We start from the raw sequence: 107,248 nt of genomic DNA on the forward strand, positions 1-107,248 counted from the left end.
GCATATGCCAGTGCCCTTCGTAGAAGATACCCGTCAGGAACTCCCCGCGTGCAGTCAGGGTCAACTGCCCCAACGGGGACTCCATGGTGGTGTGCCGGTTACTCATATCCTGTAGACGTTCACGGGCACGGAAATGTGAGGTGCGGGTTCCTAGGAGCGCCAGCGGGTGGTCATCAGGAAGCCCACAATCGCAATACCGAAGCCGGCCACGATGTTCCATGACGCCCAGTCCCGAACCGGGAACTGACCCTGAGTGATGTAGAAAGTGATGATCCAGAGAAGTCCGAGGATCATGAGTCCGAACATCACGGCCTTGTACCAAACCGGGTTGGGCTTGTACTGCTTCGCGGCCGAAGTCTGCGGGGCCTGACTGGTGGGCCGCTTGCGGGGCTTGGACTCGGGCACGGATCCTCCTGCTGTTCGGTTGGCACCCGTTTCGGCCAGCCTTGGTATCCTGCAGGAAGGAAATTTCCAGCGGTTATCGGCCACACGGCGTTCCGGGTTCGTTCTAGCTGTCAAGTCTAGCCGCAACTCAGGTGCAGCCCGCGCCGCCCGTGCACTATCCGAGGAGACCCTGTGGCGCACCAGCAGACGACGGCTGACCCGGCCGTGCCGTCCCGCCGCAGCGACAAGGGAAGCCATCCCAAAAAACGGCTCCGCGCTTCCGATGTTATCCGGAAGATCAGCCAGATCCTGGGCGAACTCCTGATTACGGCAGGGGTCGTCCTGTTGCTGTTCGTTGGCTGGGAACTATGGTGGACCAACGTGGAAGCTGACGCCAAGCAGACTGAAGCGATCCACGACTTCGCGCAGGAATTCAAGGGCCCCCTGGCACCCACCGCTCCTGCTGATCCCGTGAATTTTGGTCAACCCGTAGTGGGAACTGCGCCCGGATACGGCAAGACGATCGGCATCATGTACGTCCCCCGTTTCGGCGCGGACTACACGAGGCCAATCATCGAGGGAACCGATTCCGGTGTGCTGGACACGCTGGGGCTGGGCCACTATGGAAGCACCAGCATGCCCGGCGCCCTGGGCAACTTCGCCGTTGCGGGCCACCGGCAAACCCACGGCGCCGTCCTCGATAACATCCACACCCTTGTTCCCGGGGACAAGATCTATGTGCAAACGGCCGACGGGTACTACACCTACGCTTTCCGGAACAACCAGATCGTCACGCCGGACCGAACGGATGTCCTGATGCCTGTCCCTACCCAGCCGGGTGCGCAGCCCAAGGAGAGTATCCTCACCATGACCAGCTGCAACCCCCGCTTCGGGTCCCAGGAAAGAATCATCGCCTACTCGTTGCTGGACAGCTGGCAACCTGCCTCCGCCGGTCCGCCGTCGGAAATCGCCGCCCAAGTAGCCAAGGCAAACGGAAAGGGGTAGCGGATGTACGCGTGGATCTTCCGTAACCTGCCCGGGCCCGTGTGGGTCAGGATCGTGACATGCTTGGTACTGGTGGCCGTAGCACTGGTACTGATGGTGGAGTTCCTCTTTCCTTGGTTTTCCCAATTCACCGCTTTGACTGACTCAACGATTGGTTTACTGCAACAGCCATGAGCACAACAAAAATCCTTGTAGTGGATAACTACGACAGCTTCGTTTACACCCTGGTGGGATATCTGCAGGAGCTTGGGGCAGAGACCACGGTTGTCCGCAATGACGACGTCACACTTGCTGAGGCAATCGAGCTCGCCTCTACCCGCGACGGCGTCCTCGTCTCGCCGGGTCCCGGCACCCCTGCTGAGGCCGGCGTCTGCATCGAGCTCATTAAATGGTGCGGTGAAGCCGGCAAACCCATGTTCGGCGTGTGCTTGGGACACCAGGCCCTCGCCGAGGCCTACGGCGGTGTGGTGACGCACGCGCCCGAGCTCATGCACGGCAAGACTTCTCCGGTGCGGCACGAAGGCAAAAGCGTGTTCGCTGGCCTCCCGTCGCCCGTCACGGCAACGCGCTACCACTCCCTGGCGGCTGTGCGTGAGTCCATCCCCGATGTCCTGGAAATCACCGCTGAAACCACCAACGGCGTCGTGATGGGACTGCAGCACAAGACTGCTCCGCTGTGCGGCGTCCAGTTCCACCCCGAATCCGTGCTGACCGAGGGCGGCTACCAGATGCTGGGCAACTGGCTCGAGTCCTTGGGCATGACTGGAGCCGCGGAACGCGCAGCCAAGCTGAGCCCGCTGATCAAGCAGTAAGTACGTAAAGTGGCCGACGCCCCCGCTACTTCTTGGTGGGCGTCGGCTTCGGCGTGGCTTTGTCCGTGTCGGTCGGAGTCGGCGTTGGCGTCGGGGTGGGTGTAGGCACTACCGGAGCCTTGGCTACTGTCACGATGACCGTCTTGCCCTGGTCCACTTCGGTATTGGACACTTCGCTCTGACCCGTTACGGTGCCGGCTGCCACCTCGGAGTTTTCCTGCTCCACCACCTGCATGACCAAGCCGTTGGCTTTGAGGGCGCCTTCTGCCTCTGCCAGCGGAAGTCCGATCAGCTGGGGCATGAGGACCTTGCCCGAAGAAATCTGCAGTTCCACCTTGGATGACGCGGCGATGGCTCCGCCGGGTGCTGGTCCTGTGTTGATGACCAGGCCCACGGGAACGGTGGCGCTGTGCGTGCGGACCGAAACGATGTCTCCGGTAATGCCCAGTTTGCGCAGGGCTTCCCGGGCGTCGCCTTCGGTGCGACCCACGATGTTCGCTGGGATGGTTACCGAACTGGGCCCGCTGGAGATCTTCAGGATCACCTCGGCGTTCTGGTCCAGCATGGCTCCGGCTACCGGTGCCGTGCCGATTGCGATGTCCTTGGCGACACTGTCGCTGGGTTCGCGCACGCTCTTGGGAACCAGCTTTGCCGAGTAGATCTCCTGGATTGCCTGGGACTCGGTCATGTTGGTCACCGCAGGAACAGAAATCTTTGCCGGGGGCGGTGGCTGCATATTCATGAGGCTGTAAAGCCAAAAACCGCCGCCGGCAAGCACCAGGAGCGTGAAGATTACCAACGTGGCGGTCCAGGCCCGACGGCGGGACTTCTGCCGTGCTGTCGGCTCACGTTCTGCAGGGAGGCCCAGGGGCAGTGCTTCCTCTTGGGCTTGCTCCACAGGTTCGTCCTTGAACTGGTCCACGTCAAGGAAACCCACGGCCGTGGCACTCAGGAGCTGTGTGGCAGGGTCTTCCGGTTCCACGAGGTCGTTCGGGTCCGTGGGGGCCTCGCTGGCCGGCAGGACCGGAACGGGGATGCCGTTGCTGGCTGCGCGCAGTGCTCGTCGGAAGGATGCGGCGTCCTGGAAACGGTCTGTCCGGTTCTTCTGCAGGGCCTTGGCCAGGACGGAGTCCAGTGCCTCGGAAACGTCAGGATTGTGGGCGCTGGCAGGGTCAGGGGTTTCGCGGACGTGCTGGTAGGCAACGGATACGGGACTGTCGCCGACAAAAGGGGGCCTGCTGGTCAGCAGCTCGTACAAGAGGCACCCGGCCGAGTAGAGATCGCTCCGGGCATCCACCGTCTCGCCCCGGGCCTGCTCCGGTGAAAGGTACTGTGCTGTCCCCACCACGGCCTGGGTCTGCGTCATGGTGGCCGCAGAATCAGCCATGGCCCGGGCAATGCCGAAGTCCATGACCTTCACATCCCCGGTATCCGCACAGACCATGACGTTGGCCGGCTTGATGTCCCGGTGGACGATTCCTGCCCGGTGGCTGTACTCCAGCGCTCCAAGGACTCCAAGCGTGTAGCCGATGGAGTCCTCGACGCCCAGTTCGTTCGCCTTGATCATGTCGCGCAGGGTCCGTCCGGAAACGAACTCCATTACGATGTAGGGCACCCGGACGTCCTCCCCGGGGCCGCCCGGCACGGAGTATTCGCCCGTATCGAAGATGGCCACGATGGAGGGATGGTTGAGCGCCGCGACAGCCTGGGCTTCGCGCTTGAAACGAGCCTGGAACTGGGGATCGCGGGCAAGATCGGCACGCAGCACCTTCACGGCGATGGTCCGACCCAGAACAGTGTCCGTGCCGCGATAGACGTCTGCCATGCCACCCCGGCCTATGAGCTCACCGAGCTCATAGCGGGAATTGAGGATGCGCTGTGAAGACACAGGTGTGCTCTCCTCTCGATGTGCAGGACCGGGCCGGGGCGTGGACATGATGGCTTACTTAGTTCTTCGGGTTTCCGGAAGCGCTGGGGTTGGCGCTCGGGGTGTTGGGGTTGGTGGGAGCTACGTTCTTGGCAAGGAAGTAGGTGACGGTGGAACCTGCATTAACCTCGGTTCCTGCTGCCGGGGACGACCGAACAAAGGTGCCAGGCTGCTGGCCCACGGCGCCGTTGACGGGATCTCCCGGGATCCACTTGAGGCCCGCGCCCTCCAAGGTAGCCCTGACCTGTGCTTCGCTGGCACCGGGAGCGATGGTGGGAACAGCAACCGTCGGCGGAGCTTGCGGACCCTTGGAGTACTGGACGGTGATGACCTCGCCCGGCTGGACGGCACCTGACGGGTCAATGCCGGTCACGATCCCTACAGCAGCTTGGTCGTCGAAGACCTGCTCCCCTCGGACCTGCAGGCCGAGTGCACCGAGTTGTGCACTGACCGTGTCGAAAGGCTTGCCGAGGTATTCCGCAGGGATGAGGTTGATGGTCTGCGGCGTTGACTGCGTGGGTGAGGGCGCCTCGGACGTCGGCGTAGTCGAAGGCTTAGGGGAAGCCGACGTCGGTGTGGGACTTGCACTGCGGCTGGGGCTTGTGGAGGTGATCTCGCTGGGTGCGGGGCTGGGTGAGAAGAATCCGGACTGTGAGATCAGGAAGCCAACCAGCGCGAAAAGCACCAACAGGATCAGGGCAACGAGCGGCCACGTCCACGGGCTGCGCTTCTTGCGTTCCGGCTCGGGGTCGTCGAAGTTTTCGTCATCGGTGTAGATGACTTCCTCTTCGTCGTTCAGTTGGCGTTCTGCCTCCAGCGCGTTGGCACGAGTCAGGGCGTTATCAGAGGATGCAGCCGCAGCCCCCAGTGCGGCACCGGCGGCACCGGCGCCCAGCACCGGAAGCGCGGAAGTCGCCGTCGACGATTGCTCCTTGCCGTAAGGCGAGGTGACGACGCCGGTGGGTGCCGTTGCGGTATCGACGGGCGCCGTGATGGGGCCAGTGGTGCTTTCGAAGAACAGCATCCCGGGAACGGCAGCGTGGGCGGTGGCGATGTCGCCATTGCGGATGGCTTCGGCGGCTTCGGCCAGCTTAATGGCGTTGGCCGGGCGGTTCTTGGGGTCCTTGGCCAGCATGGACATCAGGAGTGCGCGGACAGGCGTCGGCAGCGTCTCCGGCAGGGGCGGCGGTGCGTCGTTGACCTGGGCGAGGGCAATGGCGATCTGTGATTCCCCGGAGAACGGACGGTGACCCGTCAGGCACTCGTAACCGATAACACCCAGCGAGTAGATATCCGAGGAGCCGGTGGCAGTCTGGCCGGTGGCCTGCTCAGGCGCCAAGTACTGGGCGGTACCCATGACCTGGCCCGTCTGGGTCAGCGGCACCTGGTCAGCCAGGCGGGCGATGCCGAAGTCGGTGACTTTGACGCGGTTGTCCGGGGTGATCAGCAGGTTGCCCGGCTTGATGTCGCGGTGAACCAGGCCCTGGGCATGCGCAACCGCGAGGGCGCGGGCAGTCTGGGCGATGATCGAAAGAGTCATGTCCGGGGACAGAACCTGCTCGCGTTCCAGGATGCCGCTCAAGGGGTGGCCCGGTACGAGCTCCATGACGAGATACGCCGAACCGGCTTCCTCGCCGTAATCGAAGACGTTGGCGATGCCTACGTGGTTGAGGAGTGCGGTGTGGCGCGCCTCGGCACGGAAGCGCTGAAGGAAGCCGGGGTCTCCCGTGTACTCCTCTTTCAGTACCTTGATGGCTACGATCCTGCCCAGGATCTGGTCCTTGGCCTTCCAGACCTCGCCCATGCCGCCAATCGCAATGCGACTGGTCAGCTGGAACCTGCCGCCGAGTGTGATTCCCGAAGTAGGCCTCACTTATTCAACACCGCCTCAAAAATCTTCTTTGCGTTCGGACTGGTTAGCTTGGCACCGCTGAGCACATCCACACCTTCCATGACGATGGTGACGGCCACTTGCGGGTCGTTTGCCGGGGCGAACCCGGTAAACCATGAGTTGTTCAAACCTGAATCCCCCAGCTCCGCGGTTCCGGTCTTGCCGGCCACCTTCACACCGGGAACGGCTGCACCCTTGGCAATGCCGTTGTCCACCGCACTGGTCATCCACTCAGTGATCTGGCTTGCGATGGGGGCCGTGGTGCTGGTGCGCAGGGCCTCGGGTTTGGCTTCGCTGATGACGCGAAGGTCCGGAGCGCGAACAGTCTTCACCAGGCTGGGCTTCATCTGCACCCCCCCGTTGGCGATGGCCGCCGTCATCAGGTTGATCTGGAGCGGGGTGGCCTTGACGTCGCGCTGGCCTACAGCCGACTGGGCGAGCTGTGCCTGGTCGAGGTCCTGGGGGAAGATGCTGGGTGCCATCTGGAGCTTGAGTTGATCGCCGAAGTTCTCGCCGAAGCCGAATTTCTTGGCTTGGTCGCGGATGGCATCCTGGCCAAGGTCCAGCGCGATGCTGGCGAATGGCGTGTTGCAGGACTGCTCCAAAGCAAAGACGAACGACGCCGTCTCCCGGACGTTGCAGTTACCGCCGGCATAGTTGGGGAGGCTCGCGCTGGAACCCGGCAACGGCAGGCTGGACGGGTTGGGAAGTTCGCTGTCTTTGTTGTACTTGCCCGAGTTCAGTGCCGCTGCGGTGTCGATGAGCTTGAAAACGGACCCGGGCGATAGCAGGTTGCCGGTAGGTCCACTGACGTTCTGGTTCAGGTTGATCCCTGGAATCTGGTTCAGCTGGGCCATGTTTGCATCTGCTGCTTTGGAATCATGGGTAGCTATCAGGTTGGGATCATAGGAGGGCTTAGAGACCATCGCCAGAATCGCACCGGTCTTGGGATTGGTCACGACGATGGAGCCGCGCTGGCCGTCCGGAATGAGATCGTAGGCCAGCTTTTGGATCTCCGGATCCAATGTCAGCTCCACGGAAGCACCCTTGGGCTCGTTGCCAAGGAACATCTGGCTGAGGCGATCCAGGAACAACTGGTCCGAGTTGCCGGCCAGGACATCGCCCATGGACTGCTCAAGGCCGGTGGAACCATAGCCACGGGAGAAGTATCCAGTGACCCCCGCGTAAAGCTCAGGCTGGTTGTACTTGCGCTGGAACGCGCAGGTCTCTGTCCCGGGAACGGACTCTGCCACCGGCTTCCCGCCCACAATAATGGCGCCGCGGTCGTTGCAATACGAGGCCAGGATGGCGCGCTGGTTCCACGGGTTGGAGTTGAGGTCATCGGCCCCAATGACCTGGACGTAGCTGATGGCACCGAGGATCAGCGCGAACATGGCGACGGCGGCCATCCAGGAACTGCGGATTGCCTGGTTCATTGTTGCTTCACCGCCTCTGTTGGTGCGCTGGGTGTCTGGCCTGTGGCCGGTTTACGGACGACTGGGTTGCTGCCGGTGGCTGGGGGTTTGTTGACCATGGGGGTTGTATCCACGGGGCCGCGGGCGGTATTGGAAATCATCAGGAGCAAACCGACGATGATCCAGTTGGCCAGCAACGAGGAACCACCCGCAGCCAGGAACGGCGTGGTGAGGCCCGTCAGGGGTATCAGGCGGGTGACGCCGCCGATGACGACGAAGCACTGGAGGGCAATGGCAAAGGACAAGCCGCAGGCCAGCAGTTTTCCGAAAGCATCGCGTGTTCCCAATGCGGCGCGGAAACCGCGGGTGAAGAGCAGGAGATACAACATCACCACGGCGAACAGGCCGATCAAGCCGAGTTCTTCGCCGATAAGCGCCACGATCATGTCGCTGTTGGCGAAGGGCACCAGATCCGGTCGGCCCTGTCCAAGTCCTGTGCCTACCAGACCGCCGTCAGCCATGCCGAAGAGGCCTTGGACAATCTGCCCACTGCCGCCGGGCGATCTGCCGAAGACTTCCGGGGTGAATGCGTTGATCCAGCTGTCGATGCGGAATGCCACGTGGGAGAAAATCTGCGAGGCGACGAAGCCGCCGCCCAAGATCAGCAGGACGCCGATAACCACCCAGGAGATACGGCTGGTGGCCACGTAGATCATGACAATGAACAGGCCGAAGAAGAGGATGGAGGAACCGAGGTCGCGCTGGAAAACCAACACGCCGATGCTCACCAGCCAAGCGGTAATCATGGGGCCGAGGTCCTTGAACCGCGGGAACTGCATGGGACCGATCTTCCGGCCGGCCAGGAGGATCAGGTCACGGTTGGACGAAAGATACCCGGCGAAGAATATAGCCAAGGTGATCTTGGCGATTTCACCCGGCTGGAAGGTCATGGGTCCAAGCCGGATCCAAACGCGTGCGCCCAGGATCTCACCGGCAGAAATGCCAGGGATCAACGGCATAAGCAGCAAGAGCGCACTCACTGCCAGCGAAATATAGGTGAAGCGGCGCAGGACACGGTGGTCCTTAAGGAACCAGATCACGGCAATGGACACAGCCATCGCGATGAGGGTCCAACGCAGTTGATTATTGCCAGTGTCATCCCCGGGTCCGTCCATCCGGTGGATGAGGGCCAAGCCGAGGCCGTTCAGGGCCACGACGATGGGAAGTATTACCGGGTCTGCATATTGGGCGCGCAGCCTCAGCACCACGTGGAAGGCCAGGGCAGCCACCGCGAGAAGGCTGGACTGGAACCAGAAATCGCTGTCCAGCCCAACTTTCGAGTTGATACTTACCAAGGCGCTGGCACCGATACCCACGGAAAGTGCCAGGACGAGGAGGATCAGCTCAACATTCCTGCGGGGCTTGGGGGCGGTTTCAACCTGCGTCATTTGGCCGCCTCACAGGATGTGGGGATGGGCGAGGGGCTCGGGGTCGCGACTGCGGCGGTACTGGGTACGGGAACGCTGATGGTCGGCGACGGCGTCGGTTTGGGACCCTTTGTGGGGCAGTTTGCTGAAGCGCTGCCCGTATTCTTCAAGTTCTCCACAATGCCCTGGGCATCGTGGAGGTCGCCCGCGGGCACGGTCTGGCGTACGCTCTGCTGGCCGTATTCCGGCAATGAATCCACCCTGATATCTGTGACGGCTTCAAGCCGGGAAAGCTGAATGGGGCCGAGCCTCTGCGAAATTCCGTTGAAGATGGCTACCCGCTGGTCGTATTCGCCCACGTAGTACCGGGTTTGGGTCCACGCATAGCCGAGCCAAAGTCCTACCACGACGCCAAGGACAACGACGGCGGCAACCGCGGGCATCAGCCATCGAACGCGACGACGAGGCGGCTCCTCAGCGTCCGCACGGTCCTGTTCGGCTTTGTGGGTCAGGACCGTTGCCGCGCGACGGGCCACCGTTCGGCCCGCGACAGTTGGAATTGATCCGGTCTCCGCTGCCGTGGCCGCTGCTCCAACCAGCTCGTGGGGGCGGCTGGCGAGTTCCTCGCGCAAAACCTCCGCAGACAGGTGCTCGCCAAGGTGGGGATCGGTAGTGGCCGGGGGTTCCCCCGAGTCGGACGATTCGGATGATTCCGCATCCTTGTCCGTCGTGGTCGGGTCACTCGCGCTGAAGGAAGATCCAGGCTCTGCGTCCCGGGCAGCCTTCGCTGGGGAGCTGTCATGAGATTCCTCAGCAGCTTTGCTTGCGGCGGGGCCGTCCGGCGACTTGGAGGCGGTCAGTGAGTCGGCTTCGTCGTCGAACGAGGCAAGCGCCGCTGCCGGGACGATGTCGACGGCGGCCGTGCTGACGTCGTCGTCAGTTTCTTCCGCTATTTCCAGCATCACTACGGTGACGTTGTCCGGTGCGCCGGCTTCCAACGTGAGGTCAACCAGGATGTCGGCGCATTCGCGCAGGTCCTTGGTCTCGCGCACCATGCGTTCCACTACGTGGCCCGCAACGTAATTGAGGCCATCGGAGCACAGGAGCCAGCGTTCGCCGGGTTCGACGTCCAGGACATCCAGATCCAGTTCGGGACTGGCATCGACGTCGCCGAGTACGCGCATCAGGACGTTCTTGTGGGGATGTGTTTCTGCTTCTTCAGGGCGAAGGCGGCCTTCATCGATGAGGCGCTGCACAAACGTGTGGTCAACGCTGACTTGCTCAAATTTCTTGTTGCGCAGGCGGTACGCGCGGGAGTCGCCAATGTGGGCGAAGTGGAGCTTGCGGTCCTCGAGCAGCAGGGCGGTGACCGTGGTGCCCATGCCGGAAAGCTTGGGGTTTTGGTGGACGAGCTCGGACAGCAGCGAGTTTGCCGTCTGGATCTCGTCGGCGAGGACGGTGTCTGCGCCCTCCGGATAGTTGTCATGATCAAGGTGGATCATGTCCAGGACCGTTGAGGCTGAGGCGACGTCACCGCCGGCGTGGCCACCCATGCCATCGGCCACGACAGCAAGATGGCGGCCCACGTATGCGGAGTCGTCATTCTTGGAGCGGATCCGACCGACATCCGAACGCGCGGCGTAGCGCATGATGAGCGGGCGCTCCGCGGGCGTGTCCTTGCCGTCGAGGGTCTCGGGGGCGGGCATGGACTACGGCCTCAATTCAATGACCGTCTTGCCGATCCTCACGGGGACGCCAAGTTCAACCGGCAACGCGCGGGTGAGCTGTTGATCGGCCAGGTAGGTGCCGTTGGTGGAGCCCAGGTCCTCGATGAACCAGCGGCTGCCCTGCGGGAAGAGGCGGGCATGCCGTCCTGAGGCGTAATCGTCCTCGAGGACCAACGTGGCTTCCTGCGCACGGCCGAGCAAGATGGGGCTCGCGGCCAAGGGGACCGTGGTGCCCTTGAGGGGGCCTTCCGTGACCACCAAAGTGCGTGCGTGCTGGATTGGCGGGGGCGGTGACGCAGCCAGTTCCGGGTGCTTGCGGACTTCCCGGGCTGTGGGAACGCCCGTCACGGCTTTGCGGCCGATCTGGAAGTCGCGGCGCATGGTGGACACGATGCTGAAGATCAGGATCCAGAGCAGCAGGAGGAACCCAAAGCGAAGCGCTGTAATGGTCAGTTCGCTGATGTCGTTCACGCGTGGCCACCCGGGGCTTGGGGGAGGAGGCGGAAAATGATCTTGGTACGTCCCATCGTGATGGTTGAGCCGTCAGTTAGCTCTACGCTGCCGTTTACCTTGTGTCCGTTGACGTAGCTGCCATTGGTGGAACCCATATCGACGGCCCACGTGCTGCCATTCTCGGTGCGGATCTCAAGATGCTTCCGCGAAACGCCGGTGTCATCCACAAGAATGTCGGCTTCCGATGAACGGCCAAGCACTACTGACCGGGCATTGAGGGAATATCGCTGTCCACCGATGTCGAGGACGGGCTGGAGGCGGGTGGGCTGCCGGGCGGGAGCAGCGGGAACGTGGCTGCGAGGGGCCTGGGCAGCCGGTGCTGCATCATTGGATTGCTTCTCGGTCCGGGAGGTGATTTCAAAATGGCCGGCGCGTTCCTCGTCGTTACGACGGAACGAAATCCGGACAGATCCCTGAAGCGTGTAGCCCTGGCTGCGGACGTGCTGGATCACAACATCGCACAGTTCCTCGGCCAGGGGAGTTCCCCACTCCTGCGCCCTTGCGAAATCCTCATCGCTTAGGAGGACATCGAAAACATTGGGAGCCAGGGTGCGGCCGGCGGCGATGGTGATGGACTGGTTGTCCAGTTCGCGCCTTAGCTTGCTCGCGATCTCCACCGGTTCAACACGTGCCCGCGACCCCGTGGAGAAGACGTTTCGGACGGCTTTTTCAATGCCGCGCTCGACTTTGTCCAGCAAACCCATGGTCGTTCTCCTTTCCTTGCCGCGGCACCTGTTGTGCCTGTCCGATAGTCCGAGTGCGCACACAGCGAAGTGCGCGCCTGACGGCCCTTCCACTCCCCGATACTACTGGGACTGACTGGGAATGGCCTTAATCCACAACGCCCTACGACCCGGAAAAGTTCTCTCCGGGCCCTTGCTGGCGCGGCTGCCGGGGCGAGAAATTTCCATGGAATTCAGCCGTTGTTGAGGGAATTTTGCCGGGTGAGAGTGGCGTGCGGGACCCGCTTGGCGCCCCGATTGGTGTTTTCCAGCGAATGTCCGTTATGCTTGATCTCGCTGCTTTTGAAGGAAACAAAGCTGGGAAGCCCGCTGAAGTCCGGAAAAAGAAGTTGCGCGCGAGTGGCGGAACGGCAGACGCGCTGGCTTCAGGTGCCAGTATCCGAAAGGGTGTGGGGGTTCAAATCCCCCCTCGCGCACGCAAAGGAAAGAGCCCCGGTCTTAGGATCGGGGCTCTTTTGTTTTGTCCTCTCACCTTTTACGCTCACAAGGTCGTTGGCGACCCGCATATCCGTTGCTGGGCAACAACGGATATGCGGGCCAGCCGCGGGGATGCAGCGCAGGGATTTCGAACAAGGGCCGGATTTGATCGTCCCAGGTGGGCCAAGGGTGCGGGGTGAGCCCCGCGGAACCGTTAGCTGCGTGCGGATCCGGTGAACCGGCGTCGTGAGTTATTCAGGTGCACGCGCATTGCTGCCGCGGCGGCCACCGGATCTCGCTCAGCGATTGCGGTGTATATAGAGGTGTGCTCGTGGACCACCTCCGCGAAGCGCTCCGGGGAGTCCCGGTCCTCGGAGGCGACCAGGCGCGGGCGGGGCATCGTGATCATGGTTTGTCCCAGTGCTGAGATGCAGTCCGTATAAAAGGGGTTGCCGGTGGCTGCCGCGATGGCCCTGTGGAATTCGAAGTCGGCCTTCATGGAGTGGGCCGGGTGGCCTGCGCTGGCGATGAATTGCTCCAAGGCGCCGTGCGCGGCCTTGAGCTGGCGTTCGGTGTGGTTGCGTGCGGCCAGGGAAGCGGCTTCTGTTTCCACCCCAACGCGGAAGTCCAGCATTTGCAAGCGGTCCTCCATGCTGGAGACCGGGCGGGTTCCGGGCGCCTGCGACGGACCCTCGGCGGGCGGAGTCAGCGCAAAGCTGCCCCGCCCACGTTCGGTTTCAACAAGTCCCTCGGCCTGCAGCCGGGTCAGGGCCGAACGGACGACCGTCCGGCTCACCCCGAATTCGCTGATGAGGGTGTTTTCGCTGGGCAGCTTCTCACCTGGCTGGATGGCGCCGTCGACGATGCGGTTGCGAAGGTCGGCGGCGAGGTCCGCGGTCAGGTTTCGGCTCATGGGTTCAAGATTACGCGCCGAATTCCACGGATTCGGTGGTCCAGGCGCGGGCCTGTCCGCTGAGGGTTACGCCTAGTCCGGGGCGGTCCGGGACGATCATGCGGCCGTTCTTGGTTTCGAGGCGCTCCTCGAACAGCGGGTCCAGCCAGTCGAAGTGTTCCACCCAGGGCTCGCGGGGATACGCCGCGGCCAAGTGGAGGTGGATTTCCATGGCAAAGTGGGGCGCGAGGCCCAGGCCTCTCTCATCCGCCAGGGCCACGAGCCGGAGGAACTGGGTGATGCCTCCGACCCGGGGCGCGTCCGGCTGGATGATGTCGCAGCTGTTCGCGTTGATAAGGCCCTTGTGTTCGGCCACGGAGGCCAGCATTTCGCCCGTGGCGATGGGGGTGTCCAGCACCTGGGCCAAGTGCGCGTGGCCTTCAAAGTCGTAGGCGTCCAGGGGTTCCTCAATCCAGACCAGGTTGAATTCCTCCAACTGGCGGCCCATGCGCAGGGCGGTGGCCCTGTCCCACTGCTGGTTGGCATCCACCATGAGTGGCACGTCCCAACCGATGTGTTCGCGGATTCCAGCGACGCGGCGCAGGTCTTCCTTGGAATCGGGCAGGCCCACCTTGATCTTGATGCCGCCGATTCCGTCGTCGATGGATTGCGTGGCGCGTTCCTTGACCTCGTCCAGGGTGGCATTGAGGAAGCCGCCGGAGGTGTTGTATGTCTGGACGGAGTCCCGGTATGACCCCAGCAGCTTGGCCAAGGGGAGTCCGGCACGCTTGGCTTTGAGGTCGTAGAGCGCGATGTCAATGGCGGCGAGGGCCTGGGTTGCCACCCCCGAGCGTCCCACCGAGGCGCCGGCCCAAAGGAGCTTGGTGTAGATCTTGCCGATGTCGTTGGGGTCCTCGCCGATGATTCCTTCTGCCACTTCCTTGGCGTGGGCATACTGCGCAGGGCCGCCCGCACGCTTGGAGTAGCTGAAGCCCAGGCCAGTGTGTCCCTGTTCCGTGGTGATCTCGGCGAAAAGGAACACCACTTCGGTCATCGGTTTCTGACGGCCTGTGAAGACCTTGGCGTCGCTGATCGGCACGGTAAGGGGAAGCGTAGCGGTGGACAGCTTGATGTGGCGGATCAGATCTACGGTGCTCATGGTTCTCCTAAGTGGTTTTACTTAGAATACAAGTTGGCTACTTGTTCTACAAGCTTTCCTGCCGATCAAAACCCACTGCGCCTTCACTGGGCAGGCGCAGCCCTAAGACTGGGGGGGCCGCGGGCGACGCCGGAACGTCAGTCGTCATCGTCGGCGTGGGAGACCGGCGGCCACCTTGCTGCGCCGCAGTCCCCGCAACCACAACCAGGGCGACCCCAACAAGCTGCAGGACGCTGGGCGCCTGGGCCAGAACGAGCACGCCGATCAGCACGCCAAACGCCGGTTCAATGGACAGCAGCGTGCCAAAAGCGGTGTGCGTCATGCGCCGGAGGGCAAGCATCTCCAGCCCGAAAGCAATCACCGGAGTTATCAGCGCAATCCCGGCTGCTACAGGCAGCACCCACCACTCAAGAGATCCTCCGAGGACCTGCGGCAAGCCAAGGGGCAGCGTGGCCAGGGCGGCGACCGGAATGGTGAGCGAGAGTCCGCTGATGCCACCGAAACGATCGCCAACATGTTGGGTGAGTACGTTGTACAGCCCCCAGCATGTCCCGGCCGCAAGGGCGAATCCCACGCCGGCCATGTCGATGGTGCCGTGCCACGGCTCCGTCAGCAGTACCACACCCATGAAGGCGAGGAGCGGCCAGATAAGCGCCTTCCGGCGCTTGCTCATGAGGCCGGCCACGGTGAGGGGACCCAGGAACTCGATGGCGACGGCGGTTCCCAGTGGGATGCGCTCGACGGCGGCAAGGAAGAATGTGGTCATGAAGCCCGTGACCACTCCGAGTGCGATCAATGCGGGCAGGTCGCGGCGTCGCAGTGACCGGATGGCCGGACGGCTCACCAGCCACAAAAACACGACGCCAAAGCACATGCGCAACCAGGCCGTGCCTGCGGGTCCCGCCTGGTGAATGACTGCAACAGACAGGGCATTCGAGAGCTGTACCGCCATCATCGCTGCAACGGCCATTGACCATGGAGGAAGGCCGCCGATGGTGCCGGACAAGCGGTCACGCATTCGGGGTCTCCGTCCGATGTGCTGCGCCGACCCCTGGTTCCAGGACGGTCAGGGTGAACCGAGTGCGCTGCTGGGAGTCATTGGAGTACGCATGGCCGACGTCGCCAAAGAAGGTTAAGGCGTCGCCCATGCTGAGTACGTGGATTTCCTCCGAGACGCTCACCGTCAGCGAGCCTTCCAGAACCTGCAGCAACTCGCGGGTACCTGCGGAGTGCGCTTCGCTTTGGTGCCGTTCGCCGGGCGCCAGTGTCCAGTCCCAAAGCTCGACGACGTCGGGAGACTCGGTGCCTGCGACCAGGACGCCGCGGCCTCCGGAGGGACCGGTCCAGAGTACGGCGCCCTCACCGGACCGGGTGATCTTCGCCGACCGGGATGCTGGAGGCTCAACCAGGGCGGGCAGCCCGACACCCAAGGCATCGCTGAGTCGCAGCAGGGTTCCGATGCTCGGATTAACCGCACCCTGCTCGACATTGACCACCATGCGGCGGCTGACCCCCGCAATTTCGGCCAGCTGGTCGAGGGTCCAGTCCCGGCCCTTGCGTTCCTGTTTTACGCGCTCGCCAATTGCCCGCGCTAAAGTTTCTGCATTGTCTTCCACAAAGTGCAGCATAGTGCACTATCTTGGCAATGAGTATTCCGTGGTGGATCTGAAGGGGCGGCCCCTTCGGTAAACGTCAGGCACGCAACGCTCCGAAGCCGCTGATCAGCGCCTCGAGTCCCAGGCTGAACGCAACATCCGTCGGCCGCGGGTGATTCTCCAGTGCCAGTCGGTCCACGGCCGCGGTGAAGTTGGGGACCTGGCTGGCGAGGCTGCCGGCGTCGAAAATGTCGTCCGGAGCGGTGACGTCGTACGCGGCGCCGAACACAAACGCTTCAAGCGCTACGATCGCGGAAATGATGCGGTCCTCGGGGAACCCGGCTTCGCGGAAGCCCGCAGTGACGGACTCGTACATGGCGAGTGTCTTGGGGGCGTTCGCAACGGGCAGCACCGCGATGATCGGAATCAGGGGAGTGTGCTCAGAGAAGACATCGCGGTAGGACCAGGCCCAGCGACGAACGGCGGATTCCCATGGTTCGCTGCCGAATGCCGAGACGTCCACCATCGCGGCCAGGTGGTCCATGAGCAGGATGAGCACGTCGTCCTTCGAGGAGACGTGGTTGTACAGGGCGGATGGCGCGACGCCCAATGAGCGGGCCAACGCGGCCATGGTGAGTCCGTTGTAACCCTTGGTGCCGATCAACTCCAGGGCCGCCGTCGTGATGCCGCCTTGGTCCAGGACCGCCGCCGTAGGCCTGCCGGCGCGGCGGCGTACAGGGCGCGCCGGAGTGGCGGACGTTGCTGGAGTCGGTGCGGGCATCGGGAGCCTTTCTGCTGCCTGTGTCCCCAGCATTATTCCACCGGGTCTTCACAGCCGGGGTCAGGGCGGCTACTATTGGATATAAATGAATGGCATTCATTTATTGGTCAGCCGCCAACGGACGGCCACGGAGAGGACATCATGCAGAATCTTGATCGCGACGTTGTAATCGTCGGTGCCGGACCGTCAGGGTTGACGGCGGCACGCGAATTGAAGAAGGCCGGACTCAGCGTCGCAGTGCTCGAAGCACGCGACCGCGTGGGCGGCCGCACCTGGACCGACACCATCGACGGCGCCATGCTGGAGATCGGCGGCCAGTGGGTTTCACCGGACCAAACGGCCCTCATGGCCCTGCTGGATGAGCTTGGACTGGAGATGTACTCGCGCTACCGCGACGGCGAGTCCGTCTACATCGGCGCCGACGGCAAGCGCACCCGGTACACCGGCGACTCCTTCCCGGTCAACGACACCACCAAGGTCGAAATGGACAAGCTGGTGGCCATCCTTGACGAACTGGCGGCCGAAATCGGCCCCACCGAGCCCTGGGCCCACCCCAAGGCCCGCGAGCTGGACACCATCTCCTTCCACCACTGGCTCCGCCAGAACTCCAGCGACGAGGAAGCCTGCAACAACATCGGCCTCTTCATCGCCGGTGGCATGCTCACCAAGCCCGCCCACGCCTTCTCCGCACTTCAGGCAGTCCTGATGGCGGCTTCGGCTGGCAGCTTCAGCCACCTGACGGATGAGGACTTCATCCTGGACAAGCGCGTTGTGGGCGGCATGCAGCAGGTTTCGTTGCTGCAGGCAGCAGAACTGGGTTCCGATGTCATCCTCAACAGCCCTGTCCGCACCATCAACTGGGAAGACAACAACGTGACCGTTGTGTCCGAGCAGGCTACTGTCAACGCGCGCTACGTGATCATGGCTGTTCCGCCGAACCTCTACTCGCGTGTCTCCTTCAACCCGCCGCTGCCGCGCCGCCAGCACCAGATGCACCAGCACCAGTCGCTGGGCCTGGTCATCAAGGTGCACGCCGTCTACGAGACCCCCTTCTGGCGTGAAGACGGACTCTCCGGCACCGGCTTCAGCGCCGGCGCACTGGTCCAGGAGGTCTACGACAACACCAACCACGGCGACACCCGCGGCACCCTGGTGGGCTTCGTCTCCGACGAAAAGGCCGACGCCGTGTTCGAGCTGAGCGCCGAGGACCGCAAGAAGGCCATCCTCGAATCCATCGCCGGATTCCTGGGCGACAAGGCCCTCACGCCCGAGGTCTACTACGAGTCCGACTGGGGCTCCGAGGAATGGACCCGCGGTGCCTACGCCTCCAGCTACGACCTGGGCGGCCTGCACCGCTACGGCAAGGACCAGCACGCCAACGTCGGCCCGATCTACTGGTCCTCCTCGGACCTGGCAGCCGAGGGCTACCAGCACGTGGATGGCGCAGTCCGGATGGGCCAGGCGACCGCCGCGCGCATCGTCGAAGCCAACAAGCTGGCGTCGGTCAGCGTCTAAGCACCCTGTGGTAATCACACCGGCAGGCCGGGGGAGCAGCATTTCCCGGCCTGCCGGCAGCACCGTTTAAGAGCAGATCCAAGGAGAGCCATGCGCTACGTAGTGGGGTACACCGCCAACGCGAGGGGGCACGACGCCGTCCACCTCGCCGTGGCGCTTGCCCGGAACCACGATGTGAGCCTTGACCTGGTCCTGGTGATCCCCGAGGACTCTCCCTTCAACGCCGTCTACCCGCCGGAGACCGGCTACGACGACATCCTCAACGAGCAAGCGCAGCGTTGGCTGGACGAAGGCCTGGCCCTGGTCCCCGCGGACATTACCGCGCGGGGCCACATCCGCCGCGGCGATTCCGAAGCCCGGACGTTGATTGATGCCTCCGTGGAGATGGATGCTGCGGCGCTGGTGATCGGAGCCACCAACAGTGGCCTGCTCAAGCGCTTCACGATTGGTTCGGTGGCTGGTGCGTTGCTCCATTCGGCGCCGTTGCCGGTTGCCTTGGCGCCGCACGGATACCGTCGCACGGAACCGATCACCCGGATGAGCTGCGGTTTCGGCACGCGACCCGGGGCCGATGAGCTCCTGGACCTTGCTGTGGAGTCTGCGCGTGATCGCGGCCTTCCGCTGCGGCTCGTCTCCCTGTTGGCGCTCGACGGCGGTGACTCGCCTGAGTTGCTCGACGCGGCCTGGATGCATGCCGCCCAGCGGATTGCCGCCGTCGAAAGTTCATCCGCGGATGAGCTGCTGCCTGAACCCGAGATCGTGGTGGCCAAGGGCCGAACCATCGAGGAAGCTGTGGACCGGCTTGACTGGGAAGACGGCGAAATCCTGTTGATCGGCTCCAGCCGCCTCGCCCAGCACCGGGCTACTTTCCTTGGCACCACCGCAAACCGGATCCTGCGTGCCCTACCCGTTCCCATGATTGTGGTCCCCCGCGACTACACGCGACAAAGCTCATAGCAATCGCCTGAGAGGCAATACCCATGTCAACTGCACCAAAGACGGTCCAGTCGAAAGAATCTTCCCTGAGTGAAAAGGGACTGAAAGCCGGATCGGTGGGCCTGATCGGCGCCGTCGTGATCGGTGTTTCCTGCATCGCGCCCGCCTATACCCTCACCGCAGCGTTGGGCCCCACGGTCTCGGAAGTGGGCGTGCATCTTCCCGCCATCTTCCTGGTGGGCTTCATCCCCATGCTGCTGGTGGCGCTCGGCTACCGCGAACTGAACAACGCCATGCCAGACGCCGGTACCTCCTTCACGTGGGCGACGCGCGCCTTCGGTCCGTGGATCGGCTGGATGGGTGGTTGGGGGCTGATCGCAGCGACCATCATCGTGTTGTCCAACCTTGCGGCCGTTGCAGTGGACTTCTTCTACCTGATGCTCGGCCAGCTTTTCAGTAATCCGGAACTGGCCGGCCTCAGCAAGATCCTGCCCCTGAATATCGCCACCACGTTGGTGTTCATCGCCATTGCGTGTTGGATTTCCTATCGTGGAATGGAGACCACCAAGGGCGTCCAGTACGTATTGGTGGCCTTCCAGTTGCTGGTCCTGGGCTGGTTCGCAGTATCGGCGTTCGCGCACGTTGCCAACGGAACCGCGTTTGATGCCACAGCCATTTCACCCGACTGGTTCAACCCTTTCGCGGTGGACTCGTTCTCGCAGTTCGCAGCAGGCGTTTCGCTCTCGATCTTCATTTACTGGGGCTGGGACGTCACCCTGACCATGAATGAGGAAACCAAGAATCCGGAGAAGACCCCGGGCCGTGCAGCGACCATCACTGTGCTGGTCATCGTGATCATCTACATGACCGTCGCGCTGGCCACCCTGTCCTTCGCGGGCGTCGGCGACACCGGATTGGGTGCCGGGAACCCGGAAAACCAGTCCAGCATTTTCGCCGTCCTGGCGGGCCCGGTGATGGGGCCGTTCGCGATCCTCATGTCGTTGGCCATCCTGAGCAGCTCGGCGGCATCCCTGCAGTCCACGTTTGTTTCGCCAGCCCGGACCATGCTGGCCATGGGCCACTACCGTGCCATCTCACCGCGGTTCGGGCGCATCAGCCCCACGTACAAGTCGCCCAGCTTCGCCACGATTGCTGCTGCAATCGCCGCAGCGGCGTTCTACGTGATCACCCGGACGGTGTCGGAAAACGCCCTCTGGGACACCATTACGGCGCTGGGCATGATGATCTGCTTCTACTACGGCATCACGGCCCTGGCCTGCGTCTGGTTCTTCCGGGCCGTGGCTTTCAGCAGCGTGCGCGCCTTCTTCTTCAAGCTCCTGGCGCCTCTGGTGGGCGGGGTGATCCTGTTGGTGATGTTCGTAAAGACCGCCATGGACTCGATGGATCCGGAATATGGTTCCGGATCATCGGTTGGCGGGGTGGGCCTGGTGTTCATCCTGGGCATGGGCGTGATTCTGCTGGGCGTGGCGATCATGTTGGTGATGTACCGGCTGCGGCCCGAGTTCTTCAAGGGCAAGGTGCTGACCCGGGCGTAAACCTGGGGCGCGCCCGCCTTTACGTGCGCGTTGTGGGGCCCGCTCTGCGCGCTAAATCCACGCTTCGGGGCGCAGAGTGGGCCTCACAACGTAGGTTCTGGGACTCCCGCAGCCCGTTCTGCCGCAGCCAGTGCTTGGGCCAGGCGTTCGACGGCGGATCTGTAGTCCGTGCCGGCGGTCACCTTGCAGTATTCCGCCTCGCGCAGGGCCCGGGCGAGCATCGCCGTTTCGGTGATCCTGACGTCCGACATGGCCGGAAAGTCGATGGTCCGGCCGGGGTCAAGCTCGTAGCTCTGCCACTGCTGGAGGAGGTTCTGGTGGCGGGCGGTGTCCTGGACAAAACCAGCACGACGCCGGGGTTCGGCTGCGTGGATCCGCTCCACTTTGCGGATACTCGCCAGGGTTCCGCCAACGGTAGCCACTCCTACCAGGACCATGATGAGGCCGGCGGGGGACCACTGGACTGCCGGGACCAGGATGGCGGGAAGGATCACCACCGACCCTCCGAAAACGTCCCAGAAGATCCCGTCCGGCTCCGGGTCGCGACCATGCATTAGTTTCCTGTGCAGGGCGTACGTGGTTGCTGCGGTTGCAAGAACCAGGGCTGCACCCCACAGGAGCATCATGGCGGGCATCGGACCACCTCCAGGCGACATCACATGGCTTTGATTTCAGTATGCGCCAGTGCCTGCGTGGGCGCGAGGGGCCAGGTTGTCTGACCCGGCGCGTAGCCTAGGCGCATGAGACTGAAAATGTGCAGCATCCATGTCAAGGACCCCGCAGCAGCTCACGCGTTCTACACGGAGACCCTGGGCTTTGAGACGCTCATGGCCATGCCGGAGTACAACCTGTTCATTATCAAGGATCCCGGGGCGGACAACAACAGCTCGCCCGGGTTGTTGCTGGAACCGAGTGACAACCCCATTGGTGCCAACTACATGAACGCCGTCTATCAGGCAGGGATGCCCGCAGTGGTTTTGGGCGTGCCCGATGTGCGGGCCGAGTACCAGCGGTTGCTCGCGGCCGGTGTGACCTTCAAGGGGGAGCCCGCTGAGGACCCGTCCGGTGTCAGCGCAGTCTTTGACGACGGTTGCGGCAACTTCGTCCAGCTTCATCAGGATTAGTTCGGCTTAAAAAGCAGTGGCCTTAAAAAGCAGTGGCCGGGACCCAGGTCCCGGCCACTGAATGCTAAACCTTACGCGTGGTCCCGCTTGGAGGCCTTGGGGGCGTCGCGCTTGGCGGCGGCGTTCTCCCTGGCTTCCTTGGTTGCTGCTTTCTTGTGGGCTTCGTCCTTGACGCGCTGGGCTTCGCTGCGGACCGCGGCGTGCGTGGCCCGTTCGGTGACCAGCCACTGCGGGGGAGACTGCAGCAGCTCGCTGATTTCCGCCGTCGTGAGCGCTTCTTCCACGCCGCCGCGGGCGAGGCCACTGATGGAGATGTTCAGCTTCTGCGCTACAACTGGCCGCGGGTGGGGGCCGTTGCGGCGCAGTTCGGCGAGCCACTCCGGCGGGTTGGCCTGAAGTTCGGCGAATTCGTCGCGGGAGATCGATGAATCCTGGAACTCCTGCGGTGTCGCCGGCAGGTAGATGCCGAGTTTCTTGGCAACTGTTGCCGGCTTCATGGACTGGGAGTCTTTGGGGGTCATGCTTCAAGGGTATCTGGCCGGTACTGTGAGTGTGTGCCAGCCACTGAAGAAACCCCAGAATCCGCCGAACCCCAACCGGGCCTCCGGTTCGCCTACGTTGCAGGGGTGACACCTGGGAAATGGATCCGTCGGTGGGAAGAGCGGATGCCGGAATACCCGTTGCACGCGTTCATGTCCGACGACGCCGCCCAGCTTTCGGTGCTGCGTGATGGTTCAGCGGACCTTAGTTTTGTTCGGTTGCCCGTGGATCGTGAAGGCCTCAACGTTATCCCCTTGTATGAAGAGCAGCCAGTGGTGGTGGCTCCCAAAGGTCACGAGATCTCCGTGTTCGAGGAAGTCGCCCTGGATGACCTTGCCGCGGAAAACTTCCTGGACATTGAAGAAATGGGCGGCCCGGACATGGCGCTGCAGGTTGTCGCTTCGGGCGCGGGATTGGCGATCCTGCCGATGTCCGTGGCCAGGCACCTCAACCAGAAGGACACGGTGATGCGCCGCCTTACTGGTGCTCCCGGAACCCAGATCGGCCTTGCGTGGCTGGTGGGCACGGATAATCCCGTCATCGAGGAATTTATCGGGATCGTGCGTGGCCGTACGGCGCAAAGCTCCAGGCAACCGTCTGCCCAGCAGGAGAAGCCCAAGAAGGCTCCCAAGCCGGATCGCCGCGGCGGTGGTCCCAAGAAGCCTGCTGTCGCACAGCGCTACGCCCCGAACCCGGACAAGGGCCGCGGCAAGGGATCGCGCAAGAAGGGCAAGCGCTGACTAGTCCCCGTGGATTGCGGTCTGCTGCTGCTCGGAACGGTTGAGGTAAGCCAGGAGCAGGTCCCCGGCCTCTTCCAAGTGGCCGGCTTCCAGCGCTGCGCAGATCTGCTCGTTTTCGGCCAGCCAGTCGCTGTAGAAGTGGGCGTTCATGGTGGCTTTGTGAAAGTAGAGCCGCATTTCCGCCAGGATCTGGGCCATGATCGTGTCCAGCCTGTTGCTTTCGGCCAGGGCAACGATCGCTCCGTGGAAGTGCTGGTTGGCGCTGCCGAGTCCTTCATTGTCGTCGGCTGCTGCTGCGCGCTTACCCTCCTCGACGGCGGCCCTGACGGCAGCAATGCGCTCCGGCGAGCCACCCGCCCGGATGGAGCTGACCTCGATGGCGCGGCGGACGGTGTAGACGTCGTGGATATCGCCGGCCTCAAGGGTGGCGACGTAGACGCCCTTGTTGGGCTGGCGGAGGAGGAGTCGTTCAGCGGCCAGTTCGGCGAAGGCTTCACGGACGGTGTTGCGGGAGACGCCCAGGTCCTCGGCGATGGTGGCTTCGGTGAGCTTGGAGCCCGGTACGAGGAAGCCCTCGGCGAGTTGATAACGCAGTTCTTCGGCGACGCGTTCAGCCACGGACGGAACCCGGAGCCGCATCCTGGCGCGCGCGCCATCAAAGCCAGTTTGTTCGCTTGATTCCTGATCTGCACTGGCCATGACACCAAAATTACACGATTGCCGAAAATCAGGATCGCTGGATTGTTGAACAATCCAGCAGTTTGGTGCATCCTTGATGTAACGCACATCACGAGGCAGGGATCACATCATGGCAATCATCGATCTGAACAGCGACGTCGGCGAATCCTTCGGCCGCTGGACGCTTGGTGATGATGCGGCCATGTTTGAGTCGGTGTCCAGTGCCAACGTCGCGTGTGGATTCCACGCTGGCGACCCCAGCGTCATCCGCAGCACCTGCGAGAAGGCGGTGGAGGCCGGCGTCGTGATTGGCGCCCACGTCGGGTACCGCGACCTCGCAGGCTTCGGTCGGCGGTTCATGGACATCAATCCAGTGGAGCTGGCAGACGACGTTGTGTACCAAATCGGAGCGCTGCAAGCGCTGGCCGCCACCACCGGAGCCCGCGTCCAGTACGTGAAGCCCCACGGCGGTCTCTACAACGCGATCGTCAAGCACACCGCCCAGGCGCGCGCCGTCGTCGAAGCCGTGAAATCGGTAGACCCCAACCTTCCGATCCTCGGCCTCCCAGGCTCCGAAGTCCTCCGCCTCGCTGAAGACGCCGGCCTGCGTGGCGTGGCCGAAGCATTCGCGGACCGCGCTTACAACCCCGACGGAACGCTCGTTTCGCGCAACCAGCCAGGTGCTGTTCTGCACGATCCCGCCGACGTTGCGGAGCACGTCCTGCGGATGGCCACCGAACAGTCTGTCAGGACCACGGACGGTTCCATCCTGAACATCCGCGCAGAGAGCATCTGCGTTCACGGTGACTCACCCGGAGCCGTTGCCATGGCTACCGCAGTGAAATCCGCCCTCAGCGGTGCCGGCGTGACTGTCGGCTCGTTCCTTTAGCCCACCTCGGGCGCCCCGCACCATCCCTCATCCCCCGGAGGTCATCATGACCAGCACCAACAACGCAGCAAAGGCAGCGACAAGGAAGCCGCCGCCAGGTGCGCTTAAGGCGTACGTCGCCAGCCTCACCGGCACCTCGCTGGAGTACTACGACTTCGCCATCTACTCTGTGGCGTCCGCACTCGTCTTCCCGAAGATCTTCTTCCCGGGCAATGACGAATTCGTGGCGCTGTTGCTCTCGTTCTCAGCCTTCGCGGTTGGCTACCTGGCCCGTCCGATTGGCGGCGTCATCTTCGGCCGCCTTGGCGACAAGATCGGCCGCAAGTACGTCCTTGTTTTCACCCTTGTCCTGATCGGGGTGGCCACCGTCCTCATCGGAGCACTGCCGGACTACTCCGTGATCGGCGTGGCAGCTCCAACAATCCTTGTGCTGCTGCGTCTGGCCCAGGGCATCGGCGTCGGTGGCGAATGGGGCGGCGCAGTCCTCTTGTCGAGCGAATTCGGTGACCCCAACAAGCGTGGTTTCTGGTCCTCGGCAGCGCAGATCGGCCCGCCGGCGGGCAACCTGATGGCAAATGGCGTCCTTGCCGTTCTCGCCGCAACCCTCAGCGACCAAGCCTTCCTTTCCTGGGGTTGGCGTGTGGCCTTCCTCGCCTCAGCACTTTTGGTGGTGTTCGGCCTGATCATCCGCCTCAAGCTCGAGGAAACCCCGGTGTTCAAGGCCATCCAGGCTCAGGGCGACCGCCCCAAAGCTCCTATCAAGGAAGTCTTCACCACGGAGCCCAAGGCATTGGTGGCAGCAGCACTCTCACGCGTTTGCCCCGACATCCTCTACGCGCTCTTCACGGTGTTCGTGGCCGTCTACGCCACCAAGCAGCTGGGCATGACCACAGGAAATGTCCTGTCCGCCATCCTGATCGGTTCCGCATTCCAGCTCTTCCTGATCCCGCTGGCCGGGGCTCTGACTGACCGCTTCAACCGACGCTGGGTCTACGGCATTGCAGCAGCGGCAACCGCAGCCTACATCCCGTTGTTCTTCCTGATGATCCAGGGCAAGTCCGTCGCCATGCTGACCATTGGAACCGTGATCGGCCTGGCTCTTCACGCCTTCATGTACGGACCCCAGGCAGCCTTCATCACCGAGCAGTTCCCGGCGCGGCTGCGCTACGCCGGCAGCTCGCTGGCTTACACCCTGGCCGGTGTGATCGGCGGAGCCGTCGCCCCCATCATCTTTACGGCGCTCTACGGTGCTGCGGGCGGTGGCTGGTATTTGATCGCCGTCTACATCCTCGTTGCGGCAGTCGTCACGATCGTGGGCATGCTCCTGGGCCGTGACCCCAAACCTGAAGAAGACGTTCGTTTGGTGCAGGGGACGCACGCTCAGCCGGCGGCGTAGCGAAAGATGGAAACCGTAATGCACACCACCACCGCAAAAAGGGTTCGATCCGTTCGTCCGGTCGGCACCCGGGCTGTACTGGCCGAACTGGATGGGCTGCAGGATGTCCTCGCCCTGCAGGACATGCTCAACAAGGCGCCGTTGCCGGGGCAGGTGGACGTTCTTGCCGCCGCGGAAACAGTGATGGTGGTGGGTGAGTCTGCTGCCGCCACCCGCGCTATCGGCGCCCGGCTCCTGGAGTTGGAACTCAGTGCGCCCGAGATTGCAGATTCCGGACTGGTGGTCATCGACACCGTGTACGACGGCGACGACCTCGCCGATGTCGCGGAGTTGACCGGCCTGAGCGTGGATGGTGTTGTTGCCGCCCACACGGGCCAGATCTGGACCGTGGCCTTCGCTGGCTTCGCGCCCGGTTTTGGCTACATGGTGGGCGAGAACGAGGCACTCACGGTTCCTCGGCGTCCGTCACCACGCACAGCGGTTCCCGCGGGATCCGTGGCCCTGGGCGGGCAGTATTCCGCCGTTTATCCCCGCCGTTCGCCCGGTGGGTGGCAATTGATCGGCCGGACCGGGGCCAGGATGTGGGATCTGCAACGGTCCCAGCCTGCCTTGGTTCGTCCCGGCGACCGGGTGCAGTACCGGGCCGTCCGCGAAGTGGTCACGAGCAGTGCTTCGACGTTGCCTGAGCCCGAAGCGGAGCACCACCCTGACTCGGGTCTTCGAATTCTGAATCCGGGTGCCCAGAGCCTCATCCAGGACCTGGGACGCCGCGGCTTCGGTCCGCTGGGTGTGTCTGCTGCCGGTGCCTTGGACAGGGCTTCACTGCGACGGGCCAACCGCTTGGTGGGGAATGGTTCCTCGGCCGCCGGCATTGAAAGCGTCAACGGCGGGCTGACGATCGAGGCAGTCGGCGACCAAGTGATTGCCGTGACAGGTGCGCCGACGACGCTGGCCATCCAGCCGCCGTCGTGGGTTGAATCTGAGGGCGCCGCCGCGCGCGCCGTCGCAATGTCCACGCCGTTCGCGCTGCTCGACGGCGAAGTACTCACCCTGGGTGCCCCCGAGTCCGGCTTTCGGAATTACGTGGCCATCCGGGGCGGAGTAGACGTTCCCGAGGTCCTGGGTAGCCGTTCGGCGGACACGATGTCCGGGATCGGCCCGGCTCCTTTGGTTATAGGACAGATGCTCCCGGTGGGCGAAGCTACCGTTTCCACTGCTGTTGGCAGCCCCGAACTGCAACCCGAATTCCCGGGCAACGGCGTCACGGAGCTGGACGTAGTTCCCGGACCCCGGGCCGACTGGTTCGAACAGGAGGCGCTTGATTCGCTGTGCTCCCAGGAATGGGTGGTCACGCCGCAGTCCAACAGGGTGGGCATGCGTTTGGACGGCACCCCGCTGGAGCGTAGCCGCGAAGGTGAACTACCCAGTGAAGGCAACATGGCCGGAGCCCTCCAGATTCCACCCGCCGGACTGCCCGTGCTGTTCCTGGCCGACCACCCCATCACCGGCGGCTATCCGGTAATCGGCGTGGTGCGCGATGAACACCTGGACCGTGCCGCGCAGGTGCCCATCGGCGGACGAATCCGATTCCGGTTCGTTCCGGATTCAACGACTTTTATGAACACCCCAGAGAAGTGAGTATTTGATGCGCAAGGTCCTGATCGCGAACCGTGGCGAAATCGCCGTCCGCGTCGCCCGTGCTTGCGACGACGCCGGCATTGCCTCGGTGGCCGTTTACGCGGACATCGACGCCGATGCCCTGCACGTTGCCACTGCGGACGAAGCCTACAGCCTGGGCGGAAACTCTCCCGCTGAGAGCTACCTGAACATCGGGAAGCTGCTCGCGGTGGCGGAGCAGTCCGGCGCGGACGCCGTCCACCCCGGATACGGTTTCCTCTCCGAGAACGCCGATTTCGCACAGGCAGTGCTCGACGCCGGACTCGAGTGGATCGGTCCCTCGCCGGAGTCGATCCGGCAGTTGGGCAACAAGATCACGGCCCGCGAAATCGCCGTCCGCGCCGGAGCTCCCCTTGTTGCCGGCAGCGACGGCCCGGTTTCTTCGGCCGCCGAGGCTCGGGCGTTCGCTGAGGAACACGGACTTCCTATCGCCATCAAGGCTGCCTTTGGTGGTGGCGGCCGCGGACTGAAGGTGGTTCGCGAACTGGCCGAAGTGGAGGAAGCCTTCGATTCCGCCGTCCGTGAAGCTGTGGCAGCATTCGGTCGCGGCGAATGCTTCGTGGAGCAGTATCTTGACCGGCCGCGCCACGTCGAGGCCCAAATCATTGCGGACGTCCATGGCGACGTGGTGGTCGTGGGCACACGTGACTGCTCCCTTCAGCGCCGACACCAGAAACTCGTGGAGGAAGCTCCCGCGCCCTTCCTGAGCGATGCCCAGCGCCAGCAAATCTACGATGGCGCGAAGGCAATCGTCCGCGAAGCCGGCTACTACGGTGCCGGAACGGTGGAATTCCTGGTCTCAGCAGATGGCGCCGTAGCCTTCCTCGAGGTCAACACCCGCCTCCAGGTCGAGCACCCCATCACGGAAGAAACCGCTGGAATTGATCTTGTGCAGGAACAGTTCCGGATCGCTGCAGGGTTGCCGTTGAGCATTACCGAGGATCCCGTGGCGCGCGGACACTCCTTCGAGTTCCGCATCAACGCCGAGGACGTGGGCCGCGGCTTCCTGCCCTCACCGGGCACCGTGGCTCTGTTCGAGGCGCCCACCGGACCGGGCATCCGTTTGGACAGCGGTGTACGCTCCGGTTCGTTCGTTGCGCCGCAGTTTGATTCGCTGTTGGCCAAGCTGATCGTCACTGGAGCCGACCGGCAGCAGGCTCTGCGCCGTGCCCGCCGTGCCCTCGGCGAAATCACCATCACCGGCCTGGCCACCGTTCTGCCGTTCCACCGGGCCGTCCTGGAATCCGAGGACTTCACCTCCGCTGCCGGACTCAGGGTGCACACGCGGTGGATCGAAACCGACTTTGCCGACAAAATCCCCGCAGATCCCGAGTACAACGTGGTGGCCCCGGGAGGAGAACGGCGAACCATCACTGTCGACGTTGATGGCAAGAGGCTCGCCGTGGGTCTTCCAGCCGATTTGTTGGATGGTTGGGCCCGGTCAGGACAGGGCGTCCCAACCTTTTCCACATCGACCGATACGCCGGGTTCTGTCTCAAGCGTCGGCGACTCACCCGCCGAGTCCGCACTGGTCTCCAGCATGGCGGGCACAGTGGTGAAGTGGCTCGTCGACCCGGGAGCTGAGGTTACCGCCGGTGATCCGTTGGTTGTCCTGGAAGCCATGAAGATGGAAACCCAGGTGCCCGCGCACCGGACGGGCACACTGTCAGAGGTAGTGTCGGCCGCTGGCGGAGTTGTTACGGCAGGCGCTGTCCTGGCCCACATCGAGTAGGAGCCCTCGCCTATCGCGTTGCCAACCCGCTGTTCCGTCGCTGGCCAGCAACGGAACAGCGGCCCGGCAACGGCCCAGGTGTCCAGCTAGGACGTGACGGCTACGCCCAGCACTCTGTCCAGGAGACCGTTGCGGAACTTGCCCGTGGGGTCGTTCGCCTGGACGAGCGCGCGGAAATCCCCGAAACGGGGGTAGAGAGCGGCAAAGTCGTACTGGCTGGGGGTGAAGAGTTTGCCCCAGTGCGGCCGGGCACCGAACGGACGCAGCGCTTCCTCGAGTTCGGGGAGTACCGCCTCCACCTCGGCCTGCAGGGGCTTCCACGTGAAGTGCAGCGCTACGCTTTGCTGCTGGTAGAAAGGGCTGAGCCAGAACTCGTCCGCGGCCACTGTGCGGATTTCGGAGATGAACAACAGCGGTGCCAACGTGGCCGCCAGGCCTCGGACAGCCTGTAGTGCCGCAGGCGCCTGGTCCAGGGGCAGCAGGAATTCGCTCTGGAGTTCCTCGCCATTGCTTGGCGTGAATTCGTGCCGGAAGTGCGGCAGGCGATCAAGCCACTTTCCGGGGACGTCCAGCTGCTCGGTGCAGTTCTCGGCGGACATATCAGGCAGCGGGTGCAGTGCCGCGGTCGCAGGCGTCCCGCCGAACAGGTCCGCGAGGGGAGTTTCGGTGTCCAAAGCCTTGAACCACACCTGGGGGATGGCATCTCCCGTGTAATTCGTGAAGAAGCTGACGCTGTAGGCGCTGGCCGCGATGGTGTGGAAGTTCGCCAGGACGCCGTCCCAGGACAGATCAGTGAGGACACGCTGGCGGACCTCGTAGCTGGGCCTGACGGCAAGCTCCAAGCCCGTCACAATGCCCAGGGCTCCTACGCCCACCACGCTGGCGAGGAATTCGTCGTCGTCCGCGGTGAGCGTTACCAGCTCGCCGGAGGCGCGCACAAGGTCAACGCCCACGACGGCGGCAGCCAGGGAGGGGTTGTTGACCCCACTGCCGTGCGTGCCTGTTTGGATGGCGCCGGCGACGGAGATGTGGGGAAGCGATGCGAGGTTGTGGATGGCGTATCCCTGTTCCTCCAGCGCGCGTCCCAGCGCGCCGTAGCTGATCCCGCCGCTGACCTTGACGGTCCCTTTGTCTTTGTTGAGGGCAATTTCCTGAGGCAGGGCGTCGAGCAGGATGTGGGTCCCGTCCGTGTCGGCGACGGTGTTGAAGGAGTGCCGGGAGCCGAGAGCCTTGATGCGGGGCGCATTGGCTACGAGCTCCTGCAGCTCGCCAACCGACGTGGGTCGATGCACTTCCGTGGAGGAGTACTCGAGGTTTCCTGCCCAGTTCTTCATTGAATGATCTTCCAGCTTGGGATACAGATAACTCCCGTAATTGTTAACGCTCTCAACTAATTGCGTCAAGGGGAGTCCAACTGGTTGAAGATAGAGTTCAGGAAATGCGCTGTCTATCAGGAGTCGCCCCGTGAGCAAGGGATCCAAGCCCACCATCCGTGACGTTGCGACGGCGGCCGACGTATCGCTGACCACGGTGTCATACGTGCTCTCCGGCCGGCACGGCGGCACAACCCGGATCAGCCAGCCCACCCAGGACCGGGTGCTGGCGGCGGTCAAAGAGCTGGGTTATGTGCCAAATCAGGCTGCCCGGGGAATGCGTCGGGGCAAGACGGACGTAGTGGCTGTGGCGATCGGGAACCTCGAGTGGCCTTGGGACCGGGCCTTGGCAACAACGGCCGCAAAGATCCTGCCCGAGCATGGGTTCCAGCCAGTGATCCTGTTGGGCGACGATTGGCGTCAGTTCATGATGTCCGGCGGTGCTGACGGTGTGATCATCGGCTACTTCCCGGAATCGAGGTCCGAGGACCAGACCGTCACGGAGCTGGCCCGCCGCGGGGTTGCCCAAGTGGTGATCTCGGGGACCATGAAACCGCAGGGATTCGACGTCCTGGCCCCTGAATCCGAGGCTGGGCTGAGGGAGTGCATGGAGTTCCTCACCGCGTCCCACCGCAGGATCGCCTGCATCCGCAGGGCCGATCCGGCAGGCCGCCGGAAGAGCCGCTATGCCGCATACGCTGCTGGGCTTGAGAGGGCCGGAATTCCGCTCGACGAGTCTCTGGTCAGGACGTCGAATCACCACCCGGCTACCGCGTACCGGTCGGCGCTCGAGCTGCTCCAGATGCCCAACCGGCCCACCGCCATGGTCTGCACCGACGACATGGAGGCGTTGCAGGCCATCCGCGCCGCCTACAGGCTGGGCCTCCGGGTGCCTGAAGATATCCAGATAGTCGGTGTGGGCAACTCAACGGAGGGCCAGGAATACGATCCCGCGTTGACCACCGTGGGACCTGACCCGATCTTCGAAAAGGTGGTCCATATGCTCCTGGACCGCCTGTCTGGCACCACTCCCGCCGCCGGCGTCCGGGTGGCCTCGCCGTGGAAACTGCACCGGCGCGGCACCACCCGGGGTTAGTCCTTCAGCGGACGCCGAGCCAGCCAGGCGGCGACAATCGCGCCGGAAATGTTGTGCCACAGGGAGAACACGGCGGACGGCAGTGCGGCCAGTGCGCCGAAGTGGGCGGTAGCCAGCGTGGCGGCCAGCCCCGAGTTCTGCATGCCCACCTCGAATGCGAGGGCACGGCGGGCTTTGTCGTCCAGGAGGCCGAGTTTGCCGGCCAAGTAGCCCAACCCCAGGCCAAAGCCGTTGTGGAGGACGACTGCCAGGAAGACAATTCCGCCGGCAGCAACGATCTTGCTGGCGCTGCCCGCCACGACGATCGCCACGATCAGGGAAATAACGACGGCGGACGCCCAGGGGAGTACCGGAAGGACCTTTGCGACCAGCTTGGAAAGGAACAAGCGGGCCAGCAGGCCTGCGATGACCGGCAGCAAGACGGTCTTTACGATGTCCAGGACCATGGCGCCGGCGTCGATGTGCAGGAAGGAACCCGCCAGGAACAGCGTCAGTGCCGGTGTCACAAGGGGTGCGATCAGTGTCGAAACCGAGGCGACAGCCACAGAAAGGGCAACGTCGCCCTTGGCAAGGAACGCCATGACGTTCGAGGCAGTACCCGACGGAGCGCAACCCACCAGAATGAGGCCCACGGCCAGTTCCGGCGGCAATTGCAGAAGAACGGCGATGAGCCAACCGGCGCCGGGCATGATCACGTAGTGCGCCACAATACCCAGTGCCACGGCCCAGGGGCGGCGGGCAACCGAGGCAAAGTCCGGTGGGGTCAACGTCAGGCCCATGCAGAACATAATGGTGCCGAGCAGGTAGGGAACTGCGGTGCCCATGGGTTTGAAGACATCCGGAAGCAGGAACCCGAGGACACCTGCGGCCACCACCAGGAGCGGGAACACCGTCACGGCAATACGCGCAATCCTGGCCTCAGCGGCAAGGGCTGCGTTCGCGGGTTCTTGGGTCTTTGGCGGGGTATTGGTTGCCTCAAGCATTCATCCATGCTCACACTTGGCCCGCGGCAGGGACGACTTCGTTACATTCACGGCCGTGTATATGTCAGATGACCGTCGTCTCATCCCCGGTTTGGTCAGGAGTTGAGCTTCCCCGCCAGACGCTCCCGCATGCGCACGCTGGCCTCGTTCAGCCCAATGAACTCCACCTCGCGCCCATGGTTGCGATACTTCTCAGTCACTGAATCGAGGACGGCCACCGTAGACGCATCCCAGATGTGCGAGCCGTGGAGATCGATAACTACGCGATCTATGCCTTCTGAGGAATCCTTTGCGTAATCGAACTGGGTGTAGAGATCGTTGGATGAGGCGAAGAAGAGTTCACCGTCTACCGTGTACGTCGCCACGGTCTCTCCGTTGAGCTCCAGTTCGGTCCGCTCGACTGTCGCAAAATGGGCCACCCGCCGCGCAAACAGCACCATTGCGGTCAGAACGCCGACGCCGACTCCCACCGCCAGATTGTGTGTCGCCACCACAGCGGCAACGGTCACCAGCATCACCGCAGTCTCGGATTTCGGGAGGCGCTTCAGGGTTGAAAGCCGCACGGAGTGCCAGTCGAAGGTGATCAGGGAAACGAAGATCATGACGGCCACCAAGGCTGCCATGGGGATCATGCCCACAACGTCACCCAAGACGACCACCAGCACCAGGAGGAACACGCCTGCAAGGAACGTGGACAGCCGGCTGCGTGCCCCCGAGCCTTTGACGTTGATCATGGTCTGCCCGATGACGGCGCATCCGCCCAGGCCGCCCAGGAACCCGGTCACGATGTTTGCCGCACCTTGGCCCCAGGAGACCCGTGTCTTGTTGGAACGGGTGTCCGTGATGTCGTCCACCAGCTTGGCGGTCATGAGCGACTCCAGCAGACCCACCAAGGCCATGGACAAGGCGAAGGGTGCGATGATCCGGAACGTCTCCAGGTTCAAGGGGACGTTAGGCAGGAAGAAGCCCGGGAGGCTGTCCGGGAGTTCGCCCTTGTCGCTCACGGTCGGAACGTCGATTCCACCAAGCACAGTGACCAAGGTGATGAGCACAATCGCCACCAAGGGAGCAGGAACAGCCTTGGTGAAGCGCGGCAGAAGAAACACGATCACCAATCCCACGATGACGATCGGATACACCGCCCAAGGGACGTTGAAGAGTTCCGGCATTTGCGACATGAACACCAGGATGGCCAGTGCATTCACGAAACCGATCATCACCGAACGCGGGATGAAACGCATCAGCCGTGTCACCCCCAGCACCGCCAGGATGATCTGGAAAACCCCGGCCAGGATGATCGTGGCAATCAGGTAGTCGAGTCCGTGTTCCTTCATCACCGGAGCGATCACCAGTGCCACCGCCCCGGTTGCCGCGGAGATCATGGCGGGACGGCCTCCCACCAGTGCGGTCACCACGCCCATGGTGAACGAAGCGAACAACCCGATCCGAGGATCCACGCCCGCAATCACCGAGAACGCGATGGCCTCCGGGATGAGTGCCAAAGCCACCACGAGACCCGCGAGGGATTCCGTCAGCAGGCGGCGGGGCGAACGGAACGTCACCCGCAGTGACATGAGTTGCTCGGGAGTCATGGGTCCTTATTGGGGGCGGTCTTTACAAAGCAGTCTGACGGTAGCGCTCAATCTGCTTAAGACGCCGCTGGAGGCTGTCGCGCCGCGGGTGCGGAACGACGTCGGGCGCCTCGGCGGTGAGATCAATGTGTTCGGTTCCGTACTGCCACAGCAGGAGGTCATCCAGGAGGCGGTCGGGGCCGGGGGAGTAGCGGTGGTCCAGGGCCTTGCGGACCTCGGTGATCCGGTTGGCGCTGAGCAGCCCAGCCAGTTCCACGGTCTTGGTCAGTCCGTGGGCGGCAAGCAACTCGGCGGCCCATCCCCAGTCGTCATCAACTTTACGGTCAACGTGGGGAAGGAGCGTCCGCCAGACATCACGAACCCGATTGGGAGTCAGGGGCGAACCGCCCTCACCCTCCAGGTCCCAGTAGCTGCGGACTTCCTCGTAGCGCTCATGGAGGTCGGCGAAGGCGCTCTCCACCGTTTCCAACATTGCCGCGGTTGCTGTGAACTGACGGTCGAAATGGGGCGTCCAGGCTCGTGGATCTTCGGCCTTGAAACGGATGTCGTGCTCAATCTCGCTCCAGGCGTGCGCGAACACGGTACGGATCTGGCATTCGAAGAAATAGCTGCCGTTGGCCGGCATGTCCGGATTGAAGACGTGCTGGTACTCCTTGACGGCCTCGTTCTGGATAGTGCGAAGGATCAGGTGGCGGCTGGAGTAGCCGTAGGTCCCGGACTCGATGGAGCCGATGTCCTTCTCGCGGTCGCCACGGCAATCAAAGAGCTGACGCTGCCGCTTGATGATGTTGGCTACCGCAGCGTTTTCGGCGGGCAGCTTGGTGATGACACGGATGCCCACCATGTCGTTCAACGTGCGGAAAGGGTCCGGGAACTTGAGGACCCGCGGACCGCCCGGCTCCAAGGGATCATCCGTCCGGGAAATCTTTTCCCGGAACGACTCCACGGTCTTTGTCCGTCCCGTGACGAACAACGGCGTGACTTCGGCGTCGTTCAGCATGTCCCTCAACGTGAGCAGGACATCGCGGGTAACGCGCTTGAGGGCGGGACGAACCCGCTCGTAGAGGGCCACGTTCGCGTCCACTGCGTCGCGCTGGTCCTGGTCCAGGCTGTCCCAATTGCTTGCCATGCCCCCAGCTTACGGGTCGGGTCCGACACTGAACCCGGCCACTCGCCGTCGGGGTGCCCCTAGCCAAACTTCCGGATCGTCACGATAGGCTCAGTACAAAGGAGGGCGCAATGTTGCGGCACAAGTACAGCTACGGCGAACACCCCAGTCAGTGGGGCGAACTCTTCATACCTGAACCGAACAACGGGAACCATCGCGGCGCATCAGCAGCTGCCGGTGGAGTCGCCGTTGTGATCCATGGCGGCTACTGGCGCTCGCAGTACGGTGCGGAGCTCGGTGAGCCCCTTGCGCGGGACCTTGCAGCGCACGGCATCACGGCCTGGAACCTTGAATACCGGCGGGCAGGGAACGGCGGTGGTTGGCCCCATACTTTCGAGGACATCCTGGCCGGCATCGACCATCTGTCCGAAATCGCGGGCGACCACGACCTCCAGTTGGGCAAAGTGGTGGCACTCGGGCATTCGGCCGGCGGTCACCTTGCTGTCTGGGCCGCCGGTCGTGAGCGGCTTTCGGCCATAGGAACTCCCGACGCCGACCGCCAACTGGTGCGCTCACCCGAGGACAACGCGGTCCACCTGACAGGCGTGGTGAGCCAGTCCGGCCTGCTCAACCTTGCGGCCGCGGAGAAGCTCAACCTCAGCAACGGCGCAGTCTGCAACCTCATGGGCGGTGATTCGGCCAGATTCCCCAAACGGCATAAATACGCGGATCCCATGAGTTTGCTGCCCATCAACGTCCCCGTCTATGCCGTGCACGCCACGGAAGACGAGGACGTTCCTGCAAGCCAGTCCGAGGCCTACGTTGCTGCGGCCACGGCTGCCGGTAGCGCGGCCCAACTGTTGCGCGTGCCCGGCGACCATTTCGACCTGATCGATCCCAAGGCAGTGGCTTACAAGAAGTGCCGCGAGCTGGTGCAGCGATTGCTCTCGTAATTGTTGGGCTGCGGAGGCCGCGCTCTGGCAGAGTGGTCCCATGCTGACTGTCATTGGTGAAGCCCTGGTGGACGTCGTTCAACGCTCCTCTGGAATCGAGGCGCATGTGGGCGGGAGCCCGCTCAACGTGGCAGTCGGGCTGGCGCGCCTGGACCACCCCGTCCAGTTCATCGGGCGGTACGGCCGCGACGCTTACGGCGACTCGATCGCCGCGCACCTGCGTTCAAGTTCGGTGATGGTGCCGCTGCCGCCGGACGACAAACCAAGCAGCGTCGCCACCGCTGAAATCGATGACGACGGCGCCGCCACCTACGCGTTCGACCTCGCTTGGGAGTTGCCCGGCCTCGCCCCGCGGCTGCCGCTCATGCTGCAGGGCACCACCCTGCTCCACACAGGTTCCATCGCCACTGCCTTGGAGCCCGGCGCCGCGGAGGTGCTTGCCGCCGTCGAGCATGCCCACCCGGCCAGCACCATCAGCTTCGATCCCAACTGCCGTCCAAGCATCATCACGGACGTCGACTACGCACGTAGGCAAGCCGAACGCTTCGTGGTGCTGTCCGACGTCGTAAAGGCCTCTGACGAGGACCTCGAATGGCTGTATCCCGGCGTCGATCCGACGGAATCCGCGCGCCGTTGGTTGGCCCTGGGCGGCGACGAAGGACCTGCGTTGGTGGTGGTGACCCGTGGATCACGCGGGCCATGGGGGATCACACGGGCCGGGGAAACGGAAGTGGCCGCGCCCTCCGTGAACGTCGTGGACACTGTGGGTGCGGGGGACTCGTTCATGGCCGGGCTGCTGTCCGCGATTGTGGACCACGGGCTGGACGGGGCGCAGAACAGGGACGCGCTCCGGGCCATGCCTGCGGAGACACTCGCCGCGATCCTGGATCATGCAACGCGTGCTGCCGCTGTCACGGTCTCGCGGGCCGGGGCCAACCCCCCGACCCGCGCCGAGCTCAACCAGGGTGCGGCTTAGGAGCTAGCCGGCCCCGTGCCCTGCGGCTACCTCTTCACCTGCCTTGACCGGGCCCGGTGGGGTGCCCTCACCAAAGGGGTTGCCGCCCAGGGCCTCGCGTCCGTGGTCGGTAAGCCACCCGGACAGGTCCGGGCCGGCAGGAACGATCTGCGTGGGGTTAATATCCTCGTGCACGATGTAGTAGTGCTGCTTGATCTGCACGAAATCGATGGTGTCGCCGAAGCCCGGAGTCTGGAACAAGTCCCGGGCGTAGCCCCACAAGGCAGGCATTTCGCTGAGCTTGTTCCGGTTGCACTTGAAGTGTCCGTGGTAGACGGCATCGAAGCGGGCCAAGGTGGTGAAGAGCCTGACATCGGCCTCCGTGATGGTGTCGCCCACCAGGTAGCGCTGGGTCGTCAACCGTTCCTCCAGCCAATCCAAGGCCGTCCACAACCGTTCGTAGGCGGCGTCGTAGGCCTCCTGTGAGCCCGCGAACCCGCACCTGTACACGCCGTTGTTGACCTCGGTAAAGACGCGCCTGTTGACCAGGTCGATCTCCTCGCGCAGGTGTTCCGGATAGAGCTGCGGGGCGCCGGGCCGGTGGAACTCCGTCCATTCCGTGGAGAAGTCCAGAGTGATCTGGGGGAAGTTGTTGGTGACCACTGCTCCGCTGGGGACATCGACAATGGCCGGAACAGTGATGCCTCGGGGGTAATCCGGGAAGCGGCGGAAGAACGCCTCCTGCAGCCGCTCAATGCCCAGCACGGGATCCTTGCCGTCCGGATCGAGGTCGAACGTCCAGGAGCGGGCGTCGTGCGTGGGTCCTGGCTGGCCGAGGCTGATGACGTCTTCGAGCCCAAGGAGCCTGCGGACAATCACAGTTCGGTTGGCCCACGGACATGCCCGCGCTGCGATGAGGCGATACCGTCCCGGTTCGACAGGCCAGCCCGGTTCTCCGTCAGGTCCGGGTGCGCCATCGCGGGTGATGCGGTCCTCAATATAATTCGTGTCCCGGTTGAACTCACCGCCGGTGACATACGCGCCGCGTGTGCTGTGTTCTTCGATTGTTCCGGTCTTCTCGCTCATGAACCCACACTATGGGGCACTTCCAGGGCTGCGCTATCACTTGGCTTCGGCGGCGCCAGATCAGCAGCCCACTAGACTGGATTGATGCGGCTCGTAGCAAGCGATATTGACGGCACCATCCTCGGTCACGACGGCAAAATCAGTGACCGGACCATCAAGGCATTCCAGGCGTGCCGTGACGCAGGGGTGGAACTGGTCTTCGTCACGGGCCGGCCGCCGCGGTGGCTTTACCCGCTTCAGGAGCAGCTCGGCCACAGCGGAATCGTGATCTGTTCCAACGGCGCGGTCGTGTGGGATTTGGAATCCGAAAAAGCACTTTCCTCATGCGTCCTGGACGCCGCGTCAGTCTTTGAGGCCCGCCGCATCATCAAGTCCATCAGGCCCGATGCCCTGTTCGCGGTCGAAACCCTGACAGGTTTCCAGCTGGAGCCGGGCTTCATCGAGAACGAAACCAGTGAGCTGCTTGCCGAGTTCACCCCCCGGCCGTTGGACGAGACGCTGACGGCGGATGACGCCGTCGTAAAGTTCCTGGCGATCACCCGCAAGGGCACCCCTGACGATTTCCTTGCCGAGGTGCAGCCGGCAGTCGCCCACTTGGTGAGCACGACGCATTCGGCCCCACGCACGGCAATGCTGGAAATGTCAGTCCAAGGCATCAACAAAGCCGTCACCCTGGCCAAGTACGCCGAGTCGCTGGGGATCGAGGCCGCGGACGTCGTGGCGTTCGGGGATATGCCCAACGACATTGAGATGCTCCGCTGGGCAGGCCACGGCTACGCGATGGCCAGCGGACACCCGGAGGCCATTCTTGCCGCCGGCCGGCAGGCTCCCCACTTCGACGACGACGGCGTGGCCCAGGTTCTTGAGGCGAAACTCACCGAACAGCGGGTTTAGTTTCCGAACCGCGGGACCCAACAACGGACGTTGTCGCAGTAGCGGTCAAAGTCTGTGCCAAACCGTCGGCGGAGATCAGCTTCTTCGTGGGGCCTCACTGCGTAATTCCACACCAGCGAGCCAATCACCGCGTAAGCGACCACCAGCCACGATCCCAGCATGAGTCCGATGGCAGCGCCCTGCACGATTCCTGCGAGAGCCATCGGGTTCCTGATCCAGCGGTACGGCCCGGCGATGACCAAACGGTTGGGCATTGCGGATGGCAGCGGCGTGCCCTGTCCAAGGGTGGACATGGCCAGTGCTGAATAGATGCCCAGTGCGCTGGCAAGTACCAGGAGGACCGCGCCTATCACGCCTGCGATGCCAGGGATCGGCAGGGCGACAGCCCAGCGGTGCTCCAGTGCTGACACCGCGAGGGGAATCACTCCCAGGAAGAAGCTCCAGAAGAGCACGAGTTGCGCGAAAGTCGTCGCGACATGCGGAGCTGCCGTGGGGCGTTGCGCTGCTGGGCGGAACGCGAACGGACCGCGGAGAACCCACTCAGATGGCACTCGTCCGTAGGCAACGAGGCAGAGCGCCACTATGGAACATGCGGACGCGGCGGCCATGGCCACAACGCCCCACCCTGCTTCGGTGCTGATGGTGGCATAGCTTGCCAACGCCACGGTGACCAAGCAGGTCCAGGCGGTGGCGATGACAGCCGCCGCCTTGTTGCCACAGGCCGCCACGGCCGAAGCCACGACGAACAGCGGGATATCCGCACAGGCAACCATGACAGGATCTAACCGTCCAAGCGTTAATTCACGGATCAGTGGCAGGGCAAAGACTGAGATCCACCAGGCAGCCCCCGCCACGGCCTGCGCGGCAAAATATGCCCGCCCCCACGCAGGCCCCGTCACGGGTGCCGCACGCCCTTGCCCGCCAGCAGGGCGCGGTAGCCCTCCTTATATGTGGGGAAGGTGAGTTCGACCCCGGTGGCCCGTACACGCTTGTTCGAACAGCGTTTGTCGCCAGGGCCGGCGTCGGACGCGTCGCCGGGTGCCGCCGTCGGGGGTTCCGGGCAGCCCAGTTCAGCAGCAAGAAACCGCATGACCTCGCCCATTTCTGCCGCGTGATCGTCAACGCCTATGTACACCGGATCCGGAGCCTGGTCCATGGTGGTGAGGTGGACGATCATGGCTGCGGCGTCGTCCCTGTGGATGCGGTTGGTGTGCCGGGGCCGGGCGGGAATGACCGCTTGTCCTGTGCGGACCTGGTCAATCAGCCGGGTGCGTCCCGGTCCGTAGATGCCGCCCAGGCGCAACGAGATGGCCTCTGTGCTGGTGCCTCGGGTCCGGGAGAACAGCAATTCTTCGGCCTCCACCAGCACTTTTCCGCTGAAGCGCGTCGGCTCCGTGGCCGTGGACTCGTCCACCACAGCCCCGCCGGAATCCTTGTACACAGCCGTGGAGGAGACGAAAAGGATCCGGCGCGGCTCCAACCTTTGCCGCTCCAACGCGTCCAGCACGTTCCGGGTGCCCTCCAGATAAGCCGTGCGATAGGCCTCCTCGGTGGAGGTATCGGCTGCCACGGCAATCACCACGATGTCCACATCCGAGGGAAACTCCGGCAGGTCCTTGGCGAGGTCCGCGTACATTCCACGGATCTGGGGCGGCAGCTTTTCGGGGGACCGACGCAGGCCAACAACCTCACGGCCGGCGGCGGCGAAGCGAAGCCCGGCTTCGGTTCCGAGGTCGCCGCACCCGGCAATCAATACAGTCATGCCCCTAGTTTCGCAGGCCGCAGCTGTCACCGAGTTCCCAGCCTCCATACAACCGGCGTTCACGTGGCACCCGTAGGCTTTCAGCCACGGACTTGTTAGCACGTCGAAGGTGCAGGGGAACCATGGCAAAGCGTAGGATCAACGATTTCACCACTGCGCCGTTGCGGCGCATCGAACCGGATCATCACTGGCGCTCGCTGCGGCAGGGCGACCGCGTCAAGGTCACGCTCACCCCCGGTTACGAGTCCGCAGGTGTGGTGGACGCCGTCACCGGAGACGCCACAGCAGTTTGGGTGGAGCTCGACGGCGGTCGCGGCCGGACGCTGGTGCACGTCAGCGACGGCGTCGCGATCGTTCCGCACGAGGCCTGACACACTTCTTTGGGGCGGACGTCGGCTACGCTACGGATGTGACGCTGCCCTATTTCCTCCGCAAGGACGGTTCGGTTGGCCCTTTGGCCTTCGCGCACCGGGGTTTTTCGTTGGACGGCCTGGAGAATTCCATGTCAGCCTTCAAGGCTGCAGTCGAATTGGGAACTGCGCACCTGGAAACGGACGTGCACACCACCCGTGATTGCGTGGTCCTGGTCTTCCACGACTCGTCCCTGGACCGGGTGACCGATTCCGTGGGCGCCGTCTCCTCGCTGACCGCCGCGGAGGTTGCCAAGGCGCGCATTGGTGGGATGGAGCCGGTGCCAACGTTCGACGAGCTGGTTACCTCGTTGCCGGACGCCCGGCTGAACCTGGATGTCAAGGACTGGAACTCGGTGCGCCCCTTGGCGGAGGCCATTGAGAGGCATGGAATCCACCACCGGGTCCTGGTGACGAGCTTTTCGGACAGGCGCCGCCGCGCAGTCCTTCGGCTGTTATCACGGCGTGTGGCCTCCTCGGCCGGCAGCACTCTGACGGCGCTTTTTGTTCTTCTGGGTCCTGTCCTGCCCGCCACTTTGGCACGGAAGCTGCTTGCCGGCGTCGACGTTTTCCAGGTCCCGGTCCGCTACGGAAGGCTCCCGGTTGTGACTCCGGGTTTCGTCCGACGCGCCCATCGGCTGGGCCTGCAGGTGCATGTGTGGACCATCAATGAACCCGCGGAAATGGACCGGCTGCTGGATCTTGGCGTGGACGGTCTCGTGTCCGACCGGCTCGACCTCCTCAAGGAAGTCCTGGTCCGTCGCGGCGAGTGGGTGTGAGCGAGCGTTTGGTTGAAGCGGGTGGGATGTGAGCGAGGGTTGGGGGGAACCGGACCCTCGCTCACATCCCTACCGTTTCCCGTGGACCCTCGCTCACATTCCTACCGTTTCGACCGTGCCCTACGGGTTGGGCTGACACCCAAAAACCTACGTGAGATGGTGGTCAGTACCAGCAGCCACTGCGCGAGGGAGATTGGCGTGACCCTGTTCCGTTTAGCGATCCTTGATGACTACCAGCAAGTCTCAGGGGACTACGCCCCGTGGGAGTCACTGCTCGACGACGACGTGAAGGTCAGCGTTTTCAGCGCACCTTTCGTTTCGGAGGAGCAGGCCGTGGCCGCTTTGGCGCCGTTCGACATCATTGTGGCGATGCGCGAACGCACCCGTTTCCCGCAGAGTGCCTTGGATGCCCTGCCGAACCTCAAGCTCCTGGTGACTACGGGCATGGCCAACGCCGCCATTGATATGGAAGCGGCAAAGGAGCGCGGGATTGTGGTGTGCGGTACGGCTGGTTCGCCGGCGGCGGCACCGGAGTTGGCATGGGCGCTCCTGTTGGCATTTGCCCGGAACCTTCCTGTGGAGGAGAACTCGCTCAGGGCAGGGGAGTGGCAAACGGGCGTTGGGTTCGAACTCGAGGGAAAGACCCTGGGCATTGTGGGCTTGGGCAAGATCGGTTCCCGGATGGCCCGCTACGCCAAGGCCTTTGGGATGGACATCCTGGCGTGGAGCCAGAACCTCACTGCCGAAGCAGCCGAAGCTGCGGGCGCCCGGAAGGTGTCAAAAGAGGAGCTGTTCCGCGAGTCCGACGTGGTCACGCTGCACCTCCGGTTGTCCGAGCGTACGGAGGGCATTGTGGGCGCCAGGGAACTCCGGCTTCTGGGCCCGGAGGGGCTGTTGGTGAACACGGCCCGGGGTCCGCTGGTGGATGAGGCGGCGCTCGTGCAGGCCCTGGAGGAAGGCTGGATCAGGGGCGCCGCCTTGGACGTCTTCGACGAGGAACCGCTTCCTTCCGGGCATGCATTGTTGCACTCTCCCCGGACGGTGCTCTCGCCGCACATCGGCTATGTGACTCATGAGAGTTACCGGCAGTTCTATGGGGGCGCTTTCGAGGACGTGAAGGCGTGGCTTGCGGACGCTCCGGTTAGAGTGTTGAACGGCTAGGTTACGCTGCGGCAAGCGCTTTCCCAGCAAAGCTGGCAAGATGGATCCATGCGTATCCTCATCGCCCCCGACAAATTCAAGGGATCCCTGACCGCTGCCGAAGCCGCGTCAGCCATGGCCGAAGGCGCCCTCCGCGTCTACCCGGACGCCGTGACCACCCAGTTCCCGGTGGCCGACGGCGGCGAAGGCACACTGGATGCCGCCATCGCAGCGGGCTACGAAGAGCGGAACAACGCCGTGGTTGGGCCCATCCTCAAGCCTGTTGGCGCTTCCTGGGCGATCCGCAAGGACGCATTTGGCGGCGCCACTGCCGTGATCGAAACCGCGCAAGCATCCGGCCTGGCGCACATGGAGCCGACTCCCGAGAACTCGCTCCGCGCCCACAGCTACGGCTGCGGCCAGCTGATCGCCGCCGCTCTCGAAGCCGGTGCCACTGAGATCGTGCTGGGGTTGGGCGGTTCGGCAATGTCCGACGGCGGCAGCGGAGCCTTGCGTGCGTTGGGGCTCAAGCCCCTCGATGCCGCGGGGAACGTGGTGCCCCTCGGCGGCGGTTCGCTGGCCGACGTCGTCGCCTTGGATGTCTCCGGGCTGGATCCGCGGCTTTCGGCCGTGACGTTCCGCATCGCCGTCGACGTCCGGAACCCGCTGTACGGGCCTGATGGCGCCGCACATGTTTTCGGTCCGCAGAAAGGCGCCGATGAGGACGCTGTAGAGAAGCTCGACGCCGGCCTTCGCAACTGGGCATCGCTCCTTCGGGAAACCACCGGCCGCGACGTTAACGTGCCCGGAGCCGGAGCGGCAGGCGGGTTCCCGGCGTCGTTCCTGGCCTTTACTGACGCTGCGCTGGAAGGCGGCTTCGCGTTGGTCGCAGGCCTCACGGGCCTGGCCCAGCACCTGGGCGAGGCCGACCTGGTCATCACCGGCGAGGGGTCCATGGACGAGCAGTCGCTCACGGGCAAGGCGCCGATCGCGCTAGCCGATGCCGCCAGTGTGCACGGCATACCAGTGGTGGCCGTGGCGGGGCGCATCACGGTCACGCCGGAAGACCTGGCGAAACACGGCATCGTGGCCGCCGCGCAGTTGCTGGACGTTGCACAGCGCAAGGATGGTGTTCCCGACGTCGCCGATGCCGTGGCTAATGCGGCCAAGTACCTGGCGTGGGCGACCAGCCAGGTGCTTGAAGGGGCGTAGCGCCTACTGGCGGTAGCCCTCAACCTCGTTGACCGGCCTGGGCTCGGCGTCGTCGGGGTTCTCGCCGGCGTTTTTCTTGGCGCGACGTTGGCGCAGCAGGTCCCAGCACTGGTCCAGCTGTGCCTCCAGCTGGGCGAGGCGGGCGCTGTCATCCCCCGCCCCAGTGCTGGTGGAGTCGCGCAAGCGGTGTTCCTCCTCGACCAGCGACTGAATACGTTCCAGCAGGTCCTGGTTATCCATGCTCTGTCTCCTTTGTGGTGGGACGCTTACGTTCGAACGTAGCCCAGCCGACGGGGTGCGTCTACTCTCAGCCGACGGCATACTTGGGTCATGAAATTCACTACGACCATCGTGGGCGATGGCAACAAGGCTGGCATCGAGGTTCCGGACGAGGTCGTTGACGGGTTGGGTGCAGGAAAGCGCCCGCCGGTGGTGGTGACCATCAACGGCCAGAGCTATCGCAGCAGCGTTGCGGTGATGGGCGGCAAGTACATGGTGGGCGTCAGTGCGGCGAACCGGGAGCTGACCGGTGCCGCCGCCGGGGACACGGTGGAGGTTGGTCTGGAAGTGGATACCCAGCCCCGCATCATCGAGGTGCCCCAGGACTTGGCTGCCGCGCTGGACGCCGAGCCTGGGGCGAAGGCCTTTTACGAGACCCTGAATTACAGTTCGCAGCGGAGGTACGTGGAGCCGATCGGGGACGCCAAGACGCCGGAAACCCGTGCCCGGCGGATTGCAAAGGTGGTTGCGGATTTGAAGGCCGGGAAGAAGTAGCTACACGCCGTTATCGAGCGAGTGAGTCGAGCCGCTGAGCCGCCACCGCGGCCGCTAGGCTGGACTTTTCGAGCTTTGGAGGCTGGCCGTGGTTTACGACCCCGAGCGCGATCTGCGCGACGATGAAGTGTATGCCGAGCACAAGGAGGCCGTGGCCAACGGTCAGAAGCGAGTGCTCCGCAGGACCAGCACCGGCGAACTCCACAGTTACGCTGGCGATGAGATTGGATTCACGCCAGGCCGCGGCCAGGCGCAGGTGAGTTCCTGGTGGGGGATGGCGATTCTGTCGGCATTCGGATGCATTGGGTTCGTTGCGTCGGTGGCGATGCTTCTGTCCCCGCTATTTCAAGGAGATAGCCCCTCATGGGGCGCTCTTTGGGGTATGGGGCTGGCGGGGTTTATTGCCTGGTATGGATTCAACCTGTCCAGGGACGAGTACAAAGCCACGCGGCTTCGCAAACAACGCGGTTCTCCTATGCCGGGCACCGGTTACGTTGATGTGCAGCTGCTGGAAACAGGCCAGCGCCGGACCAATCGAGGCTAGGCGAGTACCGCCGTCGTGCGTTTAGTCTTTCCGCAGACTGTACGTGCTCACCACGTTGCCCTTGCTGGTGGCGTACTGGTCCTCCAGCACCAGCCGGTTCAGCGGATCACCGTCCTCGAAGAGCCGACGGCCGGTACCGGCAATCACCGGGTGCGTCATCAGGGTCAGCTCATCGAGCACGCCCGCGAACAGCAGTTGGCGTACCAGCGAGATACTGCCGCACACGGCGATCTCACCGCCGTCGCGGTTCTTGAGTTCCGTGACGAACTGCTCCACGTCGCCGTCAATCAGGTGCGAGTTTTCCCATTCCAGCGGCTCAGCCAACGTGCGGGATGCGACGAACTTCTCGACGGGGTTAATGAATTTGGCGAAGTCGTCGTCCTGCGTCGCGTTCGGCCAATACTGGGCCCATTCCTGGTAGCTGATCCGGCCCAGGACCACAGTGTCCACGGTATTGATCATCTTGGTCAGGCCCTTGCCAAGGTCCTCGTCAAAGCTATCGAACTGAAACTTGAACGGATCCTGGACCACGCCATCGACGGAGTGGAACAGTCCGGCGGTAACTTTGCGCATCGGTGCCTCCTGTTAGGCTGCTCGGCTTGTTGTTTGGAATTCGCGGGACGGAAGGGCAGTCACGTTGCCGGGGGCAGGGTTGAGTTTGACCGGCATTTCATGGAGCTCAGCATAAACCTTGAGCTGATCCAGGGCTTCGGGATCCACCATCGCGTCCGTCAGGTCCATCTCGACGCCGAGGCCGCCGCCCAGGCTCCTGGTCCGCTGAACCACCGGATACAGCCCCTGCAGGCTCTGTGCGGTCACGTGACCGGTCGCTGCGATCTGGATCTGTTCGCCGTCAACGTCGACGCGAACAACTACGGAAAGCTTCTCGCTGGTCAATGTACTGCCTTTCATCGTTGCTGCCACGCTGCAGCGCCCCCAGCGTATGTGGTGAGTGTGACGTGCGCAACATTGCAACGAAACGGCGAGTGCCGCCGTCGTACATCTCGTGAAAGTACGACGGCGGCACTCGCCTTATGTGGCTCGGCTGGCCGCTAGGCGGTCTGGCCGGCGTGTTGGCCTTCGGAGATTTCCTCCACGACCTTGGCGTTGAAGGCGGGCAGGTCGTCCGGTTTACGGCTGGTGACCAAGCCCTGATCGCACACCACTTCTTCGTCGGTCCAGTTGGCGCCCGCGTTCTTCAGGTCCGTCTGGAGCGTGTGGTACGAGGTGACGTTGCGGCCCTTGATGACGCCGGCCTCAATGAGGAGCCATGGACCGTGGCAGATCGATGCCACGGGCTTGTGCTGCTCGAAGAAGGCTCGTGTGAAGTTCTGGGCGTCCTTGTCGACGCGGAGGTTGTCCGCGTTCACGACGCCGCCCGGGAGTACCAGGGCGTCGAAGTCGGATGCATTGGCGTCTGACACCGCGAGGGTGGCATCGAAAGTGTCACCCGGCTCGGTGCCGTTGTAGCCCTGGATGGTGCCCTTTTCAGGGGCGATGAGCGTAGGTTCGCCACCGGCGTCCTTCACTGCTTGCCATGGGCTGGTGAGTTCCACCTGCTCCACGCCGTCCGTCAGCAGGAATGCGACCTTCTTGCCCGAGATGTTGTGTTCTGACATTGTTCCTCCTCTTGTTCGGCTGCCTTTTGGGCACATGCCGTTGCTGCGAGAGTTGTTTGTCTGACCTGTTCCAGCCTAGGGAACACGGTCTTAGTAAGCAAGCTGACTATTAATTTCCGTGGATCACCACCTGGGGTCGCACCGGGGCTTGCGCCGGCGGGTGGCTACTGGATAGTAGGCTGAGTCGCATGACGTGGGGGCGCCGGTTCCTCCCGCACCCCGGAGGACTCGCCACATGTTCAGAACGCACACGTCCGTCAAAACGCCCATCCGAGGCGCTCTCGGAGCCAAAGTGACTGCGTTTCTCTTGGCCGCCGTGACCCTTGCCGCCTCAGGGGCAGGGGCAGCGACTGCCGCCGAAGAACCAGGCCAAGGGGACCACTCCATGGGATCCACTCTTCGTGACAACGAAAGCGAGGGCCAGGATTTGGCCACGATCCAGGACGCTTCGCCCTTGGCAGTGCCGCAAGGCGTGCGTGGAATGGACGTGAGCAGCCACCAGGGCGTGGTGGACTGGTCCAAAGCCGCAGCCAACGGGGCAAAGTTCGCCTACGTCAAGGCCAGCGAAGGGACCGCGTATAGCAACCCCTACTTCGCCGGCCAGTACGCTGGGGCGGCTTCAGCCGGCATGCTGCACGGCGCCTACCATTTCGCCCTTCCCAATGCCTCGTCCGGAGCAGCGCAAGCCAACCACTTCCTCCAGAGTGGTGCAGCGTGGACGCCGGACGGGAAAACACTGCCTTCCCTGCTGGACCTGGAATACAGCCCCTACGGCGACGGCGCCTGCTATGGAATGACGCCGGGCCAGATGATTTCGTGGATCTCCGACTTCTCCACCACCATCCTGGCTAGGACCGGGCGCCTTCCAGCCATCTACACGACTACCGACTGGTGGAATAGGTGCACCGGTAAGGCCAACGGCTTCGGGAACCACCCGCTCCACATCGCGAGCTGGGCATCGACGCCCGGAGAGCTTCCCGCCGGCTGGACGAGCTACACCCTGTGGCAGCACGCCGACTCCGGCGTCTTCCCGGGGGACCAGAACGTCTTCAGGGGCTCGCTCACCGAGTTGACCGCGTTCGCCAAGAATCCGGGTCCCATCTTCTCTGATATTGCTGGTGGCCAGTTCACCACCGAGATCAACTGGCTCGGGTCGCGAGGCATCTCGACTGGCTGGACCGAAGCGAACGGCGCCAGGACGTACCGTCCCCTCGCGCCCGTTGCGCGTGATGCCATGGCCGCGTTCATGTACCGCTTGGCCGGATCGCCTTCCTTCACCCCGCCGGCCAGGTCGCCGTTCGCTGATGTCGCCCCGGATAACCCGTTCTACAAGCAGATCACCTGGCTTGCCAGCAAGGGCATCAGCACGGGCTGGACCGAAGCCAATGGAACCAAGACCTACCGGCCGCTCGAACCAGTTGCGCGTGATGCCATGGCCGCGTTCATGTACCGCCTGGCAGGTTCGCCGGCCTACAGCCCGCCCGCAAAGTCGCCTTTTGCGGACATTGCCACGAAAAATCCGTTCTACAAGCAGATCACCTGGTTGGCGGCTAGCGGCATCAGTACCGGCTGGGCCGAGGCGAACGGAACCAGGACCTACCGTCCCCTCGAGCCGGTCGCCCGCGACGCCATGGCCGCATTCATGAGCCGCTACAACGCCAGGTTCGGGAGCAAGTAGCGGGCCGTTGCGGGGCTACTTCCCCTTGCGTCCCGTTCGCTTGGCGGCGGCGTTCATCGCCGACTTCACCGCAGGCGGCAGTCCCGCCGTCTCGGTCTCCGGTTCAGCCACGGTCCCACGCCAACGGGCGAGGCCTTTCATGCCGTGGTAGATCACCAGTGCTGCAGCTGACCCAAGGGCGATGCCCGTGAACTTCAGCTCGCCAATGGTCCACGTGTAGTCCGCGATGCCAATGATCAAGGCCACGGCGGCCGTGGTCAGGTTGATCGGGTTGGAGAAATTGACCTTGTTCTGCACCCAGATCTTCACGCCAAGGACGCCGATCATGCCGTAGAGCATCGTCGCGGCGCCACCCAGGACGCCCGGCGGGACAGTCGCAATCAGTTCTCCGAATTTCGGGGAGAAGCTCAGCAGGATGGCGAAGATACCGGCCACCCAGTACGCCGCCGTCGAATAGACCTTGGTGGCGGCCATGACGCCGATGTTTTCTGCGTAAGTGGTTGTACCCGAACCGCCGCCGAATCCGGCAAGCACCGTCGCGGCGCCGTCGGCCATCAGCGCGCGGCCGGAGACGCCGTCGAGGTTTTGGCCGGTCATGGCGGCTACCGACTTCACGTGCCCGACGTTCTCGGCCACCAGCACCAGCACCACCGGCACAAACAGGCCCACAACCCCAATGTGGAACTCGGGCGTCTGGAAGAACGGGAGGCCAACCCAGGCTGCGGCGTCCATTTTTTCGTAGCTGACCTCGCCGCGCATCATGGCCACGAGGTACCCCACCACAACGCCCACCAGGATGCTCAGCCGTCCCAGGATGCCGCGGAACAGGACGGACACCAGGATGATCGTCACCAAGGTGACCAGGGCGGTGACGGGGGCGGCGTCGAAGTTGTTCTTCGCGGCAGGGGCCAGGTTGAGGCCGATCAACGCGACGATCGCGCCGGTAACGATCGGCGGCATGAGCCGATTGATCCAGTCGGCACCGAACTTCTGCACGACGGCACCAATAAGGGCCAGTACGACGCCGGCCAGCACCACGCCGCCCAGGGCGCCGCTGACGCCGTACTGCTGTTGGGACGCCATGATCGGGGCGATGAACGCGAAGCTTGAACCGAGATAGCTGGGCACCCGGCCTTTGGTGATGACGAGGAACAGCAGCGTGCCGATGCCCGAGAAGAACAGGGTTGTGGCTGGAGGCATACCCGTGATGATGGGGACCAGGAAGGTCGCCCCGAACATGGCCACAACATGCTGCATGCCGATGCCGATGGTCAACGGCCACGCGAGCCGCTCATCCGGTGCCACCACGTGGCCGGGCCGGATGGACTTGCCGTTGCCGTGGAGCTTCCATTTGGTGCCGAGCATGCTCATGGCAGGCCTTCCTCAGAAGAGTGTTGGGATTCGGTGCAACATTACCGCCATTGTGGGGCCTGCTCTACGCGCCTCGCACACGGAATAGCGCGCAAAACGGGCCACGCAACGCAAGGAAACGACACGCGGAGTCACGCTATGTGCGCAACGTCACGGGCCGTCATGGGAAGAGGACAACGGAAGTTGAAGTTGCAACCATGGAAAGCAGAAGTGCCCGGCCGCCCACAAGGCCTGGCCCAGCGAAAGGTTCATCCATGACGATTGCACACGAAGAAGCAGTCATTGACGCCGCAGCAGTCGACGCCATTTTTGCCGAAGCCCGTACCGCCAACAGCTTTGCCGGTGAGGTTACCGAAGAGCAAGCCCGCGCCATCTACGAGCTCACCAAGTTCGGCCCGACGGCTTTCAACTCCCAGCCGCTCCGAGTGACCTACGTCCGCTCGGACGAAGCCCGTGCCAAGCTGGTGGACCACCTGTCCCGCGGCAACCAGGCGAAGACCGCGTCCGCACCCCTGGTCGCGCTCCTGTCCTACGACACCAACTGGCAGGGTCAGTGGGACAAGTTCCTTCCTGAGTACGGTGCGCCCAAGGCCATGTACGACGACAACGCTGAACTTGCTGCAGCCACGGGCAACAACAACGCCCACCTGCAGGCTGGCTACTTCATCCTGGCCGTCCGCTCGCTCGGCTTCGCCGCAGGACCGATGACCGGAGCCGACTTCGCCGCGATCGACGCCGAATTCTTCCCGAACGGTGACCAGAAGAGCTTCCTCGTGGTCAACATCGGCCAGCCCGGCCCGGACGCCTGGGGCGCAGCCAAGCCGAAGTTCTCCTACGACGATGTGGTCCGCACCGTCTAGCACTTCGAACACAGAACCGCCCGCTCACCTGAGGTGAGCGGGCGGTTCTCGTTTTAAAGGTCAGTGGTGCTTTAGGCGCCAGTCGTGCTCCAGGGGGCCGGGATGTGATAGAGCGTTGGGAAATCCCGTCTGTTTCGTGATAGAGCGTTGGGAAATCCCGTCGGTTTCGTGAGTGAGCGTTGGTACTCACCGACGCTCGCTCACCTACGAGATGACCCCATCCACCAAGGCCTTGGCTTCTTCTTGAACCTGCTTCAGGTGGTCCGCGCCCTTGAAGGACTCGGCGTAGATCTTGTAGACGTCCTCGGTGCCGGAAGGGCGTGCCGCGAACCAGGCGTTCTCCGTAACAACCTTCAAGCCGCCAATCGAAGCGCCGTTGCCCGGTGCCTCGGTGAGCTTGGCGGTGATTTCTTCGCCGGCCAAGGAAGTTGCCGTGACGTCGGCAGCGGAGAGCTTGCCCAGCTTGGACTTCTGCTCACGCGTGGCGGCGGCATCGATGCGCGCGTATACGGGCGCACCGAACTGGTCGGTGAGGCCCTTGTACAGCTGCGAGGGGGAGGAGCCGGTGACGGCCGTGATTTCCGAAGCCAGAAGAGCGAGCAGAATGCCGTCCTTGTCGGTGGTCCAGACGCTGCCGTCGAGCTTGTTGAAGGATGCTCCGGCTGATTCCTCGCCACCGAATGCGCCTTCGCCGGAGAGCAGGCCAGGGACGAACCACTTGAAACCGACCGGCACCTCAACCAGCTTGCGTCCGAGCCCGGAAGCAACGCGGTCGATGATCGAGGAGGAAACCAGGGTCTTGCCCACCACTGATTCGGGGTTCCAGCCACTGCGGTTCCGGTAAAGGTAGTCGATGGCCACGGCAAGGTAGTGGTTGGGGTTCATGAGGCCGCCGTCGGGGGTGACGATGCCGTGGCGGTCAGCGTCGGCGTCGTTACCGGTAGCGATGTCGTAGGCGGCTGTACCGTCCGCACCCACTGACATTCGCTTGATCAGGGAGGCCATGGCCGACGGCGACGAGCAGTCCATGCGGATCTTCTCGTCCCAGTCCAGGGTCATGAAAGCCCACTGCGGATCGACCGTGGGGTTAACCACCGTGAGGTTCAACTGGTGGCGCTCGCCGATTTCGCCCCAGTAGTCCACCGAAGCGCCGCCCATGGGATCTGCGCCGATGCGGACACCGGCCTCACGGATCGCGTCGAGGTTGAGCACTGAGGGGAGGTCGTCCACGTAGCTGCTCAGGAAGTCGAACTTGCCGGTGGTTTCCGCGTTCAAGGCATCGTTCAACGGAATGCGCTTCACACCACGGAGGCCGTTCTCCAGCAGTTGGTTGGCGCGGTCGGCGATCCAGCCTGTGGCGTCGGTGTCAGCCGGACCGCCATGGGGCGGGTTGTATTTGAAGCCGCCGTCACCGGGCGGGTTGTGGCTGGGGGTGACCACGATTCCGTCGGCCTGGGGCGTGCCCGGGGCTGCTTCGCGGTTGTACTTCAGGATGGCGTGGCTCAGCGCGGGCGTGGGTGTGTAGGCGTGCCGTGCGTCAACCAGCACGGTGACTCCGTTGGCGGCCAGAACTTCAAGCGCGGAGTTCTGTGCCGGTTCGCTGAGGGCGTGGGTGTCCCGTCCTATGAACAGCGGCCCGGTGATGCCCTGGCGCCCGCGGTACTCGACGATTGCCTGCGTGATCGCGAGGATGTGCGGTTCGTTGAACGACGCCTTCAAGCTGGATCCGCGGTGTCCAGACGTTCCAAACGCCACACGCTGCGCGGGATCACCCAGGTCAGGGGCGACGTCGAAGTACGCGTCCAACAGGGCTGTGATGTCTACAAGGTCTTGGGGAAGGGCAACTGTGCCCGCTCGGCTAGCCATGGGGTCCAGCATGCCAGACCTCGGGGCCTGCCGACAGGAAATGTCCGGGATCCGGTCCCTGTGACGCCGAATGGCGCCCACGGCTGCCGCCCCTGAATGAAGATTAACCCCTTGTTCAAGTACGGCTGCTAGCCAAAAAGAACGCTCCGCCCCGATCCAAGGAACCGGGGCGGAGCGGGGGCGTCAGTGAGGCGGCGCCGCTAGACAGCCGTGTAGCCGCCGTCGACGAGTACGTACGAACCGGTCATGAAGCTGGCCTTGTCAGAAAGGAGGAACGTAGTGACGTTCGCGATCTCTTCTGCCTTGCCCAGACGGCCGAGCGAGTGCTTGGCTTCGAGGCCGTCGATAACTTCCTTCGGGGCGCTGGCCAGGAGCGGGGTGTCGATGTAGCCCGGGCCGATGGCGTTGACGCGCAGGCCCTGGGCGCCGTATTCGGCGGCTGCGTTTTTGGTCAGGCCGACGACGCCGTGCTTGGCTGCGGTGTAGGCGGCATTGCCGGGTGCGGCGACGGCACCGTGGATCGATGCCATGTTGACGATTGCGCCTTCGGAAGCGCCTGCTGCGAGGATGGCCGGGATCTGGTAGCGCATTCCGTACAGGACGCCGCTCAGGTTGATTCCAATAACGCGGTCCCAGTCATCGATGTCGACTTCTCCAATGGGGGCGTTGGCTCCGCCGATTCCGGCGTTGTTGACGGCGTAGTTAAGGGCACCATAGGTCTCGACGGCGAAGTCGACGGCTTTCTTGCTGTCCTCGGTAACTGCTGTGTTGCCCTGGAAGGGTACGGCTTTCCCGCCTGCTGCGGTGATCTCGTCTGCTACGCGGGTGGCGGCGTCGAGATTGACGTCCGTGACAACCACGTTGACGCCGTTCTTGGCGAGGTCCTTGCTGATCGCTTCGCCGAGCCCTGAACCGCCGCCGGTGACGAGCGCGGTTTTGCCTTCGAAGTTACCCATGATTCCTCCTTCGCGGGACGAATCCCGCAGATATCGTAGTTAGCGCTGCTTACGTCGCTATTAGTGACAACCCCGCGCTTCCCGTTCATATTCCATGCATATGCATGAATCCCGTCACATGTGTCCTACTTATGCACCGCCCGCGACGGCGGTAGTGTTGGGATCAAAGACCAGATAGCAGGGGGATTCCTATGTCAGATCAGCCATCCAAGGACAACGAGGACAAGCCTGCGGGCTACCAACCGCCGCAGTACGTTCCGCCCGCACAGTTCAGCGCACCGGAGGCCAGCGCGCCGCAGCCCGCCACGCCGGATTACAGCACACCGGATCAGGGGGCCAACGCCACCCAGCCAATCCCGCCGCATGAGCAAAGCGCCTATACGCAAAACGCCCAGGGCCAGAACGACTTCTACACCCAGCCGCAGCCCCCAAGCCAGAGCGCTTACTCGCCGGGTGACTACAGCCAGCAGCCGCCGTCGCCGTACGGCCAGCCGCCCAGCCCGTACCAGCAGCAGGCATTTGGCCAGCAGCCCTACGGCCAGCCGCAGTCACCGTACGGCCAGCCCGCGTACTACGCCATGCAGGCTGAACCCAAAGGCCTAAGCATCGCCAGCATGTGCTGCGGCATCGCCATCTTTGTGGGCTTCGGCTTCTTCATCCTGCCGCAGATCGCAGCGGTGATCCTCGGCCACATCGCGCTCAAGCGGGAACCAGCGGGCAAAGGCATGGCCATCGCGGGCCTGGTGATGGGCTACATCGGCATTGCACTGACCGTAATCTTCGGCATCATCTTCTTTGCCGCGATCGGGGCCTCCACCAGCCGGTACAACTACTAAGCAAAAGCGAACGACGGCGACCCTTGCGTCAGGTGGGAATCCCACCAGGCGCAAGGGTCGCCGTCGTTGGTCAACGTCCGGCTGTGTCGGTTGTCAGCGAACCCCGCCCATCAACTTCTTGATCGCGGGAGTTGCCGAAGCCAGGCCCACGGCGAGCACCACTGCCACGCCGCCGATGCCCAGGAAGTACGGCAGCTCGTCGTGCGGGTTGTAAAGACCAGCCAGGATGCCGGCCAGGGTGGTGCCGAGGGAGACGGACAGGAAGAACAGGGCCACCATCTGGGTGTGGAACGCCTTGGGGGCGAGCTTGGTGCTGACGGACAGGCCGATGGGGGAGAGGAACAGCTCCGCCAGCGTGAACAGGAACAGGATTCCCACCAGTGCCAGCAGCGGGGTCTTGCCGTCGCCCGCCAAAGGGATGAAGGCCAGGAAAGCAATGCCCATGATGAAAAGGCCCGCGGAGAATTTCAGCGGCGAGCTGGGCTGCTTGGGGCCCAGTTTGGTCCAGAGGGCAGCCATGACGCCGGCAAAGATGATGATGAATACCGGGTTGATCGATTGGACCCACGCGGCCGGCATTTCCCAGCCGAAGAGATTGCGGTCCAGCTTCTCCTGCGAGTAGACGGCAATGAACGTGAACTGCTGCTGGAACAGTGCCCAGAACGCGGCGGATGCGATGTAGAGCGGGATAAAGGCCACCACGCGCTTGCGCTCCAGCCCGGAGACCAAGGGACTGCGGAAGATCAGGACCAGGTAGATCACAGAAGCTCCGATGGCGGCGTACGCCATGCTGCGGGCCAGGTTGTTGGCGTTGACGAGCCCCGTTCCCAACAGGACGCCTATCACCACAAGGATGCCCAGGAAGATCAGCCCGTACTTTGTGCGGTCCTTCGCCGGGAGCGGGTTGGGGACACGGTGTGCTTCCTCGGGCAGGCGCTTGCGGCCGAGCGCGTAAATGACCAGGCCGATGGCCATGCCCACGGCTGCGGCACCGAAGCCGACATGGAAGCCGAAACTCGTCTGCAGCCAACCGGTGACCAGCGGCCCAATGAGTCCGCCGATGTTGATGCCCATGTAGAAGATGGAGAAACCTGCATCGCGGCGCTCATCCTTCTCGCCGTACAAGGTGCCGACCAGTGCGGTGGCGTTGGCTTTCAGGCCACCGGAGCCGACGCCCACGAGTACCAAACCGGCAATGAGGCCCGGAATCCCCGGAATCAGTGCCAGGGCGATGTGCCCGCCCATGATCATGATGGCGGAGCCGAAGAGAACCTTCTCCGAGCCGAACAGACGGTCGGCGAGCCATGCGCCGAGGATCGTCGACAGGTAGACGCCTCCACCGTAGGCGCCCACCAGGCTGGCAGCGAGGCCCTGGTCAATGGAGAGGCCGCCCTGTTCGGCGGTGAAGTACATGTAGTAGAGCAGGATGCCCTGCATGCCGTAGAAGGAGAATCGCTCCCACATCTCCACGGAGAAGAGGCTGGCCAGCATTTTGGGGTGGCCGAAGAATGACGTATCGCCCGAAGCCTTTGTAGGCTCAGCCGTGGTTTGTGGAGTGCTCATTTTCTCAATGCTGGCACTGACCGCGGGCATTGTCACATCGATAGATGCTCAAGGCAAGCACTTTCCATATGCTAGACACGCGTGCCCGCGGTCAGGAATGAGCCTCCAGAGAAGCTGCCACTTGGAGAAGCTGCAGCTCAGAACCCATCCGGCCAATAAGTTGGATCCCCATCGGCAAGCCACCAACGGTTGTGTGAACCGGGATGCTGATGGCCGGCAGTCCGCACACGTTCACCATGGAGGACCACGGCGCGTACTCGCACTGCCTTCTGTAGTCGTCGTCGGCGTCGCCGGACCACTCGCTCGGCCAGCGCTCGCCGCTGTGCCCACCGCCGGTGAACCAGCCGATGGGCCGAGGCGTCTGCGCCAAGGTGGGCATGAGGATCAGGTCCCACGGAGAGTACTGCGCAATCGTGTCGTGCTGGAACTGCCGGAGGAAACCCAGCGCTTCGTTGACCTTGGATGCGCTCCGCTGTTGCGCCCGACGCCGGAACGTCCGGGTCAGCGGAGTCAGCAGCGCCTCCCGTCGGGGTGCTATCCGGGCGCTTCCGACGCCGGCGGTCCAGGCTGCGGTGAACGCTTCCGGATAGCGGTTGTCATACCGGATCTCCGCTTCGCTGACGCTGTGACCCGCCTTTTCCAGCAGCTCGCGGCCCCTCGCCAGAGCGTCCATCGCTTCAGGCTCAATCTCGAAGGGATAGATCCCGGCCCATGGACTCGCCAGGCTCATACCGATTTTCAGGGGCTCAGGCGTCCGACCCACGTTGGCGAGGTATCCGCCGTCGGGCGCTTGTTCCCGGGGGACCAGGGCGTCCATGAGCAAGGCGGCATCGGCGGCTGTCCGGGCGAGCGGGCCGGTGACCACCAACTGCGCCGTATCGCCGGGGCTGGTGCCCACGGGTACAGTGCCCCGCCCGGGCTTCAGGCCCACCAGTCCGCAGGCACCGGCCGGAATCCGGATGGACCCGCCGCCGTCGGTCCCTGGCGCGAACGGCACCAGCCCTGCGGCCACTGCGGCAGCGCTGCCGCCCGAGGAGCCGCCGGAGCTTCGCCCCGGTGAGTGCGGATTGCGCGACGGCGGTGCCACGCGGTTTTCGCTGTAGGCCGTCAGTCCAAACTCCGGAACCTGCGTCTTACCCAGTGGGATGACGCCGTGACGCCTCAAGTGCGCCGCCAACGCGCCGTCCTCGGATGCTGGCTTGTGATCCAGGGCTGCGCTGCCGTGCGTGGTGGGAACTCCGGCGACGTCGGTGAGGTCCTTGAACGCCGTGGGCATCCCGTGAAGCAGGGGAAGTTCCTCCAGCCTGCCCTGGCGCGAGAGGCGGGCGTGCAACTGGTCGGCGGTGTTGGCTGCGGTCAGGGCTTGTTCCTGGATGACCGTGATGAGCGCGCCGAGGTGCTTGTTCCGCTCCTCGATGACGGAGAGGAAGTGTTGGGAGGCCTCGCGGGCGGACAGATCACCGGAAGCCAACGCATCACGGAGTCCTACGGCGGTCAGGCCGGCCGGGGCCCGGGACGAAGGATCAGCCAAGGAAACGCGACTCCAACCGCTCCTCCACTGCCACGGCGTCCACGCTCTCGCCCGCACCGGCCGTCACCCGGAAGGCTGCCTTGTTCTTCACCTCGGAGACCACCTCCACCAGTTCCGTGCCCCGGTAAACCAGCCCGACGCCGTCGTCCGTGCAGTGGGTTTCACCCAGCGTGCCGTTGGCCACCAACGCGTGGATGGCCGGCGCGCGGCGGGGTTCGGAGTCGTAGTGCACGCCGCTGGCGTAGGGCAGGAAGCCGAGGGCGTCTGTGACCGGGCGCAGTTCCGGACCGAAGGAGTCGGTCACGCCGCCCTGGTACCAGCAGATCGAACCGGCGGAAACGCCGGCCAGCACCACGCCGCCCTCCCAGGCCTTCCGGAGGGCCCGGTCCAGCCCATGCGCGCGCCACACCGCCAGCAGGTTCACCACCGAACCTCCGTTGACCCACACCACGTCCTGTTCCAGGAGATGCGCTTCCGGGTCAGCGATGTTCGGCATGGTGAAAAGGTTGAGGTGGCTGAAGTCGAAACCCGCAATCCTGGCGGCCTGGTCCATCTCGGCGGCCCACCAGCGTTGATCGCCGGACGCCGTGCCGATGTGCGTCACCCGCGGCGCGCGGCCCGTCACGCCGGAGAGCTCCACGGCGTAGTGCATCAAGTGGTTGAACTCGACTCTGGTGCGTTCGCCCGGCTTGTATCCGCCGGACGTCGCCAGGATGGTGGGTTGCCCAGCAGGCACAGGGTGCTCCTCACGGTTTCGATGGATTGCTTCGGGTCCAGTCTTAACGCCCGCGCTCCCGTAAGCAACCGCCTGCGGGTCCAGGTTACTGCTTCGGGCTGCGAGGACTAGGCTGGATGCTGGACTTAAATCGATGGGAAGGGACCCCAATGAGCGACTTTGACACTGTGCCTGTTGGCGACATTCCGGCTGATGCCAGCATCCTGGACGTCCGCGAAGACTACGAATGGGTGGCAGGGCACGCCGAAGGTGCACGCCACATCCCCATGGACCAGCTGCCGGCGCGCCTGGACGAGCTTGACCCGGACGACGACCTCTTCGTCATCTGCCGCACCGGCGGCCGATCTTTCCGGGCAGTTCAGTGGCTGGTCGGCCAGGGCTACTCCGCGGTGAATGTTGCCGGTGGGATGGACATGTGGCTGGAAGCAGGAAAGCCGATGGTTTCAGACAACGGGCTCAAGCCGGTAGTTCTGTAACCAACGCATATAACCAGCAAGGAATATTAATGTCGGCAGTCACCTACACGTTCCTCGGCCCCGAGGGCACCTTCACCGAGGCCGCCCTCATGCAGGTTCCGGGCGCTGCTGATGCCACCCGCATTCCCTGCACCAACGTCAACACCGCCCTGGACCGGGTCCGGGCAGGCGAAGCCGATGCGGCCATGGTCCCCATCGAGAACTCGGTTGAAGGCGGGGTCACTGCAACCCTGGATGCGATCGCCACGGGCCAGGAGCTACGGATCATCCGTGAGGCCCTGGTTCCCATCACCTTCGTGCTGGTGGCGAGGCCCGGCGTCGCGCTTTCCGACATCAAGCGGATCTCGACGCACGGCCACGCCTGGGCCCAATGCCGTCTGTGGGTGGATGAACACATTCCGAACGCAGACTACGTTCCGGGTTCCTCGACGGCGGCCGCGGCCATGGGCCTGTTGGCGGACGACGCACCCTATGACGCGGCAATCTGCGCCCCGCTGATCGCAGCCGAACAGCCCGGGCTGAACGTCCTGGCCGCGAACATCGGCGACAACCCGGACGCCGTCACACGGTTCATCCTGGTGAGCCGCCCCGGCCCGCTTCCGGAGCGGACCGGAGCCGACAAGACCACAGTCGTGGTCCCGCTTCCGCAGGACCACCCCGGCGCCCTCATGGACATCCTGGACCAGTTCGCGTCCCGCGGCGTGAACCTCAGCAGGATCGAATCGCGGCCCACCGGACAGTATCTGGGCCACTACTTCTTCAGTATTGACGCCGATGGCCACGCCGCGGATTCGCGGGTAGCGGATGCGTTGGCGGGCCTGCACAGAATCAGCCCGGCAACCCGGTTCCTTGGCTCCTACGCCCGCGCGGACCGGCAGGCAGCCGTTGTGGCTCCGCACACGTCCGACGCGGCTTTTGCCTCAGCCCATGCGTGGGTGGACTCGCTGCTCAAGGGCTCGTAGGCGCTGTCCACAAGGCCCTTTCGCAGTGATGGAAGTGTGCGTATGCTTGCCTGATCCATAAACGGTGGATGAATTACCAACGAAGGGAGCGGTCATGACTGTCCACAGCGATGACAAAGACGGCCAGGGCATGATCGTCAATCCCAAGCCCTCGAGTGACAACAAAGATGACTGGGACGGCGACGATGCTGATCGTGCGGATCGCCTCCGCTTTGAAGAAGAACAGGCCATGATCAAGGAGCAGTCCGAAGCCCGGGCTGCCGCGAAAGCAGCGGCCGAAGAAGCCGAGCGGAACGCGGCCCAGCCTGACGCCGGGGCTGTCTAGGCGGTCTTCGCCTTCGGTACGCGCACCAGCAGGGAAGCTGGCTCAACCTGCACGGTGACCTTCGTGGCCTCACCGGAGGGATCGCCGTCGAGCTGTGTGGCCATCGGTTCCTGGCTGCGGATGGTCACCTTGCCCGAGCGGTAGAAGCTCATCATGGGCAGGTTGTGCTTGTGCTTGAAGAGGATCTTTGTGTACATGGCGAGCCAGCCGAACGCGCTGCGCGGACTCATCACCACGATGTCCAGCATGCCGTCGTCAATCATGGCCTGCGGAATGAAGTCGATGCCGCCCGGGATCAGTCCACAGTTGGCGAAGAGCACGCTGCGGATCTTGCGTGCCTGTTCGGGCTCGTCATCCATGGTGATGCTGACGCGCTTCCGCCGGCCCGGCAGGTGGCGCACGCCGGCTTCGGTGTAGGCAAGCCAGCCAACGGTCTTCTTGAGGTCTTCCCGGGTATCGCCGACAACTTCGGCGTCCAGGCCCATGCCCGCGATCACCAGGAACGTGTGCGTGGATGCGTGGCCGGTGATGCTGTTGCTGATGGCCATGGTGGCGGTGTCGATGTAGCGCTGGTGGCCGAACAGCGCTGTCTGGATGCAGCCCTCCATGTCGGTGACATCCAGATCGACATTGCGTGCCAGCAGGTTTCCGGTGCCCACCGGAATGAGGCCCATCGCCACATTCTTGTGGGCCAGGCACTCGGCCACCACGCGGACGGTTCCGTCGCCACCGCACGCCAGGATGACGTCGGCGCGGTCCGCCAGCGCTTGCCGTGACTGGCCGTAACCGGGGTCGTCCACCGTAGTTTCATAGAAGCGGGGCGCGTCCCAGCCGGCGAGCTCGCACGCGTCGATGATGGCGTTGCGGGCAACCTCGGCGTTGTTCTTCACCGGGTTCAGGATGACGGCGACCTTCTGGTCGCCGGGGTTCGGATTGTGCGCGTCCTCCCGGACGGCGCTCCTGATGTGGCGGGCTTTCAATCGGCGCACACCCCACCAACTGGAGACGGCAAACGCCACGCCCCCAGCGAGAATCACGTACAGGATCCAGTCGCTCATGGTGCTCCAACACTATCCCGCTGGGCTGCCCTGTTTTGCCGGATCGTGGGCTGTCCGGCGTTTGGACGCCGGCGCACCGGTGTTCTGCGGGGGATTCGATACTCTTGTGTGGTGATCGACGTAAAAGACCTCAGCGAAAATCCGGACAAGTTCCGTGCCAGCCAGCGCGCCCGTGGTGCCGATGAGTCCGTTGTGGACGCGATCATCTCCGCTGACGCCGATCGCCGTGCAGCACTGATCCGCCACGAAACCCTCCGCGCCGAGCAGAATGCTTTCGGCAAGAAGGTGGCCCAGGCCAAGGGTGAGGAAAAGCAGGCCCTTCTGGCCGAGGTCAAGGAGCTCGCCAACTCGGTCAAGGCCGCTTCCGCTGAAGCCGCCGCAGCCCAGGCCAAGCAGGAGGAGCTCCTGCGGGTCATCCCGAACCTCGTTGTGGACGGCGTGCCCGAGGGCGGCGAAGACGACTACGTCGTGGTCAAGACCGTCGGCACCCCGCGCGAATTCACCGATTTTGAGCCGAAGGACCACCTGGAAATCGGCGAACTGATCGGCGCGATCGACATGGAACGCGGTGCCAAGGTCTCCGGTTCACGCTTCTACTTCCTCCGCGGCGTTGGCGCCCGGCTGGAAATGGCGTTGCTGCAGATGGCCATGGAACAGGCAATCGATGCTGGCTTCGTCCCCATGATCACCCCCACTTTGGTGCGTCCGGAGACCATGCAGGGCACAGGTTTCGATGTAAAGCACGATGCCGAGATCTACCGTCTCGCTGAAGACGACCTTTACCTTGTGGGAACCTCGGAAGTGGCCCTCGCCGGCTACCACGCAGACGAGATCCTGGACCTCTCCGCAGGCCCCATCCGCTATGCGGGCCAAAGCTCCTGCTACCGCCGCGAGGCCGGTTCGCACGGCAAGGACACCCGAGGCATCATCCGCGTGCACCAGTTCAACAAGGTGGAGATGTTCATCTACACCACCGTTGAGGAAGCTGCCGCCGAGCATGAGCGCCTGCTGGCCTGGGAAGAGGAAATGCTGGCCAAGTGCGAGCTTCCTTACCGCGTGATCGACACCGCAGCCGGAGACCTGGGCATGTCCGCAGCCCGCAAGTTCGACTGCGAAGCCTGGGTCCCCACGCAGAACGCCTACCGCGAGCTCACCTCGACATCCAACTGCACCACGTTCCAGGCGCGCCGGCTCAACATCCGTGAACGCGTGATCAACGACGAAGGTGTCGCCAAGGGCACCCGTGCCGTGGCCACGTTGAACGGTACGTTGGCCACTACGCGCTGGATCGTGGCCATCCTTGAGCACCACCAGAACCCGGACGGCTCGGTCAATGTTCCCAAGGCGCTGCAGAAGTACCTTGGCGGACTCGAGGTCCTGCCGGTCCTCTAGGGGTTTTCGGTGGCAGTTACAGCAGGCCGCGCAAAACCAGGGCTGCGCCGTCGTCGAGCACTGACGCGGTGACCTCATCAGCAACGGCGAGAACCTCATCCGGAGCCTGGCCCATGGCAACGCCGCGGCCGGCCCACGTGAGCATCTCGATGTCGTTGCGGCCGTCGCCCACGGCCACTGTGTTGGCCTGGTCCGTGCCGAGCTTCTGCCGCAGCGCTTCCAAAGCGCTGGCCTTCGTGACGCCCTCAGCAGCGATATCCAACCAGGCCGTCCAGCCCACGGAATAGGTCACGCCGGACAGTCCAATGTGCCGGATTGCCTCGTTGAACTCTTCCGACGTGTTGTCGGTGCTGAAAACCACCACGCGGACCGCAGTGGCGTCCAGCATCGTTTGGAAGTCGACGCCGATGGACTCCACGCCGAAGCTGGCATCCTGGAAGCGTTCGGTGGAGAGGAAGTTTCCGTCCTCATCCTCGAGCGCGTACTTGGCGTTAGGCAGCCGTTTCCGCAGTGCCTGAAGCGCCGGAGCGGGATCAAACGTGGCCTTGTGGATAATTTCGTAGCCGGACTCCACTGCGGGGTCCAGCCGGAGCGTCACGCCGCCGTTGCAGCAGACCGCGTAACCCCGCTCCAGGCCGATCTGTTCGATGATGGGAAGCGTGGCATTGAGTGAGCGGCCCGTAGCGATCATGACGTCATGCCCGCTGGCCACAACGGCCTGTGCAGCGGACCGGACAGCCGGGGACATGTGGCCATCGTGATCGACGAGTGTGCCGTCGACGTCCAAAGCGATCATGAGCTTGTTGTTGTTTTTGAGCTGGTCATCGATGCCAGCAACTGGAGTATCAGTCAGAATAGTCATGCTTCCAGTACAGCAGACATCCCCGACACTGAACTAGGACCGGCGCCACAGCACGGGATTAACGGACCGTGAACAGTCATCACTGAACAGACATCACGGAACATTGTGGGTGCTTCGGAGGACTACCAGCTGCCGGGTTGCCCTGGTCATCGCCACATACTGGTCCACCGCGCCTTCCATGCCGTGGCCCGCGCCTCCCTCACCGAACTCTTCCGGGTCGACCAGGACGACGAGGTCGAACTCCAGCCCCTTCGCCAATTCCGGAGTGAGCCAGTAGACGCGGCCCTCGTGAGGACCGGCGTCGGAGTGTCCTTGTTTGCTGATGACGCACGCTGTTCCTTCAGCGTTGGCCGCGAGCCAGGTGTCCAGGACCAGATGGAGCGTATCCGCGTGCTGGTGCAGCACAGGAATCCCCGTGCTGCGGACCGAAACAGGCACGTTTGCGTCAGGGAGGACTGCCTTGATCACGGGCTCGGCTTCTGCCATGACCTCCTCCGGCGTCCGATAGTTGATGCTGAGTGTGGCCATCTGCACGCTTCCCATTCCCACACGCTCCAGGCGTTCCTCCCATGATTCGTTGAATCCGTGCCGGGCCTGGGCACGGTCGCCCACCACAGTGAAGCTTCGCGAAGGGCAGCGAAGCAGCAGCATCCGCCATTCCGCGTCGGTCAGCTCCTGCGCCTCATCGACCACAATGTGCGCGAATGGACCCGCGAGAAGGTCGGGATCGGTTGCCTCCAGGCCATCCTCGTCCACGAGCTTCTCCCGCATGTCATCGCCGCGCAGCATGTACATCTCCATGAGTTCGGAGTCGTCGGCCGCAATCAGGTCATCGACCACCCGGTCCATCAACTGCCGCTCGGCAGCCAAGGCGACCTGCCGCCGTCGTCTGCGTTGCGACGATTCAGGGTCACCCAGCCGCTGCCTGGCTGCATCCAGCAAGGGAAGGTCGGAGGTTGTCCACGCGGCCGGCTCGTCACGCTGCAAGGCGGCGATTTCCTCGGCATGCAGCCACGGTGCCGACAAGCGCAGGTAGGCGGGAACGCTCCAGAGGTCTGCCACCAGGCCCTTGTAGTCCAGCAGCGGCCACGCCCGGTTGAAGGCATTGCGCAGTTCGGCATTCTGCGAGAAGGCTTGGCGCAGGATGTCTTCCGGAATGTCGTGATCCTCCATTTTGTCGATGAGGATAGCGAGCAGTGCCTCCCACACTTCGTCGCGGGACTCGTTGTGTGGCGTACCGGGTTCGGCGGCATCGAAAGCCTCCGCCCAGTCCTCAGCGCCCACCCGGATGTCCGCGTACGGAGTTTCGACCGTCAGTCCCTTCGATGGCGGCTCCTCGTAAAACCGGACTGCCGACTCGATCGCTTTCACCATGTTCACGGACGACTTGAGCCGCGCCACCTCCGGATCCTGTTCATCCCCGGCGCCGGCTCCTTCCGGGACGAGGTCCTTGAGTGTGCACGTCTGCACTCCCTCTTCTCCCAGGCTGGGGAGGACATCGGCGACGTACGCCAGGTAGGCCTGGTGTGGGCCGACGAAAAGGACATCGCTCTTCCGGTGGTTGCTCCGGTGGCCCAGACGGGGATCCGAGTACAGCAGATAGGCCGTGCGGTGGAGTGCAACCACCGTCTTGCCAGTGCCTGGACCTCCATCCACCACCAGGGCACCCCGCGAGCCGGCCCGGATAATCGCGTCCTGATCAGCCTGGATCGTCCCCAGCACATCCCGCATCCGTGGGGAGCGGCTGGTGCCCAGGCTGGCTATGAACGCGGACTGGTCATCGAGGGCCTCGTTCCCCTCCAGCCCGTCGGCCGTAAACACCTCGTCCCAGTAATCGCTGATCCTGCCCCGGGTCCAGCAGTATCTGCGACGGCTCACCAAGCCCATGGAATTGGCGTGCGTTGCACCAAAAAACGGCTCGGCGGCCGGCGAACGCCAGTCGACAAGGAGGCGGCGTCCGCGCTTGTCGCTCAGGCCCAAACGGCCAACGTACACCGGCTCCTGAGTGTCTTCGGGGATCATCCGGCCCAGGCACAGATCCAGCCCAAAGCGGCGGAGCGCACGGAGGCGGGCAGTCAGGCGGTGGATCTCCTGGTCACGGTCCAACGCCCGTTGGCCGCGACCGGCTGGTTGCTTGCGGGTCTCCTCCAGACGGTCGGACAAACCGGCGATGGACTCCGCGAGGGTCTCAGCAATTGCCTCAAAGTGTTGCTCATCGCTGCCAATCAGCTTGGGGTTGGCTTTGCGGTTAAGGTGCTCGGGCAGGGCGAAAGCACTGGATTTCAGAGGGCTGGTTTCGGGCATCCCACGACTCCCTTTTTCTGTGGTGATGGGGGTACGTCGACCCATTGTTCGGCATGCAGGGGGCCTTGCCGCAAGCCCCCGTGTGGGTTATACATTGAATATGGAAGGGATAATTTCCCTTCCTTTTTTGTGCCCGCCGACTCGTTCCAGGCTCCGGATCCCGGACATGTACGAATATCCCGCCGGAGTACGCGACGGCAGGCCAACAAGGGCCGGATTGGGCACCAGTTCATGTGGAAACGGTTCTCAGTAGCGCGGACTTTCCCGCGGGAGACAACCCGGCCGCGATGAGTTTCCTGCGCAGCCGTTCCGGATCCCGGACATGCGACCATCCCCATCGGACGAAAGCAAAGCCCAGTGCCCGGATACGGTCTTCGCGGATCTTTTCCTGGTAGAGGGTCTCCTCCGGACTGCCACCGCTTCTCAACATGGCGTCCGTGTATTTGCCCTTGCCATCGAACTCCCCGACTACACCCTTCCTTCCGTCCTGACCAGGCCACCAGAAGTCACTCCGGCCTATGAAGCCATCAAGATCGCTGAAGCCGTGCTGCAGTTCGGGCTGTTCAAAACCCAGATAGTGAAAGGCTGCACGGCTGTAGGACTCCCCGGCGGACTCAACCAAGGGGTTCGAAAGGGCCAGTGCGAGTTCGGCACGATGCCGGGCCGCCGCGTGCGGGTGTGAGCGAACGGCAGCGGCGAGCTCCTGGTGCTCCAGGAGGCTGACGCCAGGCTCCAATTCTCCGCGGAGCCACAGCTTCCGGGCTGCGCCATCGGTGACTACCAATGACTGGCTCAGTTTGGAGGAGAAGGCCACATCAAGGACTGTTCGCAGAAGTCCAGTGCAGGTAAATTCTCCGTGGGTTTCCCGATGTCCTTCCTGGCCAAGGTGATACCGCAACGGGTAACCAGTTTCCCTTACGACGCGACCATCCTGATCAGTGGCTTGGTGGGCTAAGAAAGTGGGGCGTCGGCTACCGGATCGGCTCGGATGGGGCGTCAAGCATTCCACATGGGATGGCGTCTGAAGTATTGGTAACCCTGCGGCGAATGCAGCGGTTTCGCGGCAAAGAACGAGGCCAGGTATAGCTCGGGTGGCGGCCGCCAGGGTCCACGCGAACCGGTCCCAAGGCTTGGCCTCGACCCACTGGGAAGTTGGTACGTAGAACCCGCGCCGGATCCTCACAAGATTGCCGGCCATGAAGCTGCTGTGCACGGCGTCGGTTCTGCCTCCGGAGCGGAGGATTGCGGGTGTCTCGATGAGCCCGGAAGGAATGTCCATACGAGAACACTGAGGCAGAAAGCGACTCATCCGGCCGCCCTGATGTCCCTATGTGCAAAACAGGAGCTGGGGAGGACTGGTGGGGGCGTGGGCCTCCCGGCGTTGTTGGTCGGGCGCGCCGTTGAACGGTGGGCGTGGCGAAGAAGGCCGGGATCAGGGGTGGGCGTGGCGAAGAAGGCCGGGACCAGGGGTGGGTGTGGCGAAGAAGGCCGGGATCAGGGGTGGGCGTGGCGAAGAAGGCCGGGACCGCGCCCGCGCCAGAAAGCCCGGAGCCTACTGGAACACGGTCTGGATCGGTCCGCCCCCGGCTGAATCAACGATGGCCTGCGCCACTACACGGAGCTTGACGTTCCGGTTGCTGGAGGCTTTCTTGATGAGTTCCATGGCCTCGACCTGTGTGCAGCGGTTCTGGGCGATGATGATGCCCGTCGCCACGTCGATCACCGTCCGGGATTCCATGGCGGCCCTCAGGTTGGCCGCGGTTTGGCTGTGTTGCGCGATCAGCACGGCGAGCTGGAGGCCCTTGGATGCCTGTTGAACGTAGTCGTTGGCACGCTGCACGGCGGCTTGGTCGAAGGCGTGGGGCTGGTCTGAGTAGAGGTTAAGGCCAGCCATGGCGACCCCCTCGGACAGGGGGAATGGAACAGCCAGGACGGCGCGGACACCGTGGTCTGTGATGGCCTTGTTGTACTCGGGCCAGGTGTTGTCCTTCTCGAAATCCGGGATGTGGACCTGGGTGGCCTCGCGGCAGGCGTGAAGACAGGGCCCGTCCGCGAAGGAGTATTGGATTTCGTCGAGCTGGCGCGCGCGTTCACTGCTGCTGGCAACTGTGCCGGCGTTGCGCTGCCGCATCAGGGTGATGCCGCAATACACATCCTTTTCGGGAGTGCTGAACATGGCAGCTGAGTGCCGGGCCAACTCATGGAGAAAGTCCTCGACGTCAGGAGTGGCGAGCAGCAAGTCCTGAACCTCAGCCACCACGGAATTCGGCTCGAGGAGCTGTGGGTCTTCCATGTGTATCTCCGATCCGTGGCGGTGGCTACCTTTCGAGACTAACCTCCGGCACCCGTTGAAAGCCAATAGTAAGTGTGCTTCTCTTTTTAAGGAGTCTTGCCGTGGGCTCACCCCTCATCCGGTCAAAGGATTGAAGCCCATGCGTCAAACCCGACCTTTCGACGTCAGTACCAGGCCTCCGGTTGCCCCTGAAGGAAGCATCCGCCAAAGTTTTCAGGACAGCCTGGTCCTGGACCATCTCAATCTGGCCAAATCCATTGCGGCCAGGTATTCCGCCCATACCCACGACCTGGATGATGTCAGGCAGGTCGCCTACATGGGCCTCATCAAGGCCTCCCGAGGCTACGACGAGTCCAAAGGCGTCAGTTTTCCGGCCTATGCCGCCCCCACCATTGCCGGCGAGGTCAAGCGGTACCTCCGCGACCATTGCTGGGTTGTCAGGCCGCCCCGCACCATCCAGGACGTTCGTCGCCAGGTGTTGGCCCGGACGGAGGAAATGACACAGGTGCTGCAACGGACGCCATCCCCGGAGGAAGTCGCAGAGGACCTCCGGCTGGAACCCTGCCAGGTGCGCGAAGCGCTGATGGCGGGCACCAGTAAGCGTCCGGATTCCCTTGACGCTCCCGCGGGGGAGGGTCGTGAGGGGTTGCAGGGTTCCCTGTCTGCTTTTGGCTGCCCCACTGACCGGTTGGAGGACGTGCTGGCTCTCCGGAATGCGATTCGTGACCTAAGGCCTGAGGACCGCCACCTGCTGTACCGGCGCTACTACCGCGAAGAGACGCAGTCCACCATTGCGGAGGCCCTGGGAATGTCCCAGATGCAGGTTTCACGCAAGCTTTCCAAGGTCCTCGTCTCGCTCCAAACCAAACTTTTGGACGACGAAGTCCGGCTCCGGGACGGAACAGCCCTTTAGCTACACGACCACGGGCAGCTAGCAGTCCAGGCGCTCCACGGCGTCCAGGACATCGCGCACGCTGACCGCCAGGAGTGCGGGGTCGGGGTCTGCGGAGAAGACGTCGCCGCGGCGAAGTTCGACGGCGGTCAGCACCACGTGCGGGCCCGGCGGCGGACCCCATTCCTCGGCGGGTGCCGGACCGAACAACACCACTGACGGGCGCTCGTAGGCAGAGGCAAGATGTGCCGCCCCAGTGTCAGCGGAGACCACCAGGCGCGCCTCTGCGATGGTGGCCGCAAACTCTGCGAGCCCCTGCCGCCCAGCCAGCAGGCCGTCGTCGAGGTTTGCTCCTTTGCGCTTGGCCAGGGCAGCCGTCTCCTCGGCGCGCCCGCGCTCCGACGTGCCGCCTGTGAGGACAATCCGGTGCCCTGCCGCAGCGAGTTGGACCGCGACGTCGGCGAATCGCTCCACCGGCCACAGCCTGCTGCCGTACGCAGCGCCAACATGGATCACTGTGGCGCCGGGACTCGGCGAAGGAACGGCGGGACGCTGCAGCCGGAAGTCCAGGGGATCGGCGTCAATCCCATGCCAATTCAGCAGCCTGGTCCAGCGTTCCCGCTCGGGTAACCCGGTGGACCAAGGAGGCCCCTCAAGGCCGGGCGATTCATGGGCGATCACCCGCCGGGCCTGCAACTCATCGATCCGCAGGCGGCTCTCGGCCCCGTTTCCATGCAGGTTCACGGCGATGTCCACCGCGCCCCGCGGGACCGTGAGGGGATCGTCGAGCCCCGGCGTGGGCAGGTGGTGGATACCCCCAACCAGCTCCAATGCTTCAGCGATCCAGGTCGGCGCGGCGTACAGGATCCGGTGGTCGGGGAATGCTCTCCGCAGTCCCCGGAGTGCCGGAACAGCGACCAGGAGGTCGCCAAGCTTCAGGGCGCGCAGGGCGAGCAGCAAGGGTTGTTCGGTGCTATCGACAGTGTCCATGGAGGCCTCCCGCTAGGAGTCTAGCGGCATGAAACTTCTCGCGACCGCACTGTTTAGCGTCCGGAGAACTGGGGAACGTTGCGGGTATGGGAGGAACCGGAACGTTGAAGGCGGTCCTGTTTGACCGCGATGGAACACTTGTCGTTGACGTGCCATACAACGGCGACCCGAAGCTGGTGCAGCCCATGGATGGTGCCCTGTCCGCCCTCGAACGAGTGCGTCGGGCTGGACTGGCCACCGGAGTGGTAACCAACCAATCGGGCGTGGCCCGTGGACTGGTGACCCTGGACCAGGTCATGTCAGTGAATCAGCGGGTGGATGAACTCCTGGGCCCGTTCGATGTGTGGGAAATCTGCCCACATGGCCCGAAGGACGGATGCGACTGCCGCAAGCCCGCCCCCGGCATGATTCTGGGAGCCTGCAGCACGCTGGGTCTCTTGCCGGAGGAAGTCGCTTTCGTTGGCGACATCGGTGCAGACATGGAAGCGGCCGCCGCAGCGGGTGCCCGGAGTGTGTTGGTGCCAACGGACGTGACCCGGCGCGAAGAAATCGCCGCCGCCCGCTTTGTTGCCGAGGACTTGGGCCAAGCAGTGGACCTCGTACTCTCCGGGGCACTTGAAGAACAGGACACCCGTGTATGAGCCGGGTCTTGGTGGCCCGACTGGACAGCATGGGCGATGTCCTCCTGGCCGGGCCTGCCCTGCGCGCTGTGGCGAACGGAAGCCGGTCCGATGGGAGCCGGCCGAATGACGTGGTCCTGCTGTGCGGACCTGAAGGCGCAAGCGCGGGCGGGATGCTGCCCGGCGTGACCCAGGTGCACACGTGGGCTTGCCCCTGGATTGTGAATCCCGCGCCCCCTGCCACGGAAGACACCACCAACGCATTGATCGAGTTCGTCCGCAGTTCCCGCATTGAGGAAGCCCTGATCCTCACGTCCTTCCACCAATCGCCGCTTCCGCTGGCGTTGTTGCTCCGCTTGGCCGGGGTCGGAAAGATCACGGGGGCTTCCACGGACTACGCCGGTTCGCTGCTGGACGTCCGGCTCAAACCAGGCGAGGACTTCCCCGAGGACCAGCCCGAAGCCGTCCGTGCCCTGGCGCTCGCCGATGCCGGAGGGTATGTCCTGCCCAACGGTGACGACGGCAAACTGCGGATCACGGCCGGCCCGGATCCGGACAAAACAGCTCAGGAACTGGCCAGCGAAGGCCCGTACATTGTGGTCCACCCCGGCGCGACGGCCCCCGCCCGGGCCTGGCCTGCGCTGCACAACGCAGCAACCGTGGAAGTCCTGCAAGCCTACGGACACCGGGTGGTGGTCACCGGGGGACCTGGCGAAACATCGCTCACGGCAACGGTCGCGGGGCCTTCGGCAAGGAACCTCGGGGGCGCAACCGACCTCCGCACGCTCGCAGCGGTACTCGCGGGCGCCGCCGTCGTTATTACGGGCAATACCGGTCCCGCCCATCTGGCCGCCGCGGTGGGCACCCCGGTGGTTTGCCTGTTCGCGCCGGTGGTTCCGGCGATCCGCTGGGCACCCTACGGCGTACCCATGGAGTTGCTGGGCGACCAGGAAGCCGCATGCAAGAACACCAGGGCCCGTACCTGCCCCGTGCCGGGGCATCCTTGCTTGAGCTCGGTCACCCCGGAGCAGGTCCTGGAGGCTGTCGAACGGTTGCTGGGTGGCGTGTCGTCGCTCTCCACCCGACGGAAGGTCTGGAAACCATGAGGATCCTGGTGTGGCACGTCCACGGCGGCTGGATGGAAGCGTTCGTCCGGGGCCGGCACGAATACCTCCTGCCAACATTGCCCGACGGCGGCCCTTGGGGTTTGGGGCGCGGGGGACGTGACTGGCCGGTCGCCGCCAAGGAAGTGGACCTGGGCACGCTGGACCCGGACAGTGTGGACGCCGTGGTCCTGCAACGGCCGGAGGAAATCGCAGCCGTCACCAAGGCCCTGCGCCGCCGACCGGGGGTGGACGTTCCTGCGGTCTACCTGGAACACAACACCCCCAAGGGCGATGTCCCCTTTTCGCTCCATCCACTTGCCGACCAGGGAAGCATCCCGGTGGTCCACGTGACCCATTTCAACCAGCTCTTCTGGGATACGGGCTCGGCCCCCACTGCAGTGATCGAGCACGGGATTCCGGATCCGGGGCACCTCTACACCGGTGTGCGGGAGGAGATGGGCGTGGTGGTCAACGAGCCCGTCCGGCGTGGACGGGTCACCGGCACGGATTTGCTTCCGGGATTCGCCCGGGTTGGACCCCTGAGGGTGTTCGGGATGGGCACGGAAGCGTTGCCGTCCGCTTTGGACCTCGGCAGCCACGGCCTGGGCGGGGATCGACTCAGGATCTCGGGTGACGTTCCTGCCGCCCGCCTCCACCGGGAACTGGCCAGATGCCGTCTCTACCTGCACCCGCTGCGATGGACCTCGCTGGGACTTGCCCTGTTGGAGGCCATGCACCTGGGCATGCCGGTCGTTGCGCTCGCCACCACCGAAGCAGCCCGGGCAGTCCCGCACGGTACCGGCCTGGTGTCCAACGACGTCGACGATCTCCAAAAGTTCGCCCGGCGCCTCCTGGACGACCCGGACGACGCCTACGCGATCGGTTTGAGGGCCCGCCAGGCAGCACTTGAACGCTACGGACTGGGCAAATTCCTCCGGGCCTGGGATGAGCTCCTCGCCGATCTTCCCGCCAAGCATGGACAGCGCCCGCAAACCGGGCTCATACCGCTCAGCCACCACACCCAGGCCAGCCATGACACCGAGAGGATGCACCCATGAAAATCTCCATGGTCTCCGAACACGCCAGTCCGCTGGCCGCCCTGGGAGGCGTCGACGCCGGTGGGCAGAACGTCCACGTAGCGGCGCTCTCTTCCAGCCTGGCTGCCCGCGGTCACCACGTCACGGTCTACACGCGGCGTGATGACCCCGATCTGCCGGCGAAGGTGCAGGTTGGGCCTGGACTCACTGTGGTGCACGTCGATGCGGGGCCCGCCCGGCGCATCCCCAAAGACGAGCTCCTGCCGTTCATGGGCGAGCTGGCGGACGGGATTTGTGCGGACTGGGGCGAGGCCCTCCCGGATGTCGTGCACGCGCACTTCTGGATGTCCGGACTGGCAGCGATCCAGGCGTCCAAACGTGCCGGTGCCGCTGATCCCGTGCCCGTGGTCCAGACCTTCCACGCCCTTGGTTCGGTGAAGCGCCGCCACCAGGGCTCCGCGGACACCAGCCCACCGGCCCGGGCCTGGTTGGAGCCGTGGGTGGGCCGCACCGCAGACTGGGTCATCGCCACTTGCCCCGACGAAGTCTTCGAACTCAAGGCCCTGGGTATCAGCCGATCCAAAATCTCCATTGCCCCCTGCGGCGTGGACCTGACGCTGTTCCCCGGAACGTCCGACGCCGAACCCACCTCGCGCACGCATCGGATCCTGAGCGTGGGACGCCTCGTGGAACGCAAGGGGGTGGACCTGATCATCCGCGCACTCCCTCTCCTGGCGGACGCAGGCTTCAACGATGTGGAGTTGCTGATTGTGGGCGGTTCCGGTGACGCGCTCACCCTTGAGGAGGACCCCGAAGCGCAGCGCCTCCATGCCCTGGCCAAGGAACTCGGCGTCGAAGACAAGGTGACCATGCGCGGACAGGTCCCCAGGGACGCGATGCCGGGTATTTTCCGCAGCGCCGACGCCGTGGTGTGCACCCCCTGGTATGAGCCGTTCGGGATCGTGCCGCTCGAGGCCATGGCCTGCGGGGTGCCCGTGGTCGCGGCCGCCGTGGGCGGACTCCGGGAGACCGTCGTCGACCAGAAAACGGGGCTGCATGTTCCGCCGCGGGACCCGGAAGCGATAGCCGAAGCACTGGGGAAACTACTCGCCGATCCTGCCCTTCGCACCGAAATGGGGCGAGCCGGCGCCCGCCGCGCCCGCTCGCGCTACACCTGGGACAGGATCGCCGCGGACACCGAGAAAGCCTACCGATCCGTCCTGGCTGCCGGCCTCTCCCGGCAAGCAGGCGATGGTGTGGAATCACTGGAAGGAACGGCCCTGTGACCATCAACAGCCCTGTGACCATCAAAAGCCCTGTGGCAGCCCCGGCACGGTGGACTCCCGAAACCGGCGGGCCCACGCACCAAAAGGCGGTGACAACGCACCTGGACAACGTCCTGCCCGCGCTTGAATCCCTGCGCTCGCAATCAGGGCGGTTGTGCGAATGGGGTACCGAACTCGCCAACCGGCTGTTGTCGGGCCAGCGGCTGCTGGCTGCGGGCAACGGCGGATCAGCTGCCGAAGCGCAGCACCTCACAGCTGAGCTTGTTGGCAGGTTCGACGACGAGCGGGCCCCTTTCTCTGCCATCTCCCTCCACGCCGAGTCCTCTGCTGTCACCGCGCTCTCCAACGACTACGGCTACGAGGAAGTGTTTGCCCGCCAGGTCAGGGCCCACGGCCGTGCGGGCGACATCCTGGTCCTCCTGTCCACCAGCGGCCGCAGCCCCAACCTGCTCAAAGCGGTGCGCGCAGCCCGGGAACGCGGCATCACCACCTGGGCCCTTACCGGATCCGGCCCCAACCCACTGGCCGACGCATGCGACCAAGCCATCACCGTGGACGCCATCGCCGCCAACGCCCAGGAAGGCCACCTCATCGCGGTCCACGCCGTCTGCCGGGCCTTCGACGCCGAGGTGGCACGGCGGACCGGTCCTTACGCCGGCGGGCAGCCATGAGGATCACGGTGGTGGGCGATGTCCTCCTCGACGTGGATATCAACGGCGCCGCCACCCGCCTCAGCCCTGACGCCCCGGTGCCCGTGGTGGACGTCGCGGGCATCCGCCGCCGCGCAGGGGGAGCAGGCCTGGTGGCCACCGTCCTTGCCCAGGACGGTCACGACGTGACGCTGGTCACCGCCCTATCGGACGACGACGGCGCAAGCCACCTCAGGCGCGCACTGGCCGGCGTGTCGGTGCTCGCCGGCGACCCGCTGGCCCCTACCCCCACAAAGACCCGTGTGCGGATCGGGAGCCACCCGATGGTCCGTTTCGACGAAGGGTGTGCGCCGGCCCCCGTTCCGTCCAGCACCCCTGCAATGCTCGCGGCGATCACTTCCGCCGATGCGGTGGTCGTGGCGGACTATGGCCGTGGAATCACCGCCAACCCAGGGATTCGGGCGGCCTTGGCGGAGGTTGTCGGCCGCCTCCCGGTGGTGTGGGACCCGCATCCTGCCGGTTCGGAACCCGTGCCCGGAGTCGCCGTCGTAACCCCGAACCTGGCCGAAGCGCTCGCGTCCGCCAAAGCGGGCGGACTGAACCCCTCACGGACCGGTGCCGGCGAAGCCGCCGAGCACCTGCGGGAAAAATGGCAGAGCAATGCCGTGTTGGTGACCAGGGGCGAAGACGGGGCGGTGTTGGTCGAAACATCCGGTGGAACGGTGGACATCCCCGCGCCCAGGACATCGGTGAGCGATCCGTGCGGTGCAGGGGATCGGCTCGCGGGAAGCCTGGCCGTGTACCTGGGCCTCGGGCTCGAACTGCAGGAAGCCGCCGCGAGGGCGGTGGAGGATGCGTCGGCCTTCCTCGCCAAGGGAGGCGCGGCGGCGCTGCCCGAAGCGCCCGCGGTGAGTGCCGCCGTCGGACTTAACAACGTCGAACCGATACGCCCTGACAGCCACATCCGCGACGGCGTCCAACTCGCCCAATCCATCCGGGATGCAGGAGGCACTGTGGTGGCAACCGGGGGTTGCTTCGACCTCCTGCACGCCGGCCACGCCCGAACGCTGGCGGCCGCGCGCAGCATGGGCGATTGCCTGGTGGTGTGCCTCAACTCCGACGAATCCGTCAGCCGGCTCAAGGGTGAACACCGCCCCATTGTCAGCGTCGAGGACCGCGCTGAGTTGCTCCTGGCACTTGAATGCGTCGACGCCGTAGTGGTCTTCGACGAAGACACCCCCGAGGCCTGCCTCCAGGGGATCCGGCCCGACATCTGGGTCAAGGGCGGCGACTACGAACCCGACGAACTGCCGGAAGCCCGCCTTGTCGCGGGCTGGGGAGGGCGCTGCGTCACTGTGCCCTTTCACCCGGCACGCTCCACCAGCGGCCTGGCTGCAGCATTGGCCAAAGTCAGCTGACCCACGAGTTGGAAATCAACGAAAGGAACCGCATGAACACGCAAACACCTGGCCGCGTCATCGTCACTGGAGGCGGCTCCGGCCTGGGAGCAGCAATCGTGGAAGCCATCCGGGACGCCGGCGGTACGCCGTTCGTCTTCGACCGGGACGTCAGCAACGTCTCGGGTGCCAAAGCCCTGGAAGTGGACGTTTCCAACCGCGAAGCAGTGGAAGCTGCCGTCAAGGAAGCCGCCGACAGCCTGGGCGGCCTGGACGGGGTGGTCACCGCGGCAGGGATCGATCGTTGCGGGAAGCTGGGCGACGTTGCTGCCGAGGAATGGGAAAAGGTCATCGGAGTGAACCTCCTGGGTACCGTTTCCACCATCCGTGCGGCCCTGCCTTACCTCAAGGGATCCCGCGGCCGCGCAATCACCATCGCGTCGACGCTGGGCCTCAGGGCCTTGCCGGACGCCACCGCCTATTGTGCTTCGAAGTTCGGCGTGATCGGTTTCAGCCGTGCGCTCGCAGCGGAGACCGGGGGAGTCATTGGCGTCACCACGATCATCCCGGGCGGCATGAAGACCCACTTCTTCGACGACCGGGACGAACAGTACAAGCCGCAGGACGACTCCAAGCTCAATGACCCCGCCAACGTGGCCCAAGCAGTGGTGTTCGCACTCTCGCAGCCATTCGGCAGCGAGGTCCGCGAACTCCTGATTACCCCCGCAGAAGAAGGGTCGTGGCCGTAAGGTCCAGCACGTCCTGAACAACATCGGCCACGGCGATGCCCCTGATCAGGGTGTCGTCGTGGCCGCAGTGCGGAGCGGTCCAGCCCACCTGCGTTACATCCGCGCCGCAGCGTGGGCAGTGGGTCACCCACGACATGTGGACGCGGTGCAGGCCTCGTCCCCGCGGTGCGGCATTGAACGCGTTGCCCACCCAATAGATGCCAACGGTCGGGGTGCCCACGGCCTGCGCCAGGTGCCGCGGACCGCTGTCGCTGGCAAGCATCACCGTGGCTTCGGCCAGGAGCGCTGCCAATTCCCCGACGCCCAATTCGCCGGCCACTGACCGCACTGCCTGCCGGTCCGTTGCCGGGAGTTGGCGAACCGCCAGCTCCGCGACTTCCTGGGCCAAAGCCTTCTCTGAGCGGTCACCCACCACCAGCACCTGCGCGCCTTCTGCCGCCAAGGCGGCAGCGGCATCGGCAAAGTTCGACGCCGGCCAACGACGCCGTGGATCGGTGGCACCGGGATGGAGAACCACCAAGGAATTCCGGGCTTGGTCCCGCAGGCCGGCAACGTCCTGCCGGTGGTCCGGGTGCGGCTGCAGCGGCGGTGGGACCACGGTGGGTGCTCCGGCGAGGCCCGCCACTTCCAGCCACCGGTCCGGTTCGTTCTGGTAGTAGACGTAGTCGAGGTTCCGCTCCAGGGGCATGGCGTCCTTGGTGCGCGTGCCGACGGTGTGCCGCGCGCCCAGCCTGAGGAGGAAAGGATTGGAAAACCGTCCACCTCCGTGCATCTGGACGGCCAGGTCAAACGCTTCCGCGCGCATGGCCTCAAAGAATTGTTCCTGGGCGGCAACGTCCTCAGCGTCGTCGTCGAACCGCTCGCCGTTGCGGGGACCGTCGTGGACGCCGCGCGCCACAGGCAACATCACGACGTCGTCCACCGGCCCCGTGGTTGCGCCCGCGACTGCGGCATGGACAGGCGTCCCCAGGAGTGTGATGGTGGCATCCGGGTAGGCAATCTTCAGGGCATACAGGGCCGGGTAGGTATAAATCAGGTCCCCCAAGCCGCCACCCCTGAGGACGGCAATCCGCCTGACGTCGCCGAATTTTTCCAACACCGGGCCGATTCCGGGTGTGGGAGCCGTGGCCATGAGAACTTCCCTTCGTCGTCAATAGCGGAAACTCCAAGGCCGGCGTGTAAAGCCCGTGCCGCGGGGTACCTGTCGGGAACAGGAAACTGTCATCCAATCGGAAGGTACCCCATGGCACGCCTCTCCAATCAAGAAGGCCTGGCTGACTGGTTGCCAGCCCGCTTGGCCCAGGAACGTCCTGTTGTGACAGTCATCGGCGACTCCATCCTGGACGGCTGGTGGGATGGAACCATTGAACGGTTCTGCCGCGAAGCGCCCGCCCCGGTGGTCCAGGTGCAGCGCCGCGACTTTGCGCCCGGAGGGGCCGCCAACACAGCCATGAACCTGGCGGCGATGGGAGCGGAAGTACGGTTCGTCTCCGTTGTGGGAGACGACGCCGCGGGCCTCCAGCTCCTCGAGCAGCTGGAGGATGCCGGCGTTGACGTCTCCCACGTCGTGTCACATCCGGAGATGGTCACCACCACCAAATACAGGGTCAGCAGCGGGGGGCAAGTGATGCTGCGCTTGGATGACGCAGCCCCCGGGTTGCCGGCAGAAGGGCTCGAGGTGATGGCCGCGTTGGTGCCCGAGGCCATTGAGGGCGCTGCGGCCGTGGTGCTGTGCGATTACGGGGCGGGTGCCTTGTCAGGGCCGGTCCGCTCGGCGCTCCTTGACCTGCTGGCACCCGCCAAGCGCCAGGACAGGCTTGTGGTTGTTGATGCCCACGATCCCGGTGCCTGGGCAGGGTTGAAGCCCCACCTCGCTACCCCGAATGCCCAGGAGGCCTCGCGGTTGCTTGGCGTCGAATTCCCGGGAGGTGCCGCGCGTTGCCCCTTCGTGGAGGCGCACGCGGAGCAGCTCCTGCGCGCCTCCGGTGCGTCCGCCGTCGTCGTGACACTGGACCGGGAGGGGACGCTGACAGTGAAGTCCGGCCCCGACACCGACGAGGTTGCCACCCACCGGACCTGGGCCCGTCCGCAAGCCGAGAAGCAGGCCTCAGGTGCGGGCGATACCTTCGTGGCTGCCTTGACCCTGGCCCGGGCGGCCGGTTTGCCGCTGACCACCAGCGTCGACCTTGCCCAGGCCGCTGCCGACATCGTGGTTCACCGGCCAGGGACGTCGGTGTGCACCACCGATGAACTGACGCGGCACCTGAGCGGGTTCGCGGATACAGCGCTGACGGCAGGGGAGTTGGCCCGGCATGTTGAAGAGCATCGCCGTGAGGGCCGCAGGATCGTGCTGACCAACGGCTGCTTCGACGTCCTGCACCGTGGCCACACCCGCTACCTCAACCAGGCCAAGCAATTGGGGGACGTCCTGGTGGTCGCCCTGAACAGTGACTCATCCGTGCGGCAGCTCAAGGGACCGGACCGGCCCGTCAACCATGAAGCCGACCGGGCCGCAGTGATTGCTGCCCTCAGCTGCGTGGACCACGTAACGGTTTTCGACACTCCAACGCCTATTCCATTGATCGAGCTCCTCCGGCCGGACGTCTATGCCAAAGGCGGTGACTACACGCCGGAAATGTTGGCAGAAACGGCGGCTGTGGAACGTTGCGGCGGCACCGTGACCATCCTGGACTACGTGCCCGAGCACTCCACCACGGCCGTACTGGAACGCATCCGCTCCACGGGCGACAACCCGCAACCCTGAGGAATTCCGCCATGCGCATTGTGATCACTGGAGCCACCGGACACGTCGGTACGGAAGTCCTGAAGCGGCTACAAGCGGCCCGTTCCGAGGAAGGCGCCGATCTTGAACTGGTGGGCGTGGTCCGCCGCCACCCTGACCAGGACGCTGCCCCGTACCGCGGCGTCGACTGGCGCACCTTGGACATCGGCGCCGCCGTGGACCAGCCGGCCTTGGATGCTGCATTGTCCGGAGCGGATGCCGTGGTGCACCTTGCCTGGTTGATCCAGCCAAACCACCACCGGGAAATGCTCCGGCAAACCAACGTGGCCGGAACGGCCCATGTTTTGGCTGCGGCACGGAAAGCCGGGGTTCGGCACATCGTGTGTGCGTCCTCGGTGGGAGCTTACTCGCCTGCTCCCAAGGACCAGCGAACCCAGGAGGGCTGGCCCGCGGCGGGGATTCCGAAGTCGCACTACAGTGTGGATAAGGCTGCGCAGGAGCGGCTGTTGGACGATTTCGCCAAGGACAATCCGGAGATTGTGGTGGCCCGGCTTCGTCCGGCATTGACCTTCAGTGCAGGAGCCGGGAGCGAGGTAGGGCGGTACTTCCTGGGCCGGATCCTGTCACGCTTGGTGCCTCCCAAACCGTGGTTCCCCGTGCTGGCCCTGCCCGAGGAACTGGTGTTCCAGGCGGTGCATGCGTCCGACGTCGCCGACGCCTACTGGCGTGTCCTCGAGCGTAGGGCGGAGGGTGCCTTCAATATCGCCACAGAGCCTGTCATCGACCCCAATGCCCTGGCGTGGACCTTCAACGCCCGGCGGCTGCTGCCGTTCCCGCTCCCGGTGCTGCGCGCCGTCGTCGAGGTCAGTTGGCGGCTCCGCTTCCAGGCGACCGACGGCGGCTGGGTGGACATGGCCGCGAACGCGCCCATCATGGACACGGGACGCGCACGCAGGCTGCTGGGTTGGTCGCCGAAGCATTCATCGCTGGAATCCCTGGCCGAAATGCTGGACGGGCTGGGGACGGGGAAGGGTCGGAAAGCGTCACCGCCGCTCAAGCCCCGCTGACTTACTCGGCGGACAACACCACGGTGAGGATCCGCCGCAGGCTCATGGCCACCGACGCCGGTGCGTTCACCGGTGACTGTCCCGCGGCGGCCTCGGCCACTGCATCGCTCAGCGCGGATATCGAGTCCTTCGCCTCCGTCAACAGAGTGCCGAGTTCATCCGATTCGCCGTCCCGCCAATGGTCAATGACCAGGGCCGTGGACTCCAATGCGTCCGAAAGGTAGCCCACCACGGCGTCGGGGATGACCGTCCCCGCGTCCCTCTCCCAGATGGCGCTCGCAAGGACGTCGGTGATGTCCTGCACGTGGAACGTGAGCCGTTCGAGTGTCCGTAAACCAGCCAGGTCCCCAGGCAAACGGGTTGCCAAGCGGCGAGAGCGTGGGTTCGCCTTGGCACTCAGCTCGGCTTGGTGGACAGCAGTCCGGACTTCGGCGGCCGTCAGGGAAAGCTCGTCACTCCTGCTGGCCCACGCTTCATGGTTGGGTGGCCACGATTCCTCCATGGCCCGGGCCATGTCCTTGAGCTGCCGGGAGAGGGCGCCCTGGTGCCCACTGATGGCGGGGTCGATCGCGTCCAGGTGCAGCGGGGGAATCACCAACCAGTTCACGGCGAATCCCACCGTCACCCCCAGGGCCATTTGGAGGACGTACCCGAAGGAGAAGCCCTCTGCGTTCGAGCCGCCCAGCACCAGCACGAACAGTGCAGCCATGGGGATCCAGTCCGAACCCGATCCCAGGCGTGGAAGTCCTCCGATCAGCACTCCCAGCCCTACCACCAATGCCACAGAGAAGGAGTTGGGTTCGGCAAAGGAAGTGACAACGAAAGCCATGCCGATCCCTAGGACCAGCCCGGCGAGGCTCTGCAACCCGTGTTTGGCGGAGTCCGCCACGGTGGGGTGCATGCTGACCAGTGCGCCCAACGGTGCGTAGTAGGGGTAGGCCGCGGCAGGACCGGGCATGTAGGGGGCAAGCCACCAGGCAAGACCTGCTGCAACCGCTGTTTTGGCAGCGAACAGGAGCCGGTGCCTGGTGATTGTTTTCCGAAGCGCGGGGATCAGCCGCCGCCTGTAGGGCATGTGGCTCATCGGTCCAACGTTCGCAGGTATTCCTGGAAGTGTCGAGCGGGATCATGCTGCATGTGATGCGACCATCTTTTCAAAATTGCGCGATTAGAACAGCGGCAAGCGGGTACACAACCATTGATAGTAACGATACTTACTATCCCGGCTGCTGTCCGCAGCCTGCCAACTGTGGAAAGAGAGCGACAATGACTGAGAGCCAATCGCCGCAGGACGGAAGCTTCGCGGCACCAAGGAACGGCGGCACCGCGGGTACCGAACCGTTTACCGGAAGCTACCTGGACTCGCCGGACGTGGAATTCGACACCGCAGGAACCACCACCAGCGCTCCGGGCACCGGAACTGACAGCTCCGGCAAGGTTGACGCTGCAAAGCATGAAGCCGCAGGAGTGGCCAGCACCGTCGGCGACGCTGCCGGTGGCGTGGTCGATACCGCCAAGACCGAGGCTGGCCACGTGGCCCAGGAGGTCAAGGTGAACGCCCGGCAACTGCTCACCCAGACCAAGGGCGAGCTGACCGACCAAGCACAGGCCCAGCAGCAGCGTGTTGCCGAAGGCCTGCGCTCCATCTCCGACGAACTGTCCACCATGGCCAATTCGACGAATAACGGTGGTGTCGCCACGGACTTGGTCCAGCAGGCGGCCCAGCGTTCGTCCTCGATTGCCCACTGGCTGGAGAGCCGGGATCCCGGTTCCCTGCTGGACGAAGTCAAGGGCTTCGCACGCCGCAAGCCCGGAACCTTCCTGTTGCTGGCCGCCGGAGCCGGTGTCCTCGCCGGTCGTCTGGGTCGTGGCATGGCAGGGGACGCCACCGAATCCGCCTCAACCAGCGGCACTGCTGCTGCCGGGACGCCGCGGGCTGCGTATTACCCCACCCAGGGCGTGCCCTCCCAGGGCGGCGCCGTTACCCCGCCGGCCGTTGACCTGCCGGGACCCACCACTACCACCGCGGGATACGGTTCGGCCACCACCACCGGATACGACGCCGGAACCACCGGATACGACGCTGGAACCACGGGCGGCTACGACGGATCCACACTTCCCTACCCGGAGACCGACGCTGGCGGCGTCAAGGCGCAGGGCGACCCGCTGGCTGGCCCCCTTGATCCCGACGGCCTTGAGCGCCCCGACGATCCCCAGTACGGAGGTCACCGATGAGTAGTCCTGCCGACCTGCCTCCCACAACAACCGCGCACGAGAAGGCTGAAACCCTTCCCCTGGGCGAGCTGTTGAGCGACCTGACGCGCGACGTTTCCACGTTGATGCGTCAGGAAGTGGAGCTGGCCAAGGCGGAACTCAAGGAGTCCGCCACCAAGGCTGGCAAGGGCGCGGGAATGCTGGGCGGTGCAGCTTACGCCGGCCACATCACCGTACTTTTCCTGTCCATTGCCCTCTGGTGGGCTTTGGGCCAGCTCATTGGCCTCGGATGGTCCGCCGTTGTTGTGGCGGTTATCTGGGGAATCGTCGCTGCCGTGCTGGCCTCCATGGGCCGCAAGGAACTGAAGACCATCAACGGCATGCCGCGTACGGCCGAAACCGTCAAGGAAATACCCCCCGCTTTGAAACCGAACACTGAGGAGACACGATGACGCAGAACCCCGACGCCCTTCGCGCCGATATCGAAGAAACTCGCCGGCGGCTGAGCACCAACGTTGACGCCGTGGCGGATAAGGTCACCCCGTCGCACATCGTCAACCGCCGGGTGGACAGGATGAAGACAGCCGTGTTCGGTGCCCGCGACGACGTCTCTGATGCTGCAGGCAACGTCGCGCACCGGGCCGGGGACGCCGTTTCAGGCGTCGCTGACAATGTCTCCGGTGCCGTCTCGGATCTGGGCGACGCACCGCACGTGCTGAAGAGCAAGGCCCAAGGCAGCCCGATCGCCGCGGGGCTCATCGCCTTCGGTGCAGGCCTCCTGGTGTCAGCGCTGTTCCCGCCGTCGGAGAAGGAACGCGAAGCCGCCCACGCCCTTAAGGACGCGGCCCAGCCGCTCACCGACGAATTGAGCCACGCTGCGCAGGAAGTGGCCGAGCACCTCAAGGAACCTGCCCAGGACGCGATGCAGAACGTCAAGGACAGCGCCACCGAAGCAGCGGCAAACGTCAAGGACGAAGGGCAGGCCGCGGCCGCCGACGTTCAGGACCGCGCCACAGCAGCAAAGGACAACATCAGCAACCAGTAACCGGCAGGCTCACCCAACTGAGTGACAGCAAACGCCCTTCTGACCGTTCTGAAGGGCGTTAGCTGTCACTCAGTTCTGCTTTAAGGGGTGCGTCAGCGCACTTCCAGGATCATTTGCAGCAAACGTGCGGCGGCCGGGCGGGCTGCATGCTCTTCGGCCCACTGCGCGCGGGCCAGCGTCTTGCTGACCGCCTGGGTCGAGATGCCAAGTTCCTGCGCAACCGTCTTCTGCTGGCCGCGTACCCCGGGCGTCAACAGGTCCAGCACACGCCATTCCGCGGCGCTTCGGTGCTGCACGATGTGTCCGAGGAGCCGCAACACAGCCTCGGCTTCGGATGCCAGGGCTGTAAGGGGGCCATCAACGGCCACCGGAATGCGTTCCTTGCCGTTACGCAAACGGTCCACAGCCCGTCGGGCATAGACGAGCCCATGCCCGGAAGCATCCCGGACCAGGTTGGGCAACGGCTCGTTGATCGGCCCCACCCCGATCCCCACGTACCACTGGCTGGACCGGAGGGCGATCAACGCCGTCTCCACCGCCTGATGGCTGGACTCGACAATGCCCTGCACTTCATCCTCCACCGAACGGTCGAAATCCAACCGCGCCGGAATGTGGCGAAGGTCCTTGAGCAACTGGGGCACAAGGTCGCCGTCGCGGCGGCTGTCGCGTTGGTTGATGGTGAGAGTGAACATAGTGGATCACATGCTACCGGCTGGTAGCGGCTCTGCAAGGGGAAAATCTGCCTATTACTTTGTCCGGAGCGGCGCTTCCGGCTAGCCCAGTGCGGTGCGTTCGGTCAGCACGACGGCGGGAAGCGCGCCCGCCGCTGCAAGGCCGGCGCCGGGTATTCCGGCCTGGCGCAAACAGGTGTGGACCGCGCCCACCATGGCTTCCAGGTCTTCGTTGGTGGCGAACACCCAGAAGGTTTCGCGCGCCCGGAACACCAATGCGTTGACTCCGCCGGCTCCCAGCGAAACCTTCTGCTTCGCCACCAGGCGCCGCTCCGGATCAGTGCCGTCCAGGGTGGTCACCACTTTGAGGGACGCGGGAGCTATGTCAGCCCAGGGGAACAGCAGCAGGGTGTGTTTTTGCGAGTATTTGGCGACTATCCCGCCGTCGAACACCAAGAGCTTTCGGAAGCTGCCCAGCAACGTCATGGACCAGAGCACAAGCCCGGTGAGGATGCTGGTGAGGACATAGAAGAGGGGATCGTTGAAGTGGCCGGCCTCCCGCGTGGAGCGGATGGGGCTGACGAACTCAGCGATGGCCCCGAACACGAACCCCACCACCAGGCAGGGAACAAGGACCTTCCAGAAGATGCGCCGGGAAGAAGCTACGTAGCGGAGCCGCCCAAGCTGGGGTTCCAGCCGCCGCTCGACGCGGCGGACCAGCCAGTTACGGCCGCGCATCCGGCCGCTGGCCGTAAAGGTTGGGGAGGCCTTCCTGTTCCGCGGCTGCGGCTTTTTGGGCGGCGGCAGCTTTGGGGTCCGGGATTGGCGGCATTCCTTGGGACAGGCCGGAGCGACGGTCGATGGCGGCGAACTTGGGATCCCAGGTGTCGCCCGATCCGCCACTGAAGGCTGCGGCGATGACCATCACCACGAAGAACGGGAAGAAGGACCAGCAAATGGCCCGCCAACCACCCAACCAGGCGCCCGCCGTCGTTCCGTCCTTGATCCGCACGGAGCGCATACCGGCAGCGGCGTCGCCGACGCTTCCCACGGTTCCCCAGATCATGCCGTAGACGAACAGGCCAACGAACCACAGAACCACGTAGATGGTCAGCCAGGCGCCGTTGTTGTAGCCCAGGGCGGAGCCGCTGTTCATCATGGATTGACGCACTACGGCAGCAATGACCGCCAGCACGGAGTACCCCACCAGGAAAACGATCGCATCCAGGACCCGGCCCCAGAAATGCGCGGTCCCCGAGGCTTTGACGAAGGACGCCCCGGTGTCGGTGTGGCGCCGGACGGCACGGCCGTTGGCCGCGTCAACCAGTCCGGTGGCGGTGGTGGACTTCGGATTGCTCATGAGGGGCTTTCGGCTCGACGGCGGTAGGCAGCGTGGGGAGGAATCGTCAGGCCAGTCCGGCGAGCCCGCCGAGGACGCTGGCCAGGGATGCCTGGGACGTTTCCTTCAGCTCAAGGGTGACGGTCTCACCCGTGACCCGGGGTGTCAGGACATGGACGCCCGACGGGCCCGTGTAGACGGTAACGGTGGGAAACTCGTCTGTGTCGGCGTTGAATGCCACCACGTTGCTGGCAGCCTGGGTGTCTGCAAGTGCGGTGGCCGCGTGCTCCTCGAACTGGGGTTCCGTGTACACGGTCGGGGCGGTGTCGCGCTGGGCTGCCTTCTCCGGGTCCACGAATTCGGCCAACCGGGGCACCAGCTGTTCGCGGGTCACGGCGGTGAAGCCGTGGAGTCCGCCTTCATCCACTTCTTCGAGGAGGGCGCCGTCGTCATGGAGGTACCCGTACAGCCAGCGCTTGCCGGTGGATACGGTGCGCTCAATGGAGATCACGCTGCTGCCGCTGCGCCGCAGGGTCAGGGCGCCGGTGATGTCCTCTGTTGCGTGGAGACGGGAGGGCTCAGTCTCGCCCTCAAAAATCACCGGGTACACGAGCTCCTTCGCCAGCAGCCCGCGCAAAGCGATGGCACACATCAGTTCCTTGTTGGCATCCTGGGCAGAGAGCCAGGGCGTGGCCACCAGTTGCTCATGCTGGACGCCGTCCAGGGCCACCACTTCTTCGTCGGTCAACGTGGGCAGCGGCGTTCCCGTGGCAGTGGCTGATGCCAGTACCTTGGCGGCGGCCTCAATGTCCCGCTGGGTCCATTTCATGGTGCTGGTGGTCATCCGAATATCCCTCCGACAAAGTTTCCAACTGACTTGGCGGCATTACCGACCCCGTCTGCCACCTTACTGCCTACGTCCTTGGCGAAACCCGCCACCTCCTTGGCGCCGTCGGCTATATAGCTGCCGGGGTTCCGCGCGAAGTTGGAGATGGAGTCCCAGTTGTCCGCTACGAGGTTGCCCAGCGCCCAGGCTCCGGCAACGATTCCGGCCCCGATCACGATCGGGGCACCGATGGGTCCAAGAAGCGCAGCGCCGCCGGCGGTCATGAGCATGATGCTGCCCACTCCGCCCACCACGGACAGGCCTCCGGCAACCCGGTCGCCGGTACCGCGCCAGCCGTCGTGCTCGGGGTTGATCATGTCGCTGATGCCGCCCACGATGTTCAGCGGTGCGGCCAGGGCGCCCGCCACGCGAAGGCCTTTGGAGAACTTGCTCGCGTCCTGGAACGCCTGGCTGTAAGGGATGTTGGCTTTGAGGTCCGTGAGGACGTCGGTGACTTTCTCGCCATTGCGCAACGCCGTAAGGGCATCGCGGACAACGGTTCCGCCGGCACGCCAGTTGGTGAGGACTTCGCGCGTCTTGACCCATTCCGCGTGGCCCAGCTTGCCGTACTTGTAGGCCGTCCAGAGCTGGGCTGCCAGGTCCTTGACGCCCATGCCGCTGTCGTAGACGTCCTTCAGGACTCCCACAGACGTACCGGAGCCGTCGTTGTGGCTGGCGAATTCCTGCTGGTTGGCGTGCTTCTTCAGCTGGCTCGCGTTTTCGCGCAGCATGTTTGCGGCCTTCATCAGGCTCTGCCGGTGCTGGCTGTTCCACTCGCCCTTGAACACTGTGGCGTCCCTGCCCTGCCACGCCGTCGTGGAGTTGATGGCATTGGACAATTGCGTGCCTTGCAGGCTGATGGCGTCGGCAGCTTTGCCCATGACGCCTGCCAGACTGCGAAGCTGTGCGATGTCCGCACCGTAGAACCCAGCCATGAGGTACCCCCTGTTTACATGCAGTGAAAAGTCTCGTCCCAGCCTAAAGGGACCAACGGCATGCCGCGATGGGGAGCGGTGCCCATCCATTCGTTAAAGAACGACGGCGGCCGGTGGGGTTCACGGGGAACCGCACCAACCGCCGTCGTACGTTAAAAACGCAAAAATCAGTGTCCCGCAGCCGGAACGTAACGCTTGATGGAAGCTTCCAGCTCGGCTTCGGCAGCGGCGCGGTCGCCCCAGCCCTCGGCCTTGACCCACTTGCCGGGCTCCAGGTCCTTGTAGCGCGTGAAGAAGTGCTCGATTTCCTTGATCAGGAACTCGCTGACGTCGCTGACTTCCTGGATGTGGTCGAAGCGTGCGTCAACCGGGACGCAGAGGACCTTGGCGTCTCCGCCGCCGTCGTCGGTCATGTTGAAGACGCCGATCGGGCGGGACTCAACGATGACGCCCGGGTGGAGGTCGAAGTCCTGCAGGAGCACCAGTGCGTCCAACGGATCGCCGTCTTCGCCCAGGGTGTTCTCGAAGAAACCGTAGTGCGTGGGGTACTGCATGGAGGTGAACAGGACGCGGTCCAGGCGGACACGGCCGGTTTCGTGGTCAACTTCGTACTTGACGCGCGATCCCTTGGGGATCTCGATGGTCACGTCGTGCTTCATGGAATGCTCCTTGACGGGTGTGGGTGGGGCGTCGCTCCGCCGAAGCGGCCGTCACGGGTGACGGTGCCTCAGGCAGGCTGCTCAGCCCGGGGCTGGCGGCAGGCAAAATTGCAGCCGGTGCCGCCGACTACTATTGAGGATATAGCGAGAGGCCCGGGTTTCTTGAACCGGCGGGGACAATTCAGGACTGACAGGATCAAGCAACTTCCATGATGGGCGTTAAAAACGGGGATGCCCGCGCGGGGTTATCCGCGGCGTGGGGGCGCTTGAAATGGCCGGTGCTTTTGGCCTCAGTTCTTCTGTGCCTCGGTGCCGTTGTGGTGGCCGGGATGATGCCCGGGCTGCTTTCACTGCCCAAACCAGAAGCCTCAGTGCCCGCCTGGCAGCTGGAACCCTCCCATCTTTCCAACGCCAGCGGGGTCCTTCCCTTGGACGCAAACGCCCCGCTCCCGACGTCCGCCGAAGTCACGGCACTCCTCGATGCAACGTTGAAACCGGACGGCGCGGGCAGCATCAGCGGGGTGGTCATGGACGCTTCCACCGGCAAAGTCCTCTTTGACCGTGATGCGTCAGCCAACCGGATCCCGGCGTCGAACATGAAGCTGCTGACCGCCGTCTCAGCACTAAAGGCACTCGGCCCGGACACGCGCTTCACCACGCGGGTACTGGGATCCGCAAATCCCTCCACGGTTGTACTGACTGGGGGAGGGGACGTGCTGCTGGGTGCTTCCGCCTCCGATCCCAACGCCGTGTTGGGCCGGGCCGGCCTGGCATCCCTGGCCGCAGATACGGCCACCGCGTTGACGGCCGCCGGAGTCAAGGGGCCCGTCACCGTCCAGGTGGACGACACCCTGTTCAGCGGCGCACCCCTTAACCCGGCCTGGAGCCTGGACGACGTCGCCGCCGGCGAGACCGCACCCCTCTTTCCGCTCGCGTTGAATTCGGGCCGATACTCGCCAACCGTGATGACCGGGCCCCGTCCACAGGATTCCGCTGTCACCACCGCCCAGGCCTTCGCCGAGCAGCTGGCCGCTGCCGGCGTCGCGGTGAGTCCCGGCGTCGAACGCGGCAGGGGCGTGCCCACCAAGGTGCTGGCCGCAGCTGAGTCGGCCACTGTCAGCGAGCAGGTGGACCTCATGCTGGAGACCTCGGATAATTTCCTCGCCGAGGCCTTGGGGCGGATGACCGCAGCCGCGTCCGGCAAGGAAACCACGTACGACGGCGCCACCGCGGCCGTGCGGCAAAGGCTGGCGGAGCTGGGAATCGCCACGGATTCGATGCAGTTGGCTGACGTATCCGGCCTTGCCCTGGAAAACCAAGTCAGCGCCCTGCAGTTCGTCCAGGTCGTCCGTGCAATCACCAGCGGCCCGGATCTTTCCCTCAGGGCGGCACTGGACGGCTTCCCGATCGCAGGGCTGACCGGCACCCTGGATAACAGGTACGTGGACGCCAGCACGGCCGTTGGTGCTGGCCTGGTCCGCGCCAAGACCGGGACGCTGAATTCCGTGATCGCCCTGAGTGGGTACGTGGTGGATGCGGATGGGCGCCTGCTGGTGTTCTCGTTCATCGGTAACGGGCTCGAACCGGGTGCCGCCGGAAACAAGGTGGCCATGGACCGGGCAGCGTCAGGCCTGGCTTCGTGCGGCTGCCGCGGCTGAAGCTCCGCGTCCAGCGAACTTAAGGGCTCATTGTCAGCCGCGTGTGGTGTGATGGTCCGTATGGTGTCATCTGCCCGCGATTCGTCAGCAGGGGCCCAGTCCCTGATCAACTGGGACCTGGCTGCCTCTACGGCTGGCCGGCTTGCCCCTCCAGGTCCTGAGCTCAGCGCAGGGGAGATTGGCAAGGCGGTGGATAACCTGCGTTTCAACGCGGACATCTCCGTCCCCCACGTGCACGACATCACCGGCCTGGACGCTGCGAGGGACCTGAGGGACTCCCACGTCCTGGTGGTGGACCGTGCCTCCTGGTCCAAGGCCAACACGCAGAGCTTCGCCGTGATGCTCCAGCCCGCGCTGCAAAAGATGCTGGAGAGCCGCAGCAGCGTGGCCATGACCCCTGCAGCCGCAGCCGCCAGTGGCGCCATCACCGGCACGCAGCTTGGGGCCGTCCTCGCATTCCTCTCCAGCAAGGTCCTGGGGCAATACGACCCCTTCGCGGCCCTTGCCCCGGGCGCCAACGTTCCTCCGGGCGGCCGGCTCCTGTTGGTGGCACCCAACATCATCTCCGTGGAGCGCGAACTCAACGTCCACCCCGACGATTTCCGGCTCTGGGTCTGCCTCCATGAGCAAACCCACCGCGTACAGTTTGCCGCGGCGCCGTGGCTCAGGCATCACATGCTGGATGAGATCGAAAAGCTCAGCGGCAACCTGCTGGGGAACATGGACTCCCTGGTGGACCGGGCCGGGGCCATCGCCAAATCGCTTAAGGATCGCAGTCCCTCAGACAAAGTGCCCGGCCGTGGGGCCATCCTGGACCTGCTCCAGAACCCCGAGGAAAAGGCCTCCCTGTCCCACATCACCGCCGTGATGAGCCTCCTCGAGGGTCACGCCAACGTGGTGATGGACGCCGTGGACGCCAGCATCGTTCCGTCCGTGCGGACCATCCGCCAACGCTTCAACGACCGCGGCAAGGAACGTGGCGTGGTGGAGAAGTTCATCCGCAACCTCCTCGGCCTGGACGCCAAGATGCGGCAATACACGGACGGCGCCAAGTTCGTCCGCGAAGTTGTTGCCGTGGCCGGGATGGAGGGCTTCAACAGGGTCTGGGACGCGGCCGAACATCTTCCCACCGAAGAGGAAATCCATAACTCCAAGCTGTGGCTGGAGCGGATGGGGCTTTGAGCTTTTCCCATGAATTGGCCGCCTCTGCTGACACGGCGGGCGACCCTCCGGTTGCCAGCCCTGGTAGGGGGCGACGGCGGCCAGGGCGTCTGGCGCCGGTCGTCGGCAAGGCGCGGAAGCAGTTGCAAAACGCACTTGCCGCTGTCGGCTACCCCGAGCGTGTGCTCGTCGCATGCAGCGGCGGACCGGATTCGCTCGCGCTCGCAGCGGTCGCTGCCTACTTTGCCCGGCGCGGACACGTGGATGGCCGTCCGGTGTCCGTAGCAGCGGTGGTGGTTGACCACCAGTTACAACCCGACTCAGCTGACGTCGCTGCCCGGACCGCATCGGCGTTGCGTGAGCTGGGGCTCGCGCCGGTGGAAGTGCGCACCGTGGACGTCGCTGCCACCGGATTTGGGCCCGAGGCCGCTGCCCGGGACGCCCGACACGCAGCCCTCGACGCCGCCGCCGACGACCTCGGTTGTGCTGCAATCCTCCTGGGCCACACCTTGGACGACCAGGCAGAACAGGTGCTCCTGGGGCTGGCCCGGGGTTCCGGAACCCGTTCCCTGGCAGGAATGCGGCCCTCCCGCGGCCGCCTGCTCCGGCCTTTCCTGGGCCTTCGGCGTGAAGAGACACTGGAGATCTGCGAGGTCGAAGAACTGGATCCCTGGCATGATCCGAGCAACGCTGATCCCGCTTATGCCCGTTCACGCACACGGGTGGAGGTCATGCCTGTCCTGGAAGAGAAACTTGGGCCGGGAGTGGCCGAGTCCCTTGCCCGGACGGCCGCTATCCTTCAGCAGGACGCAGATTTCCTGAAGAACCTGGCCAACGAGACCTATCTCTCACTTGTCCGGCGCGAGGATGGGGACGTGTGGCTACCCGAGGACGCCGTCCGGGAACTGCCGGCGGCCCTGAGGTTCCGCGTCATCGCCAAAGCTGCGTCCGACGTCGGGGGCCAGCAACCCGGCTACGGAAGGCTCCAAGCCGCGGAAGCGTTGCTTCGCCGGCAGGGATCCGCCGGTCCGGTGGAACTCCCCGGGCACGTCAGCGTATTCCGTTTATCCCTCAGCGATCTGGAACAGGAGCGGCGGGGCCTTCCAGGTTCTGCGGCTGCCGCTCCGGGGGCCGCGACCACCTCCGCGGGCCCGGATTCGGCCGAAGCCGGTCCCCGCGATGCCGCCCGCTGTGGGAAGCTAGTATTCCGGCATCAGAAACCGTCCCAACAGTAGCCGCACCCGAGCATCAAAACAGGAGCCATTGGTGGATTCAAACGACGTCCAGGCAGATCTCAAGCACGTTCTTTACACCAAAGAGCAGATCCAGACACGCATCGCGGAACTCGCGGCGCAGATCGACAAGGACTACGAAGGCCGCGACATCCTCGTCGTCGGCGTCCTCAAGGGTGCGGTGATGGTCATGGCTGACCTGGCACGCGCGCTGCACAGCCACGTCAGCATGGACTGGATGGCCGTCTCTTCGTACGGTTCGGGAACGCAGTCCTCCGGCGTGGTCCGGATCCTCAAGGACCTGGACACTGACCTGATGGGCAAGGATGTCCTGATCGTCGAGGACATCATCGATTCCGGCCTGACCCTTTCCTGGCTCAAGTCCAACCTCGAATCCCGCGGCACGGCCAGCGTCGAGATCTGCACGGCATTCCGCAAGCCGACCGCCGCCAAGGTGGAAATCGACGTCAAGTACGTCGGCTACGACATCCCCAACGAATTCGTCGTGGGCTACGGCCTCGACTACGCCGAAAAGTACCGCAACCTGGACTTCGTCGGCACGCTGGCCCCGCACGTCTACGAGTAGACAACACCGCGCCGCACCACTTCTCACCGCCGCTCTCCGCCGCCGCACCACTTGCCGCTTTCCGCACCCACAACCACTGGTGCGCTGGGCGGCAAAGGGTGCGGCGTGTGCGCTTAACGGGGGCGACGGGCGGCAAAGGGCGCATGATTGAGCTGTTTCCGCCCTCGGATGGCTGCCCTGCGCGGAGCTAAACTGAGATATGACCGGTGCCCCCGCCCGTCCATTCCTTTGGCTCGTCGTCGTGGCGACCATCCTTACGGGATGCACTCCTTCTTCCGGTGCCGGGGAAATCGTCTCCGCTCGGCCGCAGGCATCCATCACGGCAACCCAGCCGCAGGGCGGGCCCGCACCGTCATCGCCGCTCCCGGGCGATTCGCAGACAACAACCCAGCCGCAGGCCGCGCCCGCACCGTCATCGCCGCTCCCGACCACAATCCCGGCCCCGCCCGCCGTACCCCAGCCGTTTGCCCTCAACCTGTACCAGGAGGGCGATTTCGTGCCGCAGTACACGTTCGAATGGTGCGTTGCGGCAAGCATCCAGATGGCTCACAACCTGGTGGATGCCACGGGCGGTGGCGCATGGACTGCTTCTGCGCAGCAAGGAGAGCTGTGGGAAATGGCCAGGGCGAGATCATCGGATTCGTTCAACGGGGCCAACCCCTTTGGCTGGGCGCAGGTACTCACTGAGGTTGGAATGGGTCCTTACAAAGTGGTGAGCGTAGCCCTTTACGATGACGCACTCCGGACCGCGGCCAAGGCGATCACCGAAACCGGCCGACCCGTGGGCTTAGTGATGTGGAGTGGCCGGCATGCCTGGGTGATGAGCGGTTTCGAATCCATGGGGGATCCTCGGGTCTTCGCTGACTTCTCGGTCACGGGGGTTCGTGTTCTGGATCCGTTGTATCCGTACGGTTCCGGTCAGTGGGGGCCATCCCCGGAACCCAATAGCCTGGTCAGTCCTGCGCAATTGGCCACCCAGTTCGTGGTCCGTGAGCCACGGCGTTGGAGCAGTCAGTTGCCCACGGGCTACTTGCTGGTGCTGCCGGTTGGCGCCGTCAGCGGTTAGGGAGCCACTTACGCCGCCCGCCGGGATCTCAGCCCACCATCATTCAAGATCCGGGCGAAGGTTCGAGGATTCATCATTTCCGTCCAGTCCCAGCGAATGACGGTCAGGCCGAGGGCCCGCAGCGCGTTCTCACGGGCCTTTTCGGCCATCACTGCTTGCTGAATGGTTTGTTGGCCCCGCAACTTGCTGCGCAGGTATTTTCCCTGACCGTCGAACTCACCCACGAGGTCGAGTTCCGGCCACCAAAAGTCGGTTCGCGCGGTTCGTCCGTTCCTCAACGTGAACGAGCCCTGGAGTTTGGGTTCGGGGAAGTTGAGCAGAATCATCTGCGCCCGGCTGATGGATTCGCCCACGGATTCGGACTTGTCTGTTGATAGTTCGAGAACTCCGGCCACACGTCGTTGTCCCGTCCGGTGAGCAAGCCCGGAAGCAGCGGCCCGCAAGTCTTCTGCGCTTGACGCTGGACCCCATGCTTTGTCCTTATCACAGTCGCCGGCGTCCACGGAGTCCCCCGTCGTGTGTATCCGTCGGCTGGTGTCCACCACCGCCAAGGCTTCAGCGAAGTTCAATCTCGACGCCAGTTCAACGGTTGTCCGGACCTTATCCGTGACGCGAAAGCCACCCAACTGCGTCACCCCATCATCCAAGGATCCGAGGGTTCTTTGGATGCCGTGCTTCGATCGTCCTCCCCTCGGGTCCGGCGTGACGGTGCACAGTCGGCTTGGTGTCCCCACCAAGCCCAGCCCCCAGAGGAGTGCGGCCGTTTGCAGGTTGAAGGTGGGCGGCATCAATGTTGTATTGACCAGTGCTGCCGCTTGAAGTCCGTGGCGCTGGCGGTTGTTCAGGCCGGCCCAGTAAGCAGCGGGAACGTAAGCGCCCCTGCGAACGCGGACCACCTCGCCGCGTTTGCAGCGCTTGGCGAGGAGCCGGGGGTCTTGTCCGATCCGCGCCACATCTGAAGAGAGAATCAACTCGTAGGCTGCCATGAGCCCAACGCTTTCATTGCAGCCACGGACCCACGAGCGGCGACAACGCGTATGTGGATAACGACGGGTGCTTGGCGACGCACCCCTTCGCGCCTTGCGCACCCGAGTGTGGCTCACGACGCGTCCCGTTCCGCCCAGCGCCCCAGGTGTTACGGGGGCGGGAGGCGCAAAAGGGTGCGCCCCGCAGGCCGCTCCCGTGCTGCGGTAGCCAAAAAGCCTGTCGCGCCGCCTTGGACGCGAGTATCCTGTGTACGCCCAGAGGGAACTTTTGGACTTTCCAGTGCGTGAATTACTGGGAACGGTGTATAGCTTGAAACTGAAGCAGCACCACTCGCGCGCAGAAGTTGCGCCTTGCAGCACTACCAGGAGGGACGGGGCAAAACCCCGATCAGATGAAAGCTAAGAGTTTCTTCAAGGGCCCGGGCATCTGGATTGTTGTCGTTGTTGGCTTGCTCCTGGTGGCATTCGCGACACTGGCTCCGGGCGGTTCAACGCGCATTGACACCAAGGAAGGCCTCGAGCTCCTTTCCCAGAGCGGGAAGGTTGAGCAGGCCAAGATTTTCGACGCCGAGAATCGCGTTGACCTGGTACTCAAGGACAACCTGAACCTGGATGGCCAGGACAAGGGCAAGAATGTCCAGTTCTTCTATGTCACGGATCGCGGTCCTGATGTGGTGAAGGCTGTTACCAACGCCAACCCGGACAAGGGCTTCACGGACCAGCCGGTCGAGAACAACTGGTTCTCCGGGCTGTTCTCGCTTCTCATCCCGGTGCTGCTGCTGGGCGTCCTGTTCTGGTTCCTGCTTTCGCGCATGCAGGGTGGCGGTTCCAAGGTCATGCAGTTCGGTAAGTCCAAGGCCAAACTGGTCAACAAGGACATGCCGCAGGTGACTTTCGCCGACGTTGCTGGTGCCGACGAGGCCGTCGAGGAACTCCAGGAAATCAAGGAATTCCTCCAGGAACCCGCTAAGTTCCAGGCAGTCGGCGCCAAGATCCCCAAGGGTGTGCTGCTCTACGGCCCTCCAGGTACAGGTAAGACCCTGCTGGCCCGTGCTGTTGCCGGCGAAGCCGGTGTTCCTTTCTTCTCCATTTCCGGCTCGGACTTCGTGGAAATGTTCGTCGGTGTTGGTGCTTCCCGTGTCCGCGACCTTTTTGAGCAGGCCAAGGCAAGCTCTCCGGCCATCATCTTCGTCGATGAAATCGATGCCGTGGGCCGTCACCGTGGCGCCGGTATCGGCGGCGGTAATGACGAGCGCGAGCAGACGCTTAACCAGCTCCTCGTGGAGATGGACGGCTTCGACGTCAAGACCAACGTCATCCTGATCGCCGCCACCAACCGTCCGGACGTCCTGGACCCGGCCTTGTTGCGCCCGGGCCGTTTCGACCGCCAGATCACCGTGGAAGCCCCGGACATGATCGGCCGCGAACAGATCCTCAACGTGCACGCCAAGGGTAAGCCGATGGCGCAGGGCATCGATCTCCGGGCTGTTGCCAAGAAGACCCCCGGCTACACCGGTGCTGACCTGGCAAACGTGCTCAACGAGGCTGCACTGCTGACCGCGCGTTCAAACGCCAACCTGATTGACGACCGCGCCTTGGACGAGGCAATCGACCGCGTCATGGCCGGCCCGCAGAAGCGAAGCCGCGTCATGAAGGAACTTGAGCGCAAGATCACCGCGTACCACGAGGGTGGCCACGCGCTGGTTGCTGCGGCACTGCGCAACTCGGCCCCGGTCACCAAGATCACCATCCTTCCCCGTGGTCGCGCCCTCGGCTACACCATGGTCATCCCCGAGGACGACAAGTACTCGGTTACCCGTAACGAACTACTGGACCAGATGGCCTACGCCATGGGCGGCCGTGTTGCTGAGGAAATCGTGTTCCACGACCCCTCCACTGGTGCTTCCAACGACATTGAGAAGGCCACGTCCACGGCCCGGAAGATGGTCACGCAGTACGGCATGAGCGAACGCGTTGGTGCCGTGAAGCTGGGCCAGGGTGGCGGCGAGCCGTTCCTCGGACGCGATGCCGCACAGGAGCGCAACTTCTCGGACCAAATCGCCTACGTGGTGGATGAGGAAGTCCGTCGCCTGATCGACCAGGCGCACGACGAGGCCTACGCCATCCTCACCGAAAACCGCGACGTCCTGGATCGCCTGGCGCTGGAACTGCTGGAACGGGAAACCCTGAACCAGGCTGAGATCGCGGAGATCTTCCACGACATCCGGAAACGTGATTTCCGCGAGATCTGGCTTTCCAAGGAATCCCGCCCGGTCCAGTCGATCCCGCCGGTCGAAAGCCGTGCCGAGAAGGCTGAGCGCGAGGCCCAGGAGGAAGCCAAGAAGGCCCGTCTGGACGAGCCCCTGGACGTCGTGGCCCCGCATGCCCAGGGCGTCAGCAGCCAGGAGTCCTTCGAGGCCCCGAATCCCAACGGCGGCCCCGACCACCCGCATCACGGCTAAGCTTTCTGCTGTGACTCATTTCGACGACGACGACGACCTCGCCGCCGCCCACGGTTCTGCCACGGGCTCCAAGCACGGCCAAAAAGTGGATCGCCCGCGCATTGAAGCGGCGGTCCGGGAGATTCTCCTTGCCATTGGGGAAGATCCCGAGCGTGGCGGCCTGCAGGACACGCCAAAGCGGGTGGCCAAGGCCTACGCCGAGGTGTTCGCGGGCCTCCACCAGCACCCGGAGGAGGTCCTTTCCACCACCTTCGACCTCGACCATGAAGAGCTTGTCCTGGTGAAGGACATTCCCTTCTACTCGACGTGTGAACACCATCTGGTGCCTTTCCACGGCGTCGCGCATGTCGGTTATATTCCGTCACATGACGGCAAGGTCACTGGGCTTAGCAAGTTGGCGCGGTTGGTGGATATCTATGCCCGGCGTCCCCAGGTGCAGGAGCGGCTCACCACTCAGATCGTTGAGGCCCTTGTCACGCACCTGAACCCGCGCGGGGCGATTGTCGTCGTCGAATGCGAGCACATGTGCATGTCCATGCGCGGCATCCGCAAGCCCGGCGCGAAGACCGTCACCAGCGCGGTGCGCGGTCAGCTCCATGACCCGGCCACCCGCGCCGAGGCCATGAGCCTCATACTCGGAAGGTAAGCATTATGGACTCCCTCGCTGCAGCACCCGGAACCGGCCCGGCCACAAGCCCGTTGCCGGTTCTCCGTAAGCCGCGACCCGCGGCCAGGTTCGAGGACCTGCCAAAGGACCGCACGCTTGTCATGGGAATCCTCAACGTCACCCCGGATTCCTTCAGCGACGGCGGCGCCCACCGGACGCCTGATACGGCCATCGCCCTCGGTTTGCGTATGTTCTACGCGGGCGCCGACATCATCGACGTCGGTGGAGAATCCACGCGCTCCGGCGCGGAGCCCGTTTCCCCCGAAGAAGAACAGCGCCGGGTTATCCCGGTGATCCAGGCGCTCGTCAAAGCGGGCGCGTTGGTCAGCATCGACACGATGCACACGTCCACCGCCGCGGCTGCCGTGGAGGCCGGCGCGGCGATCATCAACGATGTGTCCGGCCTGACCATCGAACCCGACATGCCTGAACTCGTGGCCCGCACCAAGGTTCCCTATATCCTCACGCACCGCCGCGGTGATGCGCTGACCATGGACAGTCTCACGGACTATGACAACGTCGTTGACGATGTCGTGGCGGAGCTCAGCGGTGTCCGCGACAAGTTGTACGCAGCGGGCGTTGCCCCGGAGCAGATCATCATCGATCCGGGCGTTGGTTTTTCCAAGAACGAGGACCAGAACTGGGAGATCCTCAAGAACCTCGACAAGCTTTTTGGCCTCGGCCACAAGGTGATGGTGGCTGCTTCCCGCAAGCGGTTCCTCGGTTCGCTCCTGACTGTTTCGGGCAAGTCGGCTGCGCCTCTTGAACGTGACGCCGCGACGGCGGCCATTACCGCTTTGAGCGCCACCAAGGGCGCCTGGGCTGTCCGCGTTCACGACGTCGGTCCCAGCCTTGACGCCGTCAAGGTCGCCGCCCGTATCGCCCGCTGATTGGACAATGCTGTGGACAGGATCACGCTGACCGGCGTCACCGCCGTCGGTTATCACGGGGTGTTCGATTTCGAACGCCGTGACGGCCAGCCGTTCGTGGTGGACGCAGTGCTGCACACGGACTTCACCAAGGCTGCCCAGACCGATGACCTGCAGTACACGGCGCATTATGGCGAAGTTGCCGAGCTGATCACCAAGCACATCGAGGGTGAGCCGCTGAACCTGATCGAGGCCCTGGCTGTCAGGATCGCCGAGGGCATCCTGGCGAACTACAGTGTGGCCGCCGTCGACATCACAGTCCACAAGCCCAAGGCGCCCATCGAGGTGCCTTTTGGAGATGTCACTGTCAGCGTCCACAGGGAGCGGTCATGACACCTGTCTACACCAAGGCCATCCTGGCTCTGGGCAGTAACCTTGGCGAGCGGAACGATACCCTCTCCACCGCAGTGGCCGATCTTGTGGATCCTCCCGAGGTCAGGTTGCTGGGTGTGTCTCCGGTCGTCCAGACCAAGGCTGTTGGCGGACCGGAGGGCCAACCCGATTTCCTGAACATGGTCATGGCGGTCGAAACGACCCTCACGCCGTTGGAACTCCTTAAGCATTGCCACGATGTGGAACAGAAGCATCACCGTGTCCGCGAGGTCCGTTGGGGTCCCAGGACCTTGGACGTGGACATTATTGTCTTCGGTGACCTTGTCAGCGAAGATCCCATCCTGACCATCCCGCATCCGCGGGCAGCCGAGCGGGCGTTCGTGCTGTACCCGTGGTCGCTGTTGGAACCGCACGCCCAACTGGAGGGGCGCAGCGTAGCTGAACTGGCTGCCGTCGCCTCCGATATGCCGGATATCCGTCGTTTTGACGGCTTTGGTGACGTTGCCGGTGTGCCCGCCACGGGTGCGTTGGAGTAGCCATGAAAGCAATGCGTCCCGTGGTCCTTCTGCTGATCGCCGTGGTGGCTGCCGTCATTGCCTGGTTGGCTACGGTTGCCACGAACCGTTTCAGCATGGCGACGCCGGTCCTTCCTGAATCTGCCCTGATCACCATGGGCGTTATCGCCGGGCTCACCCTGATCATGGGTATCCGGGTGCTGCGCTGGCGGAACGGCAAGAAGAAGAACATGCTGAACCCGATCCTGGCTGCGAGGACGTTGATCCTGGCCCAGGCTTGCGCGTATGCCGGGACTCTTCTCCTGGGGTGGCACGCCGGCATCGCGATCGACCTCCTCAGGGTCAGCCTCCGAAGTGGCGAGGGCATCCTCTGGAACGCGTTGCTGATGGGTGGCGGCGGAGTGGCGATGGTGGTGGTGGGGATCGTGGTTGAGCGGTTCTGCCGGATACCCCCTGAAGATTTCGAGGGCGGTACGCCCGGCCCTGACACGCGCAGGGGCGAGACCAAAGGCGAGGGCGAATATGCCTACCGCGGCGATTGATCCGCCGGGCGTCCAGTGGCTCAGGGTCTCCCCGAAGTACGTCACGGTTCGCTTGGTGGAGTGGGCCATTGGCAACCTGGTGTTGTTGGTGGTCCTCAGTTTGCCGCTCCTTTTTGTGCTTCTTGGGTGGTGGCGCTGGCCGCCGCTGTGGCTTGCCATCACGGTTCCGGCGGTGATGCTGGGCCTGGCATTGTGGCGCCTGGTCCTGATCCCGCGCCAGGTGCGTGCCATTGGTTACGCGGAACGCGACGACGACCTCCTTATTCGGCGCGGCATATTCTTCCAGCGCACCATGGTGGTCCCGTATGGCCGCATGCAATATGTTGATGTCGCCGTTGGCCCTGTCGAGCGCAGCCTGGGGTTGTGCACCTTGAAGCTCCACACCGCCTCTGCCGGTACCCATGCCCACCTGCCCGGACTTCCCGCAGAGGAAGGTGCGCGCCTCCGCGAGCAGTTGTCGGCCCGCGGAGAAGCCCGGCTGGCCGGGCTGTGAGCCCGGAGGGAAGCGTGGCTGCAAGCCTTCGGGATGAAACCGTCGACGGCGATTGGCGGCGGGTCCACCCGGCGTCGCCGTTCGTCCGCGGCTGGGTAGCGCTGGCCGCCGTCGGATATTTCTTTGGCCGCGACGCTTTCGAGCGCGTCCTGCAGGGCCGGGAATTCGTGGATCCCACCCTCAACAGCCGGGCCCCGTGGCTGCTTGCCGGCGGAGCTGTACTCCTGCTGCTGACCGTTGGCGGTTTTATCCTCAGCTGGTACTTCACGCGCTTCCAAGTGGCTGAGGGCTATGTCCGGGTGAACACCGGTTTCCTTTTCAAACAGCAACGACAGGCCCGCCTGGACCGTGTCCAGGCCATCGACATCGTCCAGCCGCTCCTGGCGAGGATCTTCGGCCTCGCCGAACTTAAGTTCGAGGTCGCCGACGCCGGGGAGTCGGCTGTGCGGCTGGCTTACCTTCCGGTTGACCAGGCCAAGCAGCTGCGCGCAACCATCCTCGCGCGGGCTGCGGGCGTGGTCAGTGGTCCGGAGGCCGCCGGGGAGGAAGTGCCGGAAGCACCCGAGCATGTGGTGCTGTCAGTACCCCCAGGGCGGCTCATCGGTTCGCTGCTTTTGAGTGAGCAGACCGTGGGTATCCTGCTTGGTGCGGCCGCGGTGGTGGGCGTTTCCGTCCTCATGGACAACCAGGCGATTTTCCTGGCGTTGATCCCTGCCGTCCTGGGTATCGGGGCCGCGTATTGGAGTTCGTTCAACAAGGGCTACAACTTCACTGCTGCGATCTCGCCGGACGGTATTCGGCTTCGGTATGGACTGCTGGACACCCAGGCGCAGACGCTGCCGCCCGGGCGCATCCAGGCCCTGATGGTTGCACAGCCGCCAATCTGGAGGATTTTTGGCTGGTACCGGATGCACGTCAATGTGGCCGGCTATGGAGCCGCGGGCACAGAAGGTGCTGGGCGGACCATGTTGTTGCCTGTTGGGCTGAAGGCTGACGTCATGCGGATGATGTCGTTGGTGCTGCCTGATCCCGGCGTGGACGATCCCGAGAAGGTGTTCACTGCTGGTTTGACGGGTCTCGCCCGGGGCGCACGGTCGGCTGCCCCAAGCGATGACGGCTTCGTGGTAACCCCGCGGCGGGCACGTTTGCTGGCCCCACTGGGTTGGCGGCGCAACGGTTTCTTCGCCACCAGGACTGCCTTGTTGATCCGCTCCGGCCGGTGGTGGCGCACACTGGTGGTTGTTCCGCATCAGCGGACACAGTCGATGGCGCTGCATCAAGGCCCCTTGGCCCGGCGCTTCCGGGTGGCCGACCTGGTGCTCCACACCACGGCCGGACCCGTTTCGCCCAGGGTTTTCCAAGCCGGGGTAGAGCAGGCCGTCGCCTTGTTTGACCACCAGGCGGCGCGGGCCCGGGAAGCACGGAAACGGCAAACCAGCGAACAATGGCTGGCGCAGGTAGCCCCGCAGGCCCCGGAAGTCGCAGCTGCTGTGACGTCGCAACCACAAAGTTCCCCGTCACTACAACAACAGGAGGACCGCCAGGATGGCTAGGCCAGGACGACTCGGAGTCGGGATCATTGGCGCCGGGAAAGTGGGCGCCGTGCTGGGTGCGGCCTTGCGCGCGGCCGAGCACGCCGTCGTCGGGGTTTCCGCGGTGTCCGAGGCGAGCCGCGAACGGGCCGACAACCTGCTTCCGGGTGTCCCGATCCTGGAAATCCAGGACATCGTGGAGCGCTCGGAACTGGTGCTGCTTGCCGTCCCGGACGATGCCCTGGGTGAGCTGGTGGGGGGACTGGCGAAGCTTGGCGCCTGGCAGCCCGGCCAACTGGTGGCTCACACCTCGGGCCGGTTCGGCGTCGGAATCCTGAACCCGGTCCGCGCGGCCGGCGCGATTCCGCTGGCCCTCCACCCCGCCATGACCTTCACGGGCATGAGCCTGGACCTGGCCCGCCTCATGGATTGCACGTTCGGCGTGACCGCGGATGCCCCCATGCTGCCCATCGCCCAGGCGCTGGTTGTGGAGATGGGTGCCGAGCCGGTGGTTATCGCCGAAGGTGACCGGACGCTCTATCACGCATCCCTTGCGCACAGCTCCAACCACATGGTGACGTTGGTGGCGCAGGCGTCGCAAATGCTGCGGGAGATCGGCGTCGAGGCCCCGGAGTCCATGCTGGGCCCGTTGCTGCGGGCGACGCTGGAGAACGCCCTTGCCTCCGGTGAATCCGCGTTGACGGGTCCGGTGGCCCGTGGGGATGCAGGCACCGTTTCCGCGCACGCCCAAGCACTTAGGGAATACGACGGCGGCGCAGGCGGCGATGTCCTGGCCGCCTACCAGGCCATGGCGCAGGCCACCGCGCGCCGGGCAGTGAACCGCGGATTGCTGCGGCCGGAACAACTCAACGAGATCAGCAAGGCTTTGGGCGAGGAGCCCGGGGCGTTGGAAGGAAACTGAACAGCATGGCCATCAAACTCGTCACCACCGCGGCCCAGCTTCGCGCCGAAAGTGCCAGGATCCTGGCTGCCAAAAACGGGAATTCCCAGGGACTGGTACCTACCATGGGCGCCCTCCACGCCGGCCACGCCGCCCTCGCCCGGACCGCCGTCGCCGAGAACGACGTCGTGGTTGCCACGATCTTCGTGAACCCGCTGCAGTTCGGTGACGCCGTCGACCTCGACCGCTACCCGCGCACGCTCGAGGCCGACATGGCACTGCTGGATGCGGAAGGCGTTGACCTGGTCTTCGCGCCGTCAGTTGACGAGGTGTACCCGGGCGGCCAGCCACTGGTTCGCGTTACTGCCGGCCCGCTTGGCGACAAGTGGGAAGGCGCCTCACGCCCCGGCCACTTCGACGGCGCCCTCACTGTGGTGGCCAAACTGCTGCACTACGGGCTCCCCGGAGGTGCTTCAGCGGACGGCACGACGGCGGCCTACCGGGCTTACTTTGGCCAGAAGGACGCGCAGCAGTTGGCCTTGGTGAAGCGCATGGTTTCGGACCTGAACTTCCCTGTGGAGATCGTCCCGGTGCCCATCGTCCGCAGTGAGGACGGCCTGGCATTGTCGAGCCGGAACCGTTTCCTGTCGGATGAAGAGCACGACGCTGCACTGGTGCTTTCGCGGGCACTGCGCCTCATTGAGTCCCGGGCGAACGCCCACGAACCGCTGGACCTGGACTCCGCCGTCGAACTCGTTGCATCCCAGCCACTCGTGGAACTGGACTATTTCGACGTCGTTGACCCTTCCACGCTGGAACCGCTGGCGGAAAACTGCAAAGAGACCCCGTTCCGGGGCGAGGGGTTGGCGATCATCGCAGCCAAGGTAGGTCCGGTGCGGCTTATCGATAACGCACCATTGTTTTCCTAGCGTTTGGAAATTTCCTACTGACGGGAATTCGGTGGGCGCTTAGACTGTTCTTGTCTTCACCGGCATAGATCGCCGGCCACCAAAAACCAAACCTTGGGGAATCCTCATGTCTACCGACGTCTCGTCCGACGCCAGCGGCAAGCCCGAATCCGGCGCGCCCACCGGCGGTGCCACTACGGAGGCTTCGCGCCCCCAGGCCCCTGGAGCCCAGGCCCCAGCGTCTGGAAAGATGTCCCGTGAGTCGGTGACCGTCATTGTGACCTTGTTGGTGGCCACGTTCGTCGTGATCCTCAACGAGACCATTATGAACGTCGCCCTGCAACGCCTCATGACGGATCTCCAGGTGAGCGCCTCCACGGTGCAGTGGCTCGCCACTGGCTTCATGCTGACCATGGCCGTAGTCATTCCCACCACCGGTTTCATCCTGCAGCGGATGAGTACGCGTGGGGCGTTCATGCTGGCTATGGGTCTGTTCAGTGGAGGCACCTTGCTGGCCGCTTTGGCGCCGGGATTCCTTGTGCTCCTGCTGGCGCGGATCGTCCAGGCAGGTGGGACGGCCATCATGCTGCCGCTGCTGATGACCACCATCCTGACGTTGGTCCCCATGGCCAAGCGTGGTGCCGTCATGGGTAACGTCAGCATTGCCATTTCGGTGGCTCCGGCCATGGGGCCCACTGTCTCCGGAATCATCCTGGATAACTTCTCGTGGCGCTTCATGTTCGTGTTCGTGCTGCCGGTCGCTTTGGCTGCCTTCGCGATCGGTGCCAAGTACCTCACCAACGTGGGCGAGCGTGGAAAGACCACCTTGGACGTCTTCTCCGTGATACTCACCGTGCCTGCCTTCGGTGGGCTCGTGTACGGACTGAGCCAGATCGGTGGTGCTGACGCCGGAGTTGTACCTGTCATCGCCTTGGTAGTTGGCCTCCTCTGCTTGGCGCTGTTCGTCTTCCGGCAGCTCAAGCTCCAGAAGTCGGACTCGCCGCTGCTGGACCTCCGCGCCTTCAAGTTCCGCATGTTCACCGTGTCGACGCTGTTGATGGTCGTCGCCATGATGGCGCTTTTCGGTGGCGTGATCCTGTTGCCGCTGTACTTGCAGAACACCCTGCACCTGCAGCCGCTGGAGACCGGCCTGGCACTGCTGCCGGGTGGTTTGGCCATGGGCTTGCTGGGTCCGGTCATCGGACGGATTTTCGACAAGGTAGGTCCCCTGCCGCTCACCGTCTCCGGTTCGGTGCTCATGGTCCTGACCCTGTGGCAGTTCTCCCGCTTGGACGAAGGCAGCCCGCTTGGCTGGGTTATTGCCCTGCACGTCACCCTGAGCCTTGGCCTTGCCATGCTGTTCACTCCGGCGTTCACCACAGGCCTGAACCCGTTGCCGCCGCACCTCTACTCGCACGGTTCGGCGATCATCAGCACCGCGCAACAGGTTTCCGGCGCGGCAGGAACAGCGTTGCTGGTCTCCATCTACTCCGTGGTGGCCGCATCGTCCGGCCTGGTGGCCGGCATGCACGCAGCTTTCCTGGCTGCGACCGTCATAGCCCTGGCCGCGGTAGTCCTGGGTGCCATGATGCGCAAGACCGAAGGCGCCGGCGGCCACGGGGGCCACTAACGCTCTCTCACGTTCCGCCTGTTTGGGGCCGACGCCCATTCACTTACCGGCCCATTCCAGCAAACGCTCTCTCACTTAGGTGGGGGAGCGTTTCCGGTTTCCGGGCGGTGCTCGGCGTGGGGCCAATTCCTCGCTGCGCATGCACGGGACGCTCTCTCAGCTTCCGCCGGTTTCGGGCCGGACGCTCTCTCACGTTCCGGTGGTTTGGTGGGGTGTTCGACGGCGGTGGGTGGGGTTGGTGTCTTCGGGTGTTGTTGGGGTGGCTGGGTGGTGTGACGGGCTTCACGGGGAGGTCTTGCGGGGAATTGCGCGGGCTTGGGGGTGTTGATGGGGTTGTTTTCCGTTTGTCTGCGGGGTTTTTGGGTGGTGTGAGGGTGGATTTGGTTAGGGGGCGGGGCGCGTGTAAAGTTATGTGAGTCGCCGCCGCTGATGCGGAAATGATGGTGACAAACTCCCTTCAAATTGCCGGTTTCGGTAGTGCTTTCATGCGCTCCTGTTGCGGTGGGGGAGGCCCGGTTCTGGTTTGCTTTGTGCGGCCGGT

General features: G+C 64.3%; 106 protein-coding genes and 1 tRNA gene (1 of these 107 running past the window's edge). 58 read left to right on the plus strand and 49 right to left on the minus strand.

All coding sequences use genetic code 11. The features are described 5' to 3' along the window. On the minus strand, window positions 1-106 hold the beginning of the coding sequence (locus NEK97_RS11090) for a methylated-DNA--[protein]-cysteine S-methyltransferase (protein ID WP_257369985.1). Its footprint begins 404 nt before the window's first position; 106 of the gene's 510 nt are visible here — the first part of the coding sequence; the start codon lies at window positions 104-106; its stop codon lies beyond the left edge, outside the window. Window positions 107-150: 44 nt separating this feature from the next. Then, window positions 151-405, minus strand: a complete 255-nt coding sequence (locus tag NEK97_RS11095) for a cell division protein CrgA (RefSeq protein WP_235518085.1) — start codon at window positions 403-405, stop codon at window positions 151-153. A gap of 156 nt (window positions 406-561) precedes the next feature. On the opposite strand from NEK97_RS11095, the gene NEK97_RS11100 reads away from it, so the two are divergent. Together NEK97_RS11100 and NEK97_RS11105 are read left to right on the plus strand one after the other, a co-directional pair. Beyond that, the gene (locus NEK97_RS11100) at window positions 562-1,389 is read left to right on the plus strand and encodes a class E sortase (RefSeq protein WP_257370078.1); all 828 of its coding nucleotides are present in this window, start codon (window positions 562-564) and stop codon (window positions 1,387-1,389) included. Window positions 1,390-1,559: 170 nt separating this feature from the next. Further along, window positions 1,560-2,201: an aminodeoxychorismate/anthranilate synthase component II gene (locus NEK97_RS11105; RefSeq protein WP_235518084.1), complete on the plus strand. Its 642-nt coding sequence runs from the start codon at window positions 1,560-1,562 to the stop codon at window positions 2,199-2,201. A gap of 25 nt (window positions 2,202-2,226) precedes the next feature. On the opposite strand, the gene pknB is transcribed toward NEK97_RS11105, so the two are convergent. Genes pknB through NEK97_RS11140 form a run of 7 tightly spaced genes read right to left on the minus strand, consistent with a single transcriptional unit; the run spans window position 2,227 to window position 11,805 of the window. Further along, on the minus strand, window positions 2,227-4,137 hold the full coding sequence (gene pknB / locus NEK97_RS11110) for a Stk1 family PASTA domain-containing Ser/Thr kinase (protein ID WP_306672976.1): 1,911 nt from the start codon (window positions 4,135-4,137) through the stop codon (window positions 2,227-2,229). 10 nt (window positions 4,138-4,147) lie between these two features. After that, a complete protein-coding gene (locus tag NEK97_RS11115; protein ID WP_257369987.1) occupies window positions 4,148-6,001 on the minus strand; it encodes a protein kinase in 1,854 nt (617 codons plus the stop codon). After that, window positions 5,998-7,455 (minus strand): penicillin-binding transpeptidase domain-containing protein, encoded by a 1,458-nt coding sequence (locus NEK97_RS11120; protein WP_257369988.1) that lies wholly within the window; start codon window positions 7,453-7,455, stop codon window positions 5,998-6,000. The genes NEK97_RS11115 and NEK97_RS11120 overlap by 4 nt, the downstream gene beginning before the upstream one ends. Continuing rightward, on the minus strand, window positions 7,452-8,882 hold the full coding sequence (locus NEK97_RS11125) for an FtsW/RodA/SpoVE family cell cycle protein (protein ID WP_257369989.1): 1,431 nt from the start codon (window positions 8,880-8,882) through the stop codon (window positions 7,452-7,454). The genes NEK97_RS11120 and NEK97_RS11125 overlap by 4 nt, the downstream gene beginning before the upstream one ends. Beyond that, window positions 8,879-10,567, minus strand: coding sequence for a PP2C family serine/threonine-protein phosphatase (locus NEK97_RS11130; RefSeq protein WP_257369990.1), 1,689 nt, complete (start codon window positions 10,565-10,567; stop codon window positions 8,879-8,881). Before NEK97_RS11130 ends, NEK97_RS11125 begins: the two co-directional genes overlap by 4 nt. A gap of 3 nt (window positions 10,568-10,570) precedes the next feature. Further along, window positions 10,571-11,050 (minus strand): FHA domain-containing protein, encoded by a 480-nt coding sequence (locus tag NEK97_RS11135; RefSeq protein ID WP_235518677.1) that lies wholly within the window; start codon window positions 11,048-11,050, stop codon window positions 10,571-10,573. A 5-nt stretch (window positions 11,051-11,055) separates the two neighbouring features. Then, window positions 11,056-11,805: a DUF3662 and FHA domain-containing protein gene (locus tag NEK97_RS11140; protein ID WP_257369991.1), complete on the minus strand. Its 750-nt coding sequence runs from the start codon at window positions 11,803-11,805 to the stop codon at window positions 11,056-11,058. Window positions 11,806-12,177: 372 nt separating this feature from the next. Here NEK97_RS11140 and NEK97_RS11145 point away from each other — a divergent pair. Continuing rightward, window positions 12,178-12,260 (plus strand) — tRNA-Leu (locus NEK97_RS11145). Between the two features lie 215 nt (window positions 12,261-12,475). On the opposite strand, the gene NEK97_RS11150 is transcribed toward NEK97_RS11145, so the two are convergent. The 5 genes from NEK97_RS11150 to NEK97_RS11170 form a co-directional block, all read right to left on the minus strand. After that, complete coding sequence (locus NEK97_RS11150; protein ID WP_257369992.1) at window positions 12,476-13,174, minus strand: FadR/GntR family transcriptional regulator; 699 nt, start codon at window positions 13,172-13,174, stop codon at window positions 12,476-12,478. Between the two features lie 10 nt (window positions 13,175-13,184). Continuing rightward, complete coding sequence (locus NEK97_RS11155) at window positions 13,185-14,312, minus strand: mandelate racemase/muconate lactonizing enzyme family protein (protein WP_257369993.1); 1,128 nt, start codon at window positions 14,310-14,312, stop codon at window positions 13,185-13,187. Window positions 14,313-14,358: 46 nt separating this feature from the next. Continuing rightward, window positions 14,359-15,330, minus strand: coding sequence for a DMT family transporter (locus tag NEK97_RS11160; protein WP_257369994.1), 972 nt, complete (start codon window positions 15,328-15,330; stop codon window positions 14,359-14,361). Then, entirely contained in the window at window positions 15,323-15,928 is a 606-nt protein-coding gene (locus NEK97_RS11165; RefSeq protein WP_257369995.1) for an XRE family transcriptional regulator, read from the minus strand. The genes NEK97_RS11160 and NEK97_RS11165 overlap by 8 nt, the downstream gene beginning before the upstream one ends. Before the next feature lie 76 nt (window positions 15,929-16,004). Then, the gene (locus NEK97_RS11170; protein ID WP_257369996.1) at window positions 16,005-16,721 is read right to left on the minus strand and encodes a TetR/AcrR family transcriptional regulator; all 717 of its coding nucleotides are present in this window, start codon (window positions 16,719-16,721) and stop codon (window positions 16,005-16,007) included. A 108-nt stretch (window positions 16,722-16,829) separates the two neighbouring features. On the opposite strand from NEK97_RS11170, the gene NEK97_RS11175 reads away from it, so the two are divergent. The 3 genes from NEK97_RS11175 (at window position 16,830) to NEK97_RS11185 (ending at window position 20,695) form a co-directional block, all read left to right on the plus strand. Continuing rightward, window positions 16,830-18,203 carry an NAD(P)/FAD-dependent oxidoreductase gene (locus NEK97_RS11175; RefSeq protein ID WP_257369997.1) on the plus strand — a complete coding sequence of 458 codons (1,374 nt, stop codon included), beginning with the start codon at window positions 16,830-16,832 and terminating at the stop codon, window positions 18,201-18,203. A gap of 90 nt (window positions 18,204-18,293) precedes the next feature. Then, entirely contained in the window at window positions 18,294-19,160 is an 867-nt protein-coding gene (locus tag NEK97_RS11180) for a universal stress protein (protein ID WP_257369998.1), read from the plus strand. A gap of 23 nt (window positions 19,161-19,183) precedes the next feature. Then, window positions 19,184-20,695: an APC family permease gene (locus NEK97_RS11185; RefSeq protein ID WP_257369999.1), complete on the plus strand. Its 1,512-nt coding sequence runs from the start codon at window positions 19,184-19,186 to the stop codon at window positions 20,693-20,695. An 83-nt stretch (window positions 20,696-20,778) separates the two neighbouring features. Here NEK97_RS11185 and NEK97_RS11190 read toward each other — a convergent pair whose 3' ends face one another. Next, entirely contained in the window at window positions 20,779-21,330 is a 552-nt protein-coding gene (locus NEK97_RS11190; protein ID WP_257370000.1) for a hypothetical protein, read from the minus strand. Between the two features lie 105 nt (window positions 21,331-21,435). Here NEK97_RS11190 and NEK97_RS11195 point away from each other — a divergent pair, with 105 nt between their 5' ends. Continuing rightward, the gene (locus tag NEK97_RS11195) at window positions 21,436-21,819 is read left to right on the plus strand and encodes a VOC family protein (protein ID WP_235518059.1); all 384 of its coding nucleotides are present in this window, start codon (window positions 21,436-21,438) and stop codon (window positions 21,817-21,819) included. A 71-nt stretch (window positions 21,820-21,890) separates the two neighbouring features. Here the strand turns inward: NEK97_RS11195 and NEK97_RS11200 are convergent, their stop codons facing one another. After that, window positions 21,891-22,340: a DUF5997 family protein gene (locus tag NEK97_RS11200; protein ID WP_211710371.1), complete on the minus strand. Its 450-nt coding sequence runs from the start codon at window positions 22,338-22,340 to the stop codon at window positions 21,891-21,893. Between the two features lie 33 nt (window positions 22,341-22,373). Here NEK97_RS11200 and NEK97_RS11205 point away from each other — a divergent pair, with 33 nt between their 5' ends. Then, on the plus strand, window positions 22,374-23,099 hold the full coding sequence (locus tag NEK97_RS11205) for a LysR family substrate-binding domain-containing protein (RefSeq protein WP_257370001.1): 726 nt from the start codon (window positions 22,374-22,376) through the stop codon (window positions 23,097-23,099). On the opposite strand, the gene NEK97_RS11210 is transcribed toward NEK97_RS11205, so the two are convergent. Beyond that, complete coding sequence (locus NEK97_RS11210) at window positions 23,100-23,798, minus strand: GntR family transcriptional regulator (protein ID WP_257370002.1); 699 nt, start codon at window positions 23,796-23,798, stop codon at window positions 23,100-23,102. A gap of 109 nt (window positions 23,799-23,907) precedes the next feature. Between NEK97_RS11210 and NEK97_RS11215 the strand changes: the two genes are divergently transcribed. Genes NEK97_RS11215 through NEK97_RS11230 form a run of 4 tightly spaced genes read left to right on the plus strand, consistent with a single transcriptional unit; the run spans window position 23,908 to window position 29,471 of the window. After that, window positions 23,908-24,666, plus strand: a complete 759-nt coding sequence (locus NEK97_RS11215) for a LamB/YcsF family protein (protein WP_257370003.1) — start codon at window positions 23,908-23,910, stop codon at window positions 24,664-24,666. A 46-nt stretch (window positions 24,667-24,712) separates the two neighbouring features. Next, the gene (locus NEK97_RS11220) at window positions 24,713-26,062 is read left to right on the plus strand and encodes an MFS transporter (protein ID WP_257370004.1); all 1,350 of its coding nucleotides are present in this window, start codon (window positions 24,713-24,715) and stop codon (window positions 26,060-26,062) included. 6 nt (window positions 26,063-26,068) lie between these two features. Next, window positions 26,069-27,700 (plus strand): 5-oxoprolinase/urea amidolyase family protein, encoded by a 1,632-nt coding sequence (locus NEK97_RS11225; protein WP_257370005.1) that lies wholly within the window; start codon window positions 26,069-26,071, stop codon window positions 27,698-27,700. A gap of 7 nt (window positions 27,701-27,707) precedes the next feature. Further along, window positions 27,708-29,471 carry a biotin carboxylase N-terminal domain-containing protein gene (locus tag NEK97_RS11230; RefSeq protein ID WP_257370006.1) on the plus strand — a complete coding sequence of 588 codons (1,764 nt, stop codon included), beginning with the start codon at window positions 27,708-27,710 and terminating at the stop codon, window positions 29,469-29,471. Between the two features lie 86 nt (window positions 29,472-29,557). On the opposite strand, the gene NEK97_RS11235 is transcribed toward NEK97_RS11230, so the two are convergent. Then, window positions 29,558-30,805, minus strand: coding sequence for a D-arabinono-1,4-lactone oxidase (locus NEK97_RS11235; RefSeq protein ID WP_257370007.1), 1,248 nt, complete (start codon window positions 30,803-30,805; stop codon window positions 29,558-29,560). A 130-nt stretch (window positions 30,806-30,935) separates the two neighbouring features. Here NEK97_RS11235 and NEK97_RS11240 point away from each other — a divergent pair, with 130 nt between their 5' ends. Then, window positions 30,936-31,940 (plus strand): LacI family DNA-binding transcriptional regulator, encoded by a 1,005-nt coding sequence (locus tag NEK97_RS11240; RefSeq protein ID WP_257370008.1) that lies wholly within the window; start codon window positions 30,936-30,938, stop codon window positions 31,938-31,940. Here the strand turns inward: NEK97_RS11240 and NEK97_RS11245 are convergent. From NEK97_RS11245 to NEK97_RS11255, 3 genes are all read right to left on the minus strand, one after another. After that, entirely contained in the window at window positions 31,937-32,923 is a 987-nt protein-coding gene (locus NEK97_RS11245) for a bile acid:sodium symporter family protein (protein ID WP_257370009.1), read from the minus strand. The genes NEK97_RS11240 and NEK97_RS11245 overlap by 4 nt on opposite strands. 95 nt (window positions 32,924-33,018) lie before the next feature. Next, window positions 33,019-34,515, minus strand: a complete 1,497-nt coding sequence (locus NEK97_RS11250; RefSeq protein WP_257370010.1) for a SulP family inorganic anion transporter — start codon at window positions 34,513-34,515, stop codon at window positions 33,019-33,021. A gap of 22 nt (window positions 34,516-34,537) precedes the next feature. After that, window positions 34,538-35,644 (minus strand): GTP pyrophosphokinase family protein, encoded by a 1,107-nt coding sequence (locus tag NEK97_RS11255; protein ID WP_144649037.1) that lies wholly within the window; start codon window positions 35,642-35,644, stop codon window positions 34,538-34,540. A 110-nt stretch (window positions 35,645-35,754) separates the two neighbouring features. Between NEK97_RS11255 and NEK97_RS11260 the strand changes: the two genes are divergently transcribed. Together NEK97_RS11260 and NEK97_RS11265 are read left to right on the plus strand one after the other, a co-directional pair. After that, window positions 35,755-36,576: an alpha/beta hydrolase gene (locus tag NEK97_RS11260; RefSeq protein WP_211710383.1), complete on the plus strand. Its 822-nt coding sequence runs from the start codon at window positions 35,755-35,757 to the stop codon at window positions 36,574-36,576. A 40-nt stretch (window positions 36,577-36,616) separates the two neighbouring features. Next, window positions 36,617-37,552 carry a carbohydrate kinase gene (locus NEK97_RS11265; protein ID WP_257370011.1) on the plus strand — a complete coding sequence of 312 codons (936 nt, stop codon included), beginning with the start codon at window positions 36,617-36,619 and terminating at the stop codon, window positions 37,550-37,552. Window positions 37,553-37,555: 3 nt separating this feature from the next. On the opposite strand, the gene NEK97_RS11270 is transcribed toward NEK97_RS11265, so the two are convergent. Beyond that, window positions 37,556-38,617: a glutathione S-transferase family protein gene (locus NEK97_RS11270; RefSeq protein WP_257370012.1), complete on the minus strand. Its 1,062-nt coding sequence runs from the start codon at window positions 38,615-38,617 to the stop codon at window positions 37,556-37,558. A gap of 84 nt (window positions 38,618-38,701) precedes the next feature. On the opposite strand from NEK97_RS11270, the gene NEK97_RS11275 reads away from it, so the two are divergent. Next, window positions 38,702-39,511 carry an HAD family hydrolase gene (locus NEK97_RS11275; protein ID WP_257370013.1) on the plus strand — a complete coding sequence of 270 codons (810 nt, stop codon included), beginning with the start codon at window positions 38,702-38,704 and terminating at the stop codon, window positions 39,509-39,511. Here the strand turns inward: NEK97_RS11275 and NEK97_RS11280 are convergent. Both NEK97_RS11280 and NEK97_RS11285 read right to left on the minus strand, forming a co-directional pair. Next, window positions 39,508-40,284, minus strand: a complete 777-nt coding sequence (locus NEK97_RS11280; RefSeq protein ID WP_257370014.1) for an isoprenylcysteine carboxylmethyltransferase family protein — start codon at window positions 40,282-40,284, stop codon at window positions 39,508-39,510. The two genes, NEK97_RS11275 and NEK97_RS11280, sit on opposite strands and share 4 nt — an antisense overlap. Before the next feature lie 122 nt (window positions 40,285-40,406). Further along, on the minus strand, window positions 40,407-41,321 hold the full coding sequence (locus NEK97_RS11285) for an SDR family oxidoreductase (RefSeq protein ID WP_257370015.1): 915 nt from the start codon (window positions 41,319-41,321) through the stop codon (window positions 40,407-40,409). Window positions 41,322-41,395: 74 nt separating this feature from the next. Between NEK97_RS11285 and NEK97_RS11290 the strand changes: the two genes are divergently transcribed. The 4 genes from NEK97_RS11290 (at window position 41,396) to NEK97_RS11305 (ending at window position 44,814) form a co-directional block, all read left to right on the plus strand. Next, entirely contained in the window at window positions 41,396-41,644 is a 249-nt protein-coding gene (locus tag NEK97_RS11290; protein WP_211710388.1) for a hypothetical protein, read from the plus strand. Window positions 41,645-41,682: 38 nt separating this feature from the next. Then, on the plus strand, window positions 41,683-42,462 hold the full coding sequence (locus NEK97_RS11295) for a glycerophosphodiester phosphodiesterase (protein ID WP_257370016.1): 780 nt from the start codon (window positions 41,683-41,685) through the stop codon (window positions 42,460-42,462). A 156-nt stretch (window positions 42,463-42,618) separates the two neighbouring features. Continuing rightward, window positions 42,619-43,623: a D-2-hydroxyacid dehydrogenase family protein gene (locus NEK97_RS11300; RefSeq protein ID WP_257370017.1), complete on the plus strand. Its 1,005-nt coding sequence runs from the start codon at window positions 42,619-42,621 to the stop codon at window positions 43,621-43,623. Between the two features lie 48 nt (window positions 43,624-43,671). Further along, window positions 43,672-44,814 (plus strand): glycerate kinase, encoded by a 1,143-nt coding sequence (locus NEK97_RS11305; RefSeq protein ID WP_257370018.1) that lies wholly within the window; start codon window positions 43,672-43,674, stop codon window positions 44,812-44,814. Between the two features lie 3 nt (window positions 44,815-44,817). Here NEK97_RS11305 and NEK97_RS11310 read toward each other — a convergent pair whose 3' ends face one another. Continuing rightward, window positions 44,818-45,054 carry a DUF2630 family protein gene (locus tag NEK97_RS11310; RefSeq protein WP_257370019.1) on the minus strand — a complete coding sequence of 79 codons (237 nt, stop codon included), beginning with the start codon at window positions 45,052-45,054 and terminating at the stop codon, window positions 44,818-44,820. A gap of 90 nt (window positions 45,055-45,144) precedes the next feature. Between NEK97_RS11310 and NEK97_RS11315 the strand changes: the two genes are divergently transcribed. After that, window positions 45,145-45,588: a YdeI/OmpD-associated family protein gene (locus NEK97_RS11315; RefSeq protein WP_257370020.1), complete on the plus strand. Its 444-nt coding sequence runs from the start codon at window positions 45,145-45,147 to the stop codon at window positions 45,586-45,588. Between the two features lie 88 nt (window positions 45,589-45,676). Next, window positions 45,677-46,132 carry a hypothetical protein gene (locus NEK97_RS11320; RefSeq protein WP_257370021.1) on the plus strand — a complete coding sequence of 152 codons (456 nt, stop codon included), beginning with the start codon at window positions 45,677-45,679 and terminating at the stop codon, window positions 46,130-46,132. A gap of 21 nt (window positions 46,133-46,153) precedes the next feature. On the opposite strand, the gene NEK97_RS11325 is transcribed toward NEK97_RS11320, so the two are convergent. From NEK97_RS11325 to NEK97_RS11335, 3 genes are all read right to left on the minus strand, one after another. Continuing rightward, window positions 46,154-46,705 (minus strand): dihydrofolate reductase family protein, encoded by a 552-nt coding sequence (locus NEK97_RS11325; RefSeq protein WP_257370022.1) that lies wholly within the window; start codon window positions 46,703-46,705, stop codon window positions 46,154-46,156. Window positions 46,706-46,717: 12 nt separating this feature from the next. Next, on the minus strand, window positions 46,718-47,044 hold the full coding sequence (locus tag NEK97_RS11330) for a hypothetical protein (RefSeq protein ID WP_257370023.1): 327 nt from the start codon (window positions 47,042-47,044) through the stop codon (window positions 46,718-46,720). 140 nt (window positions 47,045-47,184) lie between these two features. Further along, a complete protein-coding gene (locus NEK97_RS11335; protein WP_257370024.1) occupies window positions 47,185-47,751 on the minus strand; it encodes a type 1 glutamine amidotransferase domain-containing protein in 567 nt (188 codons plus the stop codon). A 292-nt stretch (window positions 47,752-48,043) separates the two neighbouring features. On the opposite strand from NEK97_RS11335, the gene NEK97_RS11340 reads away from it, so the two are divergent. Next, a complete protein-coding gene (locus NEK97_RS11340) occupies window positions 48,044-49,429 on the plus strand; it encodes a lysozyme (RefSeq protein ID WP_257370025.1) in 1,386 nt (461 codons plus the stop codon). Window positions 49,430-49,444: 15 nt separating this feature from the next. On the opposite strand, the gene NEK97_RS11345 is transcribed toward NEK97_RS11340, so the two are convergent. After that, on the minus strand, window positions 49,445-50,800 hold the full coding sequence (locus tag NEK97_RS11345) for a uracil-xanthine permease family protein (protein ID WP_257370026.1): 1,356 nt from the start codon (window positions 50,798-50,800) through the stop codon (window positions 49,445-49,447). A 254-nt stretch (window positions 50,801-51,054) separates the two neighbouring features. On the opposite strand from NEK97_RS11345, the gene NEK97_RS11350 reads away from it, so the two are divergent. Then, window positions 51,055-51,660, plus strand: a complete 606-nt coding sequence (locus tag NEK97_RS11350) for a malonic semialdehyde reductase (protein WP_257370027.1) — start codon at window positions 51,055-51,057, stop codon at window positions 51,658-51,660. A 204-nt stretch (window positions 51,661-51,864) separates the two neighbouring features. Here the strand turns inward: NEK97_RS11350 and pgm are convergent, their stop codons facing one another. Beyond that, window positions 51,865-53,526 (minus strand): phosphoglucomutase (alpha-D-glucose-1,6-bisphosphate-dependent), encoded by a 1,662-nt coding sequence (pgm, locus tag NEK97_RS11355; protein ID WP_257370028.1) that lies wholly within the window; start codon window positions 53,524-53,526, stop codon window positions 51,865-51,867. A 200-nt stretch (window positions 53,527-53,726) separates the two neighbouring features. Then, a complete protein-coding gene (locus tag NEK97_RS11360; RefSeq protein ID WP_257370029.1) occupies window positions 53,727-54,482 on the minus strand; it encodes an SDR family NAD(P)-dependent oxidoreductase in 756 nt (251 codons plus the stop codon). A gap of 191 nt (window positions 54,483-54,673) precedes the next feature. Here NEK97_RS11360 and NEK97_RS11365 point away from each other — a divergent pair, with 191 nt between their 5' ends. Then, window positions 54,674-55,318 (plus strand): DUF4190 domain-containing protein, encoded by a 645-nt coding sequence (locus NEK97_RS11365; RefSeq protein WP_257370030.1) that lies wholly within the window; start codon window positions 54,674-54,676, stop codon window positions 55,316-55,318. Between the two features lie 93 nt (window positions 55,319-55,411). On the opposite strand, the gene NEK97_RS11370 is transcribed toward NEK97_RS11365, so the two are convergent. The 3 genes from NEK97_RS11370 to NEK97_RS11380 all read right to left on the minus strand — a co-directional run bounded on the left by NEK97_RS11370 (window position 55,412) and on the right by NEK97_RS11380 (window position 59,148). Further along, window positions 55,412-56,911: a peptide MFS transporter gene (locus tag NEK97_RS11370; protein WP_257370031.1), complete on the minus strand. Its 1,500-nt coding sequence runs from the start codon at window positions 56,909-56,911 to the stop codon at window positions 55,412-55,414. A 61-nt stretch (window positions 56,912-56,972) separates the two neighbouring features. After that, on the minus strand, window positions 56,973-58,412 hold the full coding sequence (locus tag NEK97_RS11375; RefSeq protein WP_257370032.1) for an amidase: 1,440 nt from the start codon (window positions 58,410-58,412) through the stop codon (window positions 56,973-56,975). Then, window positions 58,405-59,148, minus strand: a complete 744-nt coding sequence (locus NEK97_RS11380) for a peptidase E (protein ID WP_257370033.1) — start codon at window positions 59,146-59,148, stop codon at window positions 58,405-58,407. Before NEK97_RS11380 ends, NEK97_RS11375 begins: the two co-directional genes overlap by 8 nt. 149 nt (window positions 59,149-59,297) lie before the next feature. Here NEK97_RS11380 and NEK97_RS11385 point away from each other — a divergent pair, with 149 nt between their 5' ends. From NEK97_RS11385 to NEK97_RS11395, 3 genes are all read left to right on the plus strand, one after another. After that, window positions 59,298-59,624: a rhodanese-like domain-containing protein gene (locus tag NEK97_RS11385; RefSeq protein ID WP_235518011.1), complete on the plus strand. Its 327-nt coding sequence runs from the start codon at window positions 59,298-59,300 to the stop codon at window positions 59,622-59,624. A 29-nt stretch (window positions 59,625-59,653) separates the two neighbouring features. Continuing rightward, window positions 59,654-60,586 carry a prephenate dehydratase gene (pheA, locus tag NEK97_RS11390; RefSeq protein WP_257370034.1) on the plus strand — a complete coding sequence of 311 codons (933 nt, stop codon included), beginning with the start codon at window positions 59,654-59,656 and terminating at the stop codon, window positions 60,584-60,586. 94 nt (window positions 60,587-60,680) lie between these two features. Then, window positions 60,681-60,911, plus strand: a complete 231-nt coding sequence (locus NEK97_RS11395) for a hypothetical protein (RefSeq protein ID WP_257370035.1) — start codon at window positions 60,681-60,683, stop codon at window positions 60,909-60,911. Here NEK97_RS11395 and NEK97_RS11400 read toward each other — a convergent pair. Then, window positions 60,908-61,969, minus strand: coding sequence for a diacylglycerol kinase family protein (locus NEK97_RS11400; RefSeq protein ID WP_257370036.1), 1,062 nt, complete (start codon window positions 61,967-61,969; stop codon window positions 60,908-60,910). The two genes, NEK97_RS11395 and NEK97_RS11400, sit on opposite strands and share 4 nt — an antisense overlap. Window positions 61,970-62,080: 111 nt before the next feature. Here NEK97_RS11400 and serS point away from each other — a divergent pair, with 111 nt between their 5' ends. Next, window positions 62,081-63,361: a serine--tRNA ligase gene (serS, locus tag NEK97_RS11405; RefSeq protein WP_211710411.1), complete on the plus strand. Its 1,281-nt coding sequence runs from the start codon at window positions 62,081-62,083 to the stop codon at window positions 63,359-63,361. Between the two features lie 16 nt (window positions 63,362-63,377). Here serS and NEK97_RS11410 read toward each other — a convergent pair whose 3' ends face one another. The 4 genes from NEK97_RS11410 to NEK97_RS11425 form a co-directional block, all read right to left on the minus strand. Next, a complete protein-coding gene (locus tag NEK97_RS11410; protein ID WP_257370037.1) occupies window positions 63,378-64,223 on the minus strand; it encodes an HAD family hydrolase in 846 nt (281 codons plus the stop codon). Between the two features lie 93 nt (window positions 64,224-64,316). Beyond that, a complete protein-coding gene (helR, locus tag NEK97_RS11415) occupies window positions 64,317-66,527 on the minus strand; it encodes an RNA polymerase recycling motor ATPase HelR (protein ID WP_257370038.1) in 2,211 nt (736 codons plus the stop codon). Window positions 66,528-66,756: 229 nt separating this feature from the next. Continuing rightward, entirely contained in the window at window positions 66,757-67,341 is a 585-nt protein-coding gene (locus NEK97_RS11420) for a hypothetical protein (protein ID WP_257370039.1), read from the minus strand. A 738-nt stretch (window positions 67,342-68,079) separates the two neighbouring features. Then, on the minus strand, window positions 68,080-68,820 hold the full coding sequence (locus NEK97_RS11425; protein WP_257370040.1) for a GAF and ANTAR domain-containing protein: 741 nt from the start codon (window positions 68,818-68,820) through the stop codon (window positions 68,080-68,082). Between the two features lie 139 nt (window positions 68,821-68,959). Between NEK97_RS11425 and NEK97_RS11430 the strand changes: the two genes are divergently transcribed. Continuing rightward, entirely contained in the window at window positions 68,960-69,733 is a 774-nt protein-coding gene (locus NEK97_RS11430) for a sigma-70 family RNA polymerase sigma factor (protein WP_257370041.1), read from the plus strand. An 18-nt stretch (window positions 69,734-69,751) separates the two neighbouring features. Here the strand turns inward: NEK97_RS11430 and NEK97_RS11435 are convergent, their stop codons facing one another. Further along, window positions 69,752-70,702 (minus strand): glycosyltransferase family 9 protein, encoded by a 951-nt coding sequence (locus NEK97_RS11435; RefSeq protein WP_257370042.1) that lies wholly within the window; start codon window positions 70,700-70,702, stop codon window positions 69,752-69,754. A gap of 86 nt (window positions 70,703-70,788) precedes the next feature. Here NEK97_RS11435 and NEK97_RS11440 point away from each other — a divergent pair, with 86 nt between their 5' ends. The 7 genes from NEK97_RS11440 to NEK97_RS11470 are packed head-to-tail and all read left to right on the plus strand — an operon-like array spanning window position 70,789 to window position 77,547. After that, entirely contained in the window at window positions 70,789-71,343 is a 555-nt protein-coding gene (locus tag NEK97_RS11440; protein WP_257370043.1) for an HAD-IIIA family hydrolase, read from the plus strand. Then, complete coding sequence (locus NEK97_RS11445; RefSeq protein WP_257370044.1) at window positions 71,340-72,428, plus strand: glycosyltransferase family 9 protein; 1,089 nt, start codon at window positions 71,340-71,342, stop codon at window positions 72,426-72,428. The genes NEK97_RS11440 and NEK97_RS11445 overlap by 4 nt, the downstream gene beginning before the upstream one ends. After that, entirely contained in the window at window positions 72,425-73,486 is a 1,062-nt protein-coding gene (locus NEK97_RS11450; protein ID WP_257370045.1) for a glycosyltransferase, read from the plus strand. Before NEK97_RS11445 ends, NEK97_RS11450 begins: the two co-directional genes overlap by 4 nt. Then, window positions 73,483-74,751, plus strand: coding sequence for a glycosyltransferase (locus NEK97_RS11455; RefSeq protein ID WP_257370046.1), 1,269 nt, complete (start codon window positions 73,483-73,485; stop codon window positions 74,749-74,751). The genes NEK97_RS11450 and NEK97_RS11455 overlap by 4 nt, the downstream gene beginning before the upstream one ends. Before the next feature lie 32 nt (window positions 74,752-74,783). Next, window positions 74,784-75,422 (plus strand): SIS domain-containing protein, encoded by a 639-nt coding sequence (locus NEK97_RS11460; RefSeq protein WP_374111528.1) that lies wholly within the window; start codon window positions 74,784-74,786, stop codon window positions 75,420-75,422. Next, window positions 75,419-76,819 carry a PfkB family carbohydrate kinase gene (locus NEK97_RS11465; RefSeq protein WP_257370047.1) on the plus strand — a complete coding sequence of 467 codons (1,401 nt, stop codon included), beginning with the start codon at window positions 75,419-75,421 and terminating at the stop codon, window positions 76,817-76,819. Before NEK97_RS11460 ends, NEK97_RS11465 begins: the two co-directional genes overlap by 4 nt. Before the next feature lie 32 nt (window positions 76,820-76,851). Then, on the plus strand, window positions 76,852-77,547 hold the full coding sequence (locus NEK97_RS11470; RefSeq protein WP_235517991.1) for an SDR family oxidoreductase: 696 nt from the start codon (window positions 76,852-76,854) through the stop codon (window positions 77,545-77,547). On the opposite strand, the gene NEK97_RS11475 is transcribed toward NEK97_RS11470, so the two are convergent. Then, window positions 77,516-78,679, minus strand: a complete 1,164-nt coding sequence (locus NEK97_RS11475) for a glycosyltransferase family 9 protein (protein ID WP_257370048.1) — start codon at window positions 78,677-78,679, stop codon at window positions 77,516-77,518. The two genes, NEK97_RS11470 and NEK97_RS11475, sit on opposite strands and share 32 nt — an antisense overlap. A gap of 111 nt (window positions 78,680-78,790) precedes the next feature. Between NEK97_RS11475 and rfaE2 the strand changes: the two genes are divergently transcribed. Further along, a complete protein-coding gene (gene rfaE2, locus NEK97_RS11480) occupies window positions 78,791-80,311 on the plus strand; it encodes a D-glycero-beta-D-manno-heptose 1-phosphate adenylyltransferase (RefSeq protein ID WP_257370049.1) in 1,521 nt (506 codons plus the stop codon). 11 nt (window positions 80,312-80,322) lie between these two features. Next, entirely contained in the window at window positions 80,323-81,357 is a 1,035-nt protein-coding gene (locus NEK97_RS11485; RefSeq protein WP_257370050.1) for an NAD-dependent epimerase/dehydratase family protein, read from the plus strand. 1 nt (window position 81,358) lies between these two features. Here the strand turns inward: NEK97_RS11485 and NEK97_RS11490 are convergent, their stop codons facing one another. Next, on the minus strand, window positions 81,359-82,441 hold the full coding sequence (locus NEK97_RS11490; RefSeq protein ID WP_257370051.1) for an aromatic acid exporter family protein: 1,083 nt from the start codon (window positions 82,439-82,441) through the stop codon (window positions 81,359-81,361). 182 nt (window positions 82,442-82,623) lie between these two features. On the opposite strand from NEK97_RS11490, the gene NEK97_RS11495 reads away from it, so the two are divergent. The 3 genes from NEK97_RS11495 to NEK97_RS11505 are packed head-to-tail and all read left to right on the plus strand — an operon-like array spanning window position 82,624 to window position 84,616. Further along, on the plus strand, window positions 82,624-83,592 hold the full coding sequence (locus NEK97_RS11495) for a hypothetical protein (protein WP_257370052.1): 969 nt from the start codon (window positions 82,624-82,626) through the stop codon (window positions 83,590-83,592). Further along, window positions 83,589-84,023 carry a phage holin family protein gene (locus NEK97_RS11500; protein ID WP_257370053.1) on the plus strand — a complete coding sequence of 145 codons (435 nt, stop codon included), beginning with the start codon at window positions 83,589-83,591 and terminating at the stop codon, window positions 84,021-84,023. Before NEK97_RS11495 ends, NEK97_RS11500 begins: the two co-directional genes overlap by 4 nt. Next, window positions 84,020-84,616, plus strand: a complete 597-nt coding sequence (locus tag NEK97_RS11505) for a DUF3618 domain-containing protein (RefSeq protein WP_257370054.1) — start codon at window positions 84,020-84,022, stop codon at window positions 84,614-84,616. The genes NEK97_RS11500 and NEK97_RS11505 overlap by 4 nt, the downstream gene beginning before the upstream one ends. Before the next feature lie 92 nt (window positions 84,617-84,708). Here NEK97_RS11505 and NEK97_RS11510 read toward each other — a convergent pair whose 3' ends face one another. From NEK97_RS11510 to NEK97_RS11535, 6 genes are all read right to left on the minus strand, one after another. Beyond that, window positions 84,709-85,308 carry a hypothetical protein gene (locus NEK97_RS11510; protein ID WP_211710431.1) on the minus strand — a complete coding sequence of 200 codons (600 nt, stop codon included), beginning with the start codon at window positions 85,306-85,308 and terminating at the stop codon, window positions 84,709-84,711. A gap of 81 nt (window positions 85,309-85,389) precedes the next feature. Then, complete coding sequence (locus tag NEK97_RS11515) at window positions 85,390-86,025, minus strand: hypothetical protein (protein ID WP_257370055.1); 636 nt, start codon at window positions 86,023-86,025, stop codon at window positions 85,390-85,392. Beyond that, complete coding sequence (locus NEK97_RS11520) at window positions 86,012-86,647, minus strand: RDD family protein (protein WP_257370056.1); 636 nt, start codon at window positions 86,645-86,647, stop codon at window positions 86,012-86,014. Before NEK97_RS11520 ends, NEK97_RS11515 begins: the two co-directional genes overlap by 14 nt. 46 nt (window positions 86,648-86,693) lie before the next feature. Further along, on the minus strand, window positions 86,694-87,470 hold the full coding sequence (locus NEK97_RS11525; RefSeq protein ID WP_257370057.1) for a hypothetical protein: 777 nt from the start codon (window positions 87,468-87,470) through the stop codon (window positions 86,694-86,696). Further along, window positions 87,467-88,447 carry a hypothetical protein gene (locus tag NEK97_RS11530; protein WP_257370058.1) on the minus strand — a complete coding sequence of 327 codons (981 nt, stop codon included), beginning with the start codon at window positions 88,445-88,447 and terminating at the stop codon, window positions 87,467-87,469. The genes NEK97_RS11525 and NEK97_RS11530 overlap by 4 nt, the downstream gene beginning before the upstream one ends. A 167-nt stretch (window positions 88,448-88,614) precedes the next feature. Continuing rightward, the gene (locus NEK97_RS11535) at window positions 88,615-89,106 is read right to left on the minus strand and encodes an inorganic diphosphatase (protein WP_039239147.1); all 492 of its coding nucleotides are present in this window, start codon (window positions 89,104-89,106) and stop codon (window positions 88,615-88,617) included. A 212-nt stretch (window positions 89,107-89,318) separates the two neighbouring features. Here NEK97_RS11535 and dacB point away from each other — a divergent pair, with 212 nt between their 5' ends. The 5 genes from dacB to NEK97_RS11560 all read left to right on the plus strand — a co-directional run bounded on the left by dacB (window position 89,319) and on the right by NEK97_RS11560 (window position 94,809). Then, window positions 89,319-90,764 (plus strand): D-alanyl-D-alanine carboxypeptidase/D-alanyl-D-alanine-endopeptidase, encoded by a 1,446-nt coding sequence (gene dacB, locus NEK97_RS11540; RefSeq protein WP_257370081.1) that lies wholly within the window; start codon window positions 89,319-89,321, stop codon window positions 90,762-90,764. 60 nt (window positions 90,765-90,824) lie between these two features. Further along, window positions 90,825-91,946 carry a zinc-dependent metalloprotease gene (locus tag NEK97_RS11545; RefSeq protein ID WP_257370059.1) on the plus strand — a complete coding sequence of 374 codons (1,122 nt, stop codon included), beginning with the start codon at window positions 90,825-90,827 and terminating at the stop codon, window positions 91,944-91,946. A 122-nt stretch (window positions 91,947-92,068) separates the two neighbouring features. Continuing rightward, window positions 92,069-93,160, plus strand: coding sequence for a tRNA lysidine(34) synthetase TilS (tilS, locus tag NEK97_RS11550; RefSeq protein WP_257370060.1), 1,092 nt, complete (start codon window positions 92,069-92,071; stop codon window positions 93,158-93,160). 31 nt (window positions 93,161-93,191) lie between these two features. Further along, window positions 93,192-93,743 (plus strand): hypoxanthine phosphoribosyltransferase, encoded by a 552-nt coding sequence (gene hpt, locus NEK97_RS11555; protein ID WP_026540856.1) that lies wholly within the window; start codon window positions 93,192-93,194, stop codon window positions 93,741-93,743. 199 nt (window positions 93,744-93,942) lie between these two features. Continuing rightward, window positions 93,943-94,809, plus strand: a complete 867-nt coding sequence (locus NEK97_RS11560; protein ID WP_257370061.1) for a hypothetical protein — start codon at window positions 93,943-93,945, stop codon at window positions 94,807-94,809. Between the two features lie 8 nt (window positions 94,810-94,817). Here NEK97_RS11560 and NEK97_RS11565 read toward each other — a convergent pair whose 3' ends face one another. Continuing rightward, the gene (locus NEK97_RS11565; protein ID WP_257370062.1) at window positions 94,818-95,795 is read right to left on the minus strand and encodes a type IV toxin-antitoxin system AbiEi family antitoxin domain-containing protein; all 978 of its coding nucleotides are present in this window, start codon (window positions 95,793-95,795) and stop codon (window positions 94,818-94,820) included. 392 nt (window positions 95,796-96,187) lie between these two features. On the opposite strand from NEK97_RS11565, the gene ftsH reads away from it, so the two are divergent. The 11 genes from ftsH (at window position 96,188) to NEK97_RS11620 (ending at window position 106,707) form a co-directional block, all read left to right on the plus strand. Then, a complete protein-coding gene (gene ftsH, locus NEK97_RS11570; protein WP_235517968.1) occupies window positions 96,188-98,257 on the plus strand; it encodes an ATP-dependent zinc metalloprotease FtsH in 2,070 nt (689 codons plus the stop codon). A 10-nt stretch (window positions 98,258-98,267) separates the two neighbouring features. Beyond that, window positions 98,268-98,903: a GTP cyclohydrolase I FolE gene (folE, locus tag NEK97_RS11575; protein ID WP_235517967.1), complete on the plus strand. Its 636-nt coding sequence runs from the start codon at window positions 98,268-98,270 to the stop codon at window positions 98,901-98,903. Window positions 98,904-98,908: 5 nt separating this feature from the next. After that, window positions 98,909-99,814, plus strand: a complete 906-nt coding sequence (gene folP / locus NEK97_RS11580; RefSeq protein WP_257370063.1) for a dihydropteroate synthase — start codon at window positions 98,909-98,911, stop codon at window positions 99,812-99,814. A gap of 12 nt (window positions 99,815-99,826) precedes the next feature. Then, window positions 99,827-100,186: a dihydroneopterin aldolase gene (folB, locus tag NEK97_RS11585; protein ID WP_257370064.1), complete on the plus strand. Its 360-nt coding sequence runs from the start codon at window positions 99,827-99,829 to the stop codon at window positions 100,184-100,186. Beyond that, window positions 100,183-100,722: a 2-amino-4-hydroxy-6-hydroxymethyldihydropteridine diphosphokinase gene (folK, locus tag NEK97_RS11590; RefSeq protein ID WP_235517963.1), complete on the plus strand. Its 540-nt coding sequence runs from the start codon at window positions 100,183-100,185 to the stop codon at window positions 100,720-100,722. Before folB ends, folK begins: the two co-directional genes overlap by 4 nt. Before the next feature lie 2 nt (window positions 100,723-100,724). Beyond that, entirely contained in the window at window positions 100,725-101,243 is a 519-nt protein-coding gene (locus NEK97_RS11595) for a DUF3180 domain-containing protein (RefSeq protein WP_235517962.1), read from the plus strand. Beyond that, window positions 101,224-101,736, plus strand: coding sequence for a PH domain-containing protein (locus tag NEK97_RS11600; RefSeq protein WP_257370065.1), 513 nt, complete (start codon window positions 101,224-101,226; stop codon window positions 101,734-101,736). Before NEK97_RS11595 ends, NEK97_RS11600 begins: the two co-directional genes overlap by 20 nt. Before the next feature lie 14 nt (window positions 101,737-101,750). Further along, on the plus strand, window positions 101,751-103,289 hold the full coding sequence (locus NEK97_RS11605) for a PH domain-containing protein (RefSeq protein WP_257370066.1): 1,539 nt from the start codon (window positions 101,751-101,753) through the stop codon (window positions 103,287-103,289). Further along, window positions 103,282-104,190 (plus strand): Rossmann-like and DUF2520 domain-containing protein, encoded by a 909-nt coding sequence (locus NEK97_RS11610; protein WP_257370067.1) that lies wholly within the window; start codon window positions 103,282-103,284, stop codon window positions 104,188-104,190. Before NEK97_RS11605 ends, NEK97_RS11610 begins: the two co-directional genes overlap by 8 nt. A 5-nt stretch (window positions 104,191-104,195) precedes the next feature. After that, entirely contained in the window at window positions 104,196-105,098 is a 903-nt protein-coding gene (panC, locus tag NEK97_RS11615) for a pantoate--beta-alanine ligase (protein WP_257370068.1), read from the plus strand. A 106-nt stretch (window positions 105,099-105,204) separates the two neighbouring features. Next, the gene (locus tag NEK97_RS11620) at window positions 105,205-106,707 is read left to right on the plus strand and encodes a DHA2 family efflux MFS transporter permease subunit (protein ID WP_257370069.1); all 1,503 of its coding nucleotides are present in this window, start codon (window positions 105,205-105,207) and stop codon (window positions 106,705-106,707) included. Window positions 106,708-107,248: the final 541 nt, after the last annotated feature.

The organism is Paenarthrobacter sp. UW852, from assembly GCF_024608385.1.
Classification (GTDB): domain Bacteria; phylum Actinomycetota; class Actinomycetes; order Actinomycetales; family Micrococcaceae; genus Arthrobacter.

Excerpts from the sequence above, each read along its gene's own strand:
- NEK97_RS11105 (WP_235518084.1), top strand. The coding sequence starts at position 1,560 with ATGAGCACAACAAAAATCCTTGTAGTGGATAACTACGACAGCTTCGTT.
- pknB (WP_306672976.1), bottom strand. The coding sequence starts at position 4,137 with ATGTCCACGCCCCGGCCCGGTCCTGCACATCGAGAGGAGAGCACACCT.
- NEK97_RS11120 (WP_257369988.1), bottom strand. The coding sequence starts at position 7,455 with ATGAACCAGGCAATCCGCAGTTCCTGGATGGCCGCCGTCGCCATGTTC.
- NEK97_RS11125 (WP_257369989.1), bottom strand. The coding sequence starts at position 8,882 with ATGACGCAGGTTGAAACCGCCCCCAAGCCCCGCAGGAATGTTGAGCTG.
- NEK97_RS11130 (WP_257369990.1), bottom strand. The coding sequence starts at position 10,567 with ATGCCCGCCCCCGAGACCCTCGACGGCAAGGACACGCCCGCGGAGCGC.
- NEK97_RS11140 (WP_257369991.1), bottom strand. The coding sequence starts at position 11,805 with ATGGGTTTGCTGGACAAAGTCGAGCGCGGCATTGAAAAAGCCGTCCGA.
- NEK97_RS11150 (WP_257369992.1), bottom strand. The coding sequence starts at position 13,174 with ATGAGCCGAAACCTGACCGCGGACCTCGCCGCCGACCTTCGCAACCGC.
- NEK97_RS11155 (WP_257369993.1), bottom strand. The coding sequence starts at position 14,312 with ATGAGCACCGTAGATCTGATCCGCCACATCAAGCTGTCCACCGCTACG.
- NEK97_RS11160 (WP_257369994.1), bottom strand. The coding sequence starts at position 15,330 with ATGCGTGACCGCTTGTCCGGCACCATCGGCGGCCTTCCTCCATGGTCA.
- NEK97_RS11170 (WP_257369996.1), bottom strand. The coding sequence starts at position 16,721 with ATGCTGGGGACACAGGCAGCAGAAAGGCTCCCGATGCCCGCACCGACT.
- NEK97_RS11175 (WP_257369997.1), top strand. The coding sequence starts at position 16,830 with ATGCAGAATCTTGATCGCGACGTTGTAATCGTCGGTGCCGGACCGTCA.
- NEK97_RS11180 (WP_257369998.1), top strand. The coding sequence starts at position 18,294 with ATGCGCTACGTAGTGGGGTACACCGCCAACGCGAGGGGGCACGACGCC.
- NEK97_RS11185 (WP_257369999.1), top strand. The coding sequence starts at position 19,184 with ATGTCAACTGCACCAAAGACGGTCCAGTCGAAAGAATCTTCCCTGAGT.
- NEK97_RS11190 (WP_257370000.1), bottom strand. The coding sequence starts at position 21,330 with ATGCCCGCCATGATGCTCCTGTGGGGTGCAGCCCTGGTTCTTGCAACC.
- NEK97_RS11195 (WP_235518059.1), top strand. The coding sequence starts at position 21,436 with ATGAGACTGAAAATGTGCAGCATCCATGTCAAGGACCCCGCAGCAGCT.
- NEK97_RS11200 (WP_211710371.1), bottom strand. The coding sequence starts at position 22,340 with ATGACCCCCAAAGACTCCCAGTCCATGAAGCCGGCAACAGTTGCCAAG.
- NEK97_RS11210 (WP_257370002.1), bottom strand. The coding sequence starts at position 23,798 with ATGGCCAGTGCAGATCAGGAATCAAGCGAACAAACTGGCTTTGATGGC.
- NEK97_RS11215 (WP_257370003.1), top strand. The coding sequence starts at position 23,908 with ATGGCAATCATCGATCTGAACAGCGACGTCGGCGAATCCTTCGGCCGC.
- NEK97_RS11220 (WP_257370004.1), top strand. The coding sequence starts at position 24,713 with ATGACCAGCACCAACAACGCAGCAAAGGCAGCGACAAGGAAGCCGCCG.
- NEK97_RS11225 (WP_257370005.1), top strand. The coding sequence starts at position 26,069 with ATGGAAACCGTAATGCACACCACCACCGCAAAAAGGGTTCGATCCGTT.
- NEK97_RS11230 (WP_257370006.1), top strand. The coding sequence starts at position 27,708 with ATGCGCAAGGTCCTGATCGCGAACCGTGGCGAAATCGCCGTCCGCGTC.
- NEK97_RS11235 (WP_257370007.1), bottom strand. The coding sequence starts at position 30,805 with ATGAAGAACTGGGCAGGAAACCTCGAGTACTCCTCCACGGAAGTGCAT.
- NEK97_RS11245 (WP_257370009.1), bottom strand. The coding sequence starts at position 32,923 with ATGCTTGAGGCAACCAATACCCCGCCAAAGACCCAAGAACCCGCGAAC.
- NEK97_RS11250 (WP_257370010.1), bottom strand. The coding sequence starts at position 34,515 with ATGACTCCCGAGCAACTCATGTCACTGCGGGTGACGTTCCGTTCGCCC.
- NEK97_RS11255 (WP_144649037.1), bottom strand. The coding sequence starts at position 35,644 with ATGGCAAGCAATTGGGACAGCCTGGACCAGGACCAGCGCGACGCAGTG.
- NEK97_RS11260 (WP_211710383.1), top strand. The coding sequence starts at position 35,755 with ATGTTGCGGCACAAGTACAGCTACGGCGAACACCCCAGTCAGTGGGGC.
- NEK97_RS11265 (WP_257370011.1), top strand. The coding sequence starts at position 36,617 with ATGCTGACTGTCATTGGTGAAGCCCTGGTGGACGTCGTTCAACGCTCC.
- NEK97_RS11270 (WP_257370012.1), bottom strand. The coding sequence starts at position 38,617 with ATGAGCGAGAAGACCGGAACAATCGAAGAACACAGCACACGCGGCGCG.
- NEK97_RS11275 (WP_257370013.1), top strand. The coding sequence starts at position 38,702 with ATGCGGCTCGTAGCAAGCGATATTGACGGCACCATCCTCGGTCACGAC.
- NEK97_RS11280 (WP_257370014.1), bottom strand. The coding sequence starts at position 40,284 with ATGGTTGCCTGTGCGGATATCCCGCTGTTCGTCGTGGCTTCGGCCGTG.
- NEK97_RS11285 (WP_257370015.1), bottom strand. The coding sequence starts at position 41,321 with ATGGAGGCTGGGAACTCGGTGACAGCTGCGGCCTGCGAAACTAGGGGC.
- NEK97_RS11290 (WP_211710388.1), top strand. The coding sequence starts at position 41,396 with ATGGCAAAGCGTAGGATCAACGATTTCACCACTGCGCCGTTGCGGCGC.
- NEK97_RS11300 (WP_257370017.1), top strand. The coding sequence starts at position 42,619 with ATGGTGGTCAGTACCAGCAGCCACTGCGCGAGGGAGATTGGCGTGACC.
- NEK97_RS11305 (WP_257370018.1), top strand. The coding sequence starts at position 43,672 with ATGCGTATCCTCATCGCCCCCGACAAATTCAAGGGATCCCTGACCGCT.
- NEK97_RS11310 (WP_257370019.1), bottom strand. The coding sequence starts at position 45,054 with ATGGATAACCAGGACCTGCTGGAACGTATTCAGTCGCTGGTCGAGGAG.
- NEK97_RS11315 (WP_257370020.1), top strand. The coding sequence starts at position 45,145 with ATGAAATTCACTACGACCATCGTGGGCGATGGCAACAAGGCTGGCATC.
- NEK97_RS11325 (WP_257370022.1), bottom strand. The coding sequence starts at position 46,705 with ATGCGCAAAGTTACCGCCGGACTGTTCCACTCCGTCGATGGCGTGGTC.
- NEK97_RS11330 (WP_257370023.1), bottom strand. The coding sequence starts at position 47,044 with ATGAAAGGCAGTACATTGACCAGCGAGAAGCTTTCCGTAGTTGTTCGC.
- NEK97_RS11335 (WP_257370024.1), bottom strand. The coding sequence starts at position 47,751 with ATGTCAGAACACAACATCTCGGGCAAGAAGGTCGCATTCCTGCTGACG.
- NEK97_RS11345 (WP_257370026.1), bottom strand. The coding sequence starts at position 50,800 with ATGAGCATGCTCGGCACCAAATGGAAGCTCCACGGCAACGGCAAGTCC.
- NEK97_RS11350 (WP_257370027.1), top strand. The coding sequence starts at position 51,055 with ATGACGATTGCACACGAAGAAGCAGTCATTGACGCCGCAGCAGTCGAC.
- pgm (WP_257370028.1), bottom strand. The coding sequence starts at position 53,526 with ATGGCTAGCCGAGCGGGCACAGTTGCCCTTCCCCAAGACCTTGTAGAC.
- NEK97_RS11360 (WP_257370029.1), bottom strand. The coding sequence starts at position 54,482 with ATGGGTAACTTCGAAGGCAAAACCGCGCTCGTCACCGGCGGCGGTTCA.
- NEK97_RS11365 (WP_257370030.1), top strand. The coding sequence starts at position 54,674 with ATGTCAGATCAGCCATCCAAGGACAACGAGGACAAGCCTGCGGGCTAC.
- NEK97_RS11370 (WP_257370031.1), bottom strand. The coding sequence starts at position 56,911 with ATGCCCGCGGTCAGTGCCAGCATTGAGAAAATGAGCACTCCACAAACC.
- NEK97_RS11385 (WP_235518011.1), top strand. The coding sequence starts at position 59,298 with ATGAGCGACTTTGACACTGTGCCTGTTGGCGACATTCCGGCTGATGCC.
- pheA (WP_257370034.1), top strand. The coding sequence starts at position 59,654 with ATGTCGGCAGTCACCTACACGTTCCTCGGCCCCGAGGGCACCTTCACC.
- NEK97_RS11395 (WP_257370035.1), top strand. The coding sequence starts at position 60,681 with ATGACTGTCCACAGCGATGACAAAGACGGCCAGGGCATGATCGTCAAT.
- NEK97_RS11400 (WP_257370036.1), bottom strand. The coding sequence starts at position 61,969 with ATGAGCGACTGGATCCTGTACGTGATTCTCGCTGGGGGCGTGGCGTTT.
- NEK97_RS11410 (WP_257370037.1), bottom strand. The coding sequence starts at position 64,223 with ATGACTATTCTGACTGATACTCCAGTTGCTGGCATCGATGACCAGCTC.
- helR (WP_257370038.1), bottom strand. The coding sequence starts at position 66,527 with ATGCCCGAAACCAGCCCTCTGAAATCCAGTGCTTTCGCCCTGCCCGAG.
- NEK97_RS11425 (WP_257370040.1), bottom strand. The coding sequence starts at position 68,820 with ATGGAAGACCCACAGCTCCTCGAGCCGAATTCCGTGGTGGCTGAGGTT.
- NEK97_RS11430 (WP_257370041.1), top strand. The coding sequence starts at position 68,960 with ATGCGTCAAACCCGACCTTTCGACGTCAGTACCAGGCCTCCGGTTGCC.
- NEK97_RS11435 (WP_257370042.1), bottom strand. The coding sequence starts at position 70,702 with ATGGACACTGTCGATAGCACCGAACAACCCTTGCTGCTCGCCCTGCGC.
- NEK97_RS11440 (WP_257370043.1), top strand. The coding sequence starts at position 70,789 with ATGGGAGGAACCGGAACGTTGAAGGCGGTCCTGTTTGACCGCGATGGA.
- NEK97_RS11445 (WP_257370044.1), top strand. The coding sequence starts at position 71,340 with ATGAGCCGGGTCTTGGTGGCCCGACTGGACAGCATGGGCGATGTCCTC.
- NEK97_RS11450 (WP_257370045.1), top strand. The coding sequence starts at position 72,425 with ATGAGGATCCTGGTGTGGCACGTCCACGGCGGCTGGATGGAAGCGTTC.
- NEK97_RS11455 (WP_257370046.1), top strand. The coding sequence starts at position 73,483 with ATGAAAATCTCCATGGTCTCCGAACACGCCAGTCCGCTGGCCGCCCTG.
- NEK97_RS11465 (WP_257370047.1), top strand. The coding sequence starts at position 75,419 with ATGAGGATCACGGTGGTGGGCGATGTCCTCCTCGACGTGGATATCAAC.
- NEK97_RS11470 (WP_235517991.1), top strand. The coding sequence starts at position 76,852 with ATGAACACGCAAACACCTGGCCGCGTCATCGTCACTGGAGGCGGCTCC.
- NEK97_RS11475 (WP_257370048.1), bottom strand. The coding sequence starts at position 78,679 with ATGGCCACGGCTCCCACACCCGGAATCGGCCCGGTGTTGGAAAAATTC.
- rfaE2 (WP_257370049.1), top strand. The coding sequence starts at position 78,791 with ATGGCACGCCTCTCCAATCAAGAAGGCCTGGCTGACTGGTTGCCAGCC.
- NEK97_RS11485 (WP_257370050.1), top strand. The coding sequence starts at position 80,323 with ATGCGCATTGTGATCACTGGAGCCACCGGACACGTCGGTACGGAAGTC.
- NEK97_RS11490 (WP_257370051.1), bottom strand. The coding sequence starts at position 82,441 with ATGAGCCACATGCCCTACAGGCGGCGGCTGATCCCCGCGCTTCGGAAA.
- NEK97_RS11495 (WP_257370052.1), top strand. The coding sequence starts at position 82,624 with ATGACTGAGAGCCAATCGCCGCAGGACGGAAGCTTCGCGGCACCAAGG.
- NEK97_RS11500 (WP_257370053.1), top strand. The coding sequence starts at position 83,589 with ATGAGTAGTCCTGCCGACCTGCCTCCCACAACAACCGCGCACGAGAAG.
- NEK97_RS11505 (WP_257370054.1), top strand. The coding sequence starts at position 84,020 with ATGACGCAGAACCCCGACGCCCTTCGCGCCGATATCGAAGAAACTCGC.
- NEK97_RS11510 (WP_211710431.1), bottom strand. The coding sequence starts at position 85,308 with ATGTTCACTCTCACCATCAACCAACGCGACAGCCGCCGCGACGGCGAC.
- NEK97_RS11515 (WP_257370055.1), bottom strand. The coding sequence starts at position 86,025 with ATGCGCGGCCGTAACTGGCTGGTCCGCCGCGTCGAGCGGCGGCTGGAA.
- NEK97_RS11520 (WP_257370056.1), bottom strand. The coding sequence starts at position 86,647 with ATGAGCAATCCGAAGTCCACCACCGCCACCGGACTGGTTGACGCGGCC.
- NEK97_RS11525 (WP_257370057.1), bottom strand. The coding sequence starts at position 87,470 with ATGACCACCAGCACCATGAAATGGACCCAGCGGGACATTGAGGCCGCC.
- NEK97_RS11530 (WP_257370058.1), bottom strand. The coding sequence starts at position 88,447 with ATGGCTGGGTTCTACGGTGCGGACATCGCACAGCTTCGCAGTCTGGCA.
- NEK97_RS11535 (WP_039239147.1), bottom strand. The coding sequence starts at position 89,106 with ATGAAGCACGACGTGACCATCGAGATCCCCAAGGGATCGCGCGTCAAG.
- dacB (WP_257370081.1), top strand. The coding sequence starts at position 89,319 with ATGGGCGTTAAAAACGGGGATGCCCGCGCGGGGTTATCCGCGGCGTGG.
- NEK97_RS11545 (WP_257370059.1), top strand. The coding sequence starts at position 90,825 with ATGGTGTCATCTGCCCGCGATTCGTCAGCAGGGGCCCAGTCCCTGATC.
- NEK97_RS11560 (WP_257370061.1), top strand. The coding sequence starts at position 93,943 with ATGACCGGTGCCCCCGCCCGTCCATTCCTTTGGCTCGTCGTCGTGGCG.
- NEK97_RS11565 (WP_257370062.1), bottom strand. The coding sequence starts at position 95,795 with ATGGCAGCCTACGAGTTGATTCTCTCTTCAGATGTGGCGCGGATCGGA.
- ftsH (WP_235517968.1), top strand. The coding sequence starts at position 96,188 with ATGAAAGCTAAGAGTTTCTTCAAGGGCCCGGGCATCTGGATTGTTGTC.
- folP (WP_257370063.1), top strand. The coding sequence starts at position 98,909 with ATGGACTCCCTCGCTGCAGCACCCGGAACCGGCCCGGCCACAAGCCCG.
- folK (WP_235517963.1), top strand. The coding sequence starts at position 100,183 with ATGACACCTGTCTACACCAAGGCCATCCTGGCTCTGGGCAGTAACCTT.
- NEK97_RS11595 (WP_235517962.1), top strand. The coding sequence starts at position 100,725 with ATGAAAGCAATGCGTCCCGTGGTCCTTCTGCTGATCGCCGTGGTGGCT.
- NEK97_RS11600 (WP_257370065.1), top strand. The coding sequence starts at position 101,224 with ATGCCTACCGCGGCGATTGATCCGCCGGGCGTCCAGTGGCTCAGGGTC.
- NEK97_RS11610 (WP_257370067.1), top strand. The coding sequence starts at position 103,282 with ATGGCTAGGCCAGGACGACTCGGAGTCGGGATCATTGGCGCCGGGAAA.
- panC (WP_257370068.1), top strand. The coding sequence starts at position 104,196 with ATGGCCATCAAACTCGTCACCACCGCGGCCCAGCTTCGCGCCGAAAGT.
- NEK97_RS11620 (WP_257370069.1), top strand. The coding sequence starts at position 105,205 with ATGTCTACCGACGTCTCGTCCGACGCCAGCGGCAAGCCCGAATCCGGC.